The organism is Lentzea sp. NPDC055074, from assembly GCF_053608005.1.
Window position 1 is genome coordinate 65,830 of the sequence record NZ_JBSGUQ010000016.1, and the last position, 112,143, is coordinate 177,972.

Below are 112,143 nucleotides of genomic sequence, written 5' to 3' on the forward strand. Positions count from 1 at the left end.
GTCGAACAGCAGGGGAGCGCAGCGGCCCATGACCGGTGCGGCCAGGCGGTGCACCAGCGGCGGCACCTTGTCGGCGAGCAACGGCAACGCGCCGGCGCCCCGGTCCGGGCCCGCGGCCTTCGCCGACTCCATCTGCGCACGGATGTTCCGCAGCCGGTCCACCGGGTCCGCCTCGCCGACCGGCAGCGCGACGAGGAAACCGGAGATCTGGTTGCCCGAGGCGCCGTCGCCGGAGCGTGAGCGCTGGTTAACCGGGATCAGGGCCCGCACGACCGAGGAGGGGCCCGCGCTGCCGTGCGCGGAAAGCCAGTGGCGCAACGCACCTGTGACGAGGGCGAGCAGCACGTCGTTCACCGTGCCGCCGTGCGCGCGGCGGACTCGGTGCACGTCCGCGAGATCCAGGCGCGACATCACCACGCGGCGTGGCCGGGTGGACGCGGTGAGCACCGGCGAGTTCAGCGTCGGCGGGCGCGTGTTCATCAGCACGCTCGACGCGATGTCGAGGGTGTCCTTGATCCCGCGCAGCGACGGGAGGGACGGGATGATCGACTTCGCGACCGGCTCCGGAGCGTCCGGAATGGACAGCCGCGAGGGGTCGAAGAGCTGGATTCCCAGGCCGACGGCCTTCATGCCGTCGCACAGGGAGTGGTGCAGCTTCGCGACGACGGCGAACCTGCCGCCCGCGAGGCCGGTGATCACGTGCAGCTCCCACGGCGGGCGCGCGAGGTCGAGCGGCTGCGCCATGAGGTGGGAGACCAGCGTGGCGAAGCGATCACGGCCACGCACGTGGTGCGTGAAGACGTGGTCCTCGGGCGCGAAGCCGGGGTCCTCGACCCAGCGCGCGCCGCCCAGCATCGACGTGCGGGCGCGCTGGCGCAGGCGCGGAATCTCTTGCGCCCGTTCGCAGAGCACGGCGGCGATGCGGGCCGGATGCACCGGAGTGGACGGTGCGAAGGTCGCGACCGCGCCCAGGTGCAAGGGATTGGCGTCGCCCTCCATCGCGAGGAAGGCGATGTCGAGGGGGGAGAGGTGGTCTGTCATATCCGTGCAAGGAAAACAGGTCCTCGTGTCATGCGCATTGCGATGAGATGGCGGCGACTCTCTACCGGCCCAAGTACACTCGAACGGTGGTACCGCTGTGACTCGTGTGGGTGCGAACCAGGTCACACAACAGGTTCACCATCACTATCCCGAAGCCGGACAGGCCGGTGAACGACGGCGGGAAGCCCGCTCCTGTGTCACTCACCTCGCACACGGCGGTGTCGCCCTCCCGCCACAGCCGCATCACCCCGCGGCCGGACGCGTGCAGGATGCTGTTCGTCGCGAGCTCGTTCACCGCGAGCACCAGATCCTCGACCTGCTCCCGGCGCAACCAGTGCGCGTACGCCGACACGATCTTGCGCATGTGCGCGAGCGTGCCGACGGAGAACTTGTGCTCCTCGACGCCGATGGGCGGCGGGGGCAACGGCACGTTGAAGATGTCGGCGAGCGCCGCCGGGTCGGTGTACCACTCGCTCGCCACGCGCCGCTCGCCGTCGATCACCACGGGATGGGTGCGCCGCGCGTCCTCCAGCACGTGGCCGGGCAGCGCCGCCGCGTTGTACGGGCACAGGATGACGCCCTGCCGGCCCTCGAACGCCGTGTTGATCAACGCCTCGTGCTGTACGCACGCCGGGTACTCGAGCTCGGTGCGGCCGGGCCACATCGGTTCGCCGACCATGCGGAACCGGCTCTGCGTGCTCGCGCTGAACGCCATCAGCACGCCGGGGATGATTCGGCCGGGGTTGCGGCCCGCCTCGGTCATGTCGATGAAGTGCACCTGGTCCGCGACACCGCCGAGCCGTGCGCGCAACGGGGCGATGCTCACCTCGGGCACCGCCACGAGCACGGGCTCGCCCTGGTCGACACCGTCCGCCACGAATCTGGCCGTACCGGAGAGGAAGGTGTCCTCGTCCCGGTAGAACAGGGCCTCGTGTGCGAACGGAGCAACGGAGTTCATCGGTTTCCCGGGTGTGGTCGACGGCTGCGGCAGGCATCCATTCTGCTCCCCGTAACGGTGTTTCGGCGGGGGCCAGGACGGTGGTTGTCGTCGCCCGTGAAGGTGTGAACGGGATTCGTCGTGCGGGCGGTGAAAAGCCCAGGCAGACTCGCGGTTGTCGGGGCCTTGCGAGGAGGTGACGCCGTGCTCGCGCACCACACGCTGACCGGGCCGGAGGACGCGCCGGTGCTGGTGCTCGGCAACGCGCTCGGCACGACCACGTCGTTGTGGAGCGAGTTCTCCCTGCCGTTCCGGGTGCTGCGCTTCGACCACCGCGGTCACGGTTCCAGCGCTCCCGTCGAAGGTCCGTGCACGATCGAGGACCTGGCGAACGACGTCGTGGAACTGTTGGACCACTTGGGACTGCGCCAGGTGTACTACTGCGGCGTGTCCCTCGGCGGAATGGTCGGGATGTGGCTCGCCGCGCACACCGACCGGATCTCCCGGCTCGCGCTGGTGTGCACCACCGCGTGGGTTCCGGACAAGAGCAGGCTGGACGAGCGGATCTCGTTGCTGCGCTCGTCGGGGATGGCCGCCGTCGCGGACACGATCATGTCGCGCTGGTTCACGCCGTTGTGCCCGCCGGACGCCGTCGCGCGGTTCCGCGCGGAGTTGCTGGAGGTCGACCTGCCGTCGTACCTCGCCTGCGTCGAGGCGGTGCGGCAGATGGACCTGCGGTCGGACCTCGGGAAGATCGACGTGCCCACCGTGGTGATCGCGGCGGCGCAGGACCACGCGACGCCCACCGAGCTGGTGCGGCAGATCGCCGAGGAGCTGCCGGACTCCGAGCTGTACGTCGTCGGGGACGCGGCGCACCTGGCGGTCGTCGAGGCGCCGCGGACGATCTCGGTGATCCTCGACGACCACTTCGGCAATGACTAGGCGTGTGGCTTGGAACGTCGCGGGGCGAGTTCGCGGTCAGGCGGTGCCCTGCTGAGCGTGAATCTCCCCGCCCGCGTTCCGAGTCACGCCACTAGACCTTCTCCAGCGGGCGGTGCGGCTCCGCCGGCAGCTCGACGCGGATCTCGTCACCGGGGCGGACCACGCCGCCGACGAGGACGACCGACATGATTCCCGCGCGCCGCACCAGTTCCCCGTCCGGGCCCTTGCCGACGACCTCCTTGAGCAACCCCTTGGAGAACGCGTCGATCTGCAGGCACGGGTTGCGCAGCCCGGTCACCTCGACCACGGCCTCCGGGCCCAGTCGCAGCACGGTGCCGGTGGGCAGGCCGAGCAGGTCGATGCCCCGTGTGGTGACGTTCTCGCCGATCTCGCCCGGCTCCACGGCGAAGCCCTTCGAGCGCAGCTCGTCGAAGAGCTCGGCGTGCATCAGGTGCACCTGGCGGAGATTGGGCTGGGTCGGGTCCTGGGCCACGCGGGACCGGTGCTTGACCGTGACGCCCTGGTGGACGTCGCCCTCGACGCCCAGGCCGGCGAGCAGCGTGATGCTGTCCCGGGTGGGCTTGGTGAACGTGTACTCCTCGTTGCGGCTTACCGCTGTCACAACCCCCATGGTCCTGATTGTGCACGATGAGTTGAGACGCTGGGTGTAGGCCGAACAGAGCAGAGAAACACGGAAGGACGAATCGATCAAGGTATCTCAATTCGGGTCACCCGACAGTGTCCTACCTGCATCGATGCACCGGGTTGTGGAAACGCTCTCACGAACTTCCGGCAAGAGTCTTGACTAATCCTCAGGTGAGGCTGTTGACTCCGTCACACCTCGTCGGAACCGGTTACGGAACCGGTTTCAGGAGGCGGCGGAAGGAAGTTCGGCATGCGTGTCACGATCGCAGAGGTCGCCCAACGCGCCCAGGTGTCCAAAGCGACCGTGTCACGTGTGCTGAACGGTAAGCCGGACGTGGACGCCTCGACCGCGCAACGCGTTCGCAAGGTCATCGACGAGATCGGGTACGTGCCGAGCGCACGTGCCGTAGGCCTGGCCCGGGGTCGCACGCGGACCGTCGCGATGCTCGCGCCCTCGCTCACCTGGCCGTGGATGGGTGAGGTGCTGCAAGGCATCGTCGACACCCTCGAGGCCGACGGCTACGGGCTGCTGCTCTACACGCTGAACCGCGGGCCCGAGTCGCTGAACCAGTTCGCGAACCACGTGTCCGCCAACGCTTTCGACGGTCTGCTGGTCGTCGAGCCGCCGGACGCGCTGCACTACATCTCCACGCTCTACCGGGCGGGCCTGCCGGTCGTCATGATCGACGACCGCGGCTCGCACCCGGAGTTCCCTTCGGTGACGACGACGAACCGGCAGGGAGGCGCGGATGTCGCCAGGCATCTCGTCGCGGCAGGCCGCCGCAGGTTCGCCGTCGTCACCGGACCTCCGCACTTCGGGTGCACTCAGGCGCGGCTGGACGGGTTCCGGCTCGCTTTGGCGGAAGCGGGCCTGACGCTGCACCCGGACCTCGTCGTCGACGGCGACTTCACCACCGAGGGTGGTGAGGTCGCCGTGGACAAGCTCGTGGCGAGTGGAATCCCGTTCGACGCCGTGTTCGCGCAGAACGACCTCTCGGCGGTCGGTGTGCTGCGGGCGCTGCGAGAAGCAGGCAGGACCGTCCCCGGCGACGTGTCCGTGGTCGGCTTCGACGACGTCCCGGTCGCGGGACACACCGAACCCCGGCTGACGACGATCCGCCAGCCGCTGCAGGAGATGGGTGCCGCCGCCGCGCGGATGCTGCTCTCCACGCTCGAGGGACAGCCGATGCCCGACCACCCGCTGGTGCTGCCGACCTCGTTGATCGTGCGCGAATCCGCGCCCTGACCCACCCTGCTCCACCACAACTGAAACGGACCCGCCAGACGACCGCATGCCGTCTGGCGAGTTCGCCGTACGCATGAGAGAGCGCTCTCATGCTTGGTCGTATCGGGAGATTCCCCCATGCGCAGAACAATCATCGTCGCGCTTGCACTGGCGCTCGCGGCGACAGGTTGCTCCTCCGGCGGTGCCACCAAGGCCGCCGGCGTGTTGACCGTGGGCATGCCCAACGGGCCGCTGACCGAGAACCACAACCCGTTCCTGCCCACGTCGGCGGCGGGCTCGCTCGGCTACCGCTACCAGATCTACGAGCCGCTGGCGTTCGTGAACAACACGCGCCCGGCCCAGGACCCGGTGCCGTGGCTCGCGACGAAGTGGGACTGGACGCCGGACTTCAAGAAGGTCACCTTCACGATCCGGGAGAACGTGAAGTGGTCCGACGGCAAGCCGCTCACGGCCGCGGACGTCGCCTTCTCGTACGAGATCCTGAAGAAGTGGCCCGCGCTCAACAACCGCGACTCGCTCAAGGTCGAGACCGCCACGGCCACGGCCGACGGCAAGGTCGAGGTCTCGTTCGCGAGCCCGCAGTTCGTGAACCGCAACAAGGTCATCAGCGCGATGGTGATCCCGCAGCACGTGTGGAGCACCATTCAGGACCCGACGACCTACACGAACCCGAAGCCCGTCGGCACCGGTCCGTACGAGCTGAAGTCGTTCACCTCGCAGACCGTCACGATCGCGCGGCGCGCGGAGTACTGGCAGGAACTGCCCAAGGTCCCGGAGATCCAGTACACCTCGTACAACGACAACACGGCGCAGACCACCGCGCTGGCGTCGGGTGCGAGCCAGTGGTCCTACGTCTTCATCCCGGACTACCAGAAGCTCTACGTCGACAAGGACCCGGCGAACCACAAGCTCTGGTTCCCGGCCGGTCTGGGCATCCACGGCCTGTGGCTGAACACGACGGTCGCGCCGTTCGACAACGCCGCGCTGCGCTCCGCGATGAGCGACGTGATCGACCGCGAGGCGATCTTCGTCAAGGGTGAGGCCCGCCTCTTCCCGAAGCTCGAGTCGAAGACCGGCATGCCGTTGCCCGCCGGTGACTCGTTCCTCGCACCGGAGTACAAGGACGCGAAGTTCAAGATCGACGTCGACGGCGCGAAGCAGAAGCTCACCGCCGCAGGCTTCAAGTACGCGGGCGACGTGCTCCAGGCGCCGGACGGCAAGCCGGTCACGATCGAGCTCACGAACCCGTCCGGCTGGTCGGACTACCTGACGGTCCTCGACATCATCAAGGGCGACCTGAAGAAGATCGGCATCGAGGCGACCGTGCGCACGCAGACCGCGGACGCGTGGACGACCGACTTCGCGAACGGCTCGTTCCAGGGCTCGCTGCGCTGGACCAACACCGGTGCCACGCCGTACGAGATGTACCAGAACATCATGGACGGCGCGGAGATCAAGCCGATGGGGCAGACGGCGGCGGTGAACTTCGGCCGCTACAACAACCCCGAGGCCACCACGGCGCTGGCCGAGTACGCGAACGCGGCCGACGACGCGGCGCGGGCCAAGGCCCTCGCGGTGCTGCAGAAGATCATGGTCGAGCAGGTCCCCATGATCCCGACCTCCGCCGGCCCGATCGGCGCGGAGTACAGCACGAAGAACTGGGTCGGCTGGCCGTCCGAGGAGGACCCGTACGGTCCGCCGCAGGCGACCCTGCCCAACGCCCTCCAGATCGTCATGAAGCTGAAGCCCGCGGGATCCTAGATGAACGAAGTCGCGCTTGAAGCGAAAGGTCTGGTCAAGACCTACAAGCGCGTGCGCGCGGTGCAGGACGTCTCCATCGTCCTGCGCCGCGGGCGCGTGACCGCCCTCGTCGGCGAATCCGGATCAGGCAAGTCGACGGTGGCGAAGCTGCTCGCGCGGCTCGTGGAACCCACCTCCGGCGAGATCCTGCTGGACGGCGAGAAGGTGCGGAGGGTCCGGGAGTACCGGCGCAAGGTCCAGATGGTGTTCCAGGACCCCTTCGCATCGCTCAACCCGATCCACACGATCCGCTACCACCTGACCCGGCCGCTGAAGATCCACAAGCGGCCGGAGACGGTGGAGGAGCTGTTGCAGCGGGTGAACCTGCCCGCCGACTTCGCCTCGCGGTACCCGCACGAGCTCTCCGGTGGTCAGCGGCAGCGCGTCGCGATCGCCCGCGCGCTCGCCGCGAACCCCGAGGTGCTGCTCGCCGACGAACCGGTGTCCATGCTGGACGTCTCCATCCGGCTCGGCGTGCTGAACCTGTTGCTGGACCTCAAGGAACGGCTCAAGCTCGCGGTCCTCTACATCACGCACGACATCGCGTCGGCGCGCTACTTCGCGGACGAGACGTTCGTGATGTACGGCGGGCAGATCGTCGAGGGCGGCGAGAGCGAGTCCGTGACGCAGCGGCCCGCCCACCCGTACACGCAGCTGCTCATCGAGTCCGCGCCCGACCCCGAACGGGCCGTCGTCGCGCTGGACGCGCCGCTGGAGGAGGCCGCGCAGGTCTCGACCGGCTGCCCGTTCGCGCCGCGCTGCCCCAAGGTGCAGACGCGGTGCTGGACCGAGGCGCCCCCGCGCACCGAGGTCGACTCCTACGGGCACTGGGCGGCCTGCTGGTTGTACGCGGAGGCGGCGGCATGACGTTCCTGCTCCGCCGTGCGCTGTTCTACTTGGTGACCCTGTGGGCGGCCATCACGGTGAACTTCCTGCTGCCGCGCCTGCTTCCGGGCGACCCGGTGCAGGCCATGATCACCAAGCTCGGTGGCCGGCTCAACAGCGACGCGATGGCGTCCCTGTACGTGCTCTTCGGACTCGACGACAACAAGTCGATCTGGGAGCAGTACGTCGACTACTGGGGCTCGCTCTTCCGGGGCGATCTCGGGCTGTCGTTCACGTTCTTCCCGACCCCGGTCGCGGACGTGCTCGCGCAGTCGATGCCGTGGACGCTCGGTCTCGTCGGTGTCACCACGGTCATCGCGTTCGTCCTCGGCACGCTGCTGGGCGTCTACGCGGGCTGGAAGCGCGGCTCGTGGATGGACAACCTCATCCCGGTCACGACGTTCCTGTCGTCGATCCCGTACTTCTGGCTCGGGCTGATCGCGATCTCGCTGTTCTCCGTGACCTGGCCGCTGCTGCCGGCGTCCGGTGGCTACGCGCCGGGGCTGGTGCCGGAGTTCTCCGGCGAGTTCATCGGCAGCGTGCTGGAGCACGCGGTGCTGCCCGGCGTCACGATCGTCGTGAGCTCGGTGGCCGGCTGGATCCTCGGCATGCGCAACATGATGGTGACCGTGACGGCCGAGGACTACGTGCTCGTCGCGCGGGCCAAGGGCCTCACCCAGAAGCGGATCATGTTCGCCTATGCGGCGCGCAACGCCGTGCTGCCGTCGATCTCGGGTTTCGCGCTGTCGCTGGGCTTCATCGTCGGCGGCGCCCTACTGGTCGAGATGGTGTTCTCCTACCCGGGCCTCGGCTACGTGCTGTTCCAGGGCATCGGCGGCAAGGACTACCCGTTGATGCAGGGCGTGTTCCTCGTGATCACGCTGGCCGTGCTGGTGGCGAACCTGCTCGCGGACATCGGCTACCTGCTGCTGGACCCGCGCACCCGGAAGGAGGGCTGACGATGAACTTCAAGACCAAGCTGGGCCTGGGCATCCTGGCCTTCTTCACGCTGATCGCGGTGATCGGCGAGTGGATCGCGCCGTACGACCCGTCCGCGATGAGCGACGACCTGCTGTCGCCGCCGTCCGGTGCGCACTGGTTCGGCACGACCATGACCGGGCAGGACATCTTCTCCCAGGTGCTCGTGGGCACCAGGGGAGTGATGGTCGTCGGGCTCGTCTGCGGTGTGCTCGCGACGTTCCTGTCGATCCTCGTCGGCGTCACGGCCGGGTTCCTCGGCGGCGCGGCCGACGAGGCGTTGTCCATGCTGTCCAACGTCTTCCTGGTGATCCCCGCGCTGCCGCTGATCATCATCGTGGCGTCGATGCTGCCCTCGGCGGACACCGTGCTGATCGCGGCGGTGATCTCGCTGACCGCGTGGGCGTGGGGGGCCCGGATCCTGCGCGCGCAGACGATGTCGTTGCGGCGCAGGGACTTCGTGGAGGCCGCGCGGGCGTCCGGTGAACGCACCTGGCGCATCATCGTGTTCGAGGTCCTGCCGAACCTGCTGGCCGTCATCGGCTCCGGCTTCGTCGGCACGGTGATCTTCGCGGTCATGCTGCAGATCACCCTGTCGTTCGTCGGCGTCATCTCGCTGTCGACCTGGAACTGGGGCACGATCCTGTTCTGGGCTCAGAGCAACCAGGCGCTCGGCCTGGGCGCGTGGTGGTGGTTCGTCCCCGCCGGCCTGTGCATCGCGCTGCTGGGCACGGCGCTGGCGCTGATCAACTTCGGGATCGACGAGTACGCGAATCCCCGGCTGCGGAAGGTGCGCGCATGAGCCCGGTGCTGGAGATCCGCGATCTCTCGGTGGACTACGGCACGTTGCGTGCCGTGCACAACGTCTCGCTGTCGCTCAACCGGGGCGAGGTGCTCGGCCTGGCCGGCGAGTCGGGCAGCGGCAAGTCCACTCTGGCGTACGCGGCCACGCGGCTGTTGCAACCGCCGGGGCACGTGCCGTCGGGTGAGGTTTTGTTCAAGGGCAGGGACCTGCTGTCGCTCAGCGAGAAGGAGCTGCAGGTGCTGCGGTGGAGCGAGATCTCCATCGTGTTCCAGGGTGCGATGAACGCCCTCAACCCGGTCATCTCGGTCGCCACGCAGCTCGACGACGTCCTGCGCACCCACCGGCCGGAGATGAAGAAGCCGGAACGCACCGCCCGCGCCCGAGAGCTGCTGGGCCTGGTGGGCATCCCGGCCGACCGGCTCGGGGCGTACCCCCACCAGCTGTCCGGCGGCATGCGGCAGCGCGTGATGATCGCGATGGCGCTCGCCCTGGAACCCGAGATCGTCATCATGGACGAGCCGACGACCGCGCTGGACGTGGTGGTGCAGCGGCAGATCCTCGGTCAGATGATGCGGCTGCGCGAGACGCTCGGTTTCTCGATCATCTTCATCACCCACGACATCTCGCTGCTGGTGGAGTTCTCCGACCGGATCGCGATCATGTACGGCGGGCGCGTGGTCGAGGAGGCACCGGCGGGGGAGATCTACCGCGCCGCCAAGCACCCGTACAGCCAGGGCCTGCTCTCGTCGTTCCCGGCGCTGCGCGGCCCGCGTCGTGAGCTGAAGGGCATCCCGGGCTCGCCGCCGGACCTGCGCTCGATGCCGTCGGGCTGCCCGTTCCACCCGCGCTGCCCGTCCGCGATGGACGTGTGCGGGGAGCGGATGCCGTCGCTGGAGGCCGTCGAGGAGCAGCGCCGCGTGGCGTGCTGGTTGGAGGACGTGCGTGTCTGACGTGACCGCGGGGCTGCCCGGTGATTTCTTCTGGGGCGTGGCGACTTCGGCTTACCAGATCGAGGGCGCGTGGGACGAGGACGGCCGGACGCTCTCCATCTGGGACACCTTCTCCCGGCGTCCCGGCGCCGTCGAGAACGGTGAGACCGGCGACGTGGCGTGCGACCACTACCACCGCATGCCGGCGGACGTGGCGATGATCGCGGGCCTGGGCGTCGACAAGTACCGCTTCTCCGTGTCGTGGCCGCGCATCCAGCCCGGCGGCCGCGGTCCGGTGAACGCCAAGGGCGTCGACTTCTACTCCCGGCTCGTCGACGAGCTGCTGGAGAAGGGCGTCGACCCCTGGCTCACGCTCTACCACTGGGACCTGCCGCAGGAGCTCGAGGACGCGGGCGGCTGGCCGCACCGCGACACCGCCTACCGCTTCGCCGAGTTCGCGGGCCTGGTGCACGACGCGCTGGGCGACCGGGTGCCGACGTGGACGACGCTGAACGAGCCGTGGTGCTCGGCGATGCTCGGCTACGACACCGGCCGCCACGCGCCGGGCCGCACGAACTTCGCGGAGGCCATGCGCGCCACGCACCACCTGCTGCTGGGGCACGGCCTGGCCGCGCGGGAGCTGCGTTCCCGGGGCGTGTCGTCGTTGGGCATCACGCTGAACATGGGCACCCACTCGGCAGCCTCGGACGACCCGCGTGACGTGGACGCGGCCCGCCGAGCGGACGGCCTGGGCACCCGGATCTACCTGGATCCGCTGGTGCACGGGCGTTATCCGGAGGACGTGCTGGCCGATGTCGCCGCACGCGGTGCCGAGATCCCGGTGCTCGCAGGCGACCTGGAGATCATCTCGACGCCGCTGGACGTGTTCGGCGTGAACTACTACACCTCGCACGTCCACAGGGCGACCGACGACCCGGCCGTGTCCGAGGTGGTGCCGCAGGGCCGTCCCGTCACCGCGATGGGCTGGGAGATCGTGCCGGAGGGCTTCACGTCGCTGCTGGTCCGCCTGCACGAGGACTACGGCGTGCCGATGGTGATCACCGAGAACGGCGCGGCGTTCGACGACCTCGACGTCGAGGACGGCCACGTCGCCGACACCGACCGCGTCGAGTACCTGAAGTCGCACATCGGGGCCGTCGCCGCCGCGGTGCGGGCCGGTGCGGACGTGCGCGGCTATCTCGCGTGGTCGTTGATGGACAACTTCGAGTGGGGTTACGGCTACGGCAAGCGGTTCGGCATCGTCCGCGTCGACTACGAGACCCAGGAACGCACGCTGAAGCAGAGCGCGCGGTGGTTCCGGGACCTGATCACGAGGTCCCGCGCGTAGTTCCCGATCTCCGGCTCGGTCGTCGTGGATCTCTGCGCCCCCACGGCGGCCGGGCCGGTTCCACCCTCATGCGCGTTCCCCGGTCTCGCGTGCCAGCACCGTTCCCGCCGCCAGCACGAGCAACGCGACCGCGTCCACCTGCGCCACCCGGACCACCTGCTGGTTCACCTCCGGGGTGGTCAGCACGAGGAGCAGGAACGCGCCCATGCTGATCGTGTTGCCGGTCACCGCCGCGGGCCGCAGAGCGGGCCGGAACGCCGACACGACCGCCAGCACGCCCACGAGAGCCAGCAGGATCGCCCGGTGCCGCAGCACCACCTCCAGATCCGCGCCGGTGATCTCGACTCCGTACGCCTGCCGCATCGACTCGGGCGCCAGCGCGCCGGCGCCGGGCGCCACGTTGACCAGGCCCGCCACGACCAGCAACGCCTGCCCCAGCCTCGTTCGTCTCCTCTGCACGCGTGGAATCATCGGGCGCGTGACCGATGCCGCGCTTCCGGAAACGTGCTGCCCGCGGGAGCGGACCACGATCTGGATCTGGCCCGGCCAGGCCGCGTACCTGGGGCCGTCGCTGGACCTCGACCCGCACTTCGGTTCCGTGCACTGCTTCGCGCTCGGGGTGGACGCGCCGTTCGTGCTGCGGATCGGCGACGACGAGCGGAAGGTGCGCAGCGCCCTCATCCCGGCCAGGACGCGCCACCAGCTCGTCTCGGACGGGCGGATGGTGTTCCTCTACCTGGAACCGGACCTCGCGGACGACCGGGTCCGCGCCGCGCTCGGGCTCCTGCGAGCGCACCCGTGCCTGAGCGCGCCTCAGGTGGCCGCCGAGCTCAGCCTGTCGACGTCGCGGTTCCTGCACCTCTTCTCGGCGCACGCGGGCACGAGCTTCCGGCGCTACCGGCTGTGGGCGCGGATGCTGCGGGTCGCGGCGGCCACGTCCGAAGGCGCGGACCTCACCAGGGCGTCCGCGGAGGCCGGGTTCGCCTCTCCCAGCCACTTCAGCGACGCCTTCCACGACATGTTCGGGCTGACCGCGAGCACGTTGCTGGGGAAGAAGGCCCGTGTCGTCGTGCTGGGTGCCCCGGCGACGTAGAACACGCCCTGATGCACTGGCTAAGGCATGCCTTAGTTAAGTTAGGGTCACTTTACGACGTGGAGTGCCAGGAGAGGATCGCGATGGAACCGGTGTTAGACCTGGCCGGAATAGGGTTCGGTCCGTCCAACCTCGCTCTCGCGATCGCCGTGGAGGAACACGACCTGCCGGTCAGGGCCCGCTTCTTCGAACGGCAGCCCCGGTTCGGCTGGCACCGGGGGATGTTGCTCGAGGACGCGACCATGCAGGTCTCGTTCGTCAAGGACCTCGTCACGCTGCGCAATCCCGCCAGTGGCTTCAGCTTCCTGTGCCACCTGCACGACCGCGGCCGGTTGGTGGACTTCGTCAACCACAAGAACCTCTTCCCGCTGCGCAAGGAGTTCCACGACTACTTCGAGTGGGCCGCGGAGAAGGTCCGGCACCACGTGTCGTACGGCGCGGAGGTCTCCGAGGTCACCGCCGTCGACGAGGGATTCGAGTTCACGGCAGGGGACCAGCGGGTCCAGGCGCGCAACCTCGTGCTCGCGACCGGGCTCGAGGCCACACTGCCCGACGGCATCGAGACGAGCGACCGCGTCTGGCACAACAAAGACCTCCTCACCCGCGTCGACACGCTGGAGGACCCGCGTCAGGTCGTCGTGGTCGGTGCCGGGCAGAGCGCGGCCGAGGCGGTGGCGTTCTTCCACGACCGGTTCCCGCGGGCCGAGGTGCACGGCGTCTTCGCGCGGTACGGCTACAGCCCCGCCGACGACAGCCCGTTCGCGAACCGGATCTTCGACCCCGCCGCGGTGGACGACTTCTACTCCGCGCCCGAAGAGGTCAAGCGCAGGCTCCTGGGCTACCACGCCAACACGAACTACGGCGTGGTCGACGGAGACCTGATCGAGGAGCTCTACCGGCGGGTGTACCGCGAGAAGGTCGTCGGACGGCAGAGGTTGTTGTTGCACAACACCTCCAAGCTCACCGACGTGACAGCCGCCGGCAAGTGCGTCGTCGAGTCGCTCGTGGACGGCGGCCGGCTGCCGATCGACGCCGACGTGATCGTGTTCGCGACGGGCTACCGGCCGGCGGACCCGGTCCGGTTGCTCGGCGACCTCGCCCGCCACTGCGAACGCGACGAGAGCGGCCGCCTGAAGGTGACCCGCGACTACCGCGTCGTCACGGGCGACGGCCTGCGCGGCGGCATCTACCTGCAGGGCGGCACCGAGCACACGCACGGCCTCACGTCGTCGCTGCTGTCGAACACGGCGGTGCGCGCCGGTGAGATCCTCGACTCGGTGCTGCGCCGGGTCGCGCGGCACCACGCCGGGTTGCGGCTCCAGGCGGTCGAGTAGGACCGCCCGCCGGGTCAGGCGTCGACCCTGACCCGGTGGTAGTACGCCAGCACGACGGTGCCCGAGACCGCGGCCACCGCGCTGATCACCAGGCCGGCCTGCGACAGCGCGCTCATGCCCGTGCCCTCGCCGAGCAGCTTGATGCCGATCCACGCCGCCACGATCGGGTTCACCACGGTCTGCCCGGCCACCACGAGGTCCGGCGGCCCGGCGGCGTAGCCGAGCTGGATGAACCACGCCCCGGCCAGGAACGCGACCGCGAGCCCGCCCAGCGACACCCACTCGACCACGGGCAACGCCGTCGTGACGTCCCTGACCAGCACGGCGACCAGTCCGTAGGCGACACCGGCGCCCACCGCCAGGGCGAGCGCCCGGATCGCCCCCGCCGTGAACGTCGCGGCGACCACGCACACCAGCACGCCCGCGACGACGAGCTGCCCGGCCTGCAACGCGACCTTCGGCGAGACCTCGGTCGGCACCGCTGCGCCCGCAGTGATGGACACGAACACCACGATCCCGGCCGTCGCCACCAGCACCGCCACGGCGAGCAGTCCGGTCAGCCGGCGGGCGCGGCACACCGCGATGATCGGGATGGCCAGCGCGTTCAACGGCGCGACCACCGACACCGGGGCCAGCGCCAGCGCGACGACCTGCAGCACCGCGCACGCGAAGAGCACCAGGAACCCCTGCACCCAGCGGCGGGACCGCACGAGCCGGTGCGCGGAGGTCAGCTTCAGGTCGGGGGTCTCCCGCACTCCGGCGTGCTGCCACATCGCGCCGAGTGCGCTGCACCCGGCCGCGAGCACCGCGCAGAGGATCGCGACCCCGACCACGTGACGATCCTACCGCGTCACTGCTATGGTTCATTACATGAGTAACGAACCAAGGAAGTAGCCCATGTTCGACGACCGGAGCCCGATCTACCGGCAGATCGCCGACCGGATCAAGGCGGACGTGCTCAGCGGGGCGTTGAAGGCGGACGAGCAGGTCATGTCGACCAACCAGTACGCCTCCTACTACCGGATCAACCCGGCCACCGCGGCGAAGGCCTTTCAACAGCTCGTGGACGAGCAGGTGCTCTACAAGAAGAGGGGGATCGGGATGTTCGTGGGCGCGCAGGCTCGCGACATGCTGCGGGCACAGGGGCGGGAGACCTTCTTCGGCGAGGTCGTGGACCCGATGGTCGCGGAGGCGCGAGCCATCGGCATTCCGCTCACCGAGGTCATCCGCAGGATCGAACAGCACGAGAAGAACGGGGGCGTGTGATGCGGGTCGACGTGCAGGGCTTAACGGTGCGCTACGGCGACACGGTCGCCATTGACGACATGAGCTTCTCGTTGTCGGGCAACAAGATCTACGGTCTGCTCGGCCGCAACGGCTCGGGCAAGACCAGCCTGATGTCGGCGCTCGCGGGGTACCGCAGGCCTTCAGGATCCGTTCAGGTGGACGGCGCGCCGGTCTTCGAGAACGCCGCCGTGATGCGCCAGGTCTGCCTGGTGCGCCACAGCGCCGACGCCGCGGACAAGGGCGACAAGGTCTCGTACGTCCTGGAGTACGGCGCCGCGTGGCGTGACACGTGGGACAACGACTACGCGCTGGAGCTCGCGGACCTGTTCAAGATCGGGCTGAAGACCAAGGTCGGCGAACTGTCGCTGGGGCAGCGGTCCGCGCTCGGCGTCGTGGTCGGGCTCGCCAGCCGCTCGCCGCTGACGATGCTCGACGAGTCGCACCTCGGCATGGACACCCCGACGCGGTACGCGTTCTACGACACGCTGCTGCACGACTTCATGGAGCACCCGCGCACGATCGTCCTCTCCACGCACCTCATCGAGGAGCTGTCCTCGTTGCTGGAGGAGGTGCTGATCATCGACGCCGGCCGGCTGGTGCTGCAGGAGGAGGCCGACGTGCTGCGCTCGCGCGGAACCGAGGTCACCGGCAACGCCTCCGACGTCGACGAGTTCACCACCGGGCTGACCGTGCTCGGCGAGAAGTCGCTGGGCCGCACCAAGGCCGCGATGGTCTTCGGCGCGCTGGACGACGGGCAGCTCGTCCGCGCCCGTCAGCTCGGGCTGGAGCTCGGTCCGATCGCGTTGCAGGACCTGTTCGTCCACCTCACGGACCCGGTCGGAGGCAAGCGGTGAAGATCTTCCGCCACCTGACCACGACGCTCGGCGCGTTCTGCGCGATGGTCGCGGGCGGCGCGTTCGCGTTCGTCGTGGCGCTGACGTTCGTCGTCTCGCTCTTCCGCGACGTCGAGATCAGCGCGTGGAACGTCGTCGCGTCCCAGGTCGGGCCGTGGTTCCTGCTGTTCATCGGTGTCCACGCGATCCACAACATGCTGCCGATCGCCGTCGCGCACGGCCGCACGCGCCGTGAGTTCCTCGGTGCGGCGTCAGGGTTCTCGGTCGTGCTCGCGCTGCTGATGACGCTGGCCGAGTGGCTGGGGTTCCTCGTCGAGGGCGGGATCTACTCGCTCATGGACTGGCGTGCCGACGAGCACGCTCCCCAGCTCGGCTACCTGCTGATGTACCTGGTGTGGATCGCCGTCGGCATGCTCTGCGCGGCGGCGTTCGACCGGTTCGGCGCGGGCGGGATCTTCGTCCTGCCGGTCGCGCTGGTGCTCGTGGTCGCGACGCGGGTGCAGATGCCGGGCTCGGGGAACCTGCCGTTCCTCGACGGCCTCCCGGACCTGATCGGGGCCGGTCTGCACGGGGTGCTGGCGGTGTCGTTCGTGGTCGCGCTGGCCGGCACGTGGGCGATCGCGCGGGACATGCCGATCCGGCCGCGCAGCGCCTGAGTCAGCCGCTGTCCCGCACCACCAGTGACGGTTCGAACATCACCGACGTGACGGGGGAGCGCGGCTGGGTGATCTGCCGCAGCAGCTGGCGGGCCATCTCCGCGGCCATGTCGCTGATCGGCTGCCGGACCGTCGTCAGCTCGGGTTCGCACGTCAGCGCGGCACTGCTGTCGTCGAACCCGACGACGGCCACGTCTCCGGGGACCTCGCGGCCGCTGCGGTGCAGCACGGGAATGGCGCCGTTCGCCATCAGGTCCGACGCGATGAACACGCCGTCGACGTTCGGGCAGCAGCGCAGCAGCCTCTCCATCGCGGCGATGCCGGACTGCCGGGTGAAGTCGCCGTGCACCACCACGGCGTCCGGCACCTCGGCGAGGAACCCGGCGAGCCGGTCCTGGCCCGCCGCGGTGTCCTGCGGGCCGGTGATCGTCGCAATTCTGGTGCACTGCAACGACTTGAGGCGGCGCCCGGCCAGTGCGGCACCGGCCGTCTGGTTCACGTCGACGTACGTGATCGGCATCGGTGTGAGCGGACGGCCGGCCAGCACGACGGGGAGCCCGGCCGCGATCAGCTGGCCCGGCACCGGGTCCGCCGGGTCGGTGTGCACGAGGATCACGCCGTCCAGGCGTCCGCAGCGCAGGTCGCTCAGCGCCTGCTCACGGGTGCCCGGCCCGGTCATCATCAGCACGAGGTGGATGCCGAGCGGGCGCACGACCCTCGTCACACCGCTGACGACGCTCGCGAGGTGCGGGTCGCCGTCCATGCGGCGTTCGTCGGGCAGCAGCAGGCCGATCGCGTCGGCCCGGCGCGTGACGAGGGAGCGGGCGGCGATGTTCGGCAGGTAACCGGTGCTGGAGATGGCCTTCTGCACGGCGTGCCGGAGCGACTCGTCGACGCTGGAGGCGCCGTTCACCACTCTCGACGCGGTCGCGCGCGACACTCCGGCCACCCGAGCCACCTCCTCCAGCGTCACGCGCTTCACCCGGCCGCCAGTTCCGCCGTGCGGTGGCGTTCCATCAGCTTGACCACCTCGGCGGTCGGCGGGTGGGTGATGGCGGAGCCCGCCGACCTCACGACCTCGAGGGACTCCGTGAGGTGGGTGTGCACGAACTGCTTCAGCGCGTCCGGGCTGGTCGAGGCGAGCTGGATCTCGGCGTCCGTCGGCATGCCCGGCATGTCGTGCCCGGCGTGGTTGTTCACGTACGGCGCGTCGAGCAGCTTCCTCAACTCGGTGAGCTCGAGGTTCCGGTTCTCCTTGAGCTCGGTGGAGTCCGTGAGGTCGAGCAGTTTGAGGGCCTGCTCGTCGGTGGCGATCGCCAGCTCGACGAATGCTCGTTCCGTTGCGCCGTAACCGTTCTGGGGCGTCGGCTGCGGGACGGGAACGGGTGGAGCCTGCTGGCAGGCCGCGAGAAGGCCTGCCAGCAGGAGCACTGTCATCCGTGGTTGCCGTTGTGGTCGCACTTGATCACCACGTTGAGACAGTTGCGGACGCGGCGTTCCATCTCGGCGCGCGGCCACACGTTGAAGAAGTCACCGTGCATCGTCTGCCCTGTCCCGGAAGCGAGCCGCAGGCCGGCCGTGCTGCCGTTGACCGGGTACCTCAGCACCATGCGCAGCTTCGGCACGGAGACGGGGTGGCTCGACGGGCAGCCGCCCGCGACCGGGTAGGACATGTGGGACTTGTGGTCGGCCGAGTCGAGGTTGCGGCCGTCCCAGCACTGCGGGAAGTCCAGGTAGGTTTCGAGCATCGTGCCCGCCGGGCAGGTCACGAAGTTCTTGGACGGGTTGACGTGTCCGGCGTGCAGGCAGGACCAGCGCGCGATGCTGTCGGCATCACCCGTGGCTTTCGCGTTGCCCGCGACGATCTTCAACCCGTACGGCGTCGGCTGGATCGCCGCCGGGTTGTTCACGCCTTCGCCGAGGTAGTAGAAGGTGACGCCGGTCGGTGCGATCGCCGTGTTGTTCCGGTACAGCGTCGGCACCCAGTACGAGGAGATGTCCGCGGCCGGGTTGCAGTTGCCGGTCTGGCCCTCCAGCGACTGCTGGGTGGAGCGGGCGTTCGTCGAGTGGTTGCCGAAGAAGTCGTGGAAGTGCGACGCGCCCGCCAGGTTCGGCAGGACGATCGGGTCGTCCGCCAGCCGGTGGCTGATCGGACACTCCGCGAGGAACTCGGCCACGCGGACTGGTTCTCCTTGTGCCGCAACGGGAATGCTGAGTGCTGTGGCTATCAGCCCGATGACGGCGGCGATGTGGAACAAGGGCTTCCTCATTGAAGCTTTCCTCTCCGCAGCAGGATTGGGAGAGCGCTCTCACGCCAATCGAGCATGGCGCAGGTCGTAATCGGCCGTCAATCCGCAAGAAACGTTCAGAAGTCCCGGTTTTCTTGACAGGACGCGTTCGGTGCCCCGACTCTCGGTTCCGAACTCCTGTCGCAGAGAGCGCTCTCTCGCCGTCCTCCCTCGTTCTCCGGCCCCAGGAGCATCCATGTCAGGAAGGCTTCAACGCGGAAGATTTCCCCTGGTGGTCGCGGCGCTGGTCGCGGCCTCCCTGATCGTCCCGGTCGCTGCTTCGGCCGCCGGTCCGCTGATCTCGCAGAACCGTCCCGTCACCGCGTCCAGCAGCGAGAACGCCGCCTTCGCCGCCACCGCGGCGGTCGACGGTGACCTCGGCACCCGCTGGTCGAGCACGTTCAGCGACCCGCAGTGGATCCAGATCGACCTCGGCTCGTCCGCGCGCGTCGACCAGGTGGTGCTGGCGTGGGAGGCCGCGAGTGCGCGGGCTTACACGCTGAGCATTTCGCCGGACGGCACGAACTGGCAGGAACTTCGTCGAACGACGACCGGGCCCGGTGGCGCCGAGACGCTTCCGGTCACCGGCACCGGCCGGTACGTGCGCCTCGACCTCACCGCGCGGGCGACCCAGTGGGGTTACTCGTTGTGGGAGTTCCAGGTGTTCGGCACGCGCGACGGCGGCGGCGGGGAAACCCTGCTGTCGTACGGGAAGTCCGGTGCGGCGTCGACGTTCCAGGACGACGGGAACTGCTGGCAGTGCTCACCGGCCAGGGCGTTCGACCGCGATCCCGCCTCGCGCTGGGCGACGAGCCCGGTGAACGGCTGGGTCGACCCCGGCTGGATCTCCGTCGACCTCGGTGCCACCGCCCAGATCTCGAAGGTCGTGCTGCAATGGGATCCGGCGTTCGCCACCGCCTACCGGCTCGAGGTGTCCGACGACAACGCGAACTGGCGGCAGATCTACTCGACGACCACAGGCCGCGGCTTCAAGGAGACGCTGACGGTCAGCGGCACCGGCCGGTACGTGCGGATGTACGGCACGGCCAGGTCGAACGGCTACGGCTACTCGTTGTGGGAGTTCCAGGTCTACGGCACGGGCGGCGCTCCCGTCACGCCACCGCCGCTGCCGCCGAACCCGTCGTTCCCCGGCCGGCTGGTGTGGGCGGACGAGTTCAACGCGCCCGCGGGCACCGGGCCGGACGCCTCGAAGTGGACGCCGGAGACCGGGCCGGGCGTGAACAACGAGCTGCAGTACTACACGAACAACAACAACGCCCGGCACGACGGCAACGGCAACCTGGTGCTGCAGGCCCGTCGTGAGGTGACGCCCGGCAGCGCGTGCCCGGTGGACCCGGTGAGCGGCAGCGGGACCTGCCAGTACACGTCCGCGCGGCTCAACACCTACGGCAAGTTCAAGTTCACCTACGGCCGCGTCGAAGCGCGGATTAAGGTGTCGTCGACGCAGGGGCTGTGGCCGGCGTTCTGGATGCTGGGCGCGGACTTCTTCGACCAGGGCAGGCCGTGGCCCTACACCGGCGAGATCGACATCATGGAGCACGTCGGCAAGGAACCGAACCGCGTGTACTCGACGCTGCACGCGCCCGCGTACTTCGGTGCGGGCGGGTACGGCTCGCCGTTGGAGCTGGGTCAACCGGCTTCCAGCGCGTTCCGGACGTTCGCGGTGGAGTGGGACTCCAGCCACATGACGTTCAGCGTGGACGGCAACCGCTTCTTCACCGTCGACCGCAACGTCCTGGAGACCACGCGCGGACCGTGGGTGTACGACCACCCGTTCTTCCTGATCATCAACAACGCGGTGGGCGGCGACTGGCCCGGCCCGCCGGGGGCCGGGACGCAGCTGCCGCAGGACATGGTGCTGGACTACGTCAGGGTGTACCAGTGATCGAGATGCGGGCGGGCGGCGAGACGTCGAACGCCTCGCTGACCGCTTCCACCTCGACCTGTGCGGTCTCGCCGCTGGTCAGCGGGATCGCCGGCACGAAGTACGCGTCGTTCGCCGTGCCACCGAGGAAGATCCGCTCGGAACCGGTCCACTTGTAGACCCGGTACTGCCTCGCACCGGGTGAGCGCGTCCAGGTGAGCCGTGCCGACGCCGTCGTGGCATTGGTGCGGCTCACCTGCTCGACCTGGACGTTCGCAGGGCTCGCCGGGGGAGTCATCACCGGGTTCGTGACGCCGATCCGGCCGATGGACGCGGTGATCGCGGCTCCCGGCAGCACCCGCAGCGAGATCTCCGTGAGCGTGGCGCCGGAGTGCTCGCCGAGCGGGAACACGCTGCGCCGCCACGCCCCGCTGACGCCGCCGAGGTCGAGGACCCGTTCGGTGGCGCCGAACCGCAGGACCGCCTGCAGCCGGGACGGGCCGGTGCCGGTGCGGTGCACGATCTCGAACTGGCTGGCGCCGGTGAGCTTCAGCGACGTCGCGAACAGCCGGACGTCGTTGGCGGACTGGGGAGTGCCGGTGATCTTCAGCGCGGTGCCGCCGTCGTACGGGTCGTCCCAGTCGAGCGACGGGGTGACCTTGGTGCCGGTACCGGTGACGCTCCAGCGCCACGTCGGCAGGACGTCCTGCAGCGACAGGTTGTTCCAGGCCTGCGTGGACCGGACCGTGCCGTTGACCGCGAACTTCCTGCCGTGGCCGGTGTTGAAGTTCGTGACGAACGGGAGCTGCGTGATCGGCGTGAGCTCGGTGATGTAGTGGGCTATGCCCTTCCAGCTCGCCGTCGTCGTGGTGTTCGCGGGGTCACCGTTCGGGCCGACCCAGAACCTGTTGTCGCGGGTGTAGAAGTCGGCGGGGCTCGTCGCCGACTTGAACGTCCACTCCGGACGGTAGAAGCCGAGCGAGGTCACGTGCGGCCTGTTCTCGGGGAAGACGCTCGCCCAGCCGACACCGGTGTTGTAGCCGTTGGACTCGACGTCCACACCGGACGCCAGGTCGTAGGGGCTGCGGCCCATCTGCTGGGCCAGCGCGGCGGAGTTCGCGAGGCCCTGCGTGGTCCACCAGAAGTTCAGGAACATCTCGTCGGACTGCTCGAAGAACGTCCGGTTGCGCGCGGTCAGGGCGTTCTGCCAGCTGACGCTGCCGGTGTCGGTCATCGCGTCGTACCAGATGACCCGCAGCCCGGACTTCTTCATGTAGACGATGAAGTCGCGCATGTCGTTCGCGAGCTGGGTGTTGCCGCCGGCGGTCTCCTGGTTGAGGAACCAGCCGTCGAAGCCGTAGTGGTGAGCGACCTGGATCATCTTGTCCGCCACGGGGAACCTGTCGCCCTCGCGCTTCACGAAGTCGCGGACCCACTGGATCTGGCCGCCGTACGCGGTGGGCGGGAGGAACACGTTGCCGATCACCCGCACGCCGTTGCGGTGCGCCGCGTCGGTGACGGTCGGGTTGGGAGCGAGGATCAGGCCCTCGGAGGCGCTGCCGCCCCAGAACACGAGTTCGTCGATGTACTGCCAGTAGTTCGTGGCGTAGTAGTTCATGTCGAGCGCGCCCTGGGCGGGATTGTTGCTCGTCGGCGCGTACGCCACGAGAGCCTGCACCCGGGCCTCGTTCGGGTGGGCGTGCGCGTTGGCCGGTCTGGCCGGGACGACACGTCTCGCGAGCGGGACGGTGCTGCGGTTGTACCGCGCGTCCCGGTCCGTCGAGGGATCCCAGTCCAGGATCGTGGCGGGATGCCAGTAGGACGCGTACGGCTGCGCGGTTTCGGCTGCGGACGCGGGAGTCTCGGACAGCAGACCGGTGAGTGCTGCTGTGGAGCTCAGAACGAGGAACTGTCTCCGAGTGGGCACGAGATCACCCTCGTGGGCCGTCCGATTCGCGGCATACCGCCGCTGCGGTGACTGGACAGGACGACAACGTCCCGGTCCGCTGCGCTGGGTGACCGGGTCGATTTCGATGACGTCCAGTCGAACACCGTCGAAATGTCCCTGTAACCATCCGAGTGGCCGAATCCCTGCCGGGCTACCGGGCGGTAGCGTGAGCCTCGCCGTCGCTTTTGGTTCCCCTGCAACCAATCGAGGTGTCTCCGTCGTGCGCATCAAATCCGTGCTTGCGGCGCTGGTCCTGGCGCTGATCCCAGCCACCGCCCCCGCCGTCGCCACCGCGGCGGCCAACCCCTACGAACGCGGCCCCGCACCCACGGCGGCCTCGGTCGAGGCCTCCCGCGGCACCTTCGCCGTCACGTCCGCGGCCGTCGCCCGCCAGTCGAACTTCGGCGGCGGCACGGTCTACACCCCGACCAGTGATCTCACGTTCGGCGCTGTCGCCGTCTCACCCGGCTTCACCGCCACCCAGTCGTCGGTCGCGCACTTCGGTCCGCGGCTCGCGTCCTACGGGTTCGTGGTGATCACCATCAACACCCTGTCCGGCTTCGACGACCCGGACAGCCGCGGCCGTCAGCTGCTGGCCGCGCTGGACTACGTCGTCCGCACCAACCCGCGCGTCGACGCCTCACGCCTGTCCGTGATGGGGCACTCCATGGGCGGCGGGGGAGCGTTGCGCGCCTCCGCGACCCGTCCCGCCCTGCAGGCCTCGATCCCGATGGCCGGCTGGCACACGACCAAGAACTGGTCGACGGTCCAGGTGCCGACCCTGGTGCTCGGCGGCCAGAACGACCCCACCGCGCCGAACTCGCAGCACTCGACGCCGTTCTACAACTCGATCACGGCCGCGCCGGACAAGGCGTTCCTCGAACTGCGCGGTGGCGACCACTCGGCGCCTCGCAGTGACAACGTGACGGTGCGGAAGTACACGCTGTCGTGGCTCAAGCGGTTCGTGGACGACGACGTGCGCTACGACCAGTTCCTGTGTCCGGCACCCGCGCCGAACACGCTCATCTCGGCCTACCGGGACACCTGCCCGCACGCATGAGTAACGAGGTGCTGTGCCGGCTAGCGACGGCCTGGCGCAGCACCTCTCTCACGACTCCCGCACCATCGGCCCGGCGCCTTCCGGGATCTCCAGCGGCACGGTGTAGAAGCGGACGTCGTACCCGTCGGGGTCGCTGACGCCCGACAACAGCCAGCCGACCTGCGTGCGCATCACACCGTTGTGCGCGACGCCCCGCGCGGCCAGGTGTGCCGCGAGCGCGTTGATGGCGTCCTCTCCGGGCACGCCGATCGCGAAGTAGTCGAACCCCGACGCCGCGACGGCCTTGTCCGGGTCGAGTCTGATGGCGAAGCCCGGCCCTCCGTTGGGGTGCACCAGGGCGATGCCCATCAGGACGCCCTCCTCGACGAAGTGCATGACGGGGACGTAGCCGAGGTGGTCCGAGTACCAGGCCAGTGACTTCTCCAGGTCGGAGACCGGCAGCTTGACGTGGTGGATGCCCTCCAGCAGCGGCGTGTGGTCCATCTGTGACCCCTTGATTGCAGTGGGACTGCACTTATGCAGTTAGACTGCAACATGTGACAGGGGACGTCAACAGGGATCTGCGAGCGGCGCGGCGGGCGGACACCGAGGTCCGGATAGTCGAGGCGGCGACCGAGCTGTTCACCGAACGCGGGTACGTCGCCACGACGCTCGCCGACGTGGCGAAACGCGCCGGCGTCGGGGCCCGGACCGTCTACGTGCGGTTCGAGAACAAGGCGGCGCTGCTGCAGCGGTGCATGGACGTGGCGATCGCGGGGGACTACCGGCAGATCGCGGTACCCGACCGCGACTGGTTCCACGAGGCGATGAACGCGCCGACCGTGGGCGAACGCATCAGGCTCATGGCCGGGATCGGGGCACAGCTCATGCGGCGCACCGGGCGGTTGCTGCTCGTCGCCCAGCAGGCCGAGGCGATCGAGCCGGAGATCGCCGGGCGCGCGCAGGCGGCCCGTGCGCAGACGCATCAGGCCATCGGCGGCTTCTTCCGCAAGCTCGCCGCCGATGGCCTGATCTCGAGCGAGGACGTGGACTGGGTCGCGCAGACCGGTGCGGTGCTCGGCCAGGCCGAGACCTACCTGCTGCTCACCAAGACCACGGACCTGACGGTCGAGCGGTACGAGTCGTGGCTGGCCGAGACCTGGACACGACTCGTCACCGGTCACTCGTAGGCGATCGCGTCCAGCACGTTCAGCCGCGCCGCGCGGATCGCGGGCAGGATCGCCGCGATCACACCGACGAACGCCGCCACCACCAGGTACTGGACCATGGTGGCCCAGGGGAGCCCGATCTCCGAGATGCCCTGGTCCTTCAGCGCCTGCACGGTCGCGATGCCCAGGGCGAGACCGACCGCGAGGCCGAGCACCGCGCCGAACACCGAGATCACCACCGACTCGACGGTGATCATCCGCATGACCTGCGACCGCCGCATGCCGATGGCGCGCAGCAGACCCAGTTCGCGGGTCCGTTCGATCACCGACAGCGCCAGGGTGTTGATGACGCCGAGGACGGCGATCAGGATCGCCAGCGCCAGCAGGATCTGGATCATCAGCAGGACCGTGTCGAACTGCGAGGTCGTCTGCTTCACGAACGCGCTGCGGTCCTGGACGGTGATCTCCGGGTTGTCGGCGAACAGCGGCTCGACGCGCTTCTGCACGTCCGCCGCGTTCGTTCCCGGCGTCACCTGGACGAACGCCTGCACGATCTGGTCCGACCGGAAGCTCCTGCTCGCCGACTCCGGCAGCACGAGAGCGCCCTGCAGCACCTGCGACTTGACCCAGATGAAGCCGACCGTGAACGTCTGCGGCTCGCCCTTGGCCAGTTGCAGCGTGACCTTGCTGCCGACCGACCAGCCCTTCTCGGCCGCCATCTCCTCCGGCAGCGCGAGCTGGTCGTCCTTCAGCGGTGCGATGTCCCCGGACTTCGGCTTGAGCGCGAACATCGTGGCCAGCGCCGGCATGTCGGTGACGCCGACCGCGAACATCTGGTCCTCGCCCTGCAGCACGCCGTCCTGCGACCAGCCGACCGCGGACCCGACCCCGCTCGTGTCCTCGACCTTCGTCAGGACGTCCCGCTTGAACGTCGCGGGCTGGCCCTCCATCTGGCCCTCGCCGGAGATGATCAGGTCGGTCTGCAGCTGACCGGAGGCCAGCTTCTCGATCGACTTGGTCGCCGACGTCAGTACCACGCTCACGCCCGTGATCAGCGAGATGCCGACCATCAGCGCGGCCGCGGTGATCGCGGTCCTGCGCGGGTTGCGGGCGGAGTTGCGTCGGCCCAGCAGACCCGGCATCGACCACGACAGCAGCCGGCCGATCAGCGACACCATCGGCTTGGACAGGATCGGGGTCAGCAGCGCGACACCGACGAACGCCACCAGGATGCCGCCGAAGATCAGCGGCAGCGAGGCCTGGTTGAAGCCGAGCGCCAGCGACGCGCCACCCGCGGCGGCCACGAGGGCGCCGGTGATCGTGATCTTCGTGAGCGGACGGTCCGGCGTGGCCGCCTCGCGCATCGCCGCGACCGGCGCGATCCGCGACGCCCGCAGCGCCGGCATGACCGCCGCGACCACGGTGACGATCATGCCCACCGCGAACGACGAGATGATCGCCGACATCGGCACGCCGATCCCCGCGAGCTGCAGGTTGCTGCCGCCCACCGAGCTGAAGATGGTCGCCAGCAACGCGCCCACGCCCACGCCCGCCCCGAGGCCGACGATCGACGCGATCAGGCCGATCACCAATGCCTCCAGCACCACCGACCCGATGACCTGGCCGCGCGAGGCGCCCATCGACCGCAGCAGCGCGAGCTCCCTCGTGCGCTGCGCGACGATGATGGAGAACGTGTTGAGGATGATGAAGATGCCGACGAACAACGCGATGCCGGCGAACCCGAGCAGCACGTAGTTGAAGAACTTCAGGCCCTCGTTGATCTGGTCGGCCTGCTCCTTCGCCAGCACCGCACCGGTCTTGACGTCGTAGCCCGAGCCCATCTTCGCCGCGACCGCGTCCCGCAGGGCGTCGTCCGTGACGCCCTGCGCCGCCGTGACGGTGACGCCGGAGAACACGTCCTTCTTGCCCAGCAACAACTGTTGCGCGACCGGCTCGGTGAACGCCACCGACAGCTCGCCGCCCAGCGAGTCACGGCCGCCCGCGTACTCGTAGACGCCGGTGACCTTGAAGGTCTTCTTGGGCTCCAGCGTCAGCAACGCGATGTCGTCGCCGACCTTGAAACCACCGGTCGTCGCGAGGTAACCGCCGAGGGCGACCTCGTCGTCGGCCGCGGGAGCCCTGCCGTCGCGGATCTTCTCCTGGCCGGTGCCCGTCCAGTTGAAACCGAACCGCGGCGAGCCCGACGTGGTGATGACCTTGCCGTTCTTGCCGATCGGCCGCGCCGACCCCTGCACGTCACCGACGGCCGAGGCCACGCCTGAGACCGACTTGACGTCCGCGATCGCCTGCGGCGTCAGGGGTTCGGGCTGCTTACCCTTCTCCGCCTTCGGCGTCACCGACACATCCACGTTGGCGAAAGCCGACGAGAACAGGTCGGTGAACGACCGCTGCAGCGTGTCCGTCAGCACGAACGAACCGGACACGAACATCACGCCCAGCACCACCGCGAGCGCGGACAGCACGAGCCGGAGCTTGCGCGACAGCAAGCTCTTGACAGTCGCCTTAAACATGCGGCACCGCGACGGAGTCGAGGTGCTTCATCGTCTCGAGGACCTCGTCGGCCGAAGGCGACAGCAGCTCGCGGACGATGTTGCCGTCCTTGAGGAAGATGACGCGGTCGGCGTACGACGCGGCGTTCGGGTCATGCGTGACCATCACGATCGTCTGCCCGAACTCACGGGCGGAGCGCTGCAGGAACCCGAGCACCTCGGCGCCGGACTGCGAGTCCAGGTTGCCGGTCGGCTCGTCCGCGAACACCACGTCGGGCCGCGAGACGAGCGCACGAGCACAAGCGACGCGCTGCTGCTGGCCGCCCGACAGCTGCGTCGGCCGGTGGGTCAGCCTGTCCCTCAGACCCACCGTGTCGATCACGACGTCGAACCAGGCCTTGTCGACCTTCTTGCCACCGATCGCGAGCGGCAGCGTGATGTTCTCCTCGGCCGTCAGCGTCGGCAGCAGGTTGAACTGCTGGAAGATGAAGCCGACCTTGTCCCGCCGCAGCTCCGTGAGCCCGCGGTCCTTCAACCCGGTGACCATCGTGTCACCGACCCACACCTCACCGCTCGTGACGTCGTCGAGCCCCGCCAGGCAGTGCATCAACGTCGACTTGCCCGACCCCGACGGGCCCATGATCGCGGTGAACCTGGACTTCTCCAGGTCGACGCTCACCCCCGCGAGCGCGGTCACGGCAGCGTCGCCGGACCCGTAAGACTTCCACACGTCGACGGCTCTCGCCGCGACTCCATCGGACGCGCTCACTGTCGTTCCCCTCCTGTGGGTCTTGTGCGCACCATCTTCGGCGACGCCGCCGCACCGAAGGCTCAGGTTCTCCCCTGAGATGAACCCTGAACCCAGTGTGCCCCTACCCCCGAGTGGGCACGCTGAGAAAGCTCTCAGCTCCGGTGCGTGCGCGTCAGCACGTGGACGCAAGAGGAACGATATTTCATCGATGACAACGCAGTCTTCCGCCTTCGGATGACTACGCGGTCAACTTCCGTCGCATTGGGACGGTCGGTTCCATCGTCCATGAAACCAATTCCACGCGGAGGCCTTCCCTCAACGCGTGCTGCGCGAGCCAGTGGTCCACGTCGCCCCGGTAGGCGCTCGCCGGCCGCGGCCAGTGGGCCAGCCGCTCGAGGAACGCCGCGTTGCACACGATCGGACCGCCCGGCGGTCGCACGCCGAGCACGAGCACCGGGTCCTCCCCGGTGGCGAGAGAAGCGGCGGTGTCGTGCACGCCGCCGAAGAGGACCCGGTCCGCGCCCAGCTCACGGGCTTTGTCCGCCACCCCGAAGAACGCCGACCCGCGCCCGTGAGCACGCACCACGAACTGGTGCGCGCGGAGGTCGGCATCGAGGAACTCGTCGGCGTACGTGCCGTCATCGGCCAGCACCAGCACGTTCGTGCCGCCGGGGAGGACCCCGACCTGACCGGGATGCGTGATGCCGATGACGTTGATGCCCACGACGTCAATGGTGCCGGGCGCGTGTTAACCCTTGGCACCGCGCGCGTTAAACAAGTTTCGGAAGCACTTCCGCCCCGAACAACCGGATCGTCTCGATGACCGACTCGTGCGGCATGCCCCCGATGTCCACCATCACGAGGTGCGTGTCGATGGACAGGTGCTCCGCCAACGAGTTCAGCCGATGAGCGACCTCGTCCGGCGTCCCGCACACCGCGGCACCGTCCATGATGGCGTCGACATCGATGTCGCCGTCCCCGCGCCACGGGTCCGCGAACCGCGCGTACTCGGCGAGGTGCGGCCGCCACCGCTCCCGCGCGTCCTCGTTCGCCACGAACACATGGCTGGGCACGCCGACCCGTCCGCCGGGGAAGTGCTCGCGGTACCGCTCGACCACCTCGCGGTAGATCGACGGGTCGCGCAACGTCGACGGCAGCATCAACGGCATCTCCAGCTCCGCGCCCAGGTCCGCAGACACCGCCGACCCCGACCCGATCCACACCGTCGGCCGGGGCGTCTGCACGGGCCGCGGCGTCGTCGTCACCTCGCTGAGCGGCCCGCGGAACTTCCCGTCCCAGCTGACCTCCGGCTCCTCCAGCAGCTTGAGCAGCAGCCGCAGGTGCTCCTCGAACCGCGCCCGCAGCTCACCCGGCTGCACCCCGAACGCCGCGTCGGTCTGCTGGTCGACCCCACGCGCCACGATCAGCTCGGCGCGCCCGTCCGACAGCACGTCGAGCGTCGCCAGCGCCTCGGCCACCAGCACCGGGTCGCGGTGGGCGAGCAGCGTCACGCCGGTCGAGAGCCGGAGCGTGGACGTCCGCGCCGCCACGGCCGCCAGCAGCAGCTCGGGCGCGGACACGATGTAGCGGGTGAAGTGGTGCTCGCCGATCGCGACGCCCGCGAACCCCGACTCCTCGGCGACGACCGCCTGCTCGACCATCGCGCGCAGGCGGTCGGCCTGGGGGACCTCCTGGCCCGTGCACGGGTTGGGCAGGTGGTCACCCAGGATCAGGAGGTAGACGTCCATGCGGGCCATTTTCCATCGTTGGTGTGAACCCGGCGGCCGTCAGCCCCCTTTGGGGCTCGTCATCACGCGCTACGGTGATCGTCATGCTGGTCAGGTACCGCTACCGGATCGAGCCCACCGAGGTTCAGCGCGCGATGCTGGCGCGTACGTTCGGGTGTGCGCGAGTGGTGTTCAACGACGCGATCCGCTGTCGCGAGGACGCCCGCGCCGCGGGGCGGAAGATCTCGCCGGCCGAGGTGCAGCGGCGGGTGATCACCGCCGCCAAGACCACCGAACAGCGAGCCTGGCTGTCCGAGGTGGCCTCGGTGGCGCTGGTCCAGTCCGTGCAGGACGCGCATCGCGCCTACCACAACTTCTTCGACTCGCTGGCCGGGAAGCGCCGCGGTCGCCGCATGGGAAAGCCCAGGTACAGGTCCCGGAAGGACAACCGGCAGTCCTTCAGGCTCACCCGTAACGGGTTTCGCCTGCGTCCGGATGGGCGGCTGTTCCTGGCCAAGGTCGGCGACGTGGCCGTGCGATGGTCGCGTGACCTGCCGTCCGCGCCGTCTTCGGTGACGGTGATCCGCGAACCGGACGGCCACTACTTCGCGTCGTTCGTCGTGGAGATCGAGCCGAACCCGTTGCCGCCGGTCGAGCGAGAATCGGGAATCGACCTGGGCATCGCGCGTCTGGTCACGATCGCCGGCACCGACGGATCGCGACGTGATGTCGCCAACCCGAGACACCTGGCATGCGCGCACCGCAGGCTGGTTCGGGCTCAGCGCGTCCTGACGCGCAGAGTCAGAGGTAGCAACAACCGTGCGAAGGCACGGCGCACGGTCGCCGTGCTCCACGGCAAGGTCGCACGCGCACGCCGCGACTTCCACCACAAACAGGCGCTGACGCTGGTCCGCGACAACCAAGCGGTCTACGTGGAAGACCTCAACATCGTCGGCATGGTGCGCAATCGAAAGTTGGCGCGCGTCATCCACGATGCAGGTTGGAGCGGGTTCGTGGAGCTGCCCAAGCAGAAGGCCGAACGCCATGGCCGTTCGGTGCACGCGGTGTCGCGGTGGCTGCCCAGTTCCCGAGCATGCTCGGTGTGCGGGCACCGGATGGACGCCTTGCCGCTCACCGTGCGGGAGTGGGTGTGTCCCGATTGCCTCACCGCTCACGATCGGGACCACAACGCTGCCCGGAACATCCTCGCCGCAGGGCGTGCGGAGAGGTCAAACGCCTGCGGAGCTCGGGTAAGACCACCTCCAGGGGTGGCGCGGGGCGTTGAACCAGGAAGCACCCCGGCGACGGCATAGCCGCGCCGGAATCTCATCCCTCAGGACGGAGAGCACGTCAAATGGTCACCAACAATGAAGCCGAGAGCCGTTACGAAGTCCACGTCGACGGCAAGCTCGCCGGCTTCCTGGAGTACCGCGACATCAGCGGAGTCCTCGCCCTGGTCCACACCGAGGTCGACGAGGCCTACGCAGGCCAGGGCCTCGGCGCCCAGCTCGCGAAGTACGCGCTCGACGACGTCATGGCCCGGGATGTCAAGATCTCACCGTTGTGCCCGTTTGTCGCCAAGTACATCGACAAGCACCCGGAATACCGTGTTACCGTCCGGTAGTTGTTGCTTAAGCTAACAACTTTCTGCGCTGACAATGAGGTGGGCGAGCGTGTGGAGTGAGCCGGGCGCGTTCGAGGTCGCACCAGGGGTGCACCGGATTCCGCTGCCGCTGCCGAACGACGGGCTGCGCGCGGTCAACGTCTACGCGATCGAGGACGGCGACGGGCTCGTCCTCGTCGACTCCGGCTGGGCGCTGGACGAGGCCCGTGACCAGCTCGAAGCCGCCCTGGGCACCCTGAACAAGGGTTTCGAGGACATCCGCAGGTTCCTCATCACGCACGTCCATCGCGACCACTTCACGATGGCCGTGTCGTTGCGCCGGACGTTCGGCAGCAAGATCGGGCTCGGCCTCGGCGAGCAGCCGTCGTTGCTGCACATGCTGCACGGGCAGGAGGACCAGCACGTCGCCGACCTGCGCAAGTGGGGTGCCGGCGAGCTGGCCGAGACGTGGATCAAGATCATGCACCACGTAGACCGCGGTGACGCCCTGCGCGACTACGAGGAGCCCGACGAGTGGCTCGTCCGCAGCACCGTCGAGCTGGAGCACCGCCGGCTCGAGGTCATCCCGACGCCCGGTCACACCCGTGGTCACGTGGTGTTCGTCGACCACGACGCGAAGGTGCTGTTCTCCGGCGACCACGTGCTCCCGCACATCACGCCGTCCATCGGGTTCGAGCCGCTGCGGCCCGAGCTGCCGCTCGGTGACTACATGACGTCGTTGCGGCTCACCCGTGAGCTGCCGGACCTGAAGCTGCTGCCCGCGCACGGCGAGGTGACGGACAGCTCGCACGCGCGGGTCGACGAGCTGCTGCGGTTCCACGAGCAGCGGCTGGAGGAGATCGGCAGGGCCGCGTCGGGCAGCGCGTTCGAGACGGCGCGCAAGATCGGCTGGACCCGCAGGCAGCGCCGGTTCGACGATCTCGACATGTTCAACCAGGTGCTGGCCATCGGCGAGACGGCGGCCCACCTCGACGTTCTCGTCGAACGTGGCGAACTGACCCGAACTGAGAACGCCGGCGTGCTCGAATATCAGGCGTGACACCGCTCGAACTGGCCGCCTGGACCTGGAAGATGCCCCGCAGAGGCAGGGGATTCTGGTTCTCGCTGGCGATCGACGTCCTCTGGCCCGTCGTCGTGCTGTTCGTGCGCCTGCGGGTGCGCGGCAGGCAGCACGTGCCCGGCAACGGTGGCGTGATCCTCGCGTTCAACCACCTGTCCAACTCGGACACCGTGGCGGCCGTGGTGTTCGCGCTCATGTCGAACCGGGTGCCGCGCGTGCTCGCGAAGGCCTCCCTGTGGCGCACGCCGGTCGTCGGCTGGGTCATGCGGTCCGGAGGTCACATCCCGGTCGAACGGGGCACCGTGAAGGCCTCAGAGGCGCTCAGGCCCGCTGTGGAGGCGCTGCGCGACGGCGAGTGCGTGATGGTGTTCCCCGAGGGCACCTTCACCGACGACCCGGACAACTGGCCGATGAAGGGCAAGTCCGGGGTCGCGCGGATGGCACTGGAGTCCCGCGTGCCGGTGGTGCCCGTGGCCGAGTGGGGCACGCAGGACCTGCTGCCCAGAGGCACGATCCTGCCCAGGTTGCTGCCTCGCAAGAGGATCGAGGTCGTCGCGGGAGCGCCGGTGGACCTGTCCGACCTCTACGACCTCGAACTGACCGCCGAAGTGCTGGCCGAGGCCACGCGACGGGTCATGGCGGCCATCACGACCATGCTCTCGGGCATACGTTCGGACGAGGCGGGTACCCGGAGTGCATGACCACGCGAGAGGAATTCGAGTTACGCAGGCGCCGTCCCGGTGGCACGGGGATCTGGGCGCCCGTCATTCCCGACCCGCGCGAGCCCCAGGAATGGGTCGTGCAGGCTGACGACGAGCCGGTCATCGTTCGCAGCGTCGACTGAGCGTCTACCTCACCTAGACAGTGTCTAGAGAACCTAGACGCGTCTAGGTAACGTAGACAGCATGACTTTGGACGAGGAACTACTCGCAGCGGCGCGGAAGGCGGGCATCGCCTCCGCCGCCGCCCAGGAGCAGGCCGACATCGCGAAGGCCATCTACCAGCACACCGTGCTGCGGTTGCACCGCGCCGGCGGGTCGATGCGCGAGATCGCGGAAGCGCTGACCATCAGCCACCAGCGCGTGCACCAGATCGTGGAGCAGTCCAAGCGGACCGAACGCTGCTGGTTCTGCGGCCACGGTGCCGCCGACGTGAACAAGCTGATGGCCGGGCCCGCCGCGCTGATCTGCGACGTGTGCGTCGCCGAGGCTCAGGTCGGCGAGGTCGGCGACTGCTCCTTCTGCAGCGAGACCAAACCCGTCCACGAGAGCGCGGACGCGAAGATCTGCCGGTCCTGCCTGAACTTCAGCGCCGCTGTGATCAGCGGGGCAGCTTCACCACGGTGACGAAGAAGTCGTCGATCTGCCGGACGACCTCGATGAACCTGTCGAAGTCGACCGGCTTGGTCACGTACGCGTTGGCGTACAGGCTGTAGCTGCGCAGGATGTCCTCCTCCGCCTCCGACGTCGTCAGCACCACGACCGGGATCGAGCGGAGCTCCGCGTCGGCCTTGATCTCGCTGAGCACCTCACGGCCGTCCTTGCGGGGCAGGTTCAGGTCCAGCAGGATCAGGCCCGGTCGCGGGGCGTTCACGTACTCGCCCTCGCGCCGCAGGAACTCCAGCGCCTCGACGCCGTCCTTCACCACGTGCAGCGTGTTGCGGATCTTGTGGTGCTCGAACGCCTCCTGGGTCATCAGGGCGTCGCCCGGGTCGTCCTCGACCAGCAGGACGTCGATCACGGTCATCGATGTGTCAGGCATGTACTTCCTCAACCTGTGGAGCTAGCTCGGGGACTACGGGCAGGGTGAACTCGAAGGTGGTGCCGGAGTCCACATCGGTCTTCAGCCAGATCGTGCCGCCGTGGAACTCGACGATCTTGCGGCACATCGCCAGCCCGATGCCCGTGCCCGGATAGGCGTCCTTCGGGTGCAGGCGCTGGAAGATGACGAAGATCCGGTCAGCGTACTCCGCCTCGATCCCGATGCCGTTGTCGCGCACGGTGAACTTCCACAGCTCGCCGTCCTTCTCGACGTCGACGGCGATCACCGGTGCCTCGGAGCCCTTGAACTTCAACGCGTTGCTTATCAGGTTCTGGAACACCGCGCTGAGCAGGGACGCCTCACCTCGCACGGAGGGGAGCTCCGCGATCTCCAGCCGCGCGCCGGTCTCCTCGATGCGGTCCGAGTAGCTGTCGACGACCTGGCGCACCAGGTCGTTCAGGTCGATCACCGTCTGCTCGCGGCTCATCCGGCCGACGCGGGAGAACGCCAGCAGGTCGTTGATCAGCACCTGCATCCGCTTCGCGCCGTCGACCGCGAAGTCGATGTACTGGTCGGCGCGCTCGTCGAGCTGACCGCCGTAGCGGCGCTGCAGGAGCTGGCAGAACGACGCCACCTTGCGCAGCGGTTCCTGCAGGTCGTGCGAGGCGACGTAGGCGAACTGCTCCAGCTCCGAGTTCGACCGCTGCAGCTCGGACTTCGCCGCGTCGAGCGTGGAGAGCTCCTGCACGATCCGGCGGCGCATGGCGTCGACGTCCTCGCCGAGCTGGACCGTCTCGCGTGGACCGTCCGCGTCGATCTGGTGGTCGAAGTCGCCGGACGCCACCTGGCGGGTGTGGTCGGCGAGGTTCGCGAGCGGCGCGATCAGCAGGCGGTGCAGCAGCAGCGACAGCCCGCCGATCACCGCGACCAGCAGCACGCCCATGCCGATCACCAGCCACAGCACCACGTTCGCCGCGTGGTCGAGCTCCTCGCGCGACTGCCGGGAGATCCCGCCGATGTCCGTCCGCAGCGCCGAGATCTCCGAGCGGAGCTGGTCGAACAGCACCTTGCCGCGCTCGATGTCACCCCCGGCGCCGGGGGTGATGCTGGACCGGGCGGCGGTGATCGTCAGCGTCGCGTACTCCGCGCGCCACCGGTCCGCGAGCTCCTCGATGCGGGTCACGCGGCCGTTCACGTCGCCCACGAGGTCGCGCACGCTCCGCACGGCCTCGGCCTCGGCCTCCTGGCCGTCCAGGTACGGCTTGAGGAAGTCGTCCTGCCCGGTGAGGATGAAACCGCGCACGCCGGTCTCCTGGTCGAGCAGCGCGCGGTTGATCTCGTTGACCCGGCGCGCGGCGGGCTCGACCTGGTCGACCGAGCGCGACCGGGCGTTGCCGAGCACGTCGAGGGCGATGACGGTGGACGAGATCGCGACCGCGGTCATGACCAGCAGTACACCGACGATGATGCCCAGCAAGCGGCTTGCGGACAGCCTTTGCGGCAGGTTCACTTTCCGTCCTTCAGCAGCAGGATGGCCACGTCGTCGTCGAGTGCCCCACCGTTCAGCTCCGTCACCTCCGCGATGACCGAGTCGATCCAGTTGGGGCCTTCCTGGAGCTGTCTGTGCAGGATCTCGCTCAGACGCTCGACGCCGAGCCGATCGACGTCGTCAGGTACCCGGCCCTCGATCAGTCCATCCGTGTAGCAGGCGATCGACCAGCCGGACGGCAGCGGCACGTCCACGCCGGTCCACGCGTAGTCGGGGAGCACGCCGAGCGGCACGCCGATCTTCGACTGCGGCAGGTCCGCGATCTGCGAGCCCGCGATCAGCAGCGGTTCCGGGTGCCCGGCGAGGAAGTAGCGCGCCGAACGGCGGTCGGGCGCGACCGTGACCATGCACGCCGTGGTGAAGATGCCCTCACCATGCCGTTCCGCGACCAGCACCTGGTCGAGCGTCTGCAGCACCTTCTCGGCCGGCGCGCCCGAGAGGACCAGGGCCCGCCACGCGATCCGCAGGCAGACGCCCAGCGCGGCCTCGTCCGGGCCGTGGCCGCAGACGTCGCCGATGATCGCGTGCACGGTGCCGTCCGGCATGCCGACCGCGTCGTAGAAGTCGCCGCCGAGCAGCATCCGCTGGCCACCGGGCTGGTAGCGGACCTCCAGGCCCACGTCGGAGCCCTGCAGCAGCGGGGGAGGCAGCAGGCCGCGCTCGAGCCGGGACTGCTCGGCGGCGAGCAGGCTCGCCTCGCGCAGCTGGAACTCGGCGTGGTCCGCGCGGCGGCGTTCGACCGCGTACCGGACACCCCGCAGCAGCAGTTCGCCGTCGACCTTGCCCTTGATCAGGAAGTCCTCGGCGCCCGCGGCGACCGCGTTTATGCCTTCCTGCTCGTCGTCGTGGCCGGTCAGCACCAGGATCGCCGGTGCGTCGGGTTTGGCCAGCAGGCGGTGCAGGCCTTCGAGTCCGCGCGAGTCGGGCAGACCGAGGTCGAGCAACACGCATTCGGAGTCGGTGAGCAGCCGCTCCGCCTCCGCGAGCGTGCCCGCGCGCGACAGGACGAACGGCGCGTTCGCTTCTTCGAGCAGCGCCTCGACGAGGAGGGCGTCGCCATCGTCGTCCTCGACGAGGAGGACGCGCACTGTCTTGGTTCGCATCGAGTCGGACTTTAACGTTATTCGGCTGCGAGGTCCGCGTCAGACCTACCAGGATGACGCGCGTGTTGATCCGTCTCGCCCAACCAGCCGAACTGCCGTACCTCCAGCAGATCGAAATCGCGTCCGGGGAACCCTTCCACGACGCCGGAATGCCCGAGATCGCCGACGACGACCCGATGTCACTGGAAGACCTGGCCGAGCACGAGGTCTGGGTCGCCATCGGCGCGGAAGGAGTGCCCGTCGCGTTCATCGCGGTCGGGGACGTCGACGGCGCGACGCACGTCCACCAGGTCAGCGTGCATCCCTCGCACGCGCGCCAGGGGATCGGCGCCGCGCTGATCGAGCACGTCACCCGCAGCGAACGCGCCGTCACGCTGACGACGTTCCGCGATGTGCCGTGGAACGCGCCGTACTACGAACGCCTCGGGTTCCAGGTCGTCGCCGAGACCTCGGCCGGCCTGGCCGAGATCATGCGCGAGGAGGCCTCACGGGGCCTCGATCCCGCGACCCGTGTCGCCATGGTTCTTCTCCCAGCGCAGGTACGAGCCTGACGCCACCGAAAGGCTGCTGAGCAACCACACCAGGACACCCGCGTCGTCGGTCACACCGATCACCGGAAGGAACTCCGGCAGGACGTCGATCGGCGACACGAGGTAGACCAGCGCCACCGCCCACATCAGGACCTGGCTGCGCGGCAGCTCCGGGTACCGGCCGCTGCGCCAGGTCTTCCACAGCCGCGGCAACGCCTTGAAGCGCTGGATCGGGTTCCCGACCGCGCCGGGCACGCCCTGCGCGCGCTTGCGGCGGTTGCGGAGGATGCCGAGGCCCGCGAACACGAGGCCGAGCGGGATCAGCACCCAGCCGACCACCGCCGGGCTCAGCCCGCCGAGCGGGGCGTTGCGGAACAACAGGATCAGCAGACCCGACAGCGAGATGAACGATCCGAAGACGACCATCTGCTGAGTCTCCTAACTCGGCTCTTGGAAGAGCATCGTCGGAATGGCCTTGTGAGGCTGCCTCTGCTGCGCGGGCTCGGGTTCCCTGAGGTCGATCACGGGGTCGGGTTCCACCGCGGGAACCTCTTCAACCACCGGTTTGCGCACGGCCTTCACCGGAGGCGGCGTGGTCTGGTCCAGGGCGGCACGCGCATTGGAGATCCAGACCTTCTGCATGGCCTCGTCCTTGCTGCCGGCCGCGGTGGCCGCGAGTCCGGAGAGGACACCGCGGATGCGCGGAACCAGGGACGGATGACGCCGGATCGCCTGCCACACCGCGTGATCACCCGGTAGCCGGGCGGACACGAGCCGCGATACCTGAGCGCGCAGCTCCTCTGTGGACAGATCGAGCCAGCGCTCGACCGCTGACGGGGCAATCGCCACGTAGCCAGCCTTTCCAGAACCTCTGCGAGAACTTCCGCGAAAACGACAAGTGCCCCCACAGGATCTCACGGATCCCGCGGGGGCAGTGGTCTGGTGTCGTGAAACGTCAGGACGCGACGACCTCGAGCAGCGTTTTGCCGTTCTCGTCGACGATCCGGAACGTGGCGATCTCGTGCCAGCGCATGGCGACGTTCGCCGCGAGCTTGATGGTCTTCTTGTCCCCGGCCACCGGTTCCGGTGCGTACCAGGACGTGACCTGCGCGACACGGCCCGCCCGGCCCACGGCGACGAGTGACCCGCGGCCGGGACCTGCCATGCCGCTGATCTCGATGTCCATGGCGGTGCCCGACGGTTCGTCGGAGGCGGTGATCTTCGTGCCCACGCCGCTGTTCGGGTCTTCCCGCTGCACCTTCATCGACGAGTCGGAGGAGTTGTTCGCCACCCTCGTCTGCGACGTCGTCGTGCTGGGTGCCGCCTGGTTGGTGCCGTCGTCCTTGCCGCTCACGACGAGCGTCGTGACCACGGCCGTCACCGCCACGATGCCGGCGGCGGCGGCCGCGACACCCTGGGCGACGAACCACCGTCGGCGCTTCCTGCGCGCCGAGACGGCGTCGAGCATGACCCGGACCGACTTGCCGTCGGGGCGTTCCGGCGCTGTTCCACGCAGCATGCCGCCCGCGTCCGCCTCGTCGATGAGGTCGGGCACCACCGCGAAGTCGCGCAGGTCAAGAGCACACCGCCGACACTCGGTCAGGTGGTTCTCGAACGCCTCCACCTCATCGGCATCGAGGATGCCGAGCACGTAGGCGGCGACGTCGAGGTGATCTGGTGCCGTTGTCACCGCGTCTCTCCCCGATCGTGCAACGCACGCCGCAACGCACGGAGCGCGTAGTACACCCTCGACTTGACCGTTCCCGGTGGCACACCCAGTGCCGCCGCGGCCTCACCGACAGTGCGGTCCCGCAGATATGTTTCGAGAATAGCCTCCCTGTGTTCCTCGGAGAGACCGTTCATCGCCTCCGCCACGACGATCGCCGCGAGGGTGCGATCCTCTTCGCTGCCGGAGGGCGACTCGTCCGAAGGGGTCAGTTCGAACTCCTGCGGACGGACGCTTCTCTTACGCCTGTCGTCAATGACCAACCGCCTTGCCACCGTGAACAACCACGACCGCAGGAGCACGGGGTCACGCTCGAGTTTCTCGGCGTTGCGCCATGCCCTGACCAGGGTTTCCTGCACGATGTCCTCGGCCCACTGACGATCATGGCCCGTCAACCTCATGCAGTGTCCCAGCAGGGCACTGCCGAATTCCTCGTACAGCCGTCGGATCAACTCTTCCTCGAGAGACCCCGGTCTTGGTGATTGTTCGTCTAACTCACGTTGACGTCTATGCCGCGCCACGGGGGACATCCTTGCCCCATCAACCGTCTCAAGTCGAGAGGCAAATATTCCTCACGAAGTTCGTGAACCGTTGCCGGATCGTGTCCGTACTCCTCGGTACCCCCGCTGAGAAAGGACCTGCCGATGCGACGTGGACCAGCCATCACCGCCCTGGCGGCACTGGCTATCTCCCTCACCGCGTGCGGCACCGACCAGACCCCTCCCGGAGGGGCGGCCGCACCCGGCGGCTTGCAGGCGAAACCCGCTGATCTGGGGGGTCACAACAACTACTTCATCGCCAACACGGAGCAGATGGGGTGGTTCGTGATCGACGCGGAGGGTCTGCCCATGTACCGCTACGACAAGGACGTCCCCAAGCCGTCCAAGTCGAACTGCGAGGGCGAGTGCGCGAAGGCCTGGAAGCCGGTCCTCGCGGACAAGACGCCGATGGCGACCGGTGTGGACCCGATCTCCATGGGGGTCCTGACCAGGCCGGACGGCACCAAGCAGCTCACCATCCAGGGCTGGCCGCAGTACACGTACGCCGAGGACAAGGTCGCCGGCGACATGAAGGGCCAGGCCAAGGGCGGTGTGTGGTGGGTCACCGCGCCGAACGGCGCCAAGATCACCGGCGGGAAAGCCCAGAACAACAGCAACAACGGCAAGAGCAGCAGTACGCCGAGCACGTCCCCCAGCTCCGGAACGGCGCAGACACCGCAGTCCGCGACCCCTCCGGCAGCACCCGGCTACTGAGCCCGACTGCTCCCGACCGCGATGCATTCACCCCCTATCGACTTCCTTTGGACAACGAGGACGACAAGACGATGACCAGAGCCCTCGCCACCGTCTTTGCGATGTTGTTCCTCTTCTCCGGCCTGACCGCCACGGCTGCAGCCCAGCCCGCGGACACCGGGGGAGTGATGGACACCCCGTCAGGGCCGCTGACCGCGAACGACCGCGAACTGCTCAACCGGGTGCGCCTCGCCGGCCTGTGGGAGATGCCCATGGGCGAGCTCACGGCCACCAAGGCGGCCAACGCCAGGGTCAAGCAGATCGGCAAGATGATCATGCTCGACCACATGATGCTGGACGCGCTGACGAAGAAGACGGCCGCCGGCTTCGGGCTCACCACGCCCGACGTGCCGAACCCGACGCAGCAGTCGTGGATGGAAGAGATCAACGCCCTCGAGGGTGACGCGTTCGACCAGGCGTTCATCGCCCGGTTGCGCGCCGCGCACGGCCAGATCTTCCCGTTCATCGCGAAGGTGCGCTCAGGAACGCGCAACGACGTGATCCGCGGCTTCGCCCAGGCCGGCATCGACGTGGTGATGAAGCACATGACGTTGCTGGAGAGCAGCGGCCTCGCGGGCGACGCGGCGTTCGCGGAGCCCCAGCCCGCCGGCAACATCATCAACGCGACTCTGTCCTCCGACGAGAGTCCGAACATGTGGGTGATCCTCACGGTCACCGCCGCGGGAGCCGTCCTCACGGTGCTCCTGCTCCGAGTACTCCGCCCGCGACGACCGGTGCGGTGATTCTGCAAGACCGGAGTTGCACGACGGGAAACGGAGGTGGTGTCCCAAGGTCAGAGGCACTCCAACGCGGACCTGTTCCCACTCGCCCGGTTCTGATGTGTCCACTCCTGCACCCAGGACCGGGCGGGTTCCCGCGAGGTAGTTCCCCCGCTCAGTAGTATCCGGAGGAAACGTTGTTGTTGAGCCAGATTCCGCACCTGGTGGCACAGGCCGAGTTCGACTCGGGCGTCAAGAAGATGGCGCAGATCTCCGCCAGGCTGGCTTACGTCCTGATGTGCGCCACCTTGTCCTGGGGCGTGCTGATCGCGACCGGATGGGCCGAGAAGCTCACCGGCCGTGAAGGTCTGAAGAACGGGCACATGGTGCTCGCGTCACTGGCGATCGCGTTCGGCTCCATCCACGCGTTCGCCTTCTCGTTGCTGCAGGGTGCCCCCCTCGGCATCATCAAGCTGATCCTGCCGTTCGTCGACGGCGGTCTTTTCCGGCACGCGCTGGGCATCCTCGGCCTGGAGGTCATGCTCGCGATCGCCGTGCTCGCCTCGATGAGGCACAAAGTCTTCTACCGCAAGTGGTTGAGGTTCCATCAAACGGCGTACATCGCGGTGGCGATCACCGTGGTGCACTCGTGGTTCGGCGCCATCGCGAACGGCAACCTGTCCGTTCTCTGGCTGGCCGGCCTCACCGTTCTCGTCCCGACCGCGACCCTGGCCCTGGCCCGGTTCCTCCCGCCCGAGGTGCTCACCCGCATCGGCATGCTCGACGCCGAACGCGGCAAGGAGCCCGGAGTCGGCGAGGGCGACGCGATGGACGTGAGCGTCAACAACGAGAAATGCCACCGCTACGGCACCTGCCAGGCGGAGGCACCGGACGTCTTCCAGCTGATCGAAGACAACCGCCTGACCTACAACCGCCGGCCGCCAGAGGAGCACTTCGCTCAGGCCCGGGCGGCACAACGCGCGTGTCCGATGCGCGCGATCGAGATCAGGGAGCGAGTGAAGTGAGCGAACGGATCGTGGTCGTCGGCGGCGGGCTCGGTGGAGTCCGTTCCGCGGAACGGCTGCGGGAGATGGGTTTCGACGGGCAGATCACGATCCTGTCCGCCGAGCGGCACCTCCCGTACCACCGCCCCTGCCTGTCGAAGCAGATCATCACCGGTGAGTGGACCCCGGACGACTCGTTGCTGTCGTTCTCGGGTGACCTCGACGCCGAGTGGAGGCTGAACTCCCCGGCCCTGCACCTGGACCCGAAGAAGCAGTCGGTCTGGGTGCCGGGAGGCGAGGAGATCAAGTACGACGGCATGATCATCGCGACGGGCGTCGACGCCCGTGCGATGGGCGGGGCTCCGCGCCACGACCCGCGGGTGCACGTGCTGCGGACGTTGGACGACGCGGTCGCGATCCGCAAGAACATCCGTCAGTCGCAGGGACTCGTCGCCGTCATCGGTGGCGGGTTCATCGGCTGCGAGCTCGCCTGTTCGGTTCGTCACATGGGCCGCGACGTCGCGTTGATCGTGCGCTCCCCGGCGCTTCTGGGCGGTGTCGTCGGTGACGACATCGGCAAGAAGATCACCGAGGCGCACGTCGAGCACGGCGTCCGCCTGGCCACCGGTGTCGGCATCAAGCACTGGGTGCGTCAGCCCGGCGGCATCGGCATCCACCTGTCCGACGGCCAGGTCTTCTTCGCCTCGTGCGTCGTGCTGGCCGTCGGCGCCTCCCCGGCCGTCGACTGGCTGCGCGGCTCGGGTCTCGACATCTCCGACGGCGTCCTTTGCGACTCCACGAACCACGTGGTCGGCGCCGAGAACCTCGTCGCCTGCGGTGACGTGGCCCGCTGGCCCAACATGCGCTTCAACGGTGCCGTGCGCCGGGTCGAGCACTGGCTCAACGCCGTCGAAGGCGGCCGTGCCGCGGCCGAGAACCTCCTGGTGGGCCGCAACCACGCCAAGACCTACACCCCGGTCCCGCGCTTCTGGACCGAGCAGTACGGCATGCGCGTGCAGGGGGCCGGCCTCCCGGTCCTCGGCACCGACACCACCGACGTGAACGGACTCACCGGCTTCATCGCCAACGGCAAGCTCGTCGGCATCGTGGGTCTGGAAGCGCCGGGCAGGATCATCACCGAGACGCCGGAGCTGTTCCGGCAGAACACGGTCGAGACGAACGTCCCGGTGTGGACACAACCGGAGACCGAAGTGGTCGCCGAAGCACCGGAGGTCCTCCCGACCGCCATGATCCCGGTTCCCGAACCGGTCGCCGCCCTCGCATCGTCTGTTCCCCCGTCCGTCTCGTCGTCGATGTCCCCGCCATTGCAGCGGCGGCGGCATTCGCGTTCGAGGCCGGAGATGGTGCGCACGGGCGGAGGACGCGCGAGGCCCTAACCAGGTAGTGGAGGTTTTCAGGTTGCCGGTACAGGGCAAGCGGGAACGGCGAACTCCGACGTCGCCCGCGTGGCCAGGTGGCGGACCGATGACGTCACGCGGCGATGCGCTCGTTCCCGCGCCGGCGGCCTGAACCTTCTTCTCGTGCGTCACCAACGGTGTGGCGGCTCGGCGGGCTCCCGAGTCGCCACACCGGCCTAGGGCGTGTCCCGGAAGTTCGTCTGGTGGCAGGCGCGGGCGAGAGACCCGGAGACGGTGCCGCCGCGACGTCCTCATACCGGGCGTATTCGGGCGTCGCGGCGGTGCCGTCTCCGTGGCCCTCGGCCGCCACTGCCGCCCGACGGGACTTCCGGGACACGCCCTAGGGCCTGTGTCGAGGTCCGGTCCGCGACAGCCGGGCCCGAGGCGGCCCCTGGCGGCACGGCCGGCAGACCCACGTACAACACCGGTACGCGCGCTCGCCGGCCGCACCACCAGGAACCACCTCAAGCGCGACTCTCATCGAACCGGACTTCGACACAGGCCTTTTCACGGGGTCGTGATGACCTGACCGGCCCACGACAGTCCGCCGCCGAAGGCGAAGAGCAGGACCGGCTGCCCCGACGGGAGCTCGCCGCGTTCGGCCATCTTGGACAGTGCGAGCGGCACCGACGCGGCGGAGGTGTTGCCGGACTCCACGACGTCGCGCCCGATCACCACGTCCTCGCGCAGGCCGAGCTTGCGCGTCAGCGCCTCGATGATGCGCAGGTTGGCCTGGTGCGTCACGACGGCGGCGAGGTCGGTGACGGCGATGCCCGCCCGTTCGCAGGCCTGGATCGCGACGGCCGGGAGTTCGCTGGTGGCCCAGCGGAAGACGGCCTGGCCCTCCTGCTCGAAGCGCGGCTGCCACTCGTTCACCAGCCGGACCGCGTTGCCGCGCGTCGGGTCCGAGCCCCAGGTGGCCGGGCCGATGAGGGCGTCGGGGGAGGCGCTGACCACGGCCGCGCCGGCGCCGTCGCCCAGCAGGATGCAGGACGAGCGGTCGGTCCAGTCGACGAGGTCCGACATCTTCTCGGCACCGATGACCAGGGCGTGCTGGGCCGCGCCCGCGCGGATGGTGTGGTCGGCGGTGGCCAGGGCGGTGCAGAAGCCCGCGCAGGCGTTGTTGAGGTCGAAGACGACCGCGGACGGGATCGCGAGGCGCGCCGCCACGGAGGCCGCGGTGGACGGGCTGCGGTCGATGGCCGAGCAGGTGGCGACGATGACCTGGCCGATGTCGGACGGCGACAGGCCGGACGCGGCGAGGGCCTTCGCGCCCGCCTCGGAGGCCATGTCGGCCACGGTCTCGGTCGGCGCGGCGATGCGGCGGGTGGCGATGCCGGTGCGCTGGCGGATCCACTCGTCGTTGGTGTCGACCATCTTCTCCAGGTCGGCGTTGGTCAGCACTCGCTCGGGCTGGTGGTGGCCGAACGCGACGACACGGGATCCGGACAAGGTGATCTCTCCTTCGGCCAGGGCGACGCGGCGAATATAGCAACCGATCGGTCGGTAGCTAAAGAGACGTAAACTACAGGGATGAGCCCGCGCCGATCCGTCGCCGACACCCTCGAGACGAGGCAGCGCATCCTCGACCGCAGCCTCGCCATCGCGTCCGCGGAGGGCCTCGAAGGGCTCACGATCGGACGGCTCGCGACGGAGCTCGGGATGAGCAAGGCCGGGCTGCTCGGCCATTTCGGCACCAAGGAGGCCTTGCAGCTGGCGGTGGTCGACCAGGCCGCGGAGGTCTTCCTGCGCGAGGTGCCGCGCAAGGTCAAGCAGATGCCATCAGGCTTGCCACGGTTGATCGACGTCTGCGAGGCCTGGGTGTCCTACCTCGAACGCGAGGTGTTGCCCGGAGGCTGCTTCTTCACCGCCGCGACGGCCGAGTTCGACGGCCGCAGCGGGCGGGTGCGGGACGCGCTGGCGGGCATGAACGCGTTGTGGCGGCGGGACCTGCGGATCCACATCCGCCGCGCGGTGAGCGACGGCGACCTGAAGCCGGACACCGACGTGGACCAGATGATCTACGAGATCCTCGGCGTCATGCTGGCGCTCAACCACTTCCTGCAGCTGGAGCACGACGCCGCCGCACCCCGCCGGGCCCGTCAGGCGCTGAAGCGACTGCTCACGAAGTGATTCACGATCTCCGCGACCGCCGCGGGCTGCTCGGCCACCATGCCGTGCGTCGCGTCGATCTCGTGCGTCCGCACGTTCTCCGGCACGTCCCGGCGCAGACCCGCGCGGTGGGCGTCGAAGAGCGGCACGAGATCGGGCGGCACCGGCAGGTTGCGCGTGGCGAGCACCAGCAGGAACGGCACGGTCACCTTCGCGAAGACCGGCAGCGCGTCCAGGAGCTCGGGTGACGTCCGCAGCACGCCGGTGATCTCGCGGGACGGACGCGTGATCGTCTCCAGCTGGGCGTCGAAGAGGGCGTTCAGCGTGGCCAGGCCCTCGGTCACCTCGTCGGCCGGCAGCCCCGCGTAGTTGGCTGGATGCGTGGTGGCGGAACGGTGTCCGTCCAGGCTGACGGCCGCGGGGCAGTCGGGGTGCCGCAACGCCCACAGACCCGCGATGATGCCGCCCAGCGAGTGACCGACGACCACGGGTTCGCCGAGTCCGAACCGGACGGTCGTCTCGTCGAGGTCGTCGAGCACCGCCTTCCAGTCCCACGGACCGTCGGGAGACTCCCCGTGACCGCGCAGGTCGACCGCCACCGCCCGCCCGTCCAGCCGCGGCGCGAGCGTGTCCCAGGCGGTCCTGTCGCCGCCGAGGCCGTGCAGGAGCAGGAACGACGGGCCGTCGCCGCCGAAGTCGGTCGCCGCGAGCTTCACTGTTCTCTCCTCAGGGTGAGCCGGGCACGGATCGACTCGACGGTCACGCCGCCGTCCGGGTGCCGCAGCAACTTGGCGCGGTTGACGAGGTCGTGGACTCCCTGGCGGGTGATGCCGAGCATCGCCCCGGCCATGCCGAGCGACACGTGGTCCCTGCTCGGGTGCCCGGCCCTGCGTGCGGTGACCCGGCCCAGCGGCGTCGCCCACCAGCTCTCGGGCGGGTCGAACGGGGCGTCGCCGGGGTAGAGCACGGTCAGCAGGCGGACGGCGGTACGGCGGGCCGTCGTGTCGTCGGGGCCGAGCAGCTGGGCCGCCCACATGTCGGCGTCGGCGCGGACGGACTGCCGCAGGCCGACGAGGTCGGCCTGCGGCAGCAGGATCTCCAGCGGGTCGAGCAGCCGGCTCGTCACGAGCCGGATCAGGTCGTTCCGCAGGTCCACGTGTTCCGAGAGCGTCGACACTTGACAGACGATATCAAGTGCTTGACGCCTGCCGTCAAGTAGTTCAGGCGGCCCACATCTGCACCGGCGCGATGTAGTTCCAGCTGTACAGCTGGTTCGCCCCGTCGTAACTGCCGTCCGTCCCGGCCCCATAGGTGTCGTGGACGTAGAACTGCCCGTTGTCGTGGTACCCGATCACCACCGACAGGTGCCCGGAGGTGGACCCCCAGGTGCCGCTCATGATCACGAACTTGCCCTGGTCGAGGAACGCGCGGACCTGCGCCGGGGTGAAGTTGCCCTGCTGGACGGCGGCACCGTTGCGGGCCAGGAAGTCGCGCTCGGACTCCCAGGAGGCGCAGGGGCGGTTGCCGATGCAGTAGTAGCCGGTGATCCAGCCGTGCGCGCCCTTCCAGTTGCCGACGCGGTCCCAGTCGTTCATCGTGCGGTTGAACGTGGTGCCGCGGTTGGAGAACTCGTCGGTGATGTAGCGGCCCCACTTCGAGTAGTGCGAGAACGGCTGCGAGACCTGCACGCCGAACTCGTTGGGCAGCTGGTAGGTGACGAGGTCGATCACCGCGCTGGTCGGGCCGCACGACGAGTTGCCGTTGAAGTCGTTGCGGGTGTCCCACAGCTGGTGGATGTACTCGGCCCGGTTGAGCCGGCCCATCGTGGTCACCTCGCCGTCCAGCACCGCCGCCTTCTGCGAGGAGGCCTTCACGTACCCCTTCGCGGGGCTGCCGATCACGGCGTCAGCACCGTCGAGGCCCGTCAGCGCGTAGTTGAACGACAGGCCCTCCACGACGCGCGAAGCCTTGCGGGTGGCCAGGTCCTGGACGTAGACGCCGTTGAACGCGGCGAACTGGTCCGGGCCGAGCTTCTTGTCGGACACGCACCCCATGACCTCGTAGGCGACGCGTGCGCCGTCGGCGCTCCACACCGCGCTGCGGTAGTGGTGGCGGGTCTCGCCGACCAGCGAGCGGACGTCGCCGTGCTCCGAGACCAGCCCGAGCCACTGCGGGTCGGTGCCGCCGCAGCGGTAGACCTCGTTGTGCTTGATGAAGCTGACGTGCCGCTCACCCTTGACGTCTACGAGCTTGAAGTCGCGGTAGAGCGCGGAGGAGTCCGACGTGACCAACGGCTTGGCGGCGCCGGACTTCAGGTCGAACCGCACCAGCGAGGCCACGAACGTGCCGTCGTCGGCGGTGTCGGGGTGCTGCACGGCCAGCAGTCCGGTGCCGTCGGAGGTGAAGCCGAGCAACGACGGCGCGCGGCCCTTCAGCTTGCCGGCGGGAACTCCGTCCACCACGACGTTCTCGCCGTCCGCGTAGGCGAGCGTCGAGCCGTGGAACACCGCTGACGTGATCGCGCCACGCGCCACGAAACGGGACTTGCCGTAGCGGTCGACGGTCTGCAGGGACGTGCCGCTAGTGCCGTCGAAGTCGGAGATCACGGCGGCCAGGGCGCCGTCGGCCGACGACGTGGATCGGACGGTGTAGGCGGGGTCGCTGACCGCGACGGTGGCTCTCTTCGCGCCACCCACGATCACGTCGTAACCGTTCGCCGACCGGACGGCGTGCGACTGCGACGGGCTGGAGGAGTAGGGCTCGACGGCCTGGGCGGGGGACACGGCGGCCAGCGTGCCGAGTGCCACCACCAGTGCTAGTGGGGTTTTCTTCATAGGTCGAACGTCCTGGCGCGTGGCATGCGTCCGGTATGCGGTTGGTAGTTACGATCGGATCGTGGAGTTCCGGGTGCTGGGGCCGGTGGAGTGCTACGCCGACGACGGCGTGCGGCTGAGCCTTGGGCCGCCCAAACAACGGGCGGTGCTCGCGTTGCTCCTCGCCCAGCCCGGCCGCGTGCTGTCGGTCGACCGGCTGATCAGCGTGCTGTGGGACGACGCGCCGCCCAAGACGGCGTTGAAGAACCTCCAGGTCTACGTCTACCAGTTGCGCAAGATCGTCGGCTCGCGGCTGCTGTCGCGGGCGCCCGGCTACCTGATGTCGATCGACCCCGCCGAGCTCGACCTGACCCGGTTCGCCGAGCTGCTCGACGCCGCCCGCCGAGAACGCACACCGCGCGCGTACCGCGAGGCGCTCGCGTTGTGGCGCGGTCCCGCCCTCGCGGACCTCGCCGCGTCCGGGCTGCTGCGCGGGGTCGTGGCGCAGCTCGAGGAACTGAGGCTGGCCGCGCGGGTCGAGTGCGCCGAGGCGGAGCTCGACCTCGGCCGGCACGTCGAGATCGTCGCGGACCTGAACGAGTGGGTGCGCGAGCACCCGTTGAACGAACGCCTGCGCGAGCAGCAGATGGTCGCGCTGCACCGGGCGGGCCGTCCGGCCGAGGCGCTCGCCGCCTACCAGGAGTGCCGCCGGGTGCTGCTCGACGAGCTCGGCGTCGAGCCGGGGGAGTCGTTGCGGCGCCTCCAGGCCGAGATCCTGCGCGCGAAACCCGTTGGCGCGGCGGCGATCCGGCAGCTGCCGCCGGACGTGGTCACCTTCTCCGGCCGGGGCCGCGAGCTGAACCTGATCAAGGCCCAGCAGCGGCAGGACCGGGTCGCGGTGTGCGTGATCACCGGGCAGGCGGGCATCGGCAAGTCGGCGCTCGCGGTGCGGGCGGCGCACGAGATCGCGGCCCGGTTCCCGGACGGCCAGCTCTACGCGGACCTGTCCGACGGGGCCTCGGACCGGATCCTGAGCCAGTTCCTGCGCGCCCTCGGCGAACGGCCCGGCGACGAGGAGGCCCTGCGCTACCGCTCGCTCACCGCGTCGCGCAGGCTGCTCGTGGTGCTGGACAACGTCGCCACCGCGGGCCAGGTCAAGCGCCTGCTGCCGACCGGTCCCGGCTCGGCCGTGCTGATCACGTCCCGCCGCCCGCTCACCTCGCTGACCGGCGCGTCGTACGTGAAACTCGGTGCGCTGCAACTGGAGGACGCGTACCGGCTGCTGGAGGGCGTCGCGGGCCGGGTCGAGGACGCGGCCGAGCTCGTGCGCTGGTGCGGTGGACTACCGCTGGCGCTGCGCATCGCGGGTGCCCGCCTCGCCGCTCGTCCACAGTGGACGGCACCGCTGCTGGCGGCGCGGCTGGCGGACGAGACGAGACGGCTCGACGAGCTCAGGCTCGGTGACGTGGCGGTCCGCTCGGCGTTCGAGGTCAGCTACGCCGAGCTCGGATCTCCCGCCGTGGCCAGGGTCTTCCGGTTGCTCGGGCTCCTCGACGGCCCCGACTTCGCGGTCGCCGCGGCACGGGCGCTGACCGACGTGCCGGACGTGGAGGAGCTGCTCGCCGAGCTGGCCGACGCGCACCTCGTCGAGGAACCGGTGCCCGGCCGGTTCGCGCTGCACGACCTGCTGCGTCTCTTCGCCCGCGAACGCTGCCGCGGCTCGGAGTCGTCCGACGAACGCTCGCTCGCGCTGGAACGCCTGCACAAGCACTACCTGGAAGCCCTGGCGGACAACCCGACCGACCTCTGGCTGGCCGAGGAACGCGACAACCTGATCGCCGCCGCGCACCAGGCCTCCCCGGCCGACGCGGTCGCGTTCGCCGCGGGCCTGTCCTGGTACTTCCGCCGCCGTTCCGAGGTGGCGGACTGGGCGGCGCTCAACACCCTGGCCCTGGAGGCCGCGCGGTCACTGGGCGACCTCCGCGCGGAAGCGCTGGCGTTGAAGGAACTCGGTGCCGCCTGCGAGCGCGGCTTCAAGTTCGCCGAGGCCCAGCGGCACTGGACGGCGGCGCTCGCCCTGGCCCGCGCGCTGCACGACCGGCAGCTCGAAGCCGTGACGCTCAACAACCTCGGCATCACCCACTGGCGCCGCCGAGACCTGCCCGCCGCGCTGACCTCGCTGGAAGCCTCGTTGCTGCTGCGCGAGGAACTGGACGACTCGCAGGGCGCGGCCTACGTGCGCACGAACCTGGGCCTCGTGCACGCGGCGCTGGGCGACCTCCCCGCCGCGCTGGTCTGCTACGAGGAGACGCTGACGACGTTGCGCGCGTGCGGCGACAGGTCCGGTGAGCTGCACGCGCTGGCGAACATGGCCGACGCCCACCGTCAGCTCGGTTCCCTGGACCGGGCGCTGGAGCTGGCGGAGGAGGCGTTGCGGCTGGCGCGATCGGTGGGGGACAGGCAGATCGAGGCAGGTGTGCTGCTCGACCGCGGCATCGTGCACGAGCTGGCGGGCCGGGCGGGCGCGGCGAAGGCCTCCTACGCCGAGGCCGTGGAGCTGTCGCGCCGCATCGGGTTCCGCTGGGGCGAGGCGGAGGCGTCGCGGAAACTGGCGGGACTGGACGGGTAGTGCTCCGAACGGCCTAGTCTGGGTCACGTGGAACTGCTGCACCTCAGGTACTTCGTCGCCGTCGCCGAGGAGCTCAACTTCTCGGCGGCCGCGCGGAAGCTGCACATGGCCGCGTCGCCGTTGAGCCAGCGCGTCAAGGACCTCGAGCACGAACTGGGCCGCAAGCTCTTCGACCGCAGCACCCACCACGTGGAGCTGACCGCCGCCGGTGCCGCCCTGCTGCCGATCGCGCGGGACGTGCTCGACCGGGTGGGGTCGATCAAGTGGCGTCTCGGCCAGGCGACGAACCCCGCGAGGACGACGGTGTTCGTGGGCATGCCCGCCGGCATCCACCCGGCACTGAGAGAACGCCTGACGGTGCTCGCGGACCGCGTCGCGGAGCGGTTCGAGGTCAAGCGGTGGCCGGGGACGACCACGGACCTCGTCGCGGCGGTGAAGGACGGCCGACTCGCTCTCACGCTGGCGCGCCTGCCCGTGCAGGAGGCCTCGCTCGAGACGGTGCACGTCATGTCGGAACGCCTCGGGGCCGTGGTGCCGGCGGACCGGTTCGAAGGCCGGAGTTCGGTCACACTCGCCGATCTCACCGATCTCGCGTACGCGAAGTCGCCGGAAGAAATGATGCCTGCCTATTTCGATCAGCTCGATCGTCAACTGAGCGAACTGGGCATCAGGAAACGCATCCAGCTGAGCAACACCGGCTACCAGGGCACGTCGGAGATCGTGTCGAGCGGGCTCGGGTTCTCCGTCTCGATGCTCGACGAGGAGAGCTCGATGAGCGGATACCGCCTGGAGAACATGGTGGTCCTGCCGTTCGAGGACTTCCGCGCGCAGCTCGACACCGGGTTGCTCTGGCGGCACGACCGGGGCTCCGGCGGCGACCTGGACGACCTCGTCGAGGTGGCCCGAGACGTTTTCCGTGAACCCATAATCAAATGAACAATGGTGTGACCGCTGTGGTCATACCATTGTTCGCGACATGATCGTTCCCTTTCTCGCGGTCCGCCACTAACTTCGGTGGTGCAAGGACGAACAGGTGCGAAAGGACGAACGATGAAGGACATCACCGCCGGTCCGCTGGACGGCGTGCGCGTGATCGACCTCTCGACCGTGGTGATGGGCCCGTACGCGGCCCAGATCCTCGGAGACCTCGGCGCCGACGTGATCAAGATCGAGTCGCCTGTGGACACCGTCCGCAACGGCCGCTACCGCACCACGCCGGGCATGACCCCGTTGAGCCTCAACGTCAACCGGAACAAGCGCAGCGTCGCGTTGAACCTCAAGGACCCCGACGACCGCGAGACCGCGCTCAGGCTGATCGACACGGCCGACGTGCTGATCACCAACATGCGGCCGGGCGCGCTGAGCCGCCTCGGCCTGGACCACGCCGACGTCGCCGAACGCAACCCCGGCCTGGTCTACGCCCACGCCCAGGGCTTCCGGCGCGACTCGGACCGCGCCGGTGTCGCCGCCTACGACGAGACGATCCAGGGCGCGTCGGGCCTGGTCGACATCGCGAACCGCGCGATCGGCAGGCCCGTCTACCTGCCGACGATCATCGGCGACAAGGTGTCGTCGCTGACCATCGCCTACAGCGTGCTGGCCGCGCTGGTGCACCGCAACGCCACGGGCGAGGGCCAGCGGGTCGAGATCCCCATGGCCGACACGATGATCGCGTTCAACCTGGTCGAGCACCTCGCCGGTCACGCGTTCGTGCCGGAGGAAGGGCCGACGGGCTTCACCCTCTCGATGGCCAAGGGGCACCACGCCGTGCACACCAGGGACGGCCTCGCCTGCGTCGTCCCGTACACCCCGCAGAACTTCCGCGACTTCTTCGCCGCGGCTCAGAGGCCCGACCTGGTCGAGGACCCGCGCGTCGCCGGCGAGCGGATCGACCCCGGTGACAGCGACGACCTGATGGGCCTGGTCGACGAGTGCGCGCCCGCTCTGTCCACAGAGGAATGGGCCGAGGTGTGCGCGAAGCACAGCATCCCGTTCGGACCGGTGCTGGAGCTGGACCGGGCCCACGAGGACCCGTACGTCCGCGACGGTCACCTGCTCGACGTCGTGCAGCACCCGAGTGAGGGCGCGATCCGGTCGATCGGCATCCCCGTCCGGTTCTCCGCCACCCCCGCCACCGTCCGCCGCCTGGCCCCGCTGCCGGGCCAGGACACCGCCGAAGTGTTGAAGGAGCTGGCATGACCGAGGTTCGCACCGAACGCGTCGGTTCGGCACTGCTGATCACGATCGACCGTCCGCAGGCCCGCAACGCCGTGAACGCGGCCGTCGCGACGCGGCTCTCCGCCGCACTGGACGAGCTGGAGGCCACGCCGGAACTGCGCGTGGGCGTGCTCACCGGAGCGGGTGGTTCGTTCAGCGCGGGCATGGACCTCAAGGCCGCGCTGAAGGGCGAGTCACCGGTCGTCGGCGACCGCGGTCTCGGCGGTCTCACCGAGGCCGAGCTGACCAAGCCGCTGATCGCCGCGGTCGAGGGGTTCGCGCTGGGCGGCGGGTTCGAGCTGGCCCTGGCCTGCGACCTGATCGTCGCCGCCGAGGACGCGAGGTTCGGACTCCCGGAGGTGAAACGCGGCCTGATCGCCGCCGCCGGGGGAGTCGTCCGCCTGCCGCGACGGATCCCGCACCACCTCGCGATGGAGCTCCTGCTGACCGGCGAACCGGTCGACGGCCGTCGCGCGGGCACGCTCGGCATCGCCAACCGGGTCGTGCCGAACGGCGAGGCCGCCGCGATCGCGCTCCAGCTGGCCGAGCAGATCGCCCTGAACGCCCCGCTGGCGCTCGCCGCCGTGAAGGCCGTCGTGCGCTCGCAGGACCCCTGGGCCGCACAACGAACCGAGAGCACTCGTTTGATGAGCACGGCCGACGTCCGCGAGGGCATGACCGCGTTCGCCGAGCGCCGCGCTCCACAGTGGACAGGACGCTGACGATGCTGGGCATCACCCCTCTCACCGCTCCCGCGTTCCCCGCGGTGCGGCCGCGGTTCTTCGACCGCGAGTACCTGAACATCGTCTACCGGACCGACCCGGAGGCGTTGCGGGCCGTCGTCCCCGCTCCGCTGGAGATCGACGAGCCGCTCGTCCGGTTCGAGGTCATGAAGATGAACGACGTCACCGGCTACGGGCCCTACACCGAGGCCGGCCAGGCGATCCCGGTCGTCTTCGACGGCGAGCGAGGCGAGTACCTGCACGCGATGTACCTCGACAGCTTCGCCGCCACCGCGTCCGGCCGCGAGGTCAGCGCGTACCCGAAGGTCATGGGCTCACCGAAGCTCTACGCCGACCACGGCGCGTTGGTCGGCACGCTCGACTACGGCACCGTACGGGTGGCCACGGCCACGATGGGGTACAAGCAGTGCGAACTGGACACCCGTCAGGCTGAGGCGGAGATCACGGTTCCAACCTTCATGCTGAAGACCATCCCTGACTATGACGGTTCGCCGCGGGTGCAGGAGCTGGTGCGCACGGAGATCACGGACGTCGTGGTCAAGGCCGCGTACACCGGTCCGGCGCGCCTGCAGCTGTTCCAGCACGTCCTCGCGCCGCTCGCCGACCTCCCCGTGCTGGAGGTCCTCTCCGCCAGCCACGTCATCACCGACCTGACGCTCGCTCCCGCCAAGCCGGTTCACAACTACTTGGAGGCGTCATGACGACCGTCGCGGTCATCGGTGCGGGTGTCATCGGACTTTCGTGGGCGAGGCTGTTCACCGAGCACGGCCTCACCGTGCGTGTCGTGGATCCCCGTGCTGACCTGGTCGTCCCGGACGGCGTGCAGGTTGTCACCACCGTCGCGGAAGCCGTGAGGGACGCGGACTTCGTGCAGGAGAACGGTCCGGAGGACCTGGAGTTCAAGAGGACCCTGTTCGCCGAGCTGGTCCGAGAGGCTCCGGCGCACGCCCTGCTGCTCAGCTCGTCGTCCGCGATCCCGTCCACCGCGTTCACCGAGGGCATCGACGGCTCGCGCGTCCTCATCGGACACCCGTTCAACCCGCCGCACGTGATCCCGCTGGTCGAGGTCGTGCCGGGGGAGCAGACGAGCGAGGAGTCCGTGACCAGGGCCGTCGAGTTCTACCGCTCGCTCGGCCGCACGCCCGTCGTCGAACGCAAGGAGATCCCCGGCTTCGTCGGCAACCGCCTGCAGGCCGCACTCTCCCGCGAGGCCGCCTACCTGGTCGAGCAGGGCGTCGTCACACCCGCCGACCTCGACGCGGTCGTCACGCACTCGCTCGGCCTGCGCTGGGCGACCGTCGGCCCGTTCCTCGGAGCCCACCTCGGTGGTGGCCCCGGCGGCTACCGCCACCTCGCCGAGCACATCGGCAAGTCCGTGCAGGGCTTGGAGCTCGGCACCCCGTCGCACGACCCGGAACGGCTCATCAAGGCCGTGGAAGACGCTTACGGCTCCTCCACGTACACGGCGCTCGCCGAGACGCGAGACCGCCGGCAGCTCGCCGTTCTGACCGCATTGGAGGAGAACTGACATGGACCGCCTGGAAGACCAGCTGACCGCCGACTTCTACAACTACGAGGCGCTGCTGAACGACGACGAGCGCAAGATCCTGCTCGGCGCCCGCGAGTTCATGACCACCGAGATCAAGCCGCTGGTCAACGAGTACTGGGCCAAGGGCGAGTTCCCGCACGAGCTGATCGGCAAGTTCCGCGGCGCCGGCCTCACCGCGCTGTCGTACGAGGGCTACGGCGAGCACCCCGCCGCCGTCAGCAACCTGCTCACCGGCATGCTGGCCATGGAGATGACCCGCACCGACCCGTCGGTCGCCACGTTCTTCGGCGTCCACAACGGACTCGCGATGCACTCGATCTACGCGGGCGGCTCGCAGGAACAGCGCGACCGCTGGCTGCCGGCCATGGCCGCGATGGACAAGATCGGTGCGTTCGCCATGACCGAACCGCTCGGCGGCTCCGACGTGGCGGGCGGCATGCGCACCACCGCCCAGCGCGACGGCGACACGTGGGTGCTCAACGGCGCCAAGAAGTGGATCGGCAACGCCACCTTCGCCGACTACGTCGTCGTGTGGGCCCGCGACCTCGAGGACGACCAGGTCAAGGGTTTCGTCGTCGAGAAGGGCATGCCCGGCTTCGTCGCGGAGAAGATCGAGGGCAAGATCGCGTTCCGGATCGTCGAGAACGCCGAGATCACCCTCACCGACGTCCGCGTGCCGGAAGCGAACCGGCTTCAGAACATCCACTCGTTCCGCGACGTCGCGGAGATCCTGCGCGCCACCCGCGGCGGCGTCGCCTGGCAGGCGCTCGGCGTGATGGTCGCCGCCTACGAACTGGCCCTCGCCTACGCCAAGGAACGCGAGCAGTTCGGCCGCCCGATCGCCCGTTTCCAGATGGTGCAGGACAAACTGGTGCAGGCGCTCGGGAACATCACCGCGTCGTGGGGCATGCTCGTGCAGCTCGCGAAGCTGCAGGACGCGGGCATCTTCCAGGACGAGCACTCGTCGCTCGCGAAGGCGTTCGTCACCTCCCGGATGCGCGAGGTCGTCGCGTGGGCGCGCGAGATCTTCGGGGGCAACGGGATCGTGCTCGGCTACGACGTGGCGCGCTTCTTCGCCGACGCCGAGGCGATCTACTCGTTCGAGGGGACGCGCGAGATGAACACGTTGATCGTGGGCAAGGCGATCACCGGGGAGAGCGCGTTCGTGTAGTCGTCAGGCCTCGGGGATCTCGACGACCACGTGCGTCGACTTGATCGAGGCCACCGCCACGCTGCCGACCTCCAGGCCGAGCTCGTCCGCGGACTCACGGCTCATCAGAGACGTGACGCGGAAGGGCCCGGCCTGCATGTCGACCTGGGCCATCACCCCGTCCTTGACCACGCGCGTGACGATGCCCTTCATGCGGTTGCGCGCCGAGGCGGCCACGGTCGCACCGGGCTCGGCCACCTCGGTCATCTGCTGCGCGAACGCCGCGAGCTCCGTCCCGCTGACACCCTTGCGCCCGTTGTCCAGCACGACGGACGCGAGGCGTCCCTGGTCGATCCACCGGCGCAGGGTGTCGTCGCTGACACCGAGCAGCGCGGCGGCCTCGCTGATCCGCAAGTTCGGCACGGGCGCGAGTGTATATCCGCGTTCGCGGGTCAGGAGTGACCTGCGATGCGGTGCGGCTGGTAGTGCGCCTCCAGCTGCTTCACCTCCTCGTCGGTGAGCTCGAAGTCCAGTGCCGCCACCGCGTCGTCGAGCTGCGCGGGCTTGGTGACACCGACGATCGGCGCCGTCACGACGGGGTTGCGCCGCAGCCACGCCAGCGCGACCTGCGCCCGGGACACCCCGCGGGCGGTGGCGACGGAGGCGACCTCGTCGACGATCGCGCGGTCCGACTCCAGGTACAGAGTGGACCCGAACTCGTCGGTCTCGGTGCGCGCGGTCGTCGCGTCCCAGTCGCGCACGAGACGGCCTCGGGCCAGCGGGCTCCACGGGATCACGGCGATGCCCTGGTCCGCGCAGAACGGCAGCATCTCGCGCTCCTCCTCGCGATAGATGAGGTTGTAGTGGTTCTGCATCGACACGAACCGCGTCCAGCCGTTCTCCCGTTGCGTGAACAACGCCTTGGCGAACTGCCACGCGTACATGGACGACGCACCGATGTACCGCGCCTTGCCGGACTTCACGACGTCGTGCAGTGCCTCAAGGGTCTCCTCCAACGGGACCGTGCCGTCGAAGCGGTGGATCTGGTACAGGTCCACGTAGTCCGTGCCGAGGCGGCGCAGCGAGTTGTCGATCTCGGCGAGGATCGACTTGCGCGACTGCCCGAAACCGTTGGGGCCCTCGTGCATCCTGTTGTGCACCTTGGTGGCGAGCACGATCTCGTCGCGCCGCCCGAAGTCGCGCAGCGCGCGGCCGGTGATCTCCTCCGAAGAGCCGGCCGAGTACACGTTCGCGGTGTCGAAGAAGTTGATGCCGGCCTCGAGCGCGGCCTTGATGAACGGCCGGGAGTCCTCCTCCGGCAACGACCACGGGTGGCCGCCGCGGTCCGGATCTCCGTAGCTCATCATGCCGAGGCAGAGCTCGGACACGTCCATGCCGGCCAGCTTGGTGTAGCGCACTGTCAGCCTCTCAGGGATCACGGTCGGGTGATGGTGACGACAACCCGTTCACCATCGAACCTAGTCGCGCTCCCCGGATCGTGCCTCTGTTCGACACGACAGTGGCTATCGGCCCGGAATGCCTGACCAGCGGGTTTAGCGTCGTTTTCCCGGGGTCTGAGAGGAAACGCGCATGACGAGCATCGACCTGGTCGCGCCGCCGCAGCACGTGCTGGAGCGCGCCCGTGCCGCGGTGGGGCCGTTGCTGGGGGTGGCGCTGGCGGAACTTCCGGACGAAACGCGCGAAGTGGTCGAGCACGGGCTCGTGCGGCAGGACTTCTCGACGGCCGCGCTGGTGCTGCTCTCCGCCGAGGCGTTCGGCGACGCCGACGTGACCGCCGTGGCCGTGGCGCTGGAGTTCGCGCACCTGCACGAGAAGCTGCACGCGGACCTCATGGCTCGCGGGCCCGTGCGGGCGGTGTTCGGTGCCGACCGGGTCGTCTCGGCGGCCGACGCGCTGCTCTCCCTCGCCTGCGCGCGGCTCACCAGGTCCGGCGTGATGATCCTCAACGTCGCGCTGATGTCCGTTGTGGACGGTTACGTCCAGGAGATCGGCATGGACGAGCGCGACGACGTGGAGATGGCCGAGCACCTGGGCGTCGCGGCGGCCAAGCACAGCGCTCTGACGGCCGCCGCGTGCGAACTGGGCGCGCTGGCCGCCGGTGCGAGCGCGAGCCAGGCCCGTCACCTCAGGGAGTTCGGCGACGACGTCGGGCTGGCGCGCAAGCACGTCGACGACGTCCTGGCCCCGCAGGCCGGTCCCCGCACGCTCCCCGTGGTCGCGGCGGCGTGCGCCGGCATCACCGTCGACGGCGCGCGGAAGTGGTGCGCGCAGCAGGCCGACCTGCTGCTCGCCCGCGCCCTGAACCACCTGCGGCAGTGCGGTCCGAGGGCGCGGGCGGCGAGCGAGCTGTCCGGGCTGGCCGAGGAGATCACGATCGCCCGGTGCCGGCCGGTCGTGCCTCCTCAGGCCATCGCTGCGCCCTCACTCTGACGGGCGCAGCACCACCTTGCCCGCCGCGTGCCCGGTCGCGACGAGGTCCTGCGCCTTGGCCGCGTCGGCCAGCGGCAGGCTCTGGGCGATCCGCACGACGAGCTTGCCGTCGACCACCTGCTGGGCGTACTCGCCCAGCCGCGAGCCGAACGGCGCGCCGCCACCGGTGAACGTGACGCCGTGCTCGGCGGCCGTGGGGTCGGCGATGGTGATGACCCGCTCGGTGCTCCCGGTCAGTTCGACCGACACCGGCAGGTCTCCGCGGCCGGCGGCGTCGTACACGGCGTCGACGCCCTGCGGCGCGGCGGCGCGGACCCGGTCGGCGAGGCCTTCGCCGTACGCGACCGGGACGGCGCCGAGCGAGCGCAGGTAGTCGTGGTTGCCGGGGGAGGCGGTGCCGACGACCGTGGCGCCGCGGGCCACCGCGAGCTGGACGCCGACGGCGCCGACGACGCCCGCCGCGCCGTGGATCAGCACCGTGTCACCCTCGCCGACCTTCAGCAGGTCGAGCACGCGGACCGAGGTCTCGACGGCGACGGGCAGTGCCGCCGCGGTGTCCCAGTCGAGGTCGGCGGGCTTGAGGGCGAAGTCGTTCGACAGCGCGTACTCGGCGTACCCGCCGGAGGCCCAGCCCAGGACCGAGTCGCCGACCGAGACGCCGGTGAGGCCCTCGCCGACCTCGTCGACGATGCCGGCCACCTCCGCGCCGGGAATGATCGGGAACGGGGGCGTCATCTCCGCGGGCATCCAGCCGTTGCGGATCTTGTGGTCCAGCGGGTTGACCGCCGCGGCGACGACCTTCACCCGCACCTGTCCGGGACCGGCGTGCGGCTCGTCGACCTCGGTCAGGTTCAGGACCTCGGGGCCGCCGAACTCGCTGTAGGTGATCGCCTTCATCTCTGGCTCCTTCGTCATTTGGTTGACATGTCAACACTAGCGACGGCGTGAGGGGAGGGTGGCCCGCACTTCGGCTAGTTCGACCTGGCCGAACGGCCAGCTGGTCACTCGTCCGGGCGGACTACGCTCGAACCATGGACCTGCAGAAGGCCGCTCAGGTGATCCAGGCGCCGCTGGGTGAGACGTTGTCGCAGCTCTCCGCGGTGTTCACCGAGGACATTCCTCACCGCGCGATCGCGGAGCTGTCCAACTGCTCGTTCGCGCCGTTCAAGTTCCGCGGCGAGGCGCGGAGGCCGTCGGTCACGATCACCGACCTCGCCGCGCTGCAGCAGGTGCTGCCTCCGGCGGGGGCCTGGCAGGGCCGCGCGGTCATGGCCGGGGCCGAGGTCCCGGTGGTCGCTCTGGTCAGCGACCGTTCCGTGCCGAGCGCGATGCTGGTGCTCCTGCGCGAGGACGACACCCCGGTGCCGCAGGAGGTCTTGGAGCCTGCCAACGCGCTGTGGGACGTCGTCACCGCGCACATGGAGGGCATGCGCAACGAAGCCGTGCCCGCCACTCTCGCCGTGTCGCGTGCAGCGGCGGCGGCGCGTGCCGTAGCGATCTCCGACCTCAGCGACGCCTACGGTGCCTCGTTGACCGCGTTGCTCGGTGTGCTGCGCGACCGCGACGCCGACGACTCGGCTGCCCGGTCGCGGGCCGTCGACCTCGCCGTCACCGCGCTGGTCGAGCTGCGGGCGCGGGCCGACCTCGACCGGGCGCAGACCGAGGAACGCGCGGGCGACGCGTTCGAACGGCTCGCGGAGTCGCTGCGCCGCGTCCTGCGGGGCCGCGACGTGCGGCTCGACCTCGGGCCGCCCGGTGCGGAGGAGGGCGCGGACCGCGTGGTGCCGACCGAGGTCTCCTCGACGGCCGCCGCCGTGGTCCGGTCGACCGTGCACGCGATGCTCGACGACCAGGGCGGCGTCGGCCGCGTCCACATCGGCTGGAAGATCGCCGGGGCCGTGCTGCGGGCGACCGTGCGGGACGACGGGCCGGGCACCCTGTCCTGCGGCAGCCTCGACCTGCGCCGCGCCCCGGAACGCCTCGGGCCGCTCGGCGGCCGCGTGGAGGTCGACGCGGTGCCGGGCTGGGGCGCGACCGTCACGATCGAGGTGCCGCTCGGTCCGCCGGAGACGCCGCGCGAGGACCCGCTCACCGTGCTGGGCGCGCGGGAGCTGGAGGTGCTGGGCCAGCTGGCCCGCGGCCGGCGCAACCGCGACATCGCCGGTGAGCTGCACATCAGCGAGTCCACGGTGAAGTTCCACGTCGCGAAGATCCTGGAGAAGCTCGGCGTCGGTTCTCGCGGCGAGGCCGCGGCACTGGCGCACGAATGGGGTGCCGCCCGGTGATTCCACCGTGCTTGGCAATTCTTTAGGGGAACCTTAAATTGTCGAGCGGGGTCGTGGTCGGATTCCTGAGATGCCGCTACGGTCCAGCGCAGGGGAAAAGGGGAGTAATTCTCAGGGGGTCGGAAAATGCCACGACCGGAACGACCGCTGGATGCTGCGCAAGACGCCGTCCAGCGCTTTGCCGCAGACCTGCGCGCACTGCGCAACGACGCGGGCATGCCGACGTATCGGCAGCTCGCGGAGCGCAGCGGCTACGCCGTGTCCACCGTCGCGGCCGCCGCGGGAGGGCGGCGGCTGCCCACGCTGGACGTCGCTCTCGCCTATGCGATGGCCTGCGGGGGAGAGAAACAGGAATGGTCGGCGAAATGGCAGGCTGCTGCCCTCGCTCTCGCTGAGGCACGTGGTGCACCGGAGGGTGACAACCGGGCGCCGTACTGCGGTCTGAGCAGTTTCCGGGCCACCGACGCTGATCTTTTCTTCGGGCGGGAAAAGCTCGTGGCCGAGGTCGTCGAGCGGATCGCCCAGCACCAGGTCACCGTCGTGCTCGGCCCGTCCGGCGCGGGGAAGAGCTCGTTGCTCGCGGCCGGGGTCGTGCCCGCCCTGCGGCAGCCGGACCTGCGCGCGGTGATCATGTCGCCCGGCAACCGTCCCTGGGCGAGCCTGCTCGGGGAGCTGGGCGCCGCGGGGGACGGGCGGGTGGCCGCCACCGAGGCGGTCGACGCGGTGCTGGCGGACACGCGGCTGCTGATCGTGGTCGACCAGTTCGAGGAGCTCTACACGCTGTGCGACGCGGACGAGCGCACGTCGTTCATCGACGGTGTGCTCGGGCTGGCCGGACGTGCGGACCGGCGGGTCAGGCTGGTGCTGGGCGTGCGCGCCGACTTCTACGGACGCTGCGCCGAGCACCCCGGGCTGATCGAGGTGCTGCGGAGCAACCAGGTGCTCGTGGGACCGATGGGCCGCGACGAGCTGTGCGCTGCGGTGAGCAGGCCCGCGCTGTCCGTGGGGCTGTCGGTGGAACGGGCGCTGCTCGTCACCGTCGTGAACGAGGCCGTCGGTCAGGCCGGTGTGCTCCCACTGCTGTCGCACGCCCTCCTCGAAACCTGGCGACGGCGTCGTGGCGACGTGCTGACCGCGGCCGGGTTCGCCGCCGCGGGAGGCATCAACGCCGCCGTCGCGCGCACGGCGGAGACCGCGTTCGGCGCGCTCGATCCGGCCGCGCGGGCTCTGGCGGCGGAGATGCTGCTCAGGCTGCTCACCCTCGACGAGGACACGGGTGCGGCCGTGCGCCGCCGGGTGGACGTGGCCGAACTGCTCGGTTTCGCCCCGGACGCGGACGCGGTGGTCGACCGGCTCGCCTGCGCCCGGCTGATCACGGTCGACCAGGACACCGCCGAGATCGCGCACGACGCGGTGCTCACGGCCTGGCCCCGGTTGCGCGGGTGGATCGACGACCACCGCGACGCGCTGCGCGTGCACCGCTCGATCGCCGAGGCGACCCGGATCTGGGCGGGGGCCGGGCACGACCCGGCGACACTGGCGACGGGTGCCCGCCTGGAACACCTGCGCGCCTACGCCGAGTCCGGCTCGCCGCCGGTCCGGCTGAGCCAGGAGGAGCGGGCGTTTCTCGACGAGAGCACCGCGCAGGTGCGGCGGTCCGAGGCGGCGGTGCGGCGGCGTTCCAGGCTGCTGACGGCGGTGACCTCGGTGGCGGTCGTCTGCGCGGTCTTCGCGGGCGTCCTCGCGGTCGTCGCCGGCAACGCCCGCACCGACGCGCTGAACGCCCGCAACAACGCGCTGTCCCGGCAACTGGCGCTGACCGCGGCGAAACTGCGCGGCACAGATCCAGCGCTCGCGGCGCAGATCGCCGTCGCGGGGCACGGCATCGCGCGCACGACCGAGGCGAGGTCGGCGTTGCTCGAGTCGTCGTCCTCGGTGCTGCCGGTCCGCTTCCTCGGTGGCGCGGGCCCGACCGCGCTGGACGCCTCCGCGGACGGTGCCGTGGTCGCGGTCAGCGACGCGACCGACGGCTCCGTACAGCTCTTCACCAGGACGACCGGCAGGCTGGTCCGCGCGAAGAAGTTCATGCCCAGACAGCGCAAGGGTGTCGTGGTCTACGCACTGGCGTTGTCACCTGACGGCCGCACGCTCGCTATCGGCGACATGGACGCGACCATCACCCTGTGGCGCGTGTCCGACCCGTACGAGCCCAAGCTGCTCACCGGGTCGATGAGCGCCTCCGGTCCGGTCGAACGCCTCGACATCGACCAGAGCGGCACCCAGCTCGCCGCGGCCGGCGGCGACCGGATCCTGCGGTGGGACATCGCCGACGTGACGAACCCGCGCCCGCTCGACGCGGTGCCCGCGCCCTCGAAGACCAAGACGGTCACCTACGGCCCCGGTGGGTTGCTGGCGTTCGGCACCGAGTCCGGCACCGTGCACCTCTGGAGCGGCACCGAGCTGGCGGTGCTCGGCACGGGCGGGCGGCTGGTCCCCACCGTGTCGATCTCCCCGGACGGCCGCACGCTCGTCGCGGGGTCGCACGACTGCTCGCTGCGGGCCTGGGACATCTCCGAGCCCGCGAAGCCCAGCGCGCTCGAACCGAGGACCGGCCCCTTCGAGCTGCGGGTGACCGCGACCGCGTTCAGCCCCGACGGCCGCTACCTGCTCGCGGGCAGCGCCGACTCGACGATCAGGGTCCTCGACGCCAGGACCTGGTCGACCCTGCAGACGCTGCCGCACCCCGACGTCGTCAGCTGGGCGACCTTCACCGACAGCGGCGAGTCGGTCGCCTCCGTGGCGAGCGACGGCGCGCTGCGCGTCTGGCCGATCTCCCCGCAGCGACGTTCGGACGCGCCGATCGCCGACACCCCGTTCAGCGCGGACGGCACGCGGCTGGCCGTCCTGACCGAGGGCAGCGCCTCCCTGTGGGACACCTCCCGGTCCTGGGAACCGCTGGCCACCGGCCTGAAAGCGGACGACGCCACGTTCAGCGGCGCCGGCGACCTGTCCGGCGAAGGCACCCTGCTCGCCGCGGGCACGACCGGCGGCGAGGTGCACCTGTTCGACGTCACCGACGCCCGCCACCCCGTCCTGCGGCACCGGCTGGGCGGCTCCCGCGACGAGGTGACGGCCGTGGCGTTCAGCCCGGACGGCACCCTGCTGGCAGCCGGCGGCAGGGACACCTCGATCCGCGTCTGGGACCTGTCGGACCCCGTGCGGCCGATGCTCGTGACCGTGTTCGAGACGCCGGAGGACCTCGTCCTGGACCTGGACTGGCGACCGTCCGGCAAGGTCCTGGCGGCGGCGAGCGGCGACAGCTTCGCGTACCTGTTCGACCTGACCGGCACACCGACGCTGCTGAGCAGGGTCGAAGGCCTCGACAGCTACGCCTTCAGCGCCGTGTTCAACCCGGCGGGCACCCTGCTCGCGGTCGGCGGCGTCGACAGCGTCGTCGTCCTGTGGGACGTCACCGACCCGGCGGCGCCGCGCAGGACCGGCGAGCTCACCGGCCCCACCGGACGGATCTTCGAGCTCACCTTCCACCCGGACGGCGACGTGCTCGCCGCCGCCGTGATCGACGGCTCCACCTGGCTGTGGAACGTCACCGACCCGGCACACGCCACCCGGACCGCGGTCCTCACCGCCACCGGCTCACCGGTGAACACCGCGGTGTTCCGCCCGGTCGGCGACCTGCTCCTGACCGGGGGAGGGGACCGTGCGCTGCGCACGTGGCAGACCGACGAGGCCGCCGTCGTCGCCTCGATCTGCGTCGGCACCGGCGACTCGCTCACCGAGCGCGAGTGGAACAGGTACCTGCCGGAGCTGCCGTACTCGCCGGTGTGCCCGAAGGACTGAGCTGGGGAACGTGTTCGTTCCGCAGGTTGTCCACGGGCGGGTTTTCCGGGCGGGATCCGGGTTATCGGACAACGCCGGACTCCGTAGACCTGGTCGGGCACACCTGTCCGACCAGAGGGGGAGACTCCATGTTGAAGAGAACGTTCGCGTTGCTGACGGCGCTGGGACTGGCCGCACTGCTCGGCCTGCTGAGTCCGTCGACGGCCATGGCCGAGGTGGCGCCAGAGCCCGCCGCCGTGTTCACGGTCCAGCCGTCCGAGGGTCTCTCGGTAGCGGCGTCGCCGGTGTGTTCCGCGACCAAGTCCTACGGCGTGATCCGCTATCAGGCGTGTTTTCGCTACAACTGCGACAGCGACAGCTGTTTCCGGAAGTCGTACATCGGGCTGATCAACACCGCGGACAGCCCGCGCGCGGTGAGGTACCGCATCTTCGGGTCCACTGACGCCAACGGCGACGTCTCGTTCATGGAGGTCGACGAGACCGTCACGTTGGCCGCGGGGCAGCAGAAGACGATCTTCTCCCCGGGGAGTTGGGAGAACCCGTGCGGGTGGTACGCGAGTGCGTGGCTCCACGTGAAGTACGGCAGCAGCCCGTGGAGCGCCGCGGCACAGGCCAAGGGGTTCATGGCCTGCGTGTGATCCGAGCTTCGGCTGAACGGCAGCGGGCCGCGTGAGGGGTCGGCCCGCTGCCCTTCAGCCGATCTCGCCCATCCGCTGCCGGACCAGGTCCCGGACCACGTCGTCCGGCAGCGGATGGTCCACCGTGAACCGCACGGTGCCCTTGGACAGCGAGAACCCGGCCAGCCGCTCCCGCACCACGTCCACGGCGGCGGGGCTGAACGGGAACACGGCCAGGTGATCTTTCGCCGCCTTGAACCCGAGCAGCGGCTTGCCCTTGAGGCGCAGCGCGGCCATGCCGTAGCTCGTGCCCTGCTCGGCGTCTGGCGCGCACCTCTCGGCCAGCGCGCGGATCCGTTCGAACGCGGCCCGCGCCGGAGCGTCCAGTTCCGCGAAGTAGTCGTCGACCTCGGCCATGCCGGGGACGCTACCGGCGCGCAGTGCTCCGCGAGCGGATCTGTGGCGGGCGGCGGGATCATGTCGCTTCCTGCTCGATACAGAGACCTGGACCACGCTCGGTTGCACGTCCAATAGTAGGAAGTCAAACTATTCTCATGGCGACCACTCTGCACAAGCCGGCGAACCCGGTGCGCTTTGTGACCGCGTCCAGCCTGTTCGACGGCCACGACGCGGCGATCAACATCATGCGGCGGATCCTGCAGTCGCAGGGTGCGGAGGTCGTCCACCTCGGCCACAACCGGTCGGTGTCGGAGGTCGTCGACGCGGCGATCCAGGAGGACGCGCAGGGCATCGCCATCAGCGCGTACCAGGGCGGGCACGTCGAGTACTTCTCGTACCTGGTCGAGCTGCTCAACGAACGCGGGGCCGGGCACATCCGGGTCTACGGCGGCGGTGGCGGCGTCATCGTCCCCGAGGAGATCGAGCTGCTGCACTCGCGCGGGGTCGCGCGGATCTTCTCGCCGCAGGACGGGCAGACCCTCGGCCTGGCTCGCATGATCAACCTGATGATCGAGGAGTGCGACCACGCGCTGACGGAGCCGTTCAGCCACGACGCGCTGCTGACGGGGGCGGACGAGGCCCTGGCGCGCGCGATCACGCACATCGAGGCCGGCACGGCCGAGCCCCTGGAGACCACCCGCAAGGTGCCGGTGCTGGGCATCACGGGCACCGGTGGCTCGGGCAAGTCGTCGCTCACCGACGAGCTGGTGCGCCGGTTCCGGCTCGACCAGCAGGACAAGCTGCGCATCGCCGTGCTCGCCGTCGACCCGACGCGCCGCCGTGGTGGTGGCGCGCTCCTCGGCGACCGCATCCGGATGAACTGCCTCGACGGCGACCGCGTGTTCTTCCGTTCGCTGGCCACGCGCCGTGCGGGCAGTGAGATCCCGGACGGCCTGGAACAGTCCATCGTGGCGTGCAAGGCGTCCGGTGCCGACCTGGTCATCGTCGAGACGCCCGGTATCGGTCAGGGTGACGCGGCCATCGTGCCGTTCGTCGACTTCTCGCTGTACGTGATGACACCGGAGTTCGGTGCCGCGTCCCAGCTCGAGAAGATCGACATGCTCGACTTCGCCGACGCCGTCGCCATCAACAAGTTCGAGCGTCGTGGTGCCGAGGACGCGCGCCGTGACGTCGCACGGCAGATGGTGCGCAACCGCGAGGCGTTCGGCGTCAAGTGGGAGGACATGCCGGTCTACGGCACGTCCGCCGCGACGTTCAACGACGACGGCGTGACGGCGCTCTACCAGTTCCTGCGCGACGGCCTCGTCGAGCACGGTCTCGCGGTCGAGGACGGCACGCTGGCCACCGTGGCGGGCAAGACGTCGACGTCCGCGTCCACGGTCGTGCCGGCCGCCCGCGCCCGCTACCTCAGCGACATCTCCGACACCGTGCGCGGCTACCACCGCAGGACGGACGAGCAGGTCGAGGCGATCCGCAGGCACACCCAGCTCTCCGGTGCGCGGAAGGCCCTGGAGGCCGCGGGCAAGGGCGTCGCCGACATCGCGGAACTGGTGTCCGACGCCGAGCGCAAGCTCGACCGCGACACCTCCGAGCTGCTCCAGGCGTGGCCCGCCACCGTCGAGCAGTACTCGGGCGACGAGCTCGTGTTCAAGGTGCGGGACAAGGAGATCCACACGTCGCTGACGCGGGAGACGTTGTCCGGCAACAAGGTCCGCCGGGTCAGCCTGCCGCGCTACGACGACGAGGGCTCGCTGCTGCGGTTCCTGCGCAAGGAGAACCTGCCGGGCTTCTTCCCCTTCACCGCGGGCGTGTTCCCGTTCAAGCGGGAGGGCGAGGACCCGGCGCGCATGTTCGCGGGCGAGGGTGACGCGTTCCGCACGAACCGCCGCTTCAAGTACCTGTCGAAGGGCAACCCGGCCACGCGCCTGTCGACGGCGTTCGACTCCGTGACGCTCTACGGCCGCGACCCCGACACCCCGCCGGACGTCTACGGCAAGATCGGCACGTCCGGTGTCTCGATCGCGTCGCTGGACGACATGAAGGCCCTGTACGACGGCTTCGACCTGGTGGCGCCGACGACGTCCGTGTCGATGACGATCAACGGTCCGGCGCCGACGATCCTCGCCTACTTCCTCAACACCGTGATCGACCAGCAGGTCGCGGTCTTCACGGAGAAGGAGGGCCGCGACCCCTCCGCCGAGGAGTACGCGAAGATCAGGGCGTTCGCGCTGGCCAACGTCCGCGGCACCGTTCAGGCCGACATCCTCAAGGAGGACCAGGGCCAGAACACCTGCATCTTCTCCACGGAGTTCTCGCTGCGCATGATGGCGGACATCCAGGAGTGGTTCATCCAGCAGCAGGTCCGCAACTTCTACTCGGTGTCGATCTCGGGCTACCACATCGCCGAGGCCGGGGCGAACCCCATCAGCCAGCTCGCCTTCACGCTCGCCAACGGCTTCACCTACGTCGAGTCGTACCTCGCGCGCGGCATGAACATCGACGACTTCGCGCCGAACCTGAGCTTCTTCTTCTCCAACGGCATGGACGCCGAGTACAGCGTCATCGGCCGCGTGGCGCGTCGCATCTGGGCCGTGGCCATGCGCGACCGCTACGGCGCCGCGGAGCGTTCGCAGAAGTTCAAGTACCACGTGCAGACGTCAGGCCGTTCGCTGCACGCGCAGGAGATGGACTTCAACGACATCCGCACGACGCTGCAGGCCCTCTGCGCGTTGTACGACAACTGCAACTCCTTGCACACCAACGCTTACGACGAGGCGATCACCACTCCCACGGAGTCGTCCGTCCGCCGCGCGATGGCCATCCAGATGATCATCAACAAGGAGTGGGGCCTCTCCGCCAACGAGAACCCGCTGCAGGGCTCGTTCGTCATCGACGAGCTGACCGACCTCGTCGAAGAGGCCGTGCTGATGGAGTTCGACCGCATCTCCGAACGCGGCGGCGTGCTCGGCGCGATGGAGACCGGCTACCAGCGCGGCCGCATCCAGGACGAGTCGATGCTCTACGAACAGCGCAAGCACGACGGTTCGCTGCCGTTGATCGGCGTCAACACCTTCCTGCCCGAGGACGGCACGCGCGAGGTCGTGAAGATCGAGCTCGCGCGCGCCACCGAGGAGGAGAAGGAGTCGCAGGTCGACCGCACCCGCGCCTACCAGGCCGCGCACCGCGACGAGGCCCAGAAGGCGCTCGCGCGGTTGCGTGAGGTCGCGCAGACGGACGAGAACGTGTTCGCCGTGCTGATGGACGCGGCCCGCGTCTGCACGCTCGGCCAGATCACCGAGGCGTTCTTCGAGGTGGGCGGGCAGTACCGCCGCAACATCTAGACGGCGTAGGGCCGGCCGACGATCCACCCGCCGACGTGGTCGGGGAGCTCGTCGGTCGGCACCAGCTCGACCGGGTCGCCGACGCTGACCACGCCCGGCCGGACGACCCAGCTGTCGAGGCACAGCACGCCACCGAACTCGTGCCGGATCCGCCGGTGCACGTCGAGGTCCTGCGCGCCGGTGTCCGGGTCGATCGTCGTGACCACGCACCGGGCGCGCTTCTGGTACATCCCGATCACCACGTCACCGACGACCAGCGCGTGCCCCGGCCAGGAGTCCTCCTCGCCGGCCTCGACCCCGCCGATCAGGATGTTGGGCCGCAGCCGCCGCACGTCGACGCCCGCGGCCTCGACCTGGCCGTCCGTGGCCACGAGGACGTTGAGCACGTCGAAGCGCTCCGGCCCGGAGTAGCGGGTGAGCCTGCCGCCGAACGGCAGCACCTTCTCGTGCGCCTGCCAGCTGTCCCAGGGGTGCCCGTCCACGAGAGGTCCGTCCGGTCCGGTGGTGGCGGGGATGGTGAGCAGGCCGTAGCGGGTGCGGCCGGTCAGCACGCCGCGCGGCCCCTGCACGTGCACGAGCCGGTCGCCCTCGACGCCGTCCGGGGTGAAGGTGGCCTGGTCGAGCGGTTCGCCGCCGAGCGACTTCACCGGGAACCGCCACAACGCTTTGACGTGCACGTTCGTCACTCCTGCGGGATCTCGTAGGTGGAGTCGGGGTCGATGCGGCGGTCGGCTTCGGCGATCTTCACGTCGTTGATGCTCGCCTCGCGCCGCGACATCAGGCCGGACTCGGCGAACTCCCAGTTCTCGTTGCCGTAGCTGCGCCACCACTGGCCCTCGTCGTCGTGCCACTCGTACTGGAAGCGCACGGCGATGCGGGTGTCGCCGAACGCCCACAGCGACTTGCGCAGCACGTACCCGTGTTCGCGCTCCCACTTCTTCGTCAGGAACGCGACGATCTCGTCCGTGCCGCGGACGAAGTCGGACCTGTTGCGCCACACCGAGTCCGGTGTGTAGGCGCCGGCGACGCGCACCGGGTCCCGGGTGTTCCAGGCGTCCTGGGCCGCCCGCACCTTCAGGCGTGCGGTCTCGGTGGTGAACGGGGGCACGAGTTTCACGGCGGTCCTTCCAACGGTTGGGCGACGCTGCAAACGTTAGAACGTTGACCTAACGGATGCAAGCCCGTGTTACCGTTAGGCGTGCTGACGCCCGACGAACCCCGCCCGGTCCTGCTGATGAACACCGTCTGGGCCAATCGGTCGCAGGTGCACGACGACCTGACGACTGTGGGTGGGCTTCGCGACTTCCTCGGCGTCCCGGCCGGCCAGGCCGACCTGACGGCGTTCCGCGCGTTGCGGCAGGCGTTGCGGGACCTCGCGGGCGTGCTGACCGAGGACACGCGTCCGGTCGCGCGGGATCGTGACCTGGACAGGGCCGTGGGTGAGGTCAACCGTGCGGCGCGCAGTGCCCAGCGGTGGCCGCAGCTGGCGGTGCGGGACGGCGAGCTGTTGCGGCACAACGAAAGTGACGGGTCGCTCGCGGATCGCGAACGTGCCGCGATCGCCGCCGAGGCCGTGGAGCTGTTCACCGGGGAGGGCAGGGTTCTGTTGCGCGCCTGTTATGCGCCGGGCTGCGTGCTGTACTTCGTGAAGGACCACCCGCGCCGCGAATGGTGCTCGCCGTCGTGCGGCAACCGGGTCCGCGCGGCCCGCCACTACCGGCGCAATCGGAGTGAATCCCCTGGTCCGAACGGGTTTTCCTGATCAGCGGGGGTAAACATGAGCCGCCTGGGTTCCGATTAACCGGACAACAGTTGGGCGCGTTTTGTGTGTGGTGGTGATCCACGATGTCCCGAGAATCCGTGCCAGGGCACGACATCAGCTATCACCTCGTCTGCTTCGACGAGACGGGCAACGAGCGGGGGCGCGACAGCGCGGACGTGCTGTACGACGCCCGCCAAGGCGTCACCGACGTCTTCTTCTTCATCCACGGGTGGAACGGCGACGTGCCGGCCGCTCGTGAGCAGTACGGGCGGTGGGTCGCGACGATGGCCGACTGCCAGGCCGAACGTGAAGCGGCACATCGGCTTCCGGGCGGTTTCAAGTCCCTGCTCGTCGGCCTGCACTGGCCGTCGAAGGCGTGGGGCGACGAGGACGTGCGGTCGGACGAGTTCATCAAGGCGCAGGCGAACCGTCTCGGCGGGGGCGCCGGGCGCACGGCCGCCGTGCGCACGATCGTCCAGGCCGCGCGGCAGCACCCGTGCCGCATGTCCCCGGCGGTCAAACAGGCCTACGACTACCTGGAGAGCTCGGTTCCCGACCTGCCCGGCGAGGACGGCCTGGCGTTCGACGCCGAGCAGCTCTACCGCGCGTGCCTGGAGGACCCGGCACTGGGCGGGATCCTGTCGCCGTTGCGGATCCTGACGTTCTGGAAGATGAAGCGGCGCGCCAAGGTCTTCGGCGAGAGCGGCGCGGCGCGCATCGCCCGTGAGGTGGCGCAGGCCGCTCCCCGGGCCCGCATCCACCTGATGGGCCACAGCTTCGGCTGCATCACCGCCACGGCGATGGCGAACGTGGTGCCCGCCGCGACGCTGACCCTGGTGCAGGGCGCGATGTCGCTGTGGTCGTTCGCGGAACGGCTCCCCGGCGAACCCGGCTCGGGCCACTTCCGCGGCGTGCTGGGCCGCGTGCCCGGCCCGATCATCGTGACCACGTCGTCGAACGACTACGCCATCGGCCGGTTCTACCCGCTGGCCGCGCGATCGGGCCGTCAGGTCGACCTGGACGAGTACCCGAAGTACGGCGGCATCGGCTCGCACGGCGTGCAGGGCACGTACGCGCACGGCCACAAGATCGGAGCACCCGGCGAGCTCTCGCGCGGGCAGGTGCACAACGTCGACTGCACGTCCGTGATCCGCCGCATAGACGGCATCGCGGGCGCTCACAACGACATCTGCCACCCGGAGCTGGCGAGGCTGCTGTGGAAGGCGGTGATGGCCCGCTAGTTCTGGCTCGCGCCCAGTCGCAGGACGATCTGGGGCACCAGGGTGTTGCCGAGGCTGGGACGCAGGTCCGCGCGCAACGCGGACAGGCTGACCGGGCCGTGCTCGGCCGAGACGACGAACCCGGCCGTGCCCGCGGTCAGCACGACGCGCTGCATCGCCTGTCCCGCGCGGATCTCGGCCGCGGCACCCTGGTTGAACGTGCACAGCACCAGCTCGGCGCTGCTCCGCACGTGCAGCCAGGCACGCTCCACTTCGGCCGCCCGCGACAGCAGGCCGCGCCAGGAGGCGGGCTCGGGGAACGTCGTCCACGTGCGACGGTTCGTGCGCAGGGTGTGCAGCAACGCCAGCACGTCCGGGTTCGGCTCCTGGTAGCCGCCGAGCCTGATGGCGGCGGCCGCGTCGTGCGCGCTCGGACCGGGCAGCAGCGTCACGAGTGGACGGATGCCGTGGCCCTGGAGTGCCAGCCGGACGTTGAGCAGCGCGACCCCGCACGCGAGCCGTGTCTCCCGGCTGTGCGGCCCGGTCGTGTGCAGCTCGATCTGTTCGGGGCGCACCTCGAACCGGACGTCGGGAGTGGCGGCCCTGGCGAGGGCGAGAACGCCGCGCACGTCCTCACTCGCGAGTCCGAGCGAGCCGGGAACGGCGATGGTCATGGTCACCACTGTCCGGCCGTCCGCTCGGGTCGGCCACGGTCGAAGGTCCTCAATTGCTAGGGCCGTGCGGGGTCGAAAAGTGTGCGAATCTAGGCGGCGTGCCTGACGTGCCTGGTCGCCGTGACCTCGACGAGCTGCTCGACGAGGTCCGAGACCGCATGGACGAGATCGTGACCACCCGCGACCACATGCAGGAGCTCCTGGGCGCCGTGCTCGCCGTCGCGTCCGGCCTGGAGCTCGAGCCGACGCTGCTGCGCATCGTCCAGGCGGCCGTGGACCTGGTCGGAGCCCGCTACGGCGCCCTGGGCGTGCTCGGCACCCGTGACGACCTCTCGGAGTTCCTGCACGTCGGCGTGGACGAGGTGACGCGCTCGTCGATGGGCCACCTGCCCGAGGGCAAGGGCCTGCTCGGCCTGCTGATCAAGGACCCGACGCCGTTGCGCCTGCGCGACCTCGCCCGGCACGAGATGTCGGTCGGCTTCCCGCCCAACCACCCGCCGATGCACAGCTTCCTGGGCGTTCCCGTCCGCGTGCGCGACGAGGTGTTCGGCAACCTCTACATGACCGAGAAGATAGACGCCGCCGAGTTCACGGCCGACGACGAGGCCGTCCTGCAGGCCCTCGCCGCCGCCGCGGGCATCGCGATCGAGAACGCCCGCCTGTTCGAACGCTCACGCATGCGCGAGAAGTGGCTGGAGGCGATCGGCGAGGTCAACTCCGAACTGCTCGGCGGCGCCTCCGGTGAGTACGCGCTGCGCCTCATCACCCAGCGCACCGTCGAACTGGCCGGCGCCGACTCGGCCCTGGTCGTCCTCGGCGACGGCCGGCACACCCCGCTCTCCGTCGCCGCCAGCGCGGGCGTGAAGATCGACGACTTCGACGCCTCCGACTACGCCGTCGACGAGGTGATCCGCTCCGGCGTCCCGCTGCTGGTGAACGATCTGGGCTCGGCCTTCGGCCCCGCCCTGGCCGTGCCGCTGCGCTCGGAGATGGGAGTGACGGGCGCGCTGGTGGTCCTGCGCCGGGGCGGCGAGACCCGCTTCCTGCCCGACCAGGTCCCGATGCTCGCGTCGTTCGCCGACCAGGCCGCCGTGGCCCTGGAGTTCGCCGAACAGCAACGCTCCCAGCGGCTCCTCGACGTCCTGGAGGACCGCGACCGCATCGCCCGCGACCTGCACGACCACGTCATCCAGCGCCTGTTCGTCACCGGCCTCACGCTGCAGGCCACCATGCGCCGCATCACCGAACCCGAGATCGCCGCCCGCCTGCAGACCGCCGTCGAACAACTCGACGAGACCGTCCGCGAGATCCGCACGTCCATCTTCGACCTGCACTCGACGGACAACACCTCACTGCGCCGCCGCTTGCTGGACCTGGTCGCGGGCCTCACCGAGTCCACGCACCTCAAGCCGTCCATCCGCATGTCCGGCACCGTGGACAACTCCGTGCCGCCCGAGCTCGCCGAACACGTCGAGGCCGTCGTGCGCGAGGCCGTCACGAACTGCGTGCGCCACGCCTCCGCCACCGAGCTGACGGTGCTGATCGACGCCGGTGAGGACGTCGTGATCACCGTGCAGGACAACGGGGTCGGGATTCCGGCGGAGGCGGCGCGCAGCGGGCTGCGCAACCTCGCACACCGGGCTTCGCAGTTCGGTGGGTCGCTGGAGGTGCAGGTGCCCGAGGGTGGCGGGGCCTGCCTGGTGTGGCGGGTTCCGCTCGCCTAGGCAGGCGGATCACCCGATCGCACTAGTGCGCGGGCTTGTCGCCGTCCTTGCGGAACTGCGACGCGAACACGGCGGCCTGCGTGCGGCGTTGCATGCCGAGCTTCGCGAGCAGGTGCGAGACGTAGTTCTTCACGGTCTTCTCGGCGAGGAACATGCGCTCGGCGATCTGGCGGTTGGTGAGCCCCTCGCCGATCAGGTCGAGGACGGTGCGCTCCTGCTCGCTCAGCATGCGCAGCGGGTCGCCCTCCTCGCGTTCGCGGCGGATCCTGTTGAGCAGCGCGGAAGTGGTGCGGGCGTCCAGGAGGGACTGTCCTGCCGCGACGGTGCGGACGGCGTTCACCAGGTCCGCGCCGAGGATCTGCTTCAGCACGAAGCCGGAGGCACCGGCCATGATCGCGTCGAACAGGGCCTCGTCGTCCGCGAAGCTCGTCAGCATCAGGCACTGCAGGCCCGGGATGCGGCTGCGCAGCTCGCGGCACAGTTCGATGCCGTTGCCGTCGGGGAGCCGGATGTCGAGCACCGCCACGTCGGCCTGGGAGCCCGGCACCTTGGCCAGGGCCTCCGTGACCGACGCGGCGTCACCGACCACGTCGAGGTCGGACTCCTCGCCGAGCAGGTCCGCGATGCCGCGGCGGACGATCTCGTGGTCGTCGACGAGGAAAACACGCGTCGCCATGAGGGTCACGGTAACCCAAAGACCATGACCCGAGGGGACCAACGGCACGCGGCTCGCTACGACGATCGGGCCTATTTCGCGATCGTGAGCGGGGGAGTTCGCCGACGTGCCGACCTCTCGCCCGAGCCGGACCCGGCTGTCGGCTTCGGGGTCCGGGGGAGGTGAACAGGCCCTGGACACGCGAATGTCCGGGTGGCTTCGCAAGCACCCGGACGTCGCGGTGGGGGAGCGGCCGATCCCGTTGCCGCTCGAACCGGGGCATCGGGCCGGACTGCTCGTCGTCGGGTCGCGGGGGCGTGGTGTCCTCGCCAGGACGCTGCTCGGGTCTACCCCGCAGGCCCTGACCTACCACGCCCCGTGCCCGGAGGCCGTTGTCAGGCCTGCTTGACCGCGGAGATCTCGAACTCGAGCACGATCTTCTCGCCGACCAGGACGCCGCCGGTCTCGAGCGGGGCGTTCCAGGTGACGCCGTAGTCCTTGCGGTTGATCGTGTGCGAGCCCTCGAAGCCGACGCGGGTCTGGCCGTACGGGTCGACGGCCACGCCCTCGAAGGCGAACGCGATGGTGATGTTCTTGGTGACACCCTTGATGGTGAGGTCACCCGAGATCTCGAAGTTGTCGTCGTCGACCTGCTTCGCGGAGGTCGAGACGAACGTGATCTCCGGGTGGTTCTCGGCGTCGAGGAAGTCGTTGGTGGCCAGGTGGCCGTCGCGCTGCGCGTTGCGGGTGTCGATGCTCGCGACCTTCAGCGCCACGGAGGCCGTGGTGTTCTCCGGCTTGTCACCGTCGATGGAGATCTTGCCGTCGAACTCGTTGAACGCACCACGAACCTTGGTGACCATGGCGTGGCGAGCGACGAAGCCGATGCGGGAGTGCGAGCCGTCGATGACGTAGTCGCCGGTCAGTTCGGAGAGGTTGGTGGCGGTGGTCATGGTGTCAAGTCCTTCGGTTGCTCGATTTGGTTGAAGTGTCATCCACCCTGCCGGAACGTGGATGATGTGTCAACTATTCCCGTATGCTGAACCGGTGACACGATGGTTGGAACCTGAGCAGCAGCAGGCGTGGCGTGCCTACGTCCGCATGCAGGGGGAGCTCAATGCGCATCTGAGCAGGCAGATGTCGGTCGACTCGGACATCTCGATGGCTGACTTCGCCGTGCTGGTGCAGCTCACCGACACGCGTGAGGAGCGCGTGCGCGTGTTGGAGCTTGCACGGTCGTTGAACTGGGAGAAGAGCCGCATCTCACATCACGTCGCAAGGATGGAGAAGCGTGGCCTGGTGCGGAGGGAGAACTGCCGCAGTGACGGGCGCGGGTCGTTCGTCGTGCTGACCGACCAGGGCAGGGCGGCGATCGAGGCGGCCGCCCCGGCGCACGCCGAGACGGTGCACAAGCTGGTGTTCGACCTGCTCACCGACGCCGAGGTCGTGGCGTTGCGGGAGATCTCCGAGAAGATCTTCGAGCGCCTAACGACAGGAGAATGTGCGGCGGTAGTCGCTCGGTGCGATGCCGACGACACGATGGAAGTGGTGCCGCAGGAGAGCGGCTGTACCGAAGCCTGACCTGGCCGCGACCGCGTCGACGTCCAGGTCGGTCTCCTCGAGCAGTCTTCGTGCGTGAAGCACCCGTTGGAGTGACAGCCACTTGTTCGGGGTGGTGCCGGTCTCCGAGGCGAACCGGCGCGCGAAGGTCCGCTCGGACATGACGGCGAGCTTCGCCATCGTCGAGACCGTGTGGTTGTCCGCGATCGTGGCGAGCACGCGCTCCAGCACCGGCTCCAGGCTGTCCGAGCTGCACTCCGGGATCGGGAGCTCCACGAACTGCCGCTGACCGCCGTCGCGCTGCGGGGCCACGACCATCCGGCGCGCGATCGTGTTGGCGATCTTGGTGCCGAGCTCGCGCCGGACGAGGTGCAGGCACGCGTCGATGCCCGCCGCCGTGCCGGCGCTGGTGATGATGTTGCCGTCGTCCACGAACAGCACGTCGGCGTCGAGCCGGGCCTGGGGGAAGCGCTCCTTGAACGTGCGGGCCTCGCGCCAGTGCGTCGTGCAGTGCCGGTCGTCGAGCAGGCCCGCGGCACCGAGGATGAACGCCCCGCTGCACACGCTGAGCAGCGTCGCGTCGGTCTCGCGCAGCGCCTTGACCAGCTTCTCCGGATACTCGTCGCGGACGCGCGCGGCGGGCAGGGCGACCAGGTCGACGCTCTGCAGCGCGTCGAACCCGTGTTCCGGCGTGATGCTCACGCCGCCGATGCTCGTCGGCACCGGCTGGCCGGGGATCTCCCCGCACACCCGGAAGTCGACCAGCGGCACGCCCTCCTCGGTCCGGTCGACGCCGAACACCTCGCAGAGCAGGCCGAACTCGAACGGCGCGACGCCGTCGATGAGGGGAACCGCCACCGATCGCAGCATGGCAGGATATTAGCGCGCAGCGTCAGATCTGCCACTGTTGGCTGGATATTGCTGACCGCAAACTTACTGACATGACTCTTGCAGCGATCGTCCTCGCAGTAGCCGCCCTCTCCGTCTGGCTCGACCGGCACCGAGACCGCACCACCGGTCTGGCAGGCTCTTCCGACGTCCACGACCGCGACCGCGTCCGAGTGCGCGACGACCTGCGGTACCTCACCTGATCGGCGTGGACCCGATCCGCGGCTCGGGGCCCGTGTAGCGGGCGACCGGTCGGATGATCTTCGTGTCCTCGGACTGCTCGAGCGCGTTGGCACACCATCCGACCACCCGGCTGCACGCGAAGGTCGGCGTGAACATCTCGCGCGGGATGCCGCACTGCTCCATCACCACGCCGGCGTAGAACTCCACGTTCGCGTACAGCTGCCGGCCGGGCTTGAGCTCGGCCAGCAGCTCCGTGACCCGGCGCTCGACGGTGACGGCGAACTCGGTCAGGCGCGTCGGCCGCTCCTGCGCGATGCCCTTGAGCAGACGCGCCCGCGGGTCCTCGGTCTTGTAGACGGCGTGCCCGAAGCCCATGATCCGGTCGCCCCGCTCGATGCGTTCGCGCACCCAGGCGTCGATGTTCTCCGGCGTCCCGATGAGGTCCAGTGCCTCCAGCGCACGGTCCGGCGCGCCACCGTGCAACGGGCCGGAGAACGTCCCGATCGCCGCCGTCACCGCCGACGCGACGTCCGCACCCGACGACGCGACCACGCGCGCGGTGAACGTCGACGCGTTGAAGCCGTGGTCGATCGTGGCGATCAAGTACTGCTCGACCGCACGGCTCGTCCACGTTGACGGCTCCAGTCCGGTCACCATGTACAACCAGTTCGCCGACGTGGACAAATCAACCCTGGGGTTGACGGGATCAAGTCCGAGCTTGAGCCGGTGCAGTGCGGCGAGGATCGTCGGCGTCATCGCGCTGACCGCCAGCGCGTCCGCCTTCCGCGCGCTCATCGGCGCGTCCCACATCGGCTGCGACGGCAGCATCGAGAGCGCGGTCCGCAGCCCCGCCAGCGCCGTGCACCCCGACCGCGCGATCGCGGGCAGCACCTCGCTGATGCTCGGCGGCAGCGTTCGCAACGCCGCGGTCTGCGCGGCGAACCGCGCGGACTCGTCCTGATCCGGCAGCCGGCCCTCCACGAAGAGGAACCACACGTCCTCGAACGACCGCGTCGTGGCCAGTTCGATCGCGTCGTGCTCGCGGTAGTGGTAGTAGCCCGCGGCACCGTTCACGTCCCCGATCAGGGTCGTGGTGACGACGACGTCTTTAAGCCCTTTGGGTGCATCAATCAACATGGATGGAAGAGTCCGTCAACATGTCTTGTACAGTCAACGTTGATGGAATCAATGTTGACGACGAATCAAGCCGCCCGGCGTCTCGGCGTGAAACCGGCGACGGTGTATTCGTACGTCAGCCGCGGTCTCCTGACCAGCACCAAGGTGAACCGCCTGAGCATGTTCGGCGTCGCCGAGGTCGAAGCCCTGGCGCAGCGCACTGGTGCGCGCGGAGCAGTGGCCGCTGTGACGGATCGCATCCGCACCCGCATCTCGTTGCTGGAGAACGACCACCTCCACTACCGCGGCCGTTCCGTCCCCGCGCTCTCGAGCACCAAGCGGTTCGAGGACGTCGCGCATTGGCTGTGGACGGGCATCGACTCGGAGGGCATCCAGTTCCCGGAGGGCCAGGAGATCTGGATGGCCCTGCCGGAGAGCGCCACCCTGACCGACCGGGTCCGCGTGGCAGTGGCCCTCGCGAGCGCCGGCGACCCGTTGCGCTTCGACCTCGACCGGTCCATCACCACGGCCAAGGCGATCATCGCCGACATCGTCGAGTCCCTGCCGATGCTGGGCAGGCCCGCGGGCACCGACATCGCCGACCGCCTCTGGGCCCGCCTGTCCCCGGACCCCCCGCAGCCGGACCTGCTCAACGCCGCCCTGATCCTGCTGGCGGACCACGACCTGGCCATCTCGACGATGGCCGCCAGGGTCGCCGCCTCGGCCCACGCCCACCCGTACGCCGTAGTGTCCGCGGGGCTCGGCGCGATGGAGGGCCAGCGCCACGGCGCCGCCGCGACGATCGCGCACCGCTTCCTCGCCCAGGCCGCCACCGACCCGATGGGCACCGTCGCCGAACACCTGCGGGCGGGCCAGCCGATCCCGGGTTTCGGCCACCGCGTCTACCGCTCCCGCGACCCGCGCGCCGACCACTTCCTGGCCCTGCTGCGCGCCCACGGCGACCTGGTGGTGGACGAGGTGATCGCCACCCAGCCGAAGACGTTCCCGAACATGGACCTGGCGCTGGCGCAGTTCGGGCTGATGTTCTCGATGCCGCCGACCGCCGGGGAGGCGATCTTCTCGATCGCGCGGATCGTGGGGTGGGTCGCGCACGCGATGGAGGAGTACAAGGAGCCGGGGCTGCGCTTCCGGACGATGGGTGTGTACACGGGCGACCGGCCGTAGCCCGTAGCCGGTCGGCGCCAGGGCGGTGATGGGCGTGGGGTCGCAAGAGCCGATGACGCGCACTCCGCAGGTCCGGGGTCCCAGGCCTGGGCATCGGCTGCGGGTGAATGGTCGGTTCGCGAACGGGTCTGAGGGCGAACGGGTCTGCGGGCGAACGGGTCTGCGGGCGAACAGTCTGTGGCGAGTGGTCCGCGGGCGAGTGGGTTGCAGGCGAACGGGCCTGCGGGCCTCTGGTGGCTGCGTACCGGTTCCGGAACCGTCGGCCTCTCGTGGGCCGGTGACCTCCGCCGACGCCGTTCGCTCTCCGCAGCCGCAGCCGCAGCCGCAGCCGCAGCCGCAGCCGCAGCCGCAGCCGTCCACCCTCAGGCCAGCGTCGTTCGCCCCTAGCGGCCGCACGGCCTGACCCGGAACCGTCCGCCCCTCTTGGCCGCTGGCGTCGGCACGCCCGGAAGCGGACCATGAAAACCATGAGATTGTCCGCTGTGGACAACCTGAAGGTGATCCTGGTGGCGTGGGTCATCGGCGGCCACGCGCTGCTCGGCTACGCCGCGATCGGTGGCTGGCCCTACGACGAGGTCAACGAGGTCACGTTCCACCCCGGCGTCGAGACGGTGCTGGCGGCGCTGGTCGGGCCGTCCGGCCTGTTCTTCATGGGCACCTTCTACTTCATGGCCGGGATCTTCACGCCCGGCTCGATCGAGCGCAAAGGGCGGCGGCGGTTCGTCACCGAGCGGCTCTTCCGGCTCGGGCTGCCGTGGGTGGTCAGTGCGCTCGTCGTCTGGCCGACGTTCGTGTGGCTGGCCTACAACGGGGCGGGGCGCGATGTCTCGTGGTGGCAGGCGTTCACGGACCGGCGGCCGTTCCTGGACAGCGGGTCGCTGTGGTTCGTGGGCGTGTTGCTGATCTTCAGCATCGGCATCGCTTTGGCGCCGCCCATCAGGGAGCGGGCCATCACGCCGCGGACCGTCGTGGGGATGACGGTGATCGTCGCGGGGACGACCTTCCTGACGCGGCTGGTGTTCCCGGCACGCAGCGGACAGGTCGGGGACCTGCACCTGTGGTGGTGGCCGCAGTGTCTCGGGATGCTGCTGGTCGGGGCGATCGGCGGGCGCAAGCTCGCGGAACGGGTGCCGGACGAGATCTACCGCATGACGCGCACCGTCGTCGTCGGGACTATCGCGGTGCTGCCCGTCGCCGCGGCTCTCATGGGCGTGCTGGACCTGGCGAAGAGCGCGGAACCGTTCCTCGGGGGCTGGACGTGGCAGGCGGCGGTTCTCGCGCTGGTCGAGGGGATTCTGGTGGTGGCGGGGAGCCTGTGGCTCATCGGGCTGGCGCAGCGGCGGTTGACGCGCCAGGGGCCCTTCGCCGAGGGGCTGGCGCGGTCCGCCTACGTCGCGTTCGTCGTGCAGGGGCCGATCTTGCTGTCGCTCGCCGCGGGGCTCCGGCCGCTGGACGTTCCCGCCGAGGTGAAGGCACCGCTGGTCGGTGCCGGGGCGATCGCGTTGTCGTTCGCCATCGGCTGGTACGTCACTTCACGCCGAGGCGCTTCAGCACGCTCGTCGTGATGCCGGCGGCGTCCAGGCCGTGTGCGCGCAGGATTCGGGCACGTGAGTCGTGGGGCAGGAACCGGGGCGGTAGCGCGAACGTCGCCACGCAGGTCGGCGAACCGGCCAGGGCTTGACCGAGCCGTGCGCCCAGGGCTCCGGTGGACGTCGTGTCCTCCACGGCCAGGACGAGGCGGTACTGGCCGCTGAACTTGACGAGGTGCGGGTCGAGGGGCGCGATCCAGCGCGGGTCCACGACGTCGACCCGGATGTCGTGCGAGGCCAGCTCCTCCGCCGCGGCCAGGCAGGGGCCGGCCAGCGGGCCCACGGAGATCAGGAGCACCTCGGCGTCCGGGACCTCCCGCAGCACGTCGAAGTGGCTCACGTGGCGCATCGCGGGCACGTCCGGGCCGAGCGCGGCCTTCGGGTAGCGCACGACGGTGGGGCCGTCCGAGACCTCGACCGCCTCGCGCAGCAGGGTGGCCAGCGAGCTCGGATCGCGTGGTGCGGCAAGGCGAAGGCCCGGCACCACCGGCAGCACCGAGGCGTCCCACACGCCGTGGTGCGAGGCGCCGTCCGGGCCCGTCACGCCCGCGCGGTCCAGCACGAACGTCACCGGCAACCGGTGCAGGGCCACGTCCATCAGCAACTGGTCGAAGGCCCGCGACAGGAACGTCGCGTAGACCGCGACGACCGGGTGCAGGCCGCCCATCGCCATGCCGGCGGCGGACGTCACGGCGTGCTGCTCGGCGATCCCCACGTCGAACACGCGCGACGGGAAGCGCTCGGCGAAGGGCCGCAGCCCCACGGGTTCGAGCATCGCCGCGGTCAGGCAGACGACGTCCGGCCGGTCCGCGCCGATCGCCACGATCTCGTCGGAGAACGCGTCGGTCCAGGTGCGGCCCCCGGTGGCACCGGACGCGCCGACCGCGTGCATGCGGTCCGCCTCGTCGGTCTCCGCGGGCTCGTACCCCTTGCCCTTCACGGTCTTGCAGTGCACGACGACCGGACGGCCGAGCGCTTTGGCCTCCCACAGCGCGTTCTCGACGGCGTGCACGTCGTGTCCGTCGACCTCGCCGATGTACGCGAGCCCCAGAGCCTCGAACAGTCCGCGGGCCGAGCCGTTGCGCAACGACGCCGCGAAACCACCCGCGGTCGGGTCGTACGAGCGGCCGTTGTCGTTCAGCAGCACCACGACCGGGCGCGCCGAGCCGCCGATGTTGTTCAGCGCCTCCCAGCACATCCCGCCGGTCAGCGCGCCGTCCCCGACGATGGCGACGATCCGCCGGTCGGCCGCGCCCAGCTCGAACGCCTTCGCCAGACCGTCCGCATAGGACAGTGCGGTGGAGGCGTGCGAGTTCTCGATGACGTCGTGCGCGGACTCGGCCGCCGACGGGTACCCGGACAGGCCGCCGGCCTGCCGCAACGAGTCGAAGTCCGAGCACCGGCCCGTCAGCATCTTGTGCACGTACGACTGGTGCCCGGTGTCGAACAGCACCACGTCGACGGGGGAGTTGAAGACCCGGTGCACGCCGATCGTCAGCTCGACGGCGCCGAGGTTCGGGCCGAGGTGACCGCCGGTCCGGTGCACCTTGGAGATCAGGAACGACCGGATCTCCGCGGCCAGCGCGCACAGCTCGGACGACGAGAGCGCCCGCACGTCCGCGGGCGAGGTGATGTCAGCCAGCACGACGCACCGCCAGGGGCAGCGTGAAGGCGATCGTCTCCGTCGCGGTCGTGTGCGTGGACACCGTCACGGAACCCAGCGCCTCCAAGGCGGCCACGACCTCGTCCACCAGTTCGGGAGGCGCGGAGGCACCCGCCGACAGCCCCACGGACGACACCCCGGACAGCCACTCCGGGTCGATCTCGGAGGCGTCGTCGATCAGGTAGGCCGGTGTGCCGCCGCGGGCCGCGAGCTCCACCATCCGCACCGAGTTGGACGAGTTCTTCGAGCCCAGCACCAGAACGAGGTCCGACTGGGCGGCGACCTCGCGGACGGCGACCTGCCTGTTCGTCGTGGCGTAGCAGATGTCGTCCGAACCGGGCCCGCGCACGTGCGGGAACTTCCGCTCCAGTGCCGCGACCACCTCGGCCGTCTCGTCCACGGCCAGCGTCGTCTGCGTCAGGTAGGACACCGGGCCGGTGATCTCCAGCGCCTGCACGTCCTCCACGGTCTCCACCAGCACCATCTGGTCGGGGGCCTCGCCGAGCGTGCCCTCGACCTCCTCGTGCCCGGCGTGGCCGATCAGCACGATGGTGTCGCCGCGCTCGGCGAAGCGCCGCGCCTCGGAGTGCACCTTCGTCACCAGCGGGCACGTCGCGTCCAGCACGTCGAGATCGCGTAGACGAGCCTCGGCGCGCACCGCCGGAGAGACGCCGTGCGCGGAGAAGACCGCCGTAGCACCGAAAGGCACCTCGGACAGCTCTTCCACGAACACGGCTCCACGAGCCTCCAGCGAGCGCACGACGTGGACGTTGTGCACGATCTGCTTGCGCACGTAGACGGGGCCGCCGCGTTGGTCGAGCAGTCGTTCCACGATCTCGATGGCGCGCTCCACCCCGGCGCAGAACGACCGGGGTGAGGCGAGCAGCACCGAACGCGGCGGATGTTCCGTCATCTACGGCCTTCCAGACTCAGTGGTCTCGGTGGGTGACGAGCTGGGCGAGCGTGCCGAGCTCCACCGCCGCACGCGCGGTCGGGGAGGCTTCGCCGAGATGGACCAGCGCCTGCGTGTGCAGTTCGTCGGCCTGCGTCTGGCTCCACGCGCGACCGCCGGCCAGATCGACCAGGTGTGCCGCCCGCGCAAGCGTTTCCGCGTTCATCTCCTGCTCGCCGAAGTACAACGACGCCAGCTCCGCGGAGGCCGGGACGCCCGCGGTCAGGGCACGCACGACCGGCAGGGACTTCTTGCGGCTCACCAGGTCCGTCTGCGCGACCTTGCCCGTCACCGCCGGGTCGCCCCAGATGCCGAGCAGGTCGTCCACGTGCTGGAACGCCAGCCCGAGTTCGGTGCCGTAACCGCGCATCGCCTCGACCTGCTCGTCGGAGCCGCCGCCGTACAACGCGCCCAGCGCCGTCGAGGCGCCCAGCAACGCGCCGGTCTTGCCGCGCGCCATCCGCTCGACCTCGACCACCTCGACGTCGGACCGCGTCTCGAAGTCCAGGTCGTACGCCTGTCCCTCGAGCAACGCCACGGTGGCGTCACCCAGCGTCCGGATCGCCTCCAGCGCCCGCGGATGGCCCGACCCCGCGAGGACGTCGACGGCCAGCGCCTGCAACGCGTCCCCGGCCAGGATCGCCGCGTTGACGCCGAACACGGTCCACGCCGTCGGCCGGTGCCGCCGGGTCGTGTCGCGGTCCATCACGTCGTCGTGCAGCAACGAGAAGTTGTGGATCAGCTCCACCGCGACCGCCGCCGGTACGGCGTCGGAGGCGGTACCGCCGACGGCCTCGGCCGCCAGCAGCACCAGCGCGGGACGGATCGCCTTGCCGCCGTTCTCCAGCACCGGGTTGCCGTACTCGTCGCGCCACCCGTGGTGGTACTCCGCGATCGTGCGCATCGACGGCGGCAGCTGGTCGACGGCCTTGCGCAGAGCCGGGAGCACGAGGCTCCGGCTCCACGCGAGGACCTCGCCGGACGGTCGCCCGGCGGCCAGGGGTTCTGTCATCTCGGCTGTCATGGCTCAGAGACCGATCTCCACGTTCTCCAGCACACCCAGCGCGTCGGGCACCAGCACCGCGGCCGAGTAGTACGTGGAGACGAGGTACTTGAGCATCGCGTGCTCGTCGATGCCCATGAACCGCACGTTCAGGCCGGGCTCGTACTCGTCCGGGATGCCGGTCTGGCGCAGGCCGACGACGCCCTGCTTCTCCTCGCCGAGCCGCATGGCGATGATCGACGTGGTGCCGTTCTTGTTGACCGGGATCTTGTCGCACGGCGCGATCGGGATGCCGCGCCACGACTGCAGCTGCTTGCCCTCGACGTCCACGGTCGGCACGACGAGGCCGCGGCTGTTGAGCTGCCGGCCGAACGCCGCGATCGCCTTGGGATGGGCGAGGATCAGCCTGGTGTTGCGGCGCCGCGAGATCAGCTCGTCCATGTCGTCCGGCGTCACCGGGCCGGAGTGGGTGCTGACCCGCTGCTTGAGGTCGGCGTTGGCGAGCAGGCCGAACTCCTTGTTGTTGACGAGCTCGTGCTCCTGCCGCTCGCGCAGGGCCTCGATGGTGAGCCGCAACTGGTGCTCGACCTGGTCCATCGGCTGGCTGTAGAGGTCCGCCACACGCGTGTGGACGCGCACGATCGTCTGCGCCACCGAGAGCTCGTACTCACGCGGCCGCAGCTCGTAGTCGACGAACGTGCCGGGCAGCGTCGGCTCGCCGTCGTGGCCGGACGAGATGTCGATCTCGGCCTCGCCGTGCTTGTTCGACGCGTTCGTCGGGTTCGCCAGCTGCTGCGCGATGTGCTCGCGCAACGGCTCGATCTGCCCGTTGAGCTGAGCGAAGGCGGACCGCGACAGCACGACCGCCGTCGTCGGCGTCAACGCACGCGCGGTGAAGCTCCAGTCCTTGTCGGTACCGGAGAGCACCGGCTCGTCACCGATGTACTCGCCGTCCGCCATCGTGCCCAGCGCCACGTCGTCGCCGTACTCGCCGAGACCGGTCTTGGTGACCTTGCCGTGCGCGATCACGATGATCTCGTCGACGGACGCGCCGCGCTGCGCGATCACCTCGCCCGGCTGGTACTCGCGCTGCTCGAAGCGGTTCGCGACCGCCGTCATCGCCGCCTCGTCCTCGAAGCCGCGCAGGAGCTTGAACTCCGCGAGCTCCTGCGGCACGATCCGCACCTCGGACCCCACGGCCGTGAAGGTGACGCGGCCGTCGCCGATGGCGAACGTGAGCCGCCGGTTGACGCGGTAGGCCCCACCCTTGGCCTCGACCCAGGGCAGCATGCGCAGCAGCCACCGGGGCGAGATCCCCTGCATCTGCGGTGCGGACTTGGTGGTCGTGGCGAGGTTGCGGGCGGCTGCCCGGGAAAGGCTCAGCTGCTTGTCCTCGACCCCGAGACCCGGATCGGTAACAGTCACTGCGAATCCTGCCAATCTGCTTCAGCGGAACGAGCTAGCGGACCAAGACGGCGGCGGTGCCGAGTCCGGTAGGGCGGTGGAGAGATTTCCGGGTGGGGACCGGGGAGAAGCTGAACCGAGCGGATCTCTGCGTCCAGAGGAGCTCGCCCGCGAGCCAGGACTTCAGCGCCTCGACATAGCGGTGCAGTCCGGCTTTGGCCTCGGCGTCGAGGCCGTACTCGTCGGCGATCGACGGCAGCTCACCGATGATCGAGCCGATCTGCCTCAGCCGGGCCGCGATCAGGTCGGCGACGACCGAGACCGCCTGCTGCGTCTCACAACCGAAGAACTGCCGCACGGCGAGCACCGCGCTGGTCGTGCTGCCGCCGGTCGCGTAGGTGTGGTCGAAGCCGACGATCTCCTGCCGCAGGGCGGGAACGTCGCCGAACGAGTCGACGAGCGCCCGCATGGTGCTGTTGCGCAGCAACTCCGCGGGCAACTCGGCGCCGACGGACTTGCGCGCGAGCTTCGCCGACAGCTCCGCGGCGATCGACCGGCGTCGCATCTCCACGAGGTCGATCGGGTCGGGCACCCGGCCCTGTGCGGTGTTGTGCAGCTCCCACAGCAACGCGTCGAAGAACTCGGCCAGGTGCTCGGAGTCCTCGCTGTCCAGAGTGGACCGCGAGACGAGGTCGGAGAGCCCCTTCTCGGCGGGGTTCATCGGGGTCGAACCGCTCAGCACCGACTTCAGCCCCGCCACGAACGCCCTGCCGCCCGTGACGTCGCGCGAGCGGAGGAAGGACTGGAACGCGTCGGTGACGTAGAAGCCCCAGGTGTGCCAGTCGTTGATGTGCACCAGGTCTTCCCACGACGACGTGGGGTGCGTCAGCGGGCCGAAGCCGCCGTAGTCCGCGGCGTCGTAGAACGCCTCGGTCCACGGCACGCCGCCGAGCATGCCCATGTCGCACACCCAGGTCTTGGTGTGCTGCCGGACGCGGTCGACGTGCGGCGAGAGCCGTGCCGCGAACGGCATGTCGAACGAGGGGACCTCAACCACGGGGCACCCCCAGCCACGCCGCGGACGTGCCCAGGCCGGTCGGCCCGCGCAGGATCGTGCGGAAGAACGCGGAGTTGCCCGCCCCTCCCTCGACCTTGGTGTAGCGGCCCGCGTGCAGGTGCCACTCGTGGCCACCGGACTGCCAGTCCTGCAGGCCCTTCACGTACTTGAGCACACGTGCCTGCTCGTCCGGCCCCAGCGCGTTCTCGGCGAACAGCAGCGGCAGCTCGGTGAAGACGGTGTTCTCGAACTGGTGCAACCGCGAGGTCAGCAGGTGGTTCACGGCCTCGACCGCGGTCTGCGTGTCGTGGCCGAAGAACTTCTCGAACACCAGCACGCCGTTGGAGTTCTCGCCCTCCCGCTGCACCTCCCTCTCGTACGAGAAGATGTCGTTGCGCAGGTGGATCGCGTCGGAGAACGTGTCGGAGAGGACCCGCAGCGGCCGGGTGCCCGCGACGGACGCGGGCACCTCGGCCGCCTCGGAGACCTCCACCAGGTTCGCCGACCACGGCGCGCCGCCCACCTTGCGGCGCATCTCGATGTACTCGATCGGGTTGGCGACGGTGCCGCTCTCGATGTTCTTGATCTCCCACATGCACTCGAGCAGCAGGTTGTGGGTGCTCGTGGTGAACCGGCGCCGCCAGTCCTGCGACATCAGCGGAATCGTCCGCTGCCACAGGTCGACGAGGCCGCGCTCGGTCGGGTTCCGGGGCTCCGGCCACGTGTCCGTGCCGTTGAGCGGCATGAACGCCGGCAGCCGGTCGAGATACGCCTTCGCTCCCGACACGTCCTTGCTCTGCTTGAACTCCGCGAAGAACTCGTCGTCGAAGTAGAAGACCCAGACGTACCAGTCCGTGATGAGGTCGAGGATCTCCGCGGGCGCGTCCGGGTGGGTCCACGCGCACATGAACCCGTAGTCGTCGCCCGCGAGGATCTCGTCGGTCCACACCCCGGTGTCGAGCATCCCCATGTCCCGCGCCCACTGCGTGGAGTGGGCGCGGGCGCGTTCGAGGTTCGGGTTCATCCGCGCCGGGTGCGGCACGTAGAACTCCGGCATGGTGAAGGAGGCCAAGACCTATCCCTCGCGGCCGAGCTCGACGTGCTCCAGCACACCGATCGCGTCCGGCACCATGATGGCGGCCGAGTAGTAGGCGCTGACCAGGTAGTTGATGATCGCCTGGTCGTTGATGCCCATGAACCGCACGGACAGGCCCGGCTGGTACTCGTCCGGGATGCCGGTCTGGTGCAGGCCGATGACGCCCTGGTTCTGCTCGCCGGTGCGGATCAGCATCACCGACGACGTGCGGGTGTCGGAGACCGGGATCTTGTTGCACGGCAGCACGGGGATGCCGCGCCACGCCGGCACCTGCTGGCCGTTGAAGTCGATGTGCTGCGGGTACAGGCCCCGCTTGTTGAGCTCACGGCCGAACGCGGCGATCGTGCGCGGGTGCGCGAGGAAGTACCCGGGGTCCTTCCACACGATCGACAGCAGCTCGTCGAAGTCGTCCGGGGTGGGCGGTCCGGAACGGGTGTGGATGCGCTGCTTGAGGTCCGCGTTGTGCAGCAGGCCGAACGACCTGTTGTTGACGATCTCGTGCTCCTGGCGTTCGCGCAGGGCCTCGATCGTGAGCCGCAGCTGCTGCTCGACCTGGTCCATCGGGTTGTTGTAGAGGTCCGCGACACGGCTGTGGACCTGCAGCACGGTCTGCGCGACGCTCAGCTCGTACTCGCGCGGGGACTGCTCGTAGTCGACGAACGTGCCAGGCAGCACGGGCTCGCCGTCGTGACCGGACGCCATGCCGATCTCGGCCTCGCCGTGCTCGTCCTGCGGCTTGTTGCGGCTGTTGTAGGACTGCTGGATGTGTGCGCGCAGGCCGCCCGCTTCCCCGTTGAGCGCCTGGAAGTCGTCCCACGACAGGGTGAGCACGGTGACCGGGGTGACGGCCTTGGCCGTGTACTCCCACTCGCCCTGCGGCCCCGCCAGCACGGACTCGCCGAAGTACTGGCCGTCCGCGAGGTTGCCGAGCACGGTGTCGCCGCCGTACTCACCGGTGCCGATCTTGTCGACCTTGCCGTGCGCGATCAGCACGACGGTGTCCTGCGGGCGGCCCTTCTCGACGATGACGTCGCCGATGCCGAACTCCTGCTGCCGGAACCGGCCGGCGAGCGCGGAGAGGACCTCTTCGTCGTCGAAGCCCTTCAGCAGTGCCAGCTCGGTGAGCTCCTGCGGTACGACGCGGATCTCCGCGCCGATGTTCGTGAACGACACACGGCCATCGCCCAGCGTGTAGGTGAGGCGGCGGTTGACGCGGTACGCACCACCAGCGGCCTGCACCCAGGGCAGCACCTTGAGCAGCCAGCGGGAACTGATTCCCTGCATCTGCGGGACGGACTTGGTGGTCGTGGCCAGATTACGCGCGGCGGCCGTGCCCAAACTCAGCTGCTGACGGCCCTCATTGAGGTCAGAATCCGTCACAGTCACAACCTGCACCCACCCATCTCAATGCGCTAATGGTCCAATCCGATAAGCCGGAACGGACGTTAGTTCGCGCTGTTAAGGGCTGTGAAGAGGCCAAAAAGGCGACATTCGGGTGGGTGGTTTAAGCCTGATGACGCTACGGAGCGTACAACTTCTGCCGAGGGCAACAGTCGTTGTATCGGCAGGTGGGTGACCGTCTGCTATTCGTTTGAGGATGGAATGGGCCACTCGTTTGGTCCAGTAAGATCACTCTTTCGAGCGCATGGATGAGGTGTGGCGGATGTTATAAGACACCACTCCGAGTGGGTCGAAAATCCACTCGAAGTGGTGTGTGTCAATGCAACGTTACGCCTCTGGGTGTTACTGGCAAGGCATAGCAAGATTTTGTAGCAACGGCTATTCGTGCTATTACGCCTCTCGGGCGTTCAGGAATGATTCCAGCTGGGTCACGACGAACGCGTGGTCCTCGGCCTGGGGCAGTCCCGAGACGCCGACGGTGCCGATCGGGCCCGTCCCGCGCAGGATGATCGGGAAGACGCCGCCGTGCGCCGCGTACAGGTCGGGGTCGAGGCGCGACTCGGCCTCGAACGTCGTGCCCTTCTCGCGGAACTCCGTGCCGACCTGGAACGAGCTGTGGCCGAACAGCTCGACGACGCGGGCCTTGCGCTCGAGCCACCGGTCGTTGTTGGGCGCGGTGCCGGGCAGCGCGGCGTGGAAGAGGCGATGTCCGTTGCGCTGCACCGAGATCGCGATCGGCAGGCCCTGTTCGCGGGCGGCGTCGAGCAGGTGCAGGCCGAGCTCGATCGCGACGTCGTTGCCGAAGCGCGTGAACTGGAGCCGCCGCTCCTGGGCGAGCAGTTCTTCGCTGGTAGGGCTCACAGGGACACCACCCGGTTCTCGCGTGCGGAAAGGAAAGCGGCCTCGATGACCCGCAGCGCGTCCACGGCGCTCGCGGGGTCGACGGGGACGCGGCCGGCCTGGATCTCAGCGTAGAAGTTCTGGTACGCGCCGGGTTCGACGGTGATCTCGGTCGTGTCGCCGAGCAGTCCGAGCCGTCCCGTCCGGTCCTCGTGGCCCCAGCCGGGATCGGTCGGGCGACGGCCCGCGTCGAGCGCGTCCTCCTGCTCGTCGAGGCCGCTGATCTCGAACGCGCCCTCGCTGCCGAGCAGGCGGAACCTCGGCCCGTGGTGGGCCGCGTGCGCGTTGGCCCACAGGTGGGAGCGGACGCCGTTCTCGTGCGTCAGCGCCACGAACACGTCGTCGTCCACCTGCGCGCCGGGACGGCGGCGGTCGAGTTCCGCGTAGACGTTGCGCACCGGCCCGAACAGCTGCAACGCCTGGTCGACGAGGTGGGCGCCGAGGTCGTAGAGCAGGCCGCCGGCCTCCTCGGGCGCGCCGAGCTCGCGCCAGTTGTCCCAGATCTCCGGCACCCAGCGCTCGAAGCGGGACTCGAACCGCCGGACCTCGCCCAGCCGGCCGACGATCTCGCGAAGGGTGAGGAAGTCGCTGTCCCAGCGGCGGTTCTGGAAGACCGTCAGCGGTACCCCGGCGGCCTGTGCGGCGGCCACGAGGTCGGCGGCCTCGACGGACGTCGGCGCGAACGGCTTGTCGACGACGACCGCGACGCCCTTCGCGATGGCGCGCTTCGCGTACTCGACGTGCGTCCTGTTCGGCGTGGCCACGACGATCAGGTCGAGGTCCAGGTCGAACAGCTCGTCGGCGGTGACGATCTTCGCGTCCGGGTGCGTGGCACGGGCCCGCGCCTGCCGCTCCGGGTCCGCCGTCACGATCGCGGTGAGGTCCATGCCCTCGGTGGAGGTGATCAGCGGGGCGTGGAAGACCCGCCCCGCGATGCCGTAGCCCAGAAGTCCGACTCGAGTCATGCTTCCGATTAAAGCAACGCTGTTGAATAATTGCGACCGTGGACCTCACCTCGCTCCGTTCGCACAACGACAGGACAGTGCTCAGGCTCGTCCGCTCGGGGGCGCTGAGCAGGGCTTCCCTGGCCGCGGAGGCCGGGCTGACCCCGCAGGCGGTCTCGAAGATCGTGGCGCGGCTCATGTCGGCCGGCCTGCTGGAGGAGACCGGGGCCGTGCGCGACGGCGGCCGCGGCAAGCCCCGGATGGCGTTGCGGCTCGCGGCCGGCGGGGCGTACGCGTACGGCGCCTACGTCGACCGCGACGAGCTGCGGGTGGTGAAGCTCGGCCTGACCGGCGAGGTGGTGGCGGCCTCGGCCGTGCCGCTGCCGCCGATGTTCACGCCGGACGACGTGCTCGGCGCGCTGGAGCCGTTGGTCGAGGCGGGGGAGAAGGTGCTCGGGCTCGGCATCGGCATCGCCGGCCCGCTGGAGCACCGCGCCGGGGTGGTGTCGCCGAACGGACTGCCGGGCTGGTCCTCGGTGCCGTTGAAGGCGCTGGCCGAGGAACGGCTGGGGCTGCCGGTCGTCGTGGACAAGGACACCAACGCCGCCGTGCTCGCCGAGGCGTGGCGCAGACCGCTCCGGGACGCGGCGCTCGTGTTCGTGGGCACCGGTCTGGGCGTGGGACTGCTCCTCGGAGGAGAGGTGTATCGAGGCGCACGCTCGGGCGCGGGCGAGTTCGGGCACACGACGATCCAGCTCGACGGTCCGCTGTGCGTCTGCGGACGGCGCGGGTGCGTCGAGGCGGTGCACGCGGCCAGCACCGGCGTCGAGGCGGCACGGGTGCTCGCGGCGGCGGTGACGAACCTGGTGCAGCTGCTGGACCTCGACCAGATCGTCCTGAGTGGACGGAAGGTGCTGGAGTCGCCCGACCTCTACCTGCGGGCGATGCCGGACGTGGACGTGAGCGTCACGTCGTGCGGTCCCGACCTGGTGCCGGTCGGCGCGGGGCTGCTGGTTCTGGGAGAACTGTTTTAGCATCGGTGTTGTGGACGTCGAGCACGTCGTCGGCCTGCCGCACCCGCGGCTGCGGCCGTTCGTCACGCGGTACTCCGGGTACCGGATGCGCACCGAGCCCGGTGTGCACCGCGGCCTGCCGTCGCGCTCGCTGACCCTCGTCGTGACGCTGGACGGCACGGTCGACCTGGCGCAGGGCCGGTTCGCCGCGCTGTGCGGCGGCCTGCACGACGAGGCCGTGCTCATCACCCACGACGGGTTCCAGCACGGCGTCCAGTGCGACCTCACGCCGTTGGGGATGCGGGCGTTCTTCGGCATGCCCGCGGGAGAGCTGTCCGCGCTCACCGTGGGCCTCGACTCCCTGGACGCCCCGGCGGCCGAGCTGCGCGAACGGCTGCAGGACGCGCCGACGTGGACGGACCGTTTCGCGCGCCTGGACGAGGTGCTCGGCGGACTGGTCCGGCCGGTGCGGCAGCAGGTCGAGGTGGCGTGGGCGTGGCAACGGCTCGCTGCGGGCGCCCCGGTGGCCGAGATCGCCGCCGAGGTCGGGTGGAGCCGGCAGCACCTGAGCGCGCGGTTCGCGGCCGAGTACGGGCTCACGCCCAAGGTCATGGGCCGCGTGATGCGGTTCGAGCGCGCGAACCGGATGCTGCGCGGCGAACGCCGGCCGACGCTCACCGAGGTGGCCGCGGCCTGCGGCTACACCGACCAGGCGCACTTCAACCGGGACTGGCGGGCTCTCTGCGGGGCGACCCCGACCGAGTGGATCGCGGCCGAGCTTCCATTCGTACAAGGCAGCGAGCACGGTCAGGGCGCAGAGTTGCCGTCATGAGCACACCCGCACCCACCTGCTGGCCCTGTCTGTCCTACCGGGACGCGCCCGCCGCGATCCGCTTCCTCGTGGAGGCGTTCGGCTTCAAGGAACATCTCGTCGTGCCGGGAGAGGCCGACGGCGAGGTCGTGCACTGCGAGATGGTCTGGCCCGAGGGCGGCGGCGTCATGCTGGGCTCCGCCGTGCGGTCCGTCGGCGAGGTCGAGGCGACCAAGGTCGGCGCCGGCTCCATCTACGTGGTGACCGACCGGCCCGACGAGCTCCACGCGCAAGCGTTGTCGCACGGCGCCACCGAGATCCGCGGTCTGCTCGACGAGGACTACGGCTCGCGTGGCTTCACCGTCGCCGACCCCGAGGGCAACCGCTGGAGCTTCGGCACCTATCGCGGAGCGTGAGGCAACCCGCACGCTCGGTTCGGAGTCTTCCTGGGTGGAGAGGTTCACACCCAGGGGAGGACACGTGCGGTTGGCACGATGTTTGGTGATCACCGCTCTCGCCGCCGGGCTGCTCAGCCCGGTGGCGGTGGCGCAGGCGGAACCGCCTGGAGCCCAGAAGACCTCGACCGTCACGCTGATCAGCGGGGACGAGGTCGTCTTGGGGGAGAAGGGCGAGCTCGTCCGGGTCGAGGGACGGCCCGGGATGCAGTTCGCCCAGTACGTGAAGGACGGCCACCAGTACGTGGTGCCCGCGGACGCCGTCGACGCGATGGGGCAGGACCGCGTCGACAAGCGCTTCTTCGACGTCACGTCGTTGCACGCCTACGGGTACACCGACGACAAGATCGACCGGATCCCGTTGCTGGACAACGGTTTCCGGTCGGCGGGCGCGGTGCGGAAGAAGGACGCCGCGGCGCAGTGGACCGGGCGGCGCACGACCGCGTTGCGCGCGGGGAAGCTGTGGCTCGACGGCAAGTCGCGGATCTCGCTGACCGAGAGCGTGCCGATGGTGGGCGCTCCGGCGGCGTGGCAGGCCGGGTTCGACGGCACGGGTGTCACGGTCGCCGTGCTCGACACCGGGTACGACCAGAAGCACCCGGAGCTCGCAGGCGTCGTCTCCGTGGCGAAGGACTTCACGCCGTCCGGCATCCAGGACGACATCGGTCACGGCACGCACGTCGCGGCCACGGTCGCCGGTCGCGGCAGCCGGTACGCCGGTGTCGCGAAGGGCGCTTCCCTGGCGGTGGGCCGGGTCTGCGAGGCCTCGTACTGCCTCGACAGCGCGGTGATCGCCGGCATGGAGTGGGCGGCGCGCGAGGTCGAGGCGAAGGTCGTCAACCTGTCCCTGGGCGGCGACCAGTCCGACGGCACGGACCCGTTGTCGCTGAAGGTCAACGAGCTCACCGCCGAGACCGGCGCGTTGTTCGTGGTCGCGGCGGGCAACTCGGGCACGTTCCGCAAGGTCTCCGGACCGGCGGTGGCCGACGCGGCGCTGGCCGTGGCGAACCTGACCAAGCAGGGCGCGGTCGAGGAGATGTCGTCCCGCGGCCCGAGGCCGGGTGACCACGCGGTCAAACCGGACATCGCCGCGCCGGGCACGGACATCGTGGCCGCCCGGGCCGAGAACACGTTGTGGGACCACGCCGTCGACGACCTGCACGCCCGGCTGACCGGCACGTCGATGGCCGCCCCGCACGTCGCGGGCGCGGCGGCCGTGCTGGCGCAGCGCAACCCGTCGTGGAAGGCCGCCGAGCTCAAGGCGCACCTGATGGCGACGGTGAAGCCGGTCGCGGACTCGCCCGTGAACGTCGGCACCGGCCTGCTCGACGTCGGCCGCGCGGTCACGCAGCAGGTGAGCGCGTCGGTGGGCAGCCTGTCGTTCGGGTTGCTGGAATGGCCGCACACCAGGACGTTCACGAAGACGATCACCTACTCGAACGCGGGCGCGGTGCCTGTCTCCCTGGCGTTGCGGCACAACCTCGGCGCGGACTTCTCCGTGCCGTCGTCGGTGACCGTGCCTGCCCAGGGCAGTGTCGCGGTCGACGTCGTGCTGGACCCGCGCAAGGGCCTCGGCACGTTCTTCGGTCACGTCGAGGCTTCCGGGGCAGGCGTCGAGCTGACCACCTCCGTGGGCGCGTACGTCCAGGAGGAACGGCACGCGCTGACGTTGTCGATGGTCGGCCGTGACGGCAAGCCCGTCCCGAACGAGTTCGCCGTCGTGGTCAACATGACGACGAAGGAGGCCTCGGTGCTCAGCATCGGGCCGGACGGCACGGGATCGGCGCGGCTGCCCGTCGCGGACTACGCGGTGCTCAGCCGCATCGACGAGCTGACGCCGAACTACGACTGGTTCGTGCCACGCGCCGCGACCGAGGTGGCCGGCCGCGTCTCGCTCGCCGCGGACGTGGCTGTGACGCTCGACGCGAGGCAGGCCAGGCAGATCAGCGTCGAGCTGCCCGAGCGCGACTCGGTGGTCTGGTACCGCGACGCCCAGCTGCGCGTGCCGTTCGCGCCCGGCAAGATCAGCGGTGTCGCCAGCGTCATCGACGGCCGGGTCCCGTTGTACGGCCTGACGTTCGGTGCACCGCTGCTGGAGCTGACCTACAACTCCGGGCTCAAGGGCGGGCAGCCGCTCGTCTCGGTGCCCGGCGGGTTCCCGGTGCGGTACTACGAGAGCAGCAAGTACCTGCCGCCGGGCGAGCACAGGTTCGACGTCGCCGAGCGCGGCTCCGACGTGCGCGGCAAGCTCGCGTTGGTGCGTCCGGTGAACGAGGACGTCTACGCGGTCGCGCAGGCGATGAAGGACGCCGGAGCGCTCGCGGTGCTGTGGGCGGGGCCGGTGCCGTTCGGGTACGACGACCAGACGGCGATCCCGGTGGTCGCCGCGGCGGAGCACCACGTGGCCGTCACGCCGTCGAAGCTGACGCTGCGGGCCATCGCGGGCTCGCCGGTCTCGTACACGTTGTTCCTGCAGAACAAGGGCACGCTTCCGTTGGGCACCAAGAAGTTCCGGCACTCGGAGCTCGCTGCGGTCAAGGCGAGCTACTACACGTCCGGCGGGGACGGCTCGGTCAACCAGCGGAACAACCCGGTCGTGAACGGGGTCATCGGCGTGACGCTGGACGAACGGTTCGCCGCTCCCGTGCGGCGCACCGAGTACTTCACGCCGGGCACCTGGTTCCAGGAGGGCTTCGACGGGCGTTCGTTCGGAGGCGGCGACGACCCGATCACGACCTCGTGGGCGCACGTCGAACCGGTGACCTTCCAGCCGGGCCGGACTTACGAGCGCACGAACCTGCGCGCCGTCACCTCGCCGCGGCTCACCGGACCGTCGCTCGTGCCGTGGGCCGACGGCGGTGGCGTCGAGCGGGCCGGCGACCTGATCACCGCGCGCATCTCGCCGTTCGGCGGGTCGGGGTGGGTGGAGAACTGGCGGCAGACCGGCTGGGGGCAGCTGGAGCTGTTCCACAACGGGGTGTCGCTGGGCTTCTCCGACGTCCGGCGTGGTTCCTTCCACGCCCCCGCCCGCGACGGCCGGTACAAGCTCGTGCTGGACGCGTCCCGCGACTCGCTCGCGTTGTCCACCAACGTGAAAACCACGTGGGAGTTCTCGGGTTCCGCCGACGGCAGGCTGCCGTTGCCGGAGGTCGACTACGTGCTGCCGGTCGACCTGCGCAACAGCTGGAAGGCCGGGGCGCCGATGCCCGCGAAGTTCACCGCGGGGTCGTCGGCGCGCTCGCTGCAGGCGTACGCGTCGTTCGACGACGGCGTGACGTGGGTCCCGGTGAAGTCGATCGTTCCGCCCGGCGGGAAGGCGGGCGGGTTCGTGTCGTTGCGCGTGGTGGCGGCGGACGCGAACGGCAACACGGTCGACCAGACGGTGCTGAGGGCGTACCGGCTGCGATGAGTTCCCTCTAGAGAGTGACTATTCAACAATAGTCCGAACGGCCGTGCTTGTGTTGAGCCTCAGGGCGTAACCGCGCGGCCGTTCGGTCGTTGTAACCCCCTGCGGCACCTGCCCCGCCGTGCGCGAGACGAACCAGGGACGCGGCGTCTCAGCGCCCAGGGCAGGTGCCGCCATTCTCGGTGGCCGGCTCGGCGGCGTTGTGGTGGCATTCCTGCCCATGGGGACTTTCGAGGAACTGGTGGCCGAGGGCGCGGCCGCGCCGTTGGACGGGTGGGACTTCTCCTGGTTCGAGGGGCGAGCGACCGAGGAACGCCCGCCGTGGGGCTACGCGGCGCAGATCGCCGAGCGCCTGAGAGCGGTCTCATCGGCGCTGGACCTGCAGACCGGCGGGGGAGAGGTCACGGCGTCGGCTCCCGTCCTGCCACCGCTGATGGCCGCGACCGAGTCATGGCCGCCGAACGCCGTGGTGGCGTCGCGGAACCTGCCGCTCGTGGTGCGCGCGCCCGACGCCGGGCCGCTGCCGTTCCGGGACTCCGCGTTCGACCTGGTGATCTCACGGCATCCCGTCGTGACGCCGTGGGGTGAGGTCGCGCGGGTGCTCCGGGCCGGCGGGACCTACTTCTCGCAGCAGATCGGGGCCGGGACGAACCGGGAGCTCACGGATTTCATGATGGGGCCGCAGCCGGTGAGCCCGGAGCGCGGCGTCGCGGTGGCTCGTGCCCGGGCCGAGGCGGCCGGGCTGGAGGTGCTGCGGCTGGAGCCCGTGGCGTTGCGGGTGGCGTTCTTCGACGTCGGTGCGGTGGTGCACTTCCTGCGCAAGGTGCTGTGGACCGTGCCGGGGTTCACGGTGGAGGGGTATCGCGAGCGGCTCCTGGACATGCATCAGCACATCCAGGAGCACGGGGAGTTCGTGAGCACCTCGACGAGGTTCCTGGTCGAGGCCCGCAAGCTCTGACTACCAGCGCCGGGCGTCGACGACCGCCTTGAAGTGCTCGGCGTCCTCCTCGCTGATCTCCTTCACCCACCGGCTCTTGCGGAAGCCTTTGACGTCTTCGCGGATGTAGCTCCGGACCCACCCTTCCCCGAACACGTACGTGTTCTCGAAGTGGTGGCCCTGGGGGGTCGTCCAGGCCCGCAGAACACCCTTCGCGTCTTCGACTGCTGACTTTTCGTCGTCCAGCCAGGCGTAGTAGGGGTACTTCCCATCTACTGGTTCGTAGTTGATGGGACGACCCTCCTGGATGTCGATGTAAGACGCCGCGGCGACGGCGGAAAATTTCCTCGCCTTGGTGCCGCGGCGCTCCTGACTCGGCTTCAGCCAGTTCCGTTGTGGTGGCCCAGCCGGAGCCGGTCACGTAGACCTCGTCGAGCGGCACGCAGCAGTTCGTCTTCACGCAGGGCGGCGACAACACCTACGGCCTGCAGAGCGCGCTGACCTTCCTGTACGTGGACGCTTACGGCAACGCCACGCACAACGGTGCCTTGGTCAAGATGTCCGGCTACAACGGCTTCGAGAACCAGCGGTGGACGCTGGTCGCCTCGTAGAGGCCTGATCCGGCACGCACTCGGCCCCCTCCGGAAGTTCCGGAGGGGGCCGAGTCACGTTCGGGGACTAGCGGGGCTGGCGCTCGCGACGGATCGTCACGCGCTTGCCCTTGATCGTGGCGTCGCGCAGCTGCTCGATCACGTCGTTCGCGGCCGGGCCGGGCACCTCGACCAGCGAGAACCGGTCGGCGATCTCGATCGCGCCGATGTCGCGGCCCTTCAGGTTCGTCTCGCCGGTCAGCGCGCCGACGATGTCCTGCGGGCGGATGCCCGACGAGCGGCCGGCACCCAGGAACAGCCTGGTCATGCCCTCGGACGGGCCACGGCGCTCGCGGCGCGGACCGGCGGGGGCACCATCGCGGCGCGGACGGTCCTCGCGCGGGCGGACCTCCGGGATCTCCTCCTCGTCGGCGGCGGCACCGGAGGCCTCGTGCGCGAGCTTGACCGCGGCGAGCGCGATCTCCATGACGTCGAACTCGTCGGCCAGCGTCTCGACGACGACGCGGAAGCGCGACAGGTCGTCCTCGAGCAGCGACTCGTGCAGCGACGAGCGGGTCAGCTCCAGCTGGCGGGCGCGCAGGTCGGCGACCGTCGGGACCTTCTCGACCGGGATCTTGGTCTTGGTGACGCGCTCGATCGTCTTGAGCATCGAGTTCTCGCGCGGCTCGACCAGGGTGATCGCGACGCCCTCACGGCCGGCGCGGCCGACCCGGCCGATGCGGTGCGTGTACGCCTCGGGCGCGGACGGCACGTTGTAGTTCACGACGTGCGTGAGCTGCTCGATGTCGAGGCCGCGGGCGGCGACGTCGGTGGCCACCAGCAGGTCGGCGGTGCCCGAACGCAGGCGCGACATCACTCGGTCGCGCTGCTCCTGGCTGATGCCGCCGTGCAGCGACTCGGCGCGGTAGCCGCGGCCGTTGAGCGTCTCGGTGAGCTGGTCGACCTCGTCGCGGGTGCGGCAGAAGACGACGGCGGCGGTCGGCGACTCGACGTCGAGCACGCGGCCGAGCGCGGCGGGCTTGTGCTCGCGGCGCACCAGGTACGCGGTCTGCCGGACGCGCGGGGCCTCGCCCGGCTCGGTCTTCTCGCGCTCGATCTGGATCAGCACGGGCTCGCGCAGGTGGCTCTTGGCCATGCGGTCGATGCGCGGCGGCATCGTGGCCGAGAACAGCACGGTCTGCCGCTCGGCCGGCGTCTCGCTCAGGATCGCGTCGATGTCCTCCGCGAAGCCCATGTCGAGCATCTCGTCGGCCTCGTCGAGCACGACGACCTGCAGGTCGCCGAGCTGCAACGTGCCGCGCTGGAGGTGGTCGATGGCGCGGCCCGGGGTCGCGACCACCACGTCGACGCCGCGGGACAGCTCGCGCAGCTGACGGCCGATGGGCTGGCCGCCGTAGATGGGAAGGACGCGAGCGCCCATGTGGCGGCCGTAGCGGTGGACCGCCTCGGACACCTGCACGGCGAGCTCACGGGTGGGGGCGAGGACGAGGGCCAGCGGCTTCTCGCCCTTGCCGATCTTGTCCGCGATGCGTTCGAGCAGCGGCAGCGCGAACGCCGCCGTCTTGCCCGTGCCCGTGGCCGCCTGGCCCAGCAGGTCGTTGCCCGCGAGCAGGGGCGGGATCGCTTCGCTCTGGATCGGCGTCGGCTCCTCGTAGCCCAGCGTGGTGAGTGCGTTGAGGATGTCGGAGCGCAGCCCCAGGTCGGCGAAACCGTTGTCGGCGGTGGTCATGGGGAGTATCTTCCCTCACCGCCTCACATCGCACTCACTCAGACCAGCTCACGGGCTCTCCGCCGCCTCCACGCGCACGTCCGCGCTGCTCGTCACGCCGTTGACCGTGACCGAGATCTGCGCCTGACCAGGCCTGATCCCGACGAGGACGCCGTTGTCCGGTTCGAACCGGGCGACGTGCCAAGGCCGGACCCCGCTCTGCGCGCCCACGTGGACGGCACGTGACCCTTCCCACACCGCGCCCATCGGATAGCGCACCGGCACCGATCGCGAACCCTGTTTCACCGTCGCCGCAACCGTTTCCGCCGTGCCGGACCGCAACGTCGCCGGAGCCAGGACCTGGAGCGCGTCCACGTGCGGGCGGATCTCGGCCCGGACGCCGTTCCCGCTCACGCCGAAGAGCGTCCAGCCGGTGAACCCGCCGGCCTCCGCGGGTGCCTTGCCGGAGTTGCCGTTGATCACGAACGGCACGCCGTCCACAGTGGACGCGAAGAAACCGCCGACGTGCCCGCCGACGAACGCGGTGGGTGCGTCCCGTTCGGACAGCAGTCGCTCGAAATAGGACGCTTCCAGCGGATCGGTGAGCTGGCTCTCGCGGGCGGGGGTGGGGTCTCGCGGCGGGTGGTGCATCAGCACGACGGCCTGGCCCTCGGTCGTGTCCAGCGCGGTGCGGAGCATCTCGACCTGGTCGAGGCCGCCACCCCTGAGCGTGCCGGTCGACGAGTCGAGCAGCACGAACCTGGTGCCCCTGTGGTCGAACGTGCGGTGGGTGGCACCGAACTCGCGGCGGAAGTTCTCGATGGTGCCGGGGCCCATGATCTCGTGGTTGCCCGGCACGTAGTACCAGGGGAGGTCGCCCAGCTCCTCGGTCAGGATCCTGCGGGCGAGCTGCAGGTCGTCCGGTGAGGCCTCGTCGACGAAGTCGCCGTTGACGACGACGAACTCGGCCCCGGAGGCCCTGATCTCCGTCAGCGTGCGGCGAGCCGACCGGGCGAGGGCGCTGTCCGGGTCGCGGGCCACGAACCGGGTGTCGGACAGGACCGCGAACGTCCAGCCCTCCGCTGTGCCGATCACTCCTTCGCGCTGGTGAGGGGGCGGCGGCAGGGTGATCTCGGGCGGCACCGTCGCGACGATGTCGTCGATGACGACCTCGCCCTGGTAGGAGCGGTCGGCCTTGGTCTCGATCGTGGAGAACCGGGTGACCGCGATCGGGAACTCGAGCTCCGGCGGCACCGCGACCTCGACGCGCTGCCAGCCGGTCCAGGTGACGTGGGGGCCGTAGAGCGCGCGGGACTGCCCGGTCGCGTCCGTGACGGTGAAGGCGGTCCACTCGCCCCGGGCGCGGCCGTGGACCCAGGCGGCGAGTCCGAGGGGCTGCCCGTCGACCTGGATCGGCTTCGGCGGGACGGCGTAGGCGGTGCGCGTGCCGGTCGACCGGGTGAAGTCGTAGCCGAGCCTCAGGCCGGGTCCGGTGTGGCCTCGTGGCTCCGGTTCCGCCTCGCCGGTCGCCCTGGCGGACCCGAAGGTCCACTGTGGAGCATCGTCGAACCCGGCGACCGGCCGGTCGTGCACCCCGACGGTGACAGCAGCCCGGGTCTCCTTGCCCCGGGCCCGTGCCGTGATCGTGGTGGCGCCGGGCCTGATCGCCCTGATCCGCAGGTCCGGCGTGACCTCGACGACGCTGCGGTCGTAGGTGAGGTCGAGGTCGGCCCGTTCGATCGGCGCGCTGAAGCCCCTGGCGTCGAAACCGTTGATCCGCAAAGGTTTGCTCTCGCCCTCGTGCAGGCTGACGCGCGTCTCGGCCGGGGCCAGTCCGGCCAGCTCGCCCAGCACGGTGAGCTTCCGCGTCGCGGTCGTGAGGCCGTGGAGAGTGGTGAACGACGCCGGTCCCTCGTTCACCGCGTGGAAGGTGTCGCCGATGGCCCACCCGCCGGTCGCACGCGTGGCGTGCGCGTTGGTGGTCGCCGGTCCGAACGTCTCGTCGTGCCCGCGCACGGTCATCCTGCGTGTCATGCCGGGGAAGACGCGCTGGTCCTCCGTCCGCACGTCGAACCCGGTGAGCCTGCCGGTGCCCGGAGGCGCGTAGAGCGCAAGGCCGTTGGGGACCGGGCGTTCGCCGCCTTCGGAAGGCGTGTTGGCGAGGGTGAGCGCGGTGGTGCCGGGTTCGCGGACGAGCATGGTCGACGAGCCGCCGCCGTCGAGGTTGAGGGCGTTGTGCGCACCGAGCCCGATCATCGCGTCGGCGAGGTCCTTCAGGCTCAGCCCTTGCAGGTGGACGCCCTGCCGCCCGTCGACGGTCAGCATCACCATCTTCTTGCCGTCCTGCGAGAAGCCCACCGCCGTGCGCGGGTGCAGCGGGTCGTGCGGCGCGACGTTGCGGCCGTTCTCGACCAGCGGCTGCCGTCCGCCGATCGCCGTCCTCGGTGTGCTGCCGTCACTGGTGCGGCTCCGATAGGTGATCTCCGCCCTGTCGCCGGGCTGGAGACTTCTGAGGACGTCCGCGCCCTTGCCGCGGCCGACCAGCGCGTACCCCTCGACGGGCCGGTCGCCCGGACTGCCGACGCTCTGGACGACGTCGTCCTTGACGAGCACCTCAGCCGTGTTCACCGCACCTCGCGTAGCGCGCGCTCTGCTGTACGTGCCCCACAACGGGGTGAAGACACCGATCCCGTCCACGTCGATCCGCGCGCTGTTGAGCTGCGTCAGCGCGTACGTGCCGTTGAGCGTGCCTTCGAAGAACGTCTCCATGACGCTGCCCACGCCGGCCGCGTCGATGCCGATCGCCCTGCCGTTGCCCGACTTCCGCGTCCGGCCGTCCTGGATGCCGACGCCCTCGGGTGCCTCGGAGTTGCCGATGTCGAAGAAGTCCCCGTTGACGGCCGCGACGGCTGTCCTCGCCTGCTGCGAGAGCGGCGCCGCCCGCGCCACCGTGCCGGGGTCCACGTACCCGACGTTCGCTCGGGTGAGGTCGACGCTGAGCGCGTCCCCGCGAACCCACCCGTCTTCCTCGAACCAGTCGAACGAGCTGTGCGTGACGCCCGGCGCAACGGGTCTCTCGATCCGTTCGGTCTCGATGCGGCCTTCGGCCCGAGCGGAGTGAACGGGCGCAAGGAGGGCGGCGGCGATGATCACCGCAAGTGCACGTCTCGTCACGCCCCGGAACCTAGACTGGTCCGGTGAAGAATCGCCTGACGGTCTGCGCCTCGCACCTGATCACCCTGCCGAGCGCGCCCTTCGGCCCGGTCCGCGAGGCGATCGCCACCGCCCGCGCCGCCGTCGAGGCGTTCGACCCGGAGCTCGTGGTCTTCTTCGGCACGGACCACCGCCGTGCGTTCCGCGCCGTGGTGCCGACCTTCGCGGTGGTGCTGTCGGCCACCGCACAGGGCGACGTCGCCGGGCCGGTCGGTTCGTACGACGTGCCTTCCTCTTCGGGGCGTGCGTTGGTGGCCGACCTGGTGGAGGGCGAGTTCGACATCGCCACCGCCTACTCGGCTGCCCTGGATCACGCGTTCGGGCACACGACGCGGGACCTGCTGGGCTCGATCTCGGCCAAGCCGGTGCTGCCGGTCTTCGTCAACTGCGCGTCTCCGCCGCACGCCACCTTCCGGCGTGCGGCCTCTCTGGGGCGTCGGGTGGGGGAGTTCTTCGCCGATCGGCGGGTTCTGTACGTCGGGTCGGGTGGGCTGGCGCACGACCTGCCCGGGTTCCGGGAGGCCGAGACCGGGGTGGTGCTGTCGGAGGAGGAGCGGCAGGAGTGGATTCGGTCGGTCAACGCTCGGGCGCGGGCCGAGGGGACCGTCCGGGAGTTGGTGCGGGCCTGGGACGAGGAGTTCCTGGCCGGTGTGGGCGGGAGTGCGTGGGAGTGGCTCGACTCGATCGGGGTGGATCTGGTGGAGCGCGGAGGGAACGGGGCGGCCGAGTGCCTCACCTGGACGGCCGCTTGGGCTGCGGGCGGGCAGCCTTTGCGGACGTTGGCGCACGAGTTCGACACGAGCGGGCGCGCGGTCGTGATGTCGGAGCGGTGAGCCGGTGCGCTCAGGCGGTCGGACCGGCCTCCGGCGACTCCACCGTGCTGAGCACGTCCGCCTCCGCCAGGTAGAGCCGGCCGAGGTCCGTGAGCAACGTGCCGAGTTCCCGGTAATGCTCCGCCCGCTCCAGATCGGGAATCAACCCGCAAGTGCGCAGCATGTTCCGTGCGAGCAGCTCGCCGAACTGTGGATAAGTCTTCACCACCTCACGCGAAAGGCGCTGAAGAGATACGCGCAGCAGGTCTTCCGTCAGGATTTCCGCGGCCATGGCAGAATCCCTTCCGACTCGCGCCAAATGCCGTCGCAGTCCCAGCACGTCGGCCAGACGACCTTGTCCCGCCACAGGCTGAGTTCTTGCGGCACATAAGGATCGCCGCACAGCGTGTCGACGAGCCGCCCCCTGGCCGGCTCGTCGGGGATGGCGTGTCGCAGCCCTTCGTAGGGCGCCCAGTGAAATCTCACAGCATTATTGTGTGTCTTGGAAGAGCTCCAAGCGAACGCCCTTTTGGGTTGTGTTGGCGTCGAACGTTCTGGAATGGCGATGAATGGCGTTACGGTCCTCGCCATGCCGAAAAGATTCTCCACCGCACGAGGTCGTGAGTTCGGTGACGGACTCCGCGCCGCCGTCTCCGCCACGGGCATGACGTCGCGCAAGGTCGCCGAGCTCATCGGCTGGCAGGAAGCCAAGCTGTCGGACGCCCTCAACGGCAAGGGCGGCGTGACGGAGCTGGACCTCGCGCTGCTGCTGGGCGCGTGCCACACGCCGCCGGGCGAGCGGGAACACCTGATGAAGCTGTTCGCCGCGACGAACGTCAAGGGGTGGCTCCAGGAGCACGGGGCGGTCGAACCGATCACGCCGCGCACGCTCGTGGAGCACGAGTCCAGGGCCGAGACGTTGACGAGCTGGCAGCCGCTGCTCGTGCACGGCCTGCTGCAGATTCCCGAGTACGCGCGCGCGGTCATCGAGGCGAACGCGAACGTGCCCAGGAAAGAGGTGGAAGAGCGCGTCTCGGCACGGGTCGCGCGCCAGCAGGCGCTCCAGCCCGGCCTCGAGGCGACGTTCTTCGTCCACGAGTCGGTGCTCTGGACGCCGGTCGGCGGCGAAGCCGTGCTGCGCGCTCAGCTGGAGTACCTGGTGGAGGTCTCGGCGCGGCGGTACGTCGTCATCAGGGTCGTGCCCACGTCGGCCGGGGCGCACGCGGGGCACTCGGGGCCGTTCGACCTGCTGACGTTCGACAAGGTCGAGCCCGTCGTGTTCGTGGAGAGCGAGAACGCCAGCCTGATCGTCGAGGCGGCACTGCCCCTCCGGAGCTACGACCGGGTGATCGAGTCACTCGGCCGGACGGCGTTGGACGAGGAACAATCGGGGAGTCTGCTCGAAGACATGATCGGGTGAGGAGAGCGGGATGGCCGAGTGGCACAAGAGCACCTTCAGCGCGAACGCGAGCTCCTGCGTCGAGATCGCCACCGGCGTCGGCATCCGTGACACCAAGGCTCCCGCCGTCCACGTCGAGGTCGGCCCGGCCGCATGGGCGTTGTTCCTGGGGGCGCTCAAGCGCTCCGGCTGAGTCGTTACCATCCGAACCATGACGATGCCCGCAGCGATCCAGGCCGTGCGAGAAGCGTTCGTCGGGCTCGCCGCGGAGGAGTTCGACCTTCCGCCGCGCCACGCGTTCAGCGACAGCCGGTCGCTCGTCATGGCGGTGCACCACCGGCCCACGAACTCCACGGCGGTCAAGGTCGTCAGCATCGAGGTCGAACGGGATCCGGTCATCGCGGGCACGGTCGTGTACTCGCACCCGGACGGGCAGTTCGTCACGGACGCGGTGTCGCTCACGACGTTGCGCACGGGCGCTGTCGTTGGTGTGGCAACGGATCTGCTGGCCGACGAGGACGCCTCGCACCTCGCACTCCTCGGTGCCGGGGCACAGGCCGCGGACCAGGTCCGGGCGGTGCACGCGGTGCGGCCGTTGAAGAAGCTGGTGGTGTTCAACCGGAACGCCGAGAAGGCCGAGGCGTTGCTGGAGAGTCTGAAGGACGAGCTGCCGGACACGGTCATGGAGGTCGCGGCGCAGGCCGAGGAGGCCGTGCGGGACGCGGACGTCGTGTGCTGTGCGACGGCGTCGACCGTGCCGTTGTTCCGGTGCGACGCGCTCAAGGAACGGGTGCACGTCAACGCGATCGGCTCGTACCGGCCGGTGATGCGGGAGCTGCCCGAGGACCTTCTGGCGACCGCCGGGGTCGTGGTCGTGGACCAGGTCGAGGCGGCGCTGAGCGAGGCCGGGGAGATCATCCGGGCGGTCCAGAGCGGTGTGCTGCGGCTGGAGTCGCTCGTCGAACTCGGTGCGGCGCTGGGGAACCCGCCGTTGCGCGAGGGGCGGACCGTGTTCAAGTCGGTCGGCGTCGCGGTGCAGGACTGGGCCGTGGCAAGGCTTCTGGCCTGATCCCACGAACGAGAAAGCGCTGGACGTGAACCCGTCCGCCGCGGGGGTTCACGTCCAGCGCTGGTCCTGTCAGGTCATGCGCGACCCGACCTGGAGAGACCTCAGACCTGCCACTTCTGGCTGGCGACGCCGAGGCATTCCCAGATGTGCGTTCTCGTGCCGTCGGCGGAGGAACCACCGATGGCGTCGAGGCACTTGTTGGCTTGCGGGTTCACGATGTCCTGTGCCCCGCTGACCGCCCACTGCTGGGCAGCCGAGCCGTTGCAGTCCCAGAGCTGGACCACGGTGCCGTTCGCGGTACCGCCACCGCTGACGTCGAGGCACTTGCCCAGCGCGCGGATCGTGCCGTCACCGGGACGGCTCCACTTCTGGGCGGCGTTGCCGTTGCAGCCGACGATCTGGATGGGCGTGCCGTTGGCCGTGTTGGCCCACGGGACGTCGAGGCACTTGCCGCCGATGCCGCGGATCTCCGAGCCACCGCCGACAGGCGGGGTGTCGGTGGAGGAGGCGCGGACCCAGTCGATCACGAGCTGCTGCGGGAACGTCGTGCTGGCGTCCGGGTAGCCCGGCCACTCACCACCGACCGCGAGGTTGATGATGATGAAGAAGGGCTTGTTGAACACCCACGGGTTGCCGTTGACGTCCGTCGGCGTGTTGCGGGCGTAGACGTTGCCGTCCACCGACCACGTGATCTCGCCGGGCTTCCAGTCCACTGCGAAGTTGTGGAAACCGTCGGAGAAGTTCGGGCCGTTGTAGGCGTGGGACTTGCCGCCCGCGCCGGAGTAACCAGGACCGTGGATCGTGCCGTACACGGTGTTCGTCTGGTGTCCCAGGAACTCCATGATGTCGATCTCGCCCGAGCCGGGCCACGGGTTACCGGTGTTGATGTCGGCGCCGAGCATCCAGAACGCCGGCCAGATTCCCTTGCCGCGCGGCATCTTCATGCGCGCTTCGAACCGGCCGTAGGTCTGGGTGAACTTGTTCGCGGTGTTGATGCGCGCGGACGTGTACTGGCACCGCCCGTACCAGCAGTTGTAGTTGCCGGGGTTCTCCTTCTTGGCGGTGATGACGAGGTTGCCCTGGCCGTCGTGCGCCGCGTTGGAGGTACCCGACTGGTACCACTGGTGTTCCCTGTTGTTGCCGTTGTTGTTGCCCACTTCCATGTTCCACTTGCCACCGTCGACGCCGGCGCCGGCGGGAGCGTTGAACTCGTCGGCCCAGGTCACCGCCGCGTTGGCAGGGGGAGCTTGGCTGGTGGTGGCGACGGTGATCCCTGCGGCCACCATCAAGGCAGCGGCAAGGGCCGTCCCGATGCGTCGCTGCATCGAACCGACCTTTCCGGGTGTTGAGTTGTGCGCCCAGTGGTTCGGAAGTGTTGTCGCGCCGTGACCCTCGGTCAACGTGTAAAGGTTTTCACGAATTTGTCAGATGAGAGCGCTCTCAAGGGATCTAGCTCGCTGCCAGCGCATTTAAGGCTGCTTAAGTCGAAGACGCGTCTCCGGAGGGCCTGGAACCAGGCCCTCCGGAGACGGTGATCAGCCCTGCGGAGTGGTGATGACGTTGAAGACCGACCCGCCGCTGATCTGGCGAGCGCTGAGGTCCTCGAGGATCGTCGAGAGTGGCGAGTAGTTGTTCAGCTCGCCCAGTTGGCAGGCGCCGCTACGGGCCTGCTGGCTGCCGTTGAGGATGCCGAGACCCGCTTTGGTGACCTGGCTGAACAACGGGCCGCCGCTGTCGCCGTTCCTCGCGCACACGTCGGTGTTGATGCCGACGTCGGTCGAGAGGACCCGGCCGCACCGGGTCCCCACGAGGTAGCCCTCACCGGCGCCGCTGTCGACGGAGTCCGGGTAGTTCACCGCGCTGGAACCCGAACCGGTGGCGCACACGACCGCGCCCGTCAGGATCCCCGACAGCGGGGTGACCGAGGTGATCTCCTGGTTCTGGGAGGTCGCCTGCGGGCCGCACGGGGTGTCGCCGTTGCTGTCCAGGCCGCCGTTGCGGCAGTACTTGAGGACCGTGTTGCGGTTGGTCTGGCCCTCCAGCCACGTGTTCGCAGTGGCGGCGTCGACGTACCTCACGGCGTTGTAGTCGTACGGGTAGGCGTTCTTCCAGACGTAGCGCTGCTCCAGGATCGGCTGGGTGTTGTGCCGGGTGGGCGTGCCGTTCGTCTTGCTGCTCACGCAGTGGCCCGCGGTCAGCACCCAGGGGACACCGGGGAACGCGCCACCCGTGGTGCGCAGGTTGAACCCGACGGTGCACCCGCCCCAGGTAGGAGTCTCATTGGGGGCCGCGTCGCGCTGCATGTCCAGGCGAAGGCCGCCGCGCATGGGGCCGTAGTTCGTGCAGTAGAGCGGGTGGCAGAAACCCCAGTCGACGGGATCGACCGACGAGTACGGGGTCGGCTTCTGCAGGACGCGGGCCGAGATGAGGCTCGGGTCGGCGTCGAACGTGCGCATCTCCGTCTCGGCGGGCACGCCGGGCTTCTTGAGCCAGGAGCGTTCCCAGACCACCACGCGGTTCTCGGTGGTGCTGACGGCCGGCAGGTACACCGAGTCGGCGCCGGCGCCGACCTGCCTGCTGATGCGCTCCTGGGCCGATTGCAGCGTGGCCAGCGAGTTCTTGACCGTGCGCACGTCGACGTTGGCGCGGTCGGGCAGTGCCGCGATGTGGCGTTGTGCGGCAACGGGTTTCGTCATGGCGACGACGAGCTTGCCGCCCGCCTGCTGGTCGATCCACATGCCGCCGTACTCGCCGGCGGCCTCCTTCTTCAGCGTGGCCTCGAGCTTCTCCGCGTCGTTCTGGAGCTCGAGTCTCCGCAGCGCCTCGCGCTCGCTGACTCGGTAGGTCTGCGTCAGGTACTCGATCGACTCCTTGACGGAGCTCGGGTCGATCGAGGTGTGCAACGTCGGACCGGCGGTGGCCGGTGCAGCCGTGAAGGTCGCCGCGAACAACGCGCTCGCGGAGACCGCCCCCAGGATCTTGGCTAATCGCAATGGATTCTCCTTGCCGATGCGAATGACCTGACCTTCATAGCGCTGCGGGCACGAACTCCGCCGGGAATCCGCAAGATCTCCACAAAACCTGTCCTGGACACTCACGGGCTAATGCTGTTAGCTTTTGAGCTATGGCAGTTCGTCCACGTCTCACCACCGCCAAGGTCGTCGACGCCGCACTGGAGCTGGTCGACGAGCAGGGAGCCGGCGCACTGACGCTCGCCGCCGTCGCCGCACGGACCGGTGTCGCCACACCCTCGCTGTACAAGCACGTCGCGAGCCTCGGCGAGCTCCGGGGCCTGGTCGGAGTGCGCCTGATCGAGGAGATGACGGTCCGCTTCACCGACGCGGTCCTGGGCCTGTCGGGCGACGCGGCGGTGGGCGCGTTGATGCACTCCTACCGCGCGTACGTCCAGGAACACCCGAAGCGGTACCCGGCCATGCCGATGGATCCGCTGCACGACGAACTGCAGCGCGCGGCCGGCCTGAAGTTCATGGAGGTCATGCTCGCCACCCTGCGCGGCTACGGCCTGGAGGGCTCGGCCGCCATCCACGCCACGCGGCGGCTGCGGGTGATCGTGCACGGCTTCGCGTCGATCGAGTCCGGTGGCGGCTTCGGCCTGCCGGAGGGCCTCGACGACACCTACGACCAGCTCGTCCGGATGTACCTCA

110 protein-coding genes and 1 pseudogene (2 of these 111 cut by a window edge) are annotated in these 112,143 nt (G+C 69.6%); 59 read left to right on the forward strand and 52 right to left on the reverse strand.

Going from position 1 to position 112,143, the window contains the following annotated elements; translation table 11 throughout:
* Nucleotides 1–1,041 carry the 5' portion of a wax ester/triacylglycerol synthase family O-acyltransferase gene (locus tag ACWF7A_RS30730; RefSeq protein ID WP_452253989.1) on the reverse strand. Its footprint begins 258 nt before the window's first position, so only the first 1,041 of its 1,299 coding nucleotides appear in the window; its start codon is at nt 1,039–1,041; the stop codon falls past the left edge of the window.
* A gap of 61 nt (nt 1,042–1,102) precedes the next feature.
* Complete coding sequence (locus ACWF7A_RS30735; RefSeq protein WP_452253990.1) at nt 1,103–1,999, reverse strand: anti-sigma factor RsbA family regulatory protein; 897 nt, start codon at nt 1,997–1,999, stop codon at nt 1,103–1,105.
* A 183-nt stretch (nt 2,000–2,182) separates the two neighbouring features.
* On the opposite strand from ACWF7A_RS30735, the gene ACWF7A_RS30740 reads away from it, so the two are divergent.
* Nucleotides 2,183–2,920: an alpha/beta fold hydrolase gene (locus ACWF7A_RS30740; protein ID WP_452253991.1), complete on the forward strand. Its 738-nt coding sequence runs from the start codon at nt 2,183–2,185 to the stop codon at nt 2,918–2,920.
* Nucleotides 2,921–3,011: 91 nt separating this feature from the next.
* On the opposite strand, the gene ACWF7A_RS30745 is transcribed toward ACWF7A_RS30740, so the two are convergent.
* A complete protein-coding gene (locus ACWF7A_RS30745; protein ID WP_452253992.1) occupies nt 3,012–3,551 on the reverse strand; it encodes an MOSC domain-containing protein in 540 nt (179 codons plus the stop codon).
* A 264-nt stretch (nt 3,552–3,815) separates the two neighbouring features.
* On the opposite strand from ACWF7A_RS30745, the gene ACWF7A_RS30750 reads away from it, so the two are divergent.
* The 7 genes from ACWF7A_RS30750 (at nt 3,816) to ACWF7A_RS30780 (ending at nt 11,556) form a co-directional block, all read left to right on the forward strand.
* On the forward strand, nt 3,816–4,811 hold the full coding sequence (locus tag ACWF7A_RS30750; protein ID WP_030474275.1) for a LacI family DNA-binding transcriptional regulator: 996 nt from the start codon (nt 3,816–3,818) through the stop codon (nt 4,809–4,811).
* A 117-nt stretch (nt 4,812–4,928) separates the two neighbouring features.
* Nucleotides 4,929–6,572: an ABC transporter substrate-binding protein gene (locus ACWF7A_RS30755; RefSeq protein ID WP_452253993.1), complete on the forward strand. Its 1,644-nt coding sequence runs from the start codon at nt 4,929–4,931 to the stop codon at nt 6,570–6,572.
* Nucleotides 6,573–7,478 carry an ABC transporter ATP-binding protein gene (locus ACWF7A_RS30760; protein ID WP_452253994.1) on the forward strand — a complete coding sequence of 302 codons (906 nt, stop codon included), beginning with the start codon at nt 6,573–6,575 and terminating at the stop codon, nt 7,476–7,478.
* Nucleotides 7,475–8,455, forward strand: coding sequence for an ABC transporter permease (locus tag ACWF7A_RS30765; RefSeq protein ID WP_452253995.1), 981 nt, complete (start codon nt 7,475–7,477; stop codon nt 8,453–8,455). Before ACWF7A_RS30760 ends, ACWF7A_RS30765 begins: the two co-directional genes overlap by 4 nt.
* Nucleotides 8,456–8,457: 2 nt before the next feature.
* Nucleotides 8,458–9,276 carry an ABC transporter permease subunit gene (locus ACWF7A_RS30770; RefSeq protein WP_439659934.1) on the forward strand — a complete coding sequence of 273 codons (819 nt, stop codon included), beginning with the start codon at nt 8,458–8,460 and terminating at the stop codon, nt 9,274–9,276.
* Nucleotides 9,273–10,229 carry an ABC transporter ATP-binding protein gene (locus ACWF7A_RS30775; protein ID WP_452253996.1) on the forward strand — a complete coding sequence of 319 codons (957 nt, stop codon included), beginning with the start codon at nt 9,273–9,275 and terminating at the stop codon, nt 10,227–10,229. Before ACWF7A_RS30770 ends, ACWF7A_RS30775 begins: the two co-directional genes overlap by 4 nt.
* A complete protein-coding gene (locus tag ACWF7A_RS30780; protein WP_452253997.1) occupies nt 10,222–11,556 on the forward strand; it encodes a GH1 family beta-glucosidase in 1,335 nt (444 codons plus the stop codon). The genes ACWF7A_RS30775 and ACWF7A_RS30780 overlap by 8 nt, the downstream gene beginning before the upstream one ends.
* A 66-nt stretch (nt 11,557–11,622) precedes the next feature.
* Here the strand turns inward: ACWF7A_RS30780 and ACWF7A_RS30785 are convergent, their stop codons facing one another.
* Nucleotides 11,623–12,015, reverse strand: a complete 393-nt coding sequence (locus tag ACWF7A_RS30785; protein WP_452253998.1) for a hypothetical protein — start codon at nt 12,013–12,015, stop codon at nt 11,623–11,625.
* 19 nt (nt 12,016–12,034) lie between these two features.
* Between ACWF7A_RS30785 and ACWF7A_RS30790 the strand changes: the two genes are divergently transcribed.
* Together ACWF7A_RS30790 and ACWF7A_RS30795 are read left to right on the forward strand one after the other, a co-directional pair.
* The gene (locus tag ACWF7A_RS30790) at nt 12,035–12,649 is read left to right on the forward strand and encodes a helix-turn-helix domain-containing protein (RefSeq protein WP_452253999.1); all 615 of its coding nucleotides are present in this window, start codon (nt 12,035–12,037) and stop codon (nt 12,647–12,649) included.
* Nucleotides 12,650–12,732: 83 nt separating this feature from the next.
* Nucleotides 12,733–13,983: a lysine N(6)-hydroxylase/L-ornithine N(5)-oxygenase family protein gene (locus ACWF7A_RS30795; RefSeq protein ID WP_452254000.1), complete on the forward strand. Its 1,251-nt coding sequence runs from the start codon at nt 12,733–12,735 to the stop codon at nt 13,981–13,983.
* 14 nt (nt 13,984–13,997) lie between these two features.
* On the opposite strand, the gene ACWF7A_RS30800 is transcribed toward ACWF7A_RS30795, so the two are convergent.
* On the reverse strand, nt 13,998–14,816 hold the full coding sequence (locus tag ACWF7A_RS30800; protein WP_452254001.1) for a hypothetical protein: 819 nt from the start codon (nt 14,814–14,816) through the stop codon (nt 13,998–14,000).
* A 64-nt stretch (nt 14,817–14,880) separates the two neighbouring features.
* Here ACWF7A_RS30800 and ACWF7A_RS30805 point away from each other — a divergent pair, with 64 nt between their 5' ends.
* From ACWF7A_RS30805 to ACWF7A_RS30815, 3 genes are read left to right on the forward strand one after another with little or no spacing between them, the layout of a single operon-like run.
* The gene (locus ACWF7A_RS30805; RefSeq protein WP_452254002.1) at nt 14,881–15,249 is read left to right on the forward strand and encodes a GntR family transcriptional regulator; all 369 of its coding nucleotides are present in this window, start codon (nt 14,881–14,883) and stop codon (nt 15,247–15,249) included.
* Nucleotides 15,249–16,124 (forward strand): ATP-binding cassette domain-containing protein, encoded by an 876-nt coding sequence (locus ACWF7A_RS30810; RefSeq protein ID WP_452254003.1) that lies wholly within the window; start codon nt 15,249–15,251, stop codon nt 16,122–16,124. Before ACWF7A_RS30805 ends, ACWF7A_RS30810 begins: the two co-directional genes overlap by 1 nt.
* A complete protein-coding gene (locus ACWF7A_RS30815; protein WP_452254004.1) occupies nt 16,121–16,780 on the forward strand; it encodes a hypothetical protein in 660 nt (219 codons plus the stop codon). The genes ACWF7A_RS30810 and ACWF7A_RS30815 overlap by 4 nt, the downstream gene beginning before the upstream one ends.
* Nucleotide 16,781: 1 nt before the next feature.
* Here the strand turns inward: ACWF7A_RS30815 and ACWF7A_RS30820 are convergent, their stop codons facing one another.
* Genes ACWF7A_RS30820 through ACWF7A_RS30830 form a run of 3 tightly spaced genes read right to left on the reverse strand, consistent with a single transcriptional unit; the run spans nt 16,782 to nt 19,050 of the window.
* A complete protein-coding gene (locus tag ACWF7A_RS30820; protein WP_452254005.1) occupies nt 16,782–17,753 on the reverse strand; it encodes a LacI family DNA-binding transcriptional regulator in 972 nt (323 codons plus the stop codon).
* A 5-nt stretch (nt 17,754–17,758) separates the two neighbouring features.
* Nucleotides 17,759–18,217, reverse strand: a complete 459-nt coding sequence (locus tag ACWF7A_RS30825) for a hypothetical protein (RefSeq protein WP_452254006.1) — start codon at nt 18,215–18,217, stop codon at nt 17,759–17,761.
* Nucleotides 18,214–19,050, reverse strand: a complete 837-nt coding sequence (locus tag ACWF7A_RS30830; protein ID WP_452254007.1) for a DUF1996 domain-containing protein — start codon at nt 19,048–19,050, stop codon at nt 18,214–18,216. Before ACWF7A_RS30830 ends, ACWF7A_RS30825 begins: the two co-directional genes overlap by 4 nt.
* A gap of 214 nt (nt 19,051–19,264) precedes the next feature.
* Between ACWF7A_RS30830 and ACWF7A_RS30835 the strand changes: the two genes are divergently transcribed.
* A complete protein-coding gene (locus tag ACWF7A_RS30835) occupies nt 19,265–20,974 on the forward strand; it encodes a discoidin domain-containing protein (protein WP_452254008.1) in 1,710 nt (569 codons plus the stop codon).
* Here the strand turns inward: ACWF7A_RS30835 and ACWF7A_RS30840 are convergent.
* Nucleotides 20,958–22,880 carry an endo-beta-N-acetylglucosaminidase gene (locus ACWF7A_RS30840; RefSeq protein ID WP_452254009.1) on the reverse strand — a complete coding sequence of 641 codons (1,923 nt, stop codon included), beginning with the start codon at nt 22,878–22,880 and terminating at the stop codon, nt 20,958–20,960. The two genes, ACWF7A_RS30835 and ACWF7A_RS30840, sit on opposite strands and share 17 nt — an antisense overlap.
* Before the next feature lie 241 nt (nt 22,881–23,121).
* Between ACWF7A_RS30840 and ACWF7A_RS30845 the strand changes: the two genes are divergently transcribed.
* The gene (locus tag ACWF7A_RS30845; RefSeq protein ID WP_452254010.1) at nt 23,122–23,961 is read left to right on the forward strand and encodes a dienelactone hydrolase family protein; all 840 of its coding nucleotides are present in this window, start codon (nt 23,122–23,124) and stop codon (nt 23,959–23,961) included.
* 48 nt (nt 23,962–24,009) lie between these two features.
* Here the strand turns inward: ACWF7A_RS30845 and ACWF7A_RS30850 are convergent, their stop codons facing one another.
* Nucleotides 24,010–24,444: a VOC family protein gene (locus tag ACWF7A_RS30850; RefSeq protein WP_452254011.1), complete on the reverse strand. Its 435-nt coding sequence runs from the start codon at nt 24,442–24,444 to the stop codon at nt 24,010–24,012.
* 53 nt (nt 24,445–24,497) lie between these two features.
* Here ACWF7A_RS30850 and ACWF7A_RS30855 point away from each other — a divergent pair, with 53 nt between their 5' ends.
* Nucleotides 24,498–25,130: a TetR/AcrR family transcriptional regulator gene (locus tag ACWF7A_RS30855; RefSeq protein WP_452254012.1), complete on the forward strand. Its 633-nt coding sequence runs from the start codon at nt 24,498–24,500 to the stop codon at nt 25,128–25,130.
* Here the strand turns inward: ACWF7A_RS30855 and ACWF7A_RS30860 are convergent.
* The 4 genes from ACWF7A_RS30860 to ACWF7A_RS30875 all read right to left on the reverse strand — a co-directional run bounded on the left by ACWF7A_RS30860 (nt 25,121) and on the right by ACWF7A_RS30875 (nt 30,118).
* Nucleotides 25,121–27,640, reverse strand: a complete 2,520-nt coding sequence (locus ACWF7A_RS30860; RefSeq protein ID WP_452254013.1) for an ABC transporter permease — start codon at nt 27,638–27,640, stop codon at nt 25,121–25,123. The two genes, ACWF7A_RS30855 and ACWF7A_RS30860, sit on opposite strands and share 10 nt — an antisense overlap.
* Complete coding sequence (locus ACWF7A_RS30865; protein WP_452254014.1) at nt 27,633–28,388, reverse strand: ABC transporter ATP-binding protein; 756 nt, start codon at nt 28,386–28,388, stop codon at nt 27,633–27,635. Before ACWF7A_RS30865 ends, ACWF7A_RS30860 begins: the two co-directional genes overlap by 8 nt.
* Before the next feature lie 220 nt (nt 28,389–28,608).
* Nucleotides 28,609–29,094, reverse strand: coding sequence for a hypothetical protein (locus ACWF7A_RS30870; RefSeq protein WP_452254015.1), 486 nt, complete (start codon nt 29,092–29,094; stop codon nt 28,609–28,611).
* 46 nt (nt 29,095–29,140) lie between these two features.
* Nucleotides 29,141–30,118, reverse strand: coding sequence for an LLM class flavin-dependent oxidoreductase (locus ACWF7A_RS30875; protein WP_452254016.1), 978 nt, complete (start codon nt 30,116–30,118; stop codon nt 29,141–29,143).
* Nucleotides 30,119–30,141: 23 nt separating this feature from the next.
* Between ACWF7A_RS30875 and ACWF7A_RS30880 the strand changes: the two genes are divergently transcribed.
* From ACWF7A_RS30880 to ACWF7A_RS30905, 6 genes are all read left to right on the forward strand, one after another.
* Nucleotides 30,142–31,410: an RNA-guided endonuclease InsQ/TnpB family protein gene (locus ACWF7A_RS30880; RefSeq protein WP_452254017.1), complete on the forward strand. Its 1,269-nt coding sequence runs from the start codon at nt 30,142–30,144 to the stop codon at nt 31,408–31,410.
* Nucleotides 31,407–31,721 carry a GNAT family N-acetyltransferase gene (locus ACWF7A_RS30885; RefSeq protein WP_452254141.1) on the forward strand — a complete coding sequence of 105 codons (315 nt, stop codon included), beginning with the start codon at nt 31,407–31,409 and terminating at the stop codon, nt 31,719–31,721. The genes ACWF7A_RS30880 and ACWF7A_RS30885 overlap by 4 nt, the downstream gene beginning before the upstream one ends.
* Nucleotides 31,722–31,755: 34 nt before the next feature.
* On the forward strand, nt 31,756–32,760 hold the full coding sequence (locus ACWF7A_RS30890; RefSeq protein WP_452254018.1) for an MBL fold metallo-hydrolase: 1,005 nt from the start codon (nt 31,756–31,758) through the stop codon (nt 32,758–32,760).
* Nucleotides 32,757–33,482: a lysophospholipid acyltransferase family protein gene (locus tag ACWF7A_RS30895; RefSeq protein WP_452254019.1), complete on the forward strand. Its 726-nt coding sequence runs from the start codon at nt 32,757–32,759 to the stop codon at nt 33,480–33,482. Before ACWF7A_RS30890 ends, ACWF7A_RS30895 begins: the two co-directional genes overlap by 4 nt.
* On the forward strand, nt 33,479–33,625 hold the full coding sequence (locus ACWF7A_RS30900) for a hypothetical protein (RefSeq protein WP_452254020.1): 147 nt from the start codon (nt 33,479–33,481) through the stop codon (nt 33,623–33,625). Before ACWF7A_RS30895 ends, ACWF7A_RS30900 begins: the two co-directional genes overlap by 4 nt.
* Nucleotides 33,626–33,686: 61 nt before the next feature.
* The gene (locus tag ACWF7A_RS30905; RefSeq protein WP_452254021.1) at nt 33,687–34,127 is read left to right on the forward strand and encodes a ClpX C4-type zinc finger protein; all 441 of its coding nucleotides are present in this window, start codon (nt 33,687–33,689) and stop codon (nt 34,125–34,127) included.
* Here the strand turns inward: ACWF7A_RS30905 and ACWF7A_RS30910 are convergent.
* The 3 genes from ACWF7A_RS30910 to ACWF7A_RS30920 are packed head-to-tail and all read right to left on the reverse strand — an operon-like array spanning nt 34,102 to nt 37,194.
* Complete coding sequence (locus ACWF7A_RS30910) at nt 34,102–34,542, reverse strand: response regulator (RefSeq protein ID WP_452254022.1); 441 nt, start codon at nt 34,540–34,542, stop codon at nt 34,102–34,104. The genes ACWF7A_RS30905 and ACWF7A_RS30910 overlap by 26 nt on opposite strands.
* Entirely contained in the window at nt 34,535–36,052 is a 1,518-nt protein-coding gene (locus tag ACWF7A_RS30915; protein ID WP_452254023.1) for a sensor histidine kinase, read from the reverse strand. The genes ACWF7A_RS30910 and ACWF7A_RS30915 overlap by 8 nt, the downstream gene beginning before the upstream one ends.
* Nucleotides 36,049–37,194, reverse strand: a complete 1,146-nt coding sequence (locus tag ACWF7A_RS30920; RefSeq protein ID WP_452254024.1) for a PP2C family protein-serine/threonine phosphatase — start codon at nt 37,192–37,194, stop codon at nt 36,049–36,051. Before ACWF7A_RS30920 ends, ACWF7A_RS30915 begins: the two co-directional genes overlap by 4 nt.
* 65 nt (nt 37,195–37,259) lie before the next feature.
* Between ACWF7A_RS30920 and ACWF7A_RS30925 the strand changes: the two genes are divergently transcribed.
* Complete coding sequence (locus ACWF7A_RS30925; RefSeq protein WP_452254142.1) at nt 37,260–37,745, forward strand: GNAT family N-acetyltransferase; 486 nt, start codon at nt 37,260–37,262, stop codon at nt 37,743–37,745.
* On the opposite strand, the gene ACWF7A_RS30930 is transcribed toward ACWF7A_RS30925, so the two are convergent.
* The 4 genes from ACWF7A_RS30930 to ACWF7A_RS30945 all read right to left on the reverse strand — a co-directional run bounded on the left by ACWF7A_RS30930 (nt 37,680) and on the right by ACWF7A_RS30945 (nt 39,980).
* Nucleotides 37,680–38,150, reverse strand: a complete 471-nt coding sequence (locus ACWF7A_RS30930; protein ID WP_452254025.1) for a YkvA family protein — start codon at nt 38,148–38,150, stop codon at nt 37,680–37,682. The genes ACWF7A_RS30925 and ACWF7A_RS30930 overlap by 66 nt on opposite strands.
* Nucleotides 38,151–38,162: 12 nt before the next feature.
* Nucleotides 38,163–38,573: a hypothetical protein gene (locus ACWF7A_RS30935; RefSeq protein WP_452254026.1), complete on the reverse strand. Its 411-nt coding sequence runs from the start codon at nt 38,571–38,573 to the stop codon at nt 38,163–38,165.
* A gap of 106 nt (nt 38,574–38,679) precedes the next feature.
* Nucleotides 38,680–39,414 (reverse strand): anti-sigma factor family protein, encoded by a 735-nt coding sequence (locus ACWF7A_RS30940; RefSeq protein WP_452254027.1) that lies wholly within the window; start codon nt 39,412–39,414, stop codon nt 38,680–38,682.
* Nucleotides 39,411–39,980 (reverse strand): sigma-70 family RNA polymerase sigma factor, encoded by a 570-nt coding sequence (locus ACWF7A_RS30945; RefSeq protein WP_045315736.1) that lies wholly within the window; start codon nt 39,978–39,980, stop codon nt 39,411–39,413. The genes ACWF7A_RS30940 and ACWF7A_RS30945 overlap by 4 nt, the downstream gene beginning before the upstream one ends.
* A gap of 114 nt (nt 39,981–40,094) precedes the next feature.
* Between ACWF7A_RS30945 and ACWF7A_RS30950 the strand changes: the two genes are divergently transcribed.
* From ACWF7A_RS30950 to ACWF7A_RS30965, 4 genes are all read left to right on the forward strand, one after another.
* Complete coding sequence (locus ACWF7A_RS30950; RefSeq protein WP_452254028.1) at nt 40,095–40,703, forward strand: COG4315 family predicted lipoprotein; 609 nt, start codon at nt 40,095–40,097, stop codon at nt 40,701–40,703.
* Between the two features lie 47 nt (nt 40,704–40,750).
* Nucleotides 40,751–41,485 carry a DUF4142 domain-containing protein gene (locus tag ACWF7A_RS30955; protein ID WP_452254029.1) on the forward strand — a complete coding sequence of 245 codons (735 nt, stop codon included), beginning with the start codon at nt 40,751–40,753 and terminating at the stop codon, nt 41,483–41,485.
* Nucleotides 41,486–41,664: 179 nt separating this feature from the next.
* Nucleotides 41,665–42,486: a ferredoxin gene (locus ACWF7A_RS30960; RefSeq protein WP_452254030.1), complete on the forward strand. Its 822-nt coding sequence runs from the start codon at nt 41,665–41,667 to the stop codon at nt 42,484–42,486.
* Entirely contained in the window at nt 42,483–43,862 is a 1,380-nt protein-coding gene (locus ACWF7A_RS30965) for an NAD(P)/FAD-dependent oxidoreductase (protein WP_452254031.1), read from the forward strand. Before ACWF7A_RS30960 ends, ACWF7A_RS30965 begins: the two co-directional genes overlap by 4 nt.
* A gap of 528 nt (nt 43,863–44,390) precedes the next feature.
* Here the strand turns inward: ACWF7A_RS30965 and ACWF7A_RS30970 are convergent.
* Nucleotides 44,391–45,335 (reverse strand): beta-ketoacyl-ACP synthase III, encoded by a 945-nt coding sequence (locus tag ACWF7A_RS30970; RefSeq protein WP_452254032.1) that lies wholly within the window; start codon nt 45,333–45,335, stop codon nt 44,391–44,393.
* A gap of 81 nt (nt 45,336–45,416) precedes the next feature.
* Between ACWF7A_RS30970 and ACWF7A_RS30975 the strand changes: the two genes are divergently transcribed.
* Nucleotides 45,417–46,016 (forward strand): TetR/AcrR family transcriptional regulator, encoded by a 600-nt coding sequence (locus tag ACWF7A_RS30975; protein WP_452254033.1) that lies wholly within the window; start codon nt 45,417–45,419, stop codon nt 46,014–46,016.
* Here the strand turns inward: ACWF7A_RS30975 and ACWF7A_RS30980 are convergent.
* The 3 genes from ACWF7A_RS30980 to ACWF7A_RS30990 are packed head-to-tail and all read right to left on the reverse strand — an operon-like array spanning nt 45,986 to nt 48,829.
* Nucleotides 45,986–46,711, reverse strand: coding sequence for an alpha/beta fold hydrolase (locus ACWF7A_RS30980; RefSeq protein WP_452254034.1), 726 nt, complete (start codon nt 46,709–46,711; stop codon nt 45,986–45,988). The two genes, ACWF7A_RS30975 and ACWF7A_RS30980, sit on opposite strands and share 31 nt — an antisense overlap.
* Nucleotides 46,708–47,172: a hypothetical protein gene (locus ACWF7A_RS30985; protein WP_452254035.1), complete on the reverse strand. Its 465-nt coding sequence runs from the start codon at nt 47,170–47,172 to the stop codon at nt 46,708–46,710. The genes ACWF7A_RS30980 and ACWF7A_RS30985 overlap by 4 nt, the downstream gene beginning before the upstream one ends.
* A gap of 43 nt (nt 47,173–47,215) precedes the next feature.
* Nucleotides 47,216–48,829 (reverse strand): C39 family peptidase, encoded by a 1,614-nt coding sequence (locus ACWF7A_RS30990; RefSeq protein WP_452254036.1) that lies wholly within the window; start codon nt 48,827–48,829, stop codon nt 47,216–47,218.
* Nucleotides 48,830–48,890: 61 nt separating this feature from the next.
* Here ACWF7A_RS30990 and ACWF7A_RS30995 point away from each other — a divergent pair, with 61 nt between their 5' ends.
* From ACWF7A_RS30995 to ACWF7A_RS31025, 7 genes are all read left to right on the forward strand, one after another.
* Nucleotides 48,891–51,437 carry a BTAD domain-containing putative transcriptional regulator gene (locus ACWF7A_RS30995; RefSeq protein WP_452254037.1) on the forward strand — a complete coding sequence of 849 codons (2,547 nt, stop codon included), beginning with the start codon at nt 48,891–48,893 and terminating at the stop codon, nt 51,435–51,437.
* A 27-nt stretch (nt 51,438–51,464) separates the two neighbouring features.
* On the forward strand, nt 51,465–52,373 hold the full coding sequence (locus tag ACWF7A_RS31000; RefSeq protein ID WP_452254038.1) for a LysR family transcriptional regulator: 909 nt from the start codon (nt 51,465–51,467) through the stop codon (nt 52,371–52,373).
* A 114-nt stretch (nt 52,374–52,487) separates the two neighbouring features.
* Nucleotides 52,488–53,636 (forward strand): CaiB/BaiF CoA transferase family protein, encoded by a 1,149-nt coding sequence (locus ACWF7A_RS31005; RefSeq protein ID WP_452254039.1) that lies wholly within the window; start codon nt 52,488–52,490, stop codon nt 53,634–53,636.
* Nucleotides 53,633–54,376 carry a crotonase/enoyl-CoA hydratase family protein gene (locus ACWF7A_RS31010; RefSeq protein WP_452254040.1) on the forward strand — a complete coding sequence of 248 codons (744 nt, stop codon included), beginning with the start codon at nt 53,633–53,635 and terminating at the stop codon, nt 54,374–54,376. Before ACWF7A_RS31005 ends, ACWF7A_RS31010 begins: the two co-directional genes overlap by 4 nt.
* Before the next feature lie 2 nt (nt 54,377–54,378).
* Entirely contained in the window at nt 54,379–55,098 is a 720-nt protein-coding gene (locus ACWF7A_RS31015) for an acetoacetate decarboxylase (RefSeq protein WP_452254041.1), read from the forward strand.
* Complete coding sequence (locus ACWF7A_RS31020) at nt 55,095–55,925, forward strand: 3-hydroxyacyl-CoA dehydrogenase NAD-binding domain-containing protein (RefSeq protein ID WP_452254042.1); 831 nt, start codon at nt 55,095–55,097, stop codon at nt 55,923–55,925. The genes ACWF7A_RS31015 and ACWF7A_RS31020 overlap by 4 nt, the downstream gene beginning before the upstream one ends.
* A gap of 1 nt (nt 55,926) precedes the next feature.
* A complete protein-coding gene (locus tag ACWF7A_RS31025; RefSeq protein ID WP_452254043.1) occupies nt 55,927–57,117 on the forward strand; it encodes an acyl-CoA dehydrogenase family protein in 1,191 nt (396 codons plus the stop codon).
* 3 nt (nt 57,118–57,120) lie between these two features.
* Here ACWF7A_RS31025 and ACWF7A_RS31030 read toward each other — a convergent pair whose 3' ends face one another.
* Both ACWF7A_RS31030 and ACWF7A_RS31035 read right to left on the reverse strand, forming a co-directional pair.
* A complete protein-coding gene (locus ACWF7A_RS31030) occupies nt 57,121–57,519 on the reverse strand; it encodes a TOBE domain-containing protein (RefSeq protein WP_452254044.1) in 399 nt (132 codons plus the stop codon).
* A 29-nt stretch (nt 57,520–57,548) separates the two neighbouring features.
* Nucleotides 57,549–58,514 (reverse strand): aldo/keto reductase, encoded by a 966-nt coding sequence (locus ACWF7A_RS31035; RefSeq protein ID WP_452254143.1) that lies wholly within the window; start codon nt 58,512–58,514, stop codon nt 57,549–57,551.
* A gap of 172 nt (nt 58,515–58,686) precedes the next feature.
* On the opposite strand from ACWF7A_RS31035, the gene ACWF7A_RS31040 reads away from it, so the two are divergent.
* Nucleotides 58,687–59,547 (forward strand): polyprenyl synthetase family protein, encoded by an 861-nt coding sequence (locus tag ACWF7A_RS31040; protein ID WP_452254045.1) that lies wholly within the window; start codon nt 58,687–58,689, stop codon nt 59,545–59,547.
* Here the strand turns inward: ACWF7A_RS31040 and ACWF7A_RS31045 are convergent.
* Nucleotides 59,539–60,444 (reverse strand): NADP-dependent oxidoreductase, encoded by a 906-nt coding sequence (locus ACWF7A_RS31045; RefSeq protein ID WP_452254046.1) that lies wholly within the window; start codon nt 60,442–60,444, stop codon nt 59,539–59,541. The two genes, ACWF7A_RS31040 and ACWF7A_RS31045, sit on opposite strands and share 9 nt — an antisense overlap.
* Nucleotides 60,445–60,578: 134 nt before the next feature.
* Here ACWF7A_RS31045 and ACWF7A_RS31050 point away from each other — a divergent pair, with 134 nt between their 5' ends.
* The 3 genes from ACWF7A_RS31050 (at nt 60,579) to ACWF7A_RS31060 (ending at nt 66,328) form a co-directional block, all read left to right on the forward strand.
* The gene (locus ACWF7A_RS31050) at nt 60,579–61,832 is read left to right on the forward strand and encodes a LuxR C-terminal-related transcriptional regulator (protein WP_452254047.1); all 1,254 of its coding nucleotides are present in this window, start codon (nt 60,579–60,581) and stop codon (nt 61,830–61,832) included.
* Between the two features lie 126 nt (nt 61,833–61,958).
* Nucleotides 61,959–65,690, forward strand: coding sequence for an nSTAND1 domain-containing NTPase (locus ACWF7A_RS31055; protein ID WP_452254048.1), 3,732 nt, complete (start codon nt 61,959–61,961; stop codon nt 65,688–65,690).
* A 128-nt stretch (nt 65,691–65,818) separates the two neighbouring features.
* Nucleotides 65,819–66,328, forward strand: a complete 510-nt coding sequence (locus ACWF7A_RS31060) for a hypothetical protein (RefSeq protein ID WP_452254049.1) — start codon at nt 65,819–65,821, stop codon at nt 66,326–66,328.
* Nucleotides 66,329–66,382: 54 nt separating this feature from the next.
* Here ACWF7A_RS31060 and ACWF7A_RS31065 read toward each other — a convergent pair whose 3' ends face one another.
* Nucleotides 66,383–66,724, reverse strand: coding sequence for an iron chaperone (locus tag ACWF7A_RS31065; RefSeq protein WP_452254050.1), 342 nt, complete (start codon nt 66,722–66,724; stop codon nt 66,383–66,385).
* A 137-nt stretch (nt 66,725–66,861) separates the two neighbouring features.
* Here ACWF7A_RS31065 and icmF point away from each other — a divergent pair, with 137 nt between their 5' ends.
* Entirely contained in the window at nt 66,862–70,068 is a 3,207-nt protein-coding gene (gene icmF, locus ACWF7A_RS31070; RefSeq protein WP_452254051.1) for a fused isobutyryl-CoA mutase/GTPase IcmF, read from the forward strand.
* On the opposite strand, the gene ACWF7A_RS31075 is transcribed toward icmF, so the two are convergent.
* Both ACWF7A_RS31075 and ACWF7A_RS31080 read right to left on the reverse strand, forming a co-directional pair.
* A complete protein-coding gene (locus ACWF7A_RS31075) occupies nt 70,065–70,745 on the reverse strand; it encodes an MOSC domain-containing protein (RefSeq protein ID WP_452254052.1) in 681 nt (226 codons plus the stop codon). The two genes, icmF and ACWF7A_RS31075, sit on opposite strands and share 4 nt — an antisense overlap.
* Nucleotides 70,746–70,750: 5 nt before the next feature.
* Entirely contained in the window at nt 70,751–71,185 is a 435-nt protein-coding gene (locus ACWF7A_RS31080; RefSeq protein ID WP_452254053.1) for a nuclear transport factor 2 family protein, read from the reverse strand.
* A gap of 81 nt (nt 71,186–71,266) precedes the next feature.
* Here ACWF7A_RS31080 and ACWF7A_RS31085 point away from each other — a divergent pair, with 81 nt between their 5' ends.
* Both ACWF7A_RS31085 and ACWF7A_RS31090 read left to right on the forward strand, forming a co-directional pair.
* Complete coding sequence (locus tag ACWF7A_RS31085) at nt 71,267–71,830, forward strand: CGNR zinc finger domain-containing protein (protein WP_452254054.1); 564 nt, start codon at nt 71,267–71,269, stop codon at nt 71,828–71,830.
* 83 nt (nt 71,831–71,913) lie between these two features.
* A complete protein-coding gene (locus ACWF7A_RS31090) occupies nt 71,914–73,071 on the forward strand; it encodes a hypothetical protein (protein WP_452254055.1) in 1,158 nt (385 codons plus the stop codon).
* Here the strand turns inward: ACWF7A_RS31090 and ACWF7A_RS31095 are convergent.
* Nucleotides 73,068–73,724 carry a hypothetical protein gene (locus ACWF7A_RS31095; protein WP_452254056.1) on the reverse strand — a complete coding sequence of 219 codons (657 nt, stop codon included), beginning with the start codon at nt 73,722–73,724 and terminating at the stop codon, nt 73,068–73,070. The genes ACWF7A_RS31090 and ACWF7A_RS31095 overlap by 4 nt on opposite strands.
* A 158-nt stretch (nt 73,725–73,882) precedes the next feature.
* On the opposite strand from ACWF7A_RS31095, the gene ACWF7A_RS31100 reads away from it, so the two are divergent.
* Nucleotides 73,883–75,448: a sensor histidine kinase gene (locus tag ACWF7A_RS31100; protein ID WP_452254144.1), complete on the forward strand. Its 1,566-nt coding sequence runs from the start codon at nt 73,883–73,885 to the stop codon at nt 75,446–75,448.
* Nucleotides 75,449–75,470: 22 nt separating this feature from the next.
* On the opposite strand, the gene ACWF7A_RS31105 is transcribed toward ACWF7A_RS31100, so the two are convergent.
* Complete coding sequence (locus tag ACWF7A_RS31105) at nt 75,471–76,124, reverse strand: response regulator (RefSeq protein WP_452254057.1); 654 nt, start codon at nt 76,122–76,124, stop codon at nt 75,471–75,473.
* Between the two features lie 184 nt (nt 76,125–76,308).
* Between ACWF7A_RS31105 and ACWF7A_RS31110 the strand changes: the two genes are divergently transcribed.
* A complete protein-coding gene (locus tag ACWF7A_RS31110; protein WP_452254058.1) occupies nt 76,309–76,512 on the forward strand; it encodes a universal stress protein in 204 nt (67 codons plus the stop codon).
* Here ACWF7A_RS31110 and ACWF7A_RS31115 read toward each other — a convergent pair.
* Nucleotides 76,499–77,056, reverse strand: a complete 558-nt coding sequence (locus ACWF7A_RS31115) for a YceI family protein (RefSeq protein WP_452254059.1) — start codon at nt 77,054–77,056, stop codon at nt 76,499–76,501. The two genes, ACWF7A_RS31110 and ACWF7A_RS31115, sit on opposite strands and share 14 nt — an antisense overlap.
* Nucleotides 77,057–77,150: 94 nt before the next feature.
* Between ACWF7A_RS31115 and ACWF7A_RS31120 the strand changes: the two genes are divergently transcribed.
* Nucleotides 77,151–77,684, forward strand: a complete 534-nt coding sequence (locus ACWF7A_RS31120; protein WP_452254060.1) for a MarR family winged helix-turn-helix transcriptional regulator — start codon at nt 77,151–77,153, stop codon at nt 77,682–77,684.
* Here ACWF7A_RS31120 and ACWF7A_RS31125 read toward each other — a convergent pair.
* Complete coding sequence (locus ACWF7A_RS31125) at nt 77,589–78,533, reverse strand: helix-turn-helix domain-containing protein (RefSeq protein ID WP_452254061.1); 945 nt, start codon at nt 78,531–78,533, stop codon at nt 77,589–77,591. The two genes, ACWF7A_RS31120 and ACWF7A_RS31125, sit on opposite strands and share 96 nt — an antisense overlap.
* Before the next feature lie 71 nt (nt 78,534–78,604).
* On the opposite strand from ACWF7A_RS31125, the gene ACWF7A_RS31130 reads away from it, so the two are divergent.
* Nucleotides 78,605–78,754 (forward strand): hypothetical protein, encoded by a 150-nt coding sequence (locus tag ACWF7A_RS31130; protein ID WP_452254062.1) that lies wholly within the window; start codon nt 78,605–78,607, stop codon nt 78,752–78,754.
* Here the strand turns inward: ACWF7A_RS31130 and ACWF7A_RS31135 are convergent.
* Nucleotides 78,747–79,871, reverse strand: coding sequence for a citrate/2-methylcitrate synthase (locus tag ACWF7A_RS31135; RefSeq protein ID WP_452254063.1), 1,125 nt, complete (start codon nt 79,869–79,871; stop codon nt 78,747–78,749). The two genes, ACWF7A_RS31130 and ACWF7A_RS31135, sit on opposite strands and share 8 nt — an antisense overlap.
* Nucleotides 79,872–79,913: 42 nt before the next feature.
* Between ACWF7A_RS31135 and ACWF7A_RS31140 the strand changes: the two genes are divergently transcribed.
* Together ACWF7A_RS31140 and ACWF7A_RS31145 are read left to right on the forward strand one after the other, a co-directional pair.
* Nucleotides 79,914–81,035, forward strand: coding sequence for a citrate synthase (locus ACWF7A_RS31140; protein ID WP_452254064.1), 1,122 nt, complete (start codon nt 79,914–79,916; stop codon nt 81,033–81,035).
* A gap of 467 nt (nt 81,036–81,502) precedes the next feature.
* The gene (locus tag ACWF7A_RS31145; protein WP_452254065.1) at nt 81,503–82,600 is read left to right on the forward strand and encodes an acyltransferase family protein; all 1,098 of its coding nucleotides are present in this window, start codon (nt 81,503–81,505) and stop codon (nt 82,598–82,600) included.
* Here the strand turns inward: ACWF7A_RS31145 and ACWF7A_RS31150 are convergent.
* The 9 genes from ACWF7A_RS31150 to ACWF7A_RS31190 form a co-directional block, all read right to left on the reverse strand.
* On the reverse strand, nt 82,563–84,269 hold the full coding sequence (locus ACWF7A_RS31150; protein WP_452254066.1) for a 1-deoxy-D-xylulose-5-phosphate synthase: 1,707 nt from the start codon (nt 84,267–84,269) through the stop codon (nt 82,563–82,565). The two genes, ACWF7A_RS31145 and ACWF7A_RS31150, sit on opposite strands and share 38 nt — an antisense overlap.
* Entirely contained in the window at nt 84,259–85,200 is a 942-nt protein-coding gene (gene ispH / locus ACWF7A_RS31155; RefSeq protein WP_452254067.1) for a 4-hydroxy-3-methylbut-2-enyl diphosphate reductase, read from the reverse strand. Before ispH ends, ACWF7A_RS31150 begins: the two co-directional genes overlap by 11 nt.
* Before the next feature lie 16 nt (nt 85,201–85,216).
* On the reverse strand, nt 85,217–86,251 hold the full coding sequence (locus tag ACWF7A_RS31160) for a family 2 encapsulin nanocompartment cargo protein polyprenyl transferase (RefSeq protein WP_452254068.1): 1,035 nt from the start codon (nt 86,249–86,251) through the stop codon (nt 85,217–85,219).
* A 15-nt stretch (nt 86,252–86,266) separates the two neighbouring features.
* Nucleotides 86,267–87,667: a family 2B encapsulin nanocompartment shell protein gene (locus tag ACWF7A_RS31165; RefSeq protein ID WP_452254069.1), complete on the reverse strand. Its 1,401-nt coding sequence runs from the start codon at nt 87,665–87,667 to the stop codon at nt 86,267–86,269.
* 34 nt (nt 87,668–87,701) lie between these two features.
* Nucleotides 87,702–88,703, reverse strand: coding sequence for a terpene synthase family protein (locus ACWF7A_RS31170; RefSeq protein WP_452254070.1), 1,002 nt, complete (start codon nt 88,701–88,703; stop codon nt 87,702–87,704).
* Nucleotides 88,696–89,775, reverse strand: coding sequence for a terpene synthase family protein (locus tag ACWF7A_RS31175; RefSeq protein WP_452254071.1), 1,080 nt, complete (start codon nt 89,773–89,775; stop codon nt 88,696–88,698). The genes ACWF7A_RS31170 and ACWF7A_RS31175 overlap by 8 nt, the downstream gene beginning before the upstream one ends.
* Before the next feature lie 3 nt (nt 89,776–89,778).
* Nucleotides 89,779–91,185: a family 2B encapsulin nanocompartment shell protein gene (locus ACWF7A_RS31180; RefSeq protein WP_452254072.1), complete on the reverse strand. Its 1,407-nt coding sequence runs from the start codon at nt 91,183–91,185 to the stop codon at nt 89,779–89,781.
* A gap of 405 nt (nt 91,186–91,590) precedes the next feature.
* Nucleotides 91,591–92,061 (reverse strand): heme-degrading domain-containing protein, encoded by a 471-nt coding sequence (locus tag ACWF7A_RS31185; protein WP_452254073.1) that lies wholly within the window; start codon nt 92,059–92,061, stop codon nt 91,591–91,593.
* The gene (locus ACWF7A_RS31190) at nt 92,058–93,065 is read right to left on the reverse strand and encodes a Gfo/Idh/MocA family oxidoreductase (RefSeq protein WP_452254074.1); all 1,008 of its coding nucleotides are present in this window, start codon (nt 93,063–93,065) and stop codon (nt 92,058–92,060) included. The genes ACWF7A_RS31185 and ACWF7A_RS31190 overlap by 4 nt, the downstream gene beginning before the upstream one ends.
* Before the next feature lie 38 nt (nt 93,066–93,103).
* Here ACWF7A_RS31190 and ACWF7A_RS31195 point away from each other — a divergent pair, with 38 nt between their 5' ends.
* From ACWF7A_RS31195 to ACWF7A_RS31215, 5 genes are all read left to right on the forward strand, one after another.
* Nucleotides 93,104–94,078, forward strand: a complete 975-nt coding sequence (locus ACWF7A_RS31195; RefSeq protein ID WP_452254075.1) for an ROK family transcriptional regulator — start codon at nt 93,104–93,106, stop codon at nt 94,076–94,078.
* A gap of 10 nt (nt 94,079–94,088) precedes the next feature.
* Nucleotides 94,089–94,889, forward strand: a complete 801-nt coding sequence (locus ACWF7A_RS31200) for a helix-turn-helix domain-containing protein (RefSeq protein WP_452254076.1) — start codon at nt 94,089–94,091, stop codon at nt 94,887–94,889.
* On the forward strand, nt 94,886–95,284 hold the full coding sequence (locus tag ACWF7A_RS31205; RefSeq protein ID WP_452254077.1) for a VOC family protein: 399 nt from the start codon (nt 94,886–94,888) through the stop codon (nt 95,282–95,284). The genes ACWF7A_RS31200 and ACWF7A_RS31205 overlap by 4 nt, the downstream gene beginning before the upstream one ends.
* Nucleotides 95,285–95,369: 85 nt before the next feature.
* Nucleotides 95,370–98,732 (forward strand): S8 family serine peptidase, encoded by a 3,363-nt coding sequence (locus ACWF7A_RS31210; RefSeq protein ID WP_452254078.1) that lies wholly within the window; start codon nt 95,370–95,372, stop codon nt 98,730–98,732.
* 217 nt (nt 98,733–98,949) lie between these two features.
* The gene (locus ACWF7A_RS31215; RefSeq protein WP_452254079.1) at nt 98,950–99,687 is read left to right on the forward strand and encodes a class I SAM-dependent methyltransferase; all 738 of its coding nucleotides are present in this window, start codon (nt 98,950–98,952) and stop codon (nt 99,685–99,687) included.
* Here ACWF7A_RS31215 and ACWF7A_RS31220 read toward each other — a convergent pair whose 3' ends face one another.
* Nucleotides 99,688–99,822, reverse strand: a complete 135-nt coding sequence (locus tag ACWF7A_RS31220; protein WP_452254080.1) for a hypothetical protein — start codon at nt 99,820–99,822, stop codon at nt 99,688–99,690.
* Between the two features lie 296 nt (nt 99,823–100,118).
* Here ACWF7A_RS31220 and ACWF7A_RS31225 point away from each other — a divergent pair.
* Nucleotides 100,119–100,277 (forward strand): annotated as a pseudogene (locus ACWF7A_RS31225) (RICIN domain-containing protein); the annotation flags it as partial.
* Between the two features lie 67 nt (nt 100,278–100,344).
* Here ACWF7A_RS31225 and ACWF7A_RS31230 read toward each other — a convergent pair.
* A complete protein-coding gene (locus tag ACWF7A_RS31230) occupies nt 100,345–102,006 on the reverse strand; it encodes a DEAD/DEAH box helicase (protein ID WP_452254081.1) in 1,662 nt (553 codons plus the stop codon).
* A 48-nt stretch (nt 102,007–102,054) separates the two neighbouring features.
* Entirely contained in the window at nt 102,055–105,159 is a 3,105-nt protein-coding gene (locus ACWF7A_RS31235) for a phosphodiester glycosidase family protein (RefSeq protein WP_452254082.1), read from the reverse strand.
* 23 nt (nt 105,160–105,182) lie between these two features.
* Between ACWF7A_RS31235 and ACWF7A_RS31240 the strand changes: the two genes are divergently transcribed.
* A complete protein-coding gene (locus ACWF7A_RS31240; RefSeq protein WP_452254083.1) occupies nt 105,183–106,031 on the forward strand; it encodes a DODA-type extradiol aromatic ring-opening family dioxygenase in 849 nt (282 codons plus the stop codon).
* A gap of 10 nt (nt 106,032–106,041) precedes the next feature.
* Here the strand turns inward: ACWF7A_RS31240 and ACWF7A_RS31245 are convergent, their stop codons facing one another.
* Both ACWF7A_RS31245 and ACWF7A_RS31250 read right to left on the reverse strand, forming a co-directional pair.
* Nucleotides 106,042–106,302: a hypothetical protein gene (locus ACWF7A_RS31245; protein WP_452254084.1), complete on the reverse strand. Its 261-nt coding sequence runs from the start codon at nt 106,300–106,302 to the stop codon at nt 106,042–106,044.
* A complete protein-coding gene (locus ACWF7A_RS31250; RefSeq protein ID WP_452254085.1) occupies nt 106,284–106,703 on the reverse strand; it encodes a zinc finger protein in 420 nt (139 codons plus the stop codon). Before ACWF7A_RS31250 ends, ACWF7A_RS31245 begins: the two co-directional genes overlap by 19 nt.
* Between ACWF7A_RS31250 and ACWF7A_RS31255 the strand changes: the two genes are divergently transcribed.
* The 3 genes from ACWF7A_RS31255 to ACWF7A_RS31265 are packed head-to-tail and all read left to right on the forward strand — an operon-like array spanning nt 106,600 to nt 108,478.
* The gene (locus tag ACWF7A_RS31255) at nt 106,600–107,430 is read left to right on the forward strand and encodes a helix-turn-helix domain-containing protein (RefSeq protein WP_452254086.1); all 831 of its coding nucleotides are present in this window, start codon (nt 106,600–106,602) and stop codon (nt 107,428–107,430) included. The genes ACWF7A_RS31250 and ACWF7A_RS31255 overlap by 104 nt on opposite strands.
* Before the next feature lie 10 nt (nt 107,431–107,440).
* Nucleotides 107,441–107,602: a DUF397 domain-containing protein gene (locus tag ACWF7A_RS31260; RefSeq protein ID WP_452254087.1), complete on the forward strand. Its 162-nt coding sequence runs from the start codon at nt 107,441–107,443 to the stop codon at nt 107,600–107,602.
* A gap of 18 nt (nt 107,603–107,620) precedes the next feature.
* Nucleotides 107,621–108,478 (forward strand): ornithine cyclodeaminase family protein, encoded by an 858-nt coding sequence (locus ACWF7A_RS31265; protein WP_452254088.1) that lies wholly within the window; start codon nt 107,621–107,623, stop codon nt 108,476–108,478.
* Between the two features lie 101 nt (nt 108,479–108,579).
* Here ACWF7A_RS31265 and ACWF7A_RS31270 read toward each other — a convergent pair whose 3' ends face one another.
* Both ACWF7A_RS31270 and ACWF7A_RS31275 read right to left on the reverse strand, forming a co-directional pair.
* A complete protein-coding gene (locus ACWF7A_RS31270; RefSeq protein WP_452254089.1) occupies nt 108,580–109,803 on the reverse strand; it encodes a family 16 glycosylhydrolase in 1,224 nt (407 codons plus the stop codon).
* Between the two features lie 210 nt (nt 109,804–110,013).
* Nucleotides 110,014–111,471 (reverse strand): trypsin-like serine protease, encoded by a 1,458-nt coding sequence (locus ACWF7A_RS31275; protein WP_452254090.1) that lies wholly within the window; start codon nt 111,469–111,471, stop codon nt 110,014–110,016.
* 131 nt (nt 111,472–111,602) lie between these two features.
* Between ACWF7A_RS31275 and ACWF7A_RS31280 the strand changes: the two genes are divergently transcribed.
* Nucleotides 111,603–112,143: the 5' portion of a TetR/AcrR family transcriptional regulator gene (locus ACWF7A_RS31280; RefSeq protein ID WP_452254091.1), read on the forward strand. Its footprint extends 23 nt past the window's final position; the window shows 541 of its 564 coding nt (coding positions 1–541); it begins with the start codon at nt 111,603–111,605; its stop codon lies beyond the right edge, outside the window.

Coding starts and splice junctions, on each gene's coding strand:
- ACWF7A_RS30735 (WP_452253990.1), bottom strand. CDS start 1,999: ATGAACTCCGTTGCTCCGTTCGCACACGAGGCCCTGTTCTACCGGGAC.
- ACWF7A_RS30745 (WP_452253992.1), bottom strand. CDS start 3,551: ATGGGGGTTGTGACAGCGGTAAGCCGCAACGAGGAGTACACGTTCACC.
- ACWF7A_RS30750 (WP_030474275.1), top strand. CDS start 3,816: ATGCGTGTCACGATCGCAGAGGTCGCCCAACGCGCCCAGGTGTCCAAA.
- ACWF7A_RS30755 (WP_452253993.1), top strand. CDS start 4,929: ATGCGCAGAACAATCATCGTCGCGCTTGCACTGGCGCTCGCGGCGACA.
- ACWF7A_RS30760 (WP_452253994.1), top strand. CDS start 6,573: ATGAACGAAGTCGCGCTTGAAGCGAAAGGTCTGGTCAAGACCTACAAG.
- ACWF7A_RS30765 (WP_452253995.1), top strand. CDS start 7,475: ATGACGTTCCTGCTCCGCCGTGCGCTGTTCTACTTGGTGACCCTGTGG.
- ACWF7A_RS30770 (WP_439659934.1), top strand. CDS start 8,458: ATGAACTTCAAGACCAAGCTGGGCCTGGGCATCCTGGCCTTCTTCACG.
- ACWF7A_RS30775 (WP_452253996.1), top strand. CDS start 9,273: ATGAGCCCGGTGCTGGAGATCCGCGATCTCTCGGTGGACTACGGCACG.
- ACWF7A_RS30795 (WP_452254000.1), top strand. CDS start 12,733: ATGGAACCGGTGTTAGACCTGGCCGGAATAGGGTTCGGTCCGTCCAAC.
- ACWF7A_RS30805 (WP_452254002.1), top strand. CDS start 14,881: ATGTTCGACGACCGGAGCCCGATCTACCGGCAGATCGCCGACCGGATC.
- ACWF7A_RS30810 (WP_452254003.1), top strand. CDS start 15,249: ATGCGGGTCGACGTGCAGGGCTTAACGGTGCGCTACGGCGACACGGTC.
- ACWF7A_RS30825 (WP_452254006.1), bottom strand. CDS start 18,217: ATGACAGTGCTCCTGCTGGCAGGCCTTCTCGCGGCCTGCCAGCAGGCT.
- ACWF7A_RS30830 (WP_452254007.1), bottom strand. CDS start 19,050: ATGAGGAAGCCCTTGTTCCACATCGCCGCCGTCATCGGGCTGATAGCC.
- ACWF7A_RS30835 (WP_452254008.1), top strand. CDS start 19,265: ATGTCAGGAAGGCTTCAACGCGGAAGATTTCCCCTGGTGGTCGCGGCG.
- ACWF7A_RS30850 (WP_452254011.1), bottom strand. CDS start 24,444: ATGGACCACACGCCGCTGCTGGAGGGCATCCACCACGTCAAGCTGCCG.
- ACWF7A_RS30860 (WP_452254013.1), bottom strand. CDS start 27,640: ATGTTTAAGGCGACTGTCAAGAGCTTGCTGTCGCGCAAGCTCCGGCTC.
- ACWF7A_RS30875 (WP_452254016.1), bottom strand. CDS start 30,118: ATGGACGTCTACCTCCTGATCCTGGGTGACCACCTGCCCAACCCGTGC.
- ACWF7A_RS30890 (WP_452254018.1), top strand. CDS start 31,756: ATGAGGTGGGCGAGCGTGTGGAGTGAGCCGGGCGCGTTCGAGGTCGCA.
- ACWF7A_RS30900 (WP_452254020.1), top strand. CDS start 33,479: ATGACCACGCGAGAGGAATTCGAGTTACGCAGGCGCCGTCCCGGTGGC.
- ACWF7A_RS30905 (WP_452254021.1), top strand. CDS start 33,687: ATGACTTTGGACGAGGAACTACTCGCAGCGGCGCGGAAGGCGGGCATC.
- ACWF7A_RS30910 (WP_452254022.1), bottom strand. CDS start 34,542: ATGCCTGACACATCGATGACCGTGATCGACGTCCTGCTGGTCGAGGAC.
- ACWF7A_RS30920 (WP_452254024.1), bottom strand. CDS start 37,194: ATGCGAACCAAGACAGTGCGCGTCCTCCTCGTCGAGGACGACGATGGC.
- ACWF7A_RS30930 (WP_452254025.1), bottom strand. CDS start 38,150: ATGGTCGTCTTCGGATCGTTCATCTCGCTGTCGGGTCTGCTGATCCTG.
- ACWF7A_RS30945 (WP_045315736.1), bottom strand. CDS start 39,980: ATGTCCCCCGTGGCGCGGCATAGACGTCAACGTGAGTTAGACGAACAA.
- ACWF7A_RS30950 (WP_452254028.1), top strand. CDS start 40,095: ATGCGACGTGGACCAGCCATCACCGCCCTGGCGGCACTGGCTATCTCC.
- ACWF7A_RS30975 (WP_452254033.1), top strand. CDS start 45,417: ATGAGCCCGCGCCGATCCGTCGCCGACACCCTCGAGACGAGGCAGCGC.
- ACWF7A_RS30990 (WP_452254036.1), bottom strand. CDS start 48,829: ATGAAGAAAACCCCACTAGCACTGGTGGTGGCACTCGGCACGCTGGCC.
- ACWF7A_RS31005 (WP_452254039.1), top strand. CDS start 52,488: ATGAAGGACATCACCGCCGGTCCGCTGGACGGCGTGCGCGTGATCGAC.
- ACWF7A_RS31010 (WP_452254040.1), top strand. CDS start 53,633: ATGACCGAGGTTCGCACCGAACGCGTCGGTTCGGCACTGCTGATCACG.
- ACWF7A_RS31015 (WP_452254041.1), top strand. CDS start 54,379: ATGCTGGGCATCACCCCTCTCACCGCTCCCGCGTTCCCCGCGGTGCGG.
- ACWF7A_RS31020 (WP_452254042.1), top strand. CDS start 55,095: ATGACGACCGTCGCGGTCATCGGTGCGGGTGTCATCGGACTTTCGTGG.
- ACWF7A_RS31025 (WP_452254043.1), top strand. CDS start 55,927: ATGGACCGCCTGGAAGACCAGCTGACCGCCGACTTCTACAACTACGAG.
- ACWF7A_RS31040 (WP_452254045.1), top strand. CDS start 58,687: ATGACGAGCATCGACCTGGTCGCGCCGCCGCAGCACGTGCTGGAGCGC.
- ACWF7A_RS31045 (WP_452254046.1), bottom strand. CDS start 60,444: ATGAAGGCGATCACCTACAGCGAGTTCGGCGGCCCCGAGGTCCTGAAC.
- ACWF7A_RS31050 (WP_452254047.1), top strand. CDS start 60,579: ATGGACCTGCAGAAGGCCGCTCAGGTGATCCAGGCGCCGCTGGGTGAG.
- ACWF7A_RS31055 (WP_452254048.1), top strand. CDS start 61,959: ATGCCACGACCGGAACGACCGCTGGATGCTGCGCAAGACGCCGTCCAG.
- ACWF7A_RS31060 (WP_452254049.1), top strand. CDS start 65,819: ATGTTGAAGAGAACGTTCGCGTTGCTGACGGCGCTGGGACTGGCCGCA.
- ACWF7A_RS31065 (WP_452254050.1), bottom strand. CDS start 66,724: ATGGCCGAGGTCGACGACTACTTCGCGGAACTGGACGCTCCGGCGCGG.
- icmF (WP_452254051.1), top strand. CDS start 66,862: ATGGCGACCACTCTGCACAAGCCGGCGAACCCGGTGCGCTTTGTGACC.
- ACWF7A_RS31090 (WP_452254055.1), top strand. CDS start 71,914: ATGTCCCGAGAATCCGTGCCAGGGCACGACATCAGCTATCACCTCGTC.
- ACWF7A_RS31095 (WP_452254056.1), bottom strand. CDS start 73,724: ATGACCATCGCCGTTCCCGGCTCGCTCGGACTCGCGAGTGAGGACGTG.
- ACWF7A_RS31100 (WP_452254144.1), top strand. CDS start 73,883: ATGGACGAGATCGTGACCACCCGCGACCACATGCAGGAGCTCCTGGGC.
- ACWF7A_RS31105 (WP_452254057.1), bottom strand. CDS start 76,124: ATGGCGACGCGTGTTTTCCTCGTCGACGACCACGAGATCGTCCGCCGC.
- ACWF7A_RS31110 (WP_452254058.1), top strand. CDS start 76,309: ATGTCCGGGTGGCTTCGCAAGCACCCGGACGTCGCGGTGGGGGAGCGG.
- ACWF7A_RS31115 (WP_452254059.1), bottom strand. CDS start 77,056: ATGACCACCGCCACCAACCTCTCCGAACTGACCGGCGACTACGTCATC.
- ACWF7A_RS31125 (WP_452254061.1), bottom strand. CDS start 78,533: ATGCTGCGATCGGTGGCGGTTCCCCTCATCGACGGCGTCGCGCCGTTC.
- ACWF7A_RS31130 (WP_452254062.1), top strand. CDS start 78,605: ATGACTCTTGCAGCGATCGTCCTCGCAGTAGCCGCCCTCTCCGTCTGG.
- ACWF7A_RS31135 (WP_452254063.1), bottom strand. CDS start 79,871: ATGTTGATTGATGCACCCAAAGGGCTTAAAGACGTCGTCGTCACCACG.
- ACWF7A_RS31140 (WP_452254064.1), top strand. CDS start 79,914: ATGGAATCAATGTTGACGACGAATCAAGCCGCCCGGCGTCTCGGCGTG.
- ACWF7A_RS31145 (WP_452254065.1), top strand. CDS start 81,503: ATGAGATTGTCCGCTGTGGACAACCTGAAGGTGATCCTGGTGGCGTGG.
- ispH (WP_452254067.1), bottom strand. CDS start 85,200: ATGACGGAACATCCGCCGCGTTCGGTGCTGCTCGCCTCACCCCGGTCG.
- ACWF7A_RS31160 (WP_452254068.1), bottom strand. CDS start 86,251: ATGACAGAACCCCTGGCCGCCGGGCGACCGTCCGGCGAGGTCCTCGCG.
- ACWF7A_RS31190 (WP_452254074.1), bottom strand. CDS start 93,065: ATGACTCGAGTCGGACTTCTGGGCTACGGCATCGCGGGGCGGGTCTTC.
- ACWF7A_RS31205 (WP_452254077.1), top strand. CDS start 94,886: ATGAGCACACCCGCACCCACCTGCTGGCCCTGTCTGTCCTACCGGGAC.
- ACWF7A_RS31215 (WP_452254079.1), top strand. CDS start 98,950: ATGGGGACTTTCGAGGAACTGGTGGCCGAGGGCGCGGCCGCGCCGTTG.
- ACWF7A_RS31230 (WP_452254081.1), bottom strand. CDS start 102,006: ATGACCACCGCCGACAACGGTTTCGCCGACCTGGGGCTGCGCTCCGAC.
- ACWF7A_RS31245 (WP_452254084.1), bottom strand. CDS start 106,302: ATGGCCGCGGAAATCCTGACGGAAGACCTGCTGCGCGTATCTCTTCAG.
- ACWF7A_RS31255 (WP_452254086.1), top strand. CDS start 106,600: ATGCCGAAAAGATTCTCCACCGCACGAGGTCGTGAGTTCGGTGACGGA.
- ACWF7A_RS31250 (WP_452254085.1), bottom strand. CDS start 106,703: ATGAGCTCGGCGACCTTGCGCGACGTCATGCCCGTGGCGGAGACGGCG.
- ACWF7A_RS31260 (WP_452254087.1), top strand. CDS start 107,441: ATGGCCGAGTGGCACAAGAGCACCTTCAGCGCGAACGCGAGCTCCTGC.
- ACWF7A_RS31265 (WP_452254088.1), top strand. CDS start 107,621: ATGACGATGCCCGCAGCGATCCAGGCCGTGCGAGAAGCGTTCGTCGGG.
- ACWF7A_RS31270 (WP_452254089.1), bottom strand. CDS start 109,803: ATGCAGCGACGCATCGGGACGGCCCTTGCCGCTGCCTTGATGGTGGCC.